Source organism: Robertmurraya sp. FSL W8-0741 (assembly GCF_038004005.1).
GTDB classification, from domain to species: domain Bacteria; phylum Bacillota; class Bacilli; order Bacillales; family Cytobacillaceae; genus Robertmurraya; species Robertmurraya siralis.
In genome coordinates, this window is record NZ_JBBOQG010000001.1 from 1689115 (window position 1) to 1804457 (window position 115343).

Sequence of the window (115343 nt, forward strand, 5' to 3'; positions counted from 1 at the left end):
CGGAAAGGTATTTTTCATGATCTAGAGGTTTATGGAATTTATGGAGGTTATTCAGGGTTAATATCAGGAAATATAAAAAAATTGGAACTTGGTTCTGTAGGTGACATCATACATAGAGGCGGTACATGTCTATATTCTGCCCGCTGTGAAGAATTTAAAACAAAAGAAGGACAGCAAAAAGGAATTGAACAACTGAAGAAGTTCGGCATCGAAGGTTTAGTAGTGATCGGTGGAGATGGTTCTTATCGCGGAGCTAAAGCCCTTACAGAACAGGGGTTTCCTTGTGTCGGTGTACCAGGAACAATCGATAATGATATTCCTGGAACTGATTTTACGATTGGCTTTGATACGGCATTAAATACCGTTATTGACGCGATCGATAAAATTCGTGATACAGCTACATCACATGAAAGAACATTTATCATTGAGGTTATGGGTCGTGATGCTGGAGATATCGCATTATGGTCTGGTCTAGCTGGTGGTGCTGAAACAATTCTCATTCCAGAAGAAAATTATTCAATCGATGATATCGTCGCCCGGCTAAGAAAAGGAAGCGAGCGCGGCAAGAAACACAGTATTATTATTGTTGCTGAAGGAGTAGGCAGTGGTGTTGAAATCGGGAAGCAGATTAAAGAAGCAACCAATTTTGATACACGTGTGTCAGTGCTAGGACATATGCAGCGTGGAGGAACTCCAACAGCAAATGATCGTGTGTTAGCAAGTCGCCTAGGTGCACGGGCTGTAGAATTACTTCTGGATAAAAAAGGCGGACGCGCAGTAGGAATTGTGAAAAATGAGCTAGTTGATTATGATATTATTGAAACATTAGAAAATATGAAGCATCAAATTAATATGGGTATGCTAAAGCTTTCAAAAGAACTATCTATTTAATCTTCGATTTTATAAGTAATCTAAGATAGCTGCGATAGATAAAAAAATCAACGATTTTTCAGGAGGGTTACACGTTAGATGCGTAAAACAAAAATAGTTTGTACAATTGGTCCAGCTAGCGAAAGCGTGGAAAAGCTCACGCAACTTATGGAAGCTGGGATGAATGTTGCTCGTTTGAACTTCTCCCATGGAGATCATACAGAGCATGGTCAGCGAATAAAAAATATCCGCGAAGCTTCAAAAAAGGAAAATAAAAACATCGCTATTTTATTAGATACGAAAGGTCCAGAAATTCGTACCCACAATATGGTGAATGGGGCAATCGAATTAGAAGCTGGAAAAGCAGTTACCATCTCCATGAATGAGGTGGAGGGAACTGTAGACAAATTTTCAGTTACATATGAGGGTTTGATTGATGATGTTCAAATTGGAGCAAAAATCTTATTGGATGATGGGTTGATTGGTCTTGAAGTGTTGGAGATTGATCGCGGTGCGAAGGAAATTCATACGAAAATTTTAAACGGGGGAACATTAAAAAATAAAAAAGGTGTTAATGTTCCAGGTGTATCTGTAAACCTGCCGGGAATAACAGAAAAAGATGCAAAGGACATTCTTTTTGGAATTGAGCAGGGAGTGGATTTTATAGCTGCCTCGTTCGTTCGCCGTGCTTCTGACGTAATGGAAATTCGTAAACTTCTTGAAGAAAACAACGGGACTTATATTCAAATCATTCCAAAAATCGAAAACCAAGAAGGCGTTGATAATATTGACGAAATCTTGGAAGTGTCAGATGGTTTAATGGTTGCTCGAGGAGATCTAGGCGTTGAAATTCCAGCTGAAGAGGTTCCTCTAGTGCAAAAAGAATTAATTAAGAAATGTAATGATTTGGGGAAACCTGTTATTACCGCAACACAAATGCTTGATTCTATGCAAAGAAATCCACGCCCGACAAGAGCGGAAGCAAGCGATGTGGCGAATGCTATTTTTGACGGAACCGATGCAATTATGCTATCAGGTGAAACAGCAGCAGGTATGTATCCAGTTGAAGCAGTGCAAACAATGCATAATATTGCTTCCCGTGCAGAATCCGCACTTGACCATAAACGTCTTTTAACAAAAAGAACGAAAGCGATCGAAACCAATATTACTGATGCAATTGGTCAATCTGTTGCCCATACAGCGTTGAATCTTTCTGTTAATGCGATTATTACGCCAACTGAAAGTGGTCATACTGCAAGAATGATTTCAAAATATCGCCCACAGGCTCCGATTATAGCAGTGACGTATCATCCATCAGTATATCGTCGTTTATCTCTTGTTTGGGGAGTATACCCACAATTGGGAGAAAGTGCAAATACAACTGATGATATGCTTGACATCGCCGTTCAAGAAAGCCTTAATAGCAAGGTAGTGAAGCATGGTGACTTAGTTGTTATCACAGCCGGAGTTCCAGTTGGTGAATCCGGTACAACCAATCTCATGAAAATTCATGTAGTGGGAGATGTGCTTGTAAAAGCTCAGGGAATTGGCCGTAAATCAGCTTATGGAAAAGTAGTTGTTGCACGAAATGCAGGAGAGGCACTGGCAAAGGTAACGGAAGGTTCTATACTTGTTACGATTGGTTCTGATGCTGATATGGTTCCAGCGATCGAGAAGAGCGCCGCTTTAATCACTGAAGAAGGTGGTTTAACAAGCCATGCAGCAGTAGTCGGATTAAGCTTAGGCATTCCAGTAATCGTAGGTGCTGAAAAAGCAACAACAATCTTAAAAGATGGACAAGAAGTAACAGTAGATGCAACAAGAGGTGTCATTTATAACGGTCATGCAAGTGTCCTATAATAGGTCACGTTTTTAGAGTTTGTTCGAATAAAGCAAGTGGCGAAAAACGGATTGTTTTTCACCACTTGCTTTTATATTTTGGGCAAATGCCGCAATGAGCCTTATCGATCCTCTCCCAATGTGAATTGCTCGTATGATGGCAAGGAGTTTCCACAATCTTTTGATCGGAACGAGCGCGATCTTGTTGGACGGGGACAAACAAGCTCGGATCTGAGGGCTTTTTGTCAGCATGAACGCTGTAAGAGGACAAGATTAGGTTAAATTTGGTGAACTTTGTCCGCATGAGTCCCTTATGAGGACAAAACATACATGAAAAGTGCGAGAGTATGTCTTCATATTCTCTGTATGAGAATCCTTTGCAAGTTCTTCATGATTTTTATATGAAGAACTTTTGGTTTTTTTTGTGAGATTCAATGCTAGGGAGATTAGACTTTGTACTGGGCCACAAAAATTTGTGGAAAGAATTTTGAGAAGGGGCAAACCTTTTTAAACAGCCCTTTTCGATGTGAGCAGAGGTGTAGTGCGCGAAGGACAGAATGAATGTTTTATCGCAAGAACAAGCCCTAACGTTTGCACGTCGATGGGGAGGATGAACAGCCTTTTTGCGTGTGTCTTGCTTAAAGAGGTCGATAAAGGCGTTTTTCTTATCATTCGTTTTTTTAGGAGGACAGGAATATAATAAGGTATGGGGACAACAAGGTAATGGCTTGAAAAGGAGGTTAACTATGAGATATATATTGTTACTTTTGCTTATAATCCCGGTGGGGGAAATTTTCGTTTTACTCCTTTCCGGCAAGATAATTGGTGTTTGGACAACGATATCCATCATTATTTTAACAGGAGTTTTTGGCGCCTATTTGGCAAAGAAGCAGGGACTAGAAATGTTAAAAAGGGCTCGATTAGACATGCAGTATGGCAGGGTACCTGGTGAGGCGATTGTCGATGGAATGTGTATATTTGTTGGGGGAGTATTACTTTTAATTCCTGGATTTATTACGGATGCATTCGGTTTTTTATTGCTTATCCCACAAACACGGCATTATTTTAAAGCACTTTTGAAAAAAGGCTTAAAGAAATGGATCGATAATGGTAATGTGACCATTATTCGATAACGGCAGGACCGTTCCCTTCGTGGAACACTTGTGATAAAGAGTAAAATGTAGGCATTGTCTAAATGCGCAGATTGTCAATAAATATCGGTTTGGAAATGTCAAACTTTCTTTGTTGCAACAGTCTTTTGAACTGAGCAAGGTCCCGTATAGCTTCCAATCAGTAATTTCCTCATAAAAGGTGTCCAAAATGGACTGTCCCCCAAAAAGTTAGAGTGAAACTTACTTGAGGGGACACACTCATTTTGGGCACCCTTTCTGTTTTTATGCTTCCTTCCCTTTGATAAATGCCCAAATATCTTTAAAAACATTGGCTCTATTTAATGTTGTGATTAAAACTAATGTGACGGGGCCCACGATTAAACCAAGGAACCCGATCAGTTTAAAGCCTACAAATAGGGCAATTAATGTTGCGAGTGGGTCTAACCCAATGTTTGAAGATAAAACCTTTGGTTCCATGATTTGTCTTTGCACAAGGACGATTATGTAGAGCACCCCTAATCCGATAGCCATGGAAACTTCTCCAATTACTGCTTCATAAATGATCCATGGGACAAATATTAATCCTGTTCCTAAGTACGGGATAATGTCAACTAGGCCAGTGACAAGGGCTATTGTAATAGCATAATCTACTCGAAGGATGATAAGCCCAATTAAAATAATCAACGTTGTAAGTGAAACAAGTGTTAGCTGTGCTTTAACAAAGCCAAACATAGCTTTTTTTAAATCTAAAAGCACGGTTTGGGTGCTTGACTTTGCTTTCGAAGGAAGGAGTTTCCCTGTTAAAGCAGATAAACGTTTCCAATCCTTGCTAATGAAAAATGTTGCTAATAAGGAAAATATAACGACTGTAGCCGCATTTGGAAACCATGTGACGATATTCGGGATTTTTCCGAAAAAGGCTTGGATAAAGTTTCCCAAGGTTGTCCCAATCGTTTTTCCTACGTTTTCAATATTTTCTAAGATCGTATTTTGTTGTCCTGTATCAAGACTGTTGAACATGCTTGTTATTTGATTGTAAAAAGGAATGATTTGTGCAGCAAACAAATGTTCAATGTAATCAATCAATGTTTCTAAGTGTTTGGGAACAACTTGTGCTAAGTAATCTGCACCTGAAACAATTTCAGCAATAAGCAATGTGATCAGCCCTGCAAAAATAGCAAATATGAGCACGAGACTTACTAAAACGGCGAGAGTCCTTGGCATTCTTGCTTTCTTTTCGAAAAAGTTGACCAAAGGATTGATCAAAAAGGCGATAATCAATCCGATTATGAAAGGATAGGTAATCTTTGAAAGAAAGTATAAAGAAAGAAAACCAAGGATGACAATTCCAACAACAATGACAAATCTAACAGTTCGATGCAAGTATGTACTATTCAATGTGAACCTCCTTATTTAGTTGATATGCTAATAACTATTTCTAATCACTACGTATGAAAAATAAAAAAGATTCTCATTCTCTCAAAATTTGTAAAAAACCTTAAAGGAATGAAATATTGATGTTATGTTACAATAACATAGAAGGGTGAAAGGGTGTTTTTGAACGATGTTTTCTCAACCATTGTTGTTTTTACTTCTATTATTGGTTATAGGGTTGGTTGCTAAAAATAGCTCCCTAATTATAGCAGTTGCTTTTCTTCTTATTATGAAGGTATTTGGTGCAGATTCAAAGTTTTTTGCAATTTTACAGTCGAAAGGAATTAATTGGGGAGTAACAGTGATCACAATAGCTGTATTAGCTCCCATTGCAAGTGGGGATATTGGATTTAAAGATCTTTCCGGGGCATTTAAATCACCATATGCATGGATTGCGTTAATTTCTGGGATCGTTGTTGCTTTATTAGCGAAAGGCGGAGTATCGTTATTAACGGAAGATCCTCATATTACAACGGCTCTTGTTCTAGGAACAATTATTGCAGTTTCGCTGTTCAAAGGAATTGCTGTTGGTCCTTTAATAGGGGCAGGAATCGCTTACATAGCTATGAAGGCCTTCGATTTTTTTAAATAGTTGCTTCTTCCGTGTGAGGTTAGATGGGTAGTGATAGGATTTTTCCAATCCACTCTAGTCAGACACTGTACAACTCTTTTGCTGTGTAGAATGAAAGAGTTATATTTTTCTAATAAAATATTAGTTTTTTCACATTTTAGTTACTTTTCATTCACAAATGTCAGATAATTGTTTATAATAGGACTTGTAAGCGCATCCGTATTGTGATGCGAAACAAACAAATAAAAGATTGCGTATTTGTGCATCATTTTAGCGGTGAGTTCAATTTGGTGAAAGCTTTTCTTTTTTGAATATAATTGAGCAACCGCTCAGGGGATGTCTTCACAGTTAATTGTCCGGACTTTTAAGTCGGGCTTTATGGTCTTTGCGATCATTTTTTGTAACGTGAATCAATTTCATAATTTCGTTTGCTGTAAAGGACGAAAGGTGATAGCTGCTTTTCTTTATAGATTCAAAATCATTTGTTTTTTTAGAGACCTTTGCAAATTGTGGAATCGATTCAAGGAACAGAGAAAATGGTATGGGGAAATTTTAAATGGTAAAGGAGAGGTTGAGCATGACAGTGACACGTGGTCTTGAAGGGGTAGTAGCAACATCGTCGTCTATAAGTTCAATTATCGATGACACACTAACATATGTAGGGTATAACATTGATGATCTCGCGGAGAATGCTAGTTTTGAAGAAGTCATTTATTTACTTTGGCACAGAAAGCTTCCTACACAAGCCGAATTAGAAAAATTAAATAAAGAACTGGCTGATAATGCAGAGTTGCCAAAAGAAATAATTGAGCATTTTAAGTTGTATCCAATTGATAAAGTTCATCCGATGGGTGCGCTCCGTTCAGCTGTTTCTTTATTGGGGCTTTATGATGAAGAAGCGGATTTAATGGAATCGGAGGCGAACTATCGAAAAGCAGTGCGTTTACAGGCAAAAATGCCGGCAATTGTGACTGCGTTTGCCCGTATTCGCAAAGGACTTGAACCTATTGCACCAAGAAAGGATTTAAGCTTTGCAGCAAATTTCCTTTATATGCTTTCAGGAAAGGAACCAGAGCCAATAGCCGTTGAGGCATTTAATAAGGCACTTGTTCTTCATGCCGATCATGAACTAAACGCTTCAACTTTTACAGCTCGTGTTTGTGTGGCAACCCTGTCAGATGTTTATTCTGGTATTACTGCAGCAATCGGGGCTCTTAAAGGACCGCTCCATGGTGGTGCAAATGAAGCGGTAATGAAAATGCTAACGGAGATTGGTTCTGTTGACAATGTTGATTCCTATATTCGTGAGAAGCTTGCCAAAAAAGAAAAAATTATGGGCTTTGGCCATCGAGTATATCGCCAGGGGGATCCGCGCGCTAAACATTTAAAGCTTATGTCTGAAAAACTGACAAATCTTACTGGTAAACCAGAATATTATGAAATGTCCACCCAAATTGAGAGCATTGTGACGGGTGAAAAGAATTTACCACCTAATGTAGATTTTTATTCTGCATCTGTTTATGATAGTCTTGGAATCGATCATGATCTATTTACACCAATTTTTGCAGTGAGCCGTGTATCAGGTTGGTTAGCACATATTTTAGAGCAGTATGATAACAATCGCTTAATTCGTCCTCGTGCAGAATACACCGGCCCAGGAATGCAGCAGTATATACCGGTTCAACAAAGAGGCCAATAAGTCTTTCATCGATTTTATTATTTTTAACCTTTGAATATACTTATGGTAAAATAGAGTAGTAAAAGTGTTTATTAAAGGTATTTTTTGTAAAAAATGTGAAGTCTATTTGTCCAATCTTGCTTTTATATAAGTCGTTGTTGTGCGAGGGCTAACTCGAGTCGCTTTTCGCAACATACAACATCTTTATATAAATTCAGCCAAGTAAGAATGACTGCGATAGGAATGAGGAAAGGTTAGTAGACAAAGGCCATTGGTCTAGGTCTCTAACCTTTGATTACGCATTTAAAGGCAGCATGAATACTGGGACATACGAATTTGGAGGGAGAATGAAAATGACAGGAGAAAAAATCACAGTAACAAACGGGGTATTAAATGTTCCAAATAATCCAATCGTACCTTTTATTGAGGGAGATGGAATTGGTCCTGATATTTGGGCAGCAGCATCAAGAGTATTGGACGCAGCTGTTGAAAAAGCATATAAAGGCGAGCGAAAAATTGAATGGAAAGAAGTTTTAGCGGGGGAAAAAGCCTTTAACCAAACAGGTGAATGGCTTCCGGCAGAAACTCTTGACGTCATTAGAGAATATCTTATCGCGATTAAAGGGCCATTAACTACACCTATCGGCGGTGGAATTCGTTCATTGAACGTTGCTCTTCGCCAAGAGCTTGATTTATTTGTTTGTTTGCGTCCAGTGCGGTGGTTTGAAGGAGTTCCATCTCCAGTGAAGCGTCCGCAGGATACTGATATGGTTATTTTCCGTGAAAATACTGAGGATATCTATGCAGGTATTGAATATGCAAAAGGTTCTGAAGAAGTAGAAAAACTAATCTCATTCCTAAAAAATGAGTTAGGCGTTAATAAAATTCGCTTTCCTGAAACATCAGGTATTGGTATTAAGCCTGTATCAGAGGAAGGTACTAGCCGTCTAGTCCGTTCCGCAATTGAGTATGCTCTTAAAGAAGGACGCAAGTCTGTAACCCTTGTACATAAAGGTAATATTATGAAATTTACTGAGGGTGCTTTTAAAAACTGGGGTTATGAATTGGCAGAGAGAGAATACGGTGATAAAGTATTCACTTGGGCACAATACGATAGAATTAAGGATGCAGAAGGTGTGGAAGCAGCTAATAAAGCTCAGGCAGAGGCGGAAGCAGCAGGGAAAATTATCGTGAAAGATGCCATTGCTGACATTTTCTTACAACAAATTTTAACACGTCCTCGTGAATTTGATGTTGTGGCCACGATGAATTTAAATGGTGACTATATTTCTGATGCCTTAGCTGCTCAGGTTGGAGGAATCGGAATTGCTCCAGGTGCAAATATCAATTACGAAACAGGACATGCGATTTTTGAAGCTACGCATGGAACTGCTCCAAAATATGCTGGTTTAGATAAAGTTAATCCATCATCTGTTCTCCTATCTGGTGTGTTATTATTAGAACATTTAGGATGGAATGAGGCAGCTGATCTTATTACAAAATCTGTGGAGAAAACCATTGCCTCGAAAGTGGTAACATATGACTTTGCTCGCTTAATGGAAGGTGCCACAGAAGTGAAGTGCTCTGAATTTGGTGATGAATTAATTAAAAATATGTAAGTGTTGCCTTGAGACTGACTCATTTTTTGGGTCAGTCCTCTCCAGTTTAGAAAAGAGTGAATCTTTAAGGAGGAAATCATTATGACTTTGAAGCGTAAAAAAGTGTCAGTCATTGGTGGGGGCTTTACAGGAGCAACAACGGCGTTTTTATTAGCACAAAAAGAACTTGGTGATGTCGTACTAGTAGATATTCCGCAAATGGAAAACCCAACAAAGGGAAAAGCGTTGGATATGCTAGAGGCTAGCCCTGTGCAAGGATTTGATGCAAATATTACAGGTACTTCGAATTACGAAGATACTAAGGACTCGGACATAGTCGTGATCACGGCTGGAATTGCCCGTAAACCAGGAATGAGCAGAGACGATTTAGTTCAAACCAACCAAAAAATCATGAAAAGTGTGACACAAGAGATTGTGAAATATTCTCCAAACGCTTATATAATTGTGTTGACAAATCCGGTAGATGCCATGACATATACTGTTTTCAAAGAATCTGGTTTTCCAAAAAACCGTGTTATAGGCCAATCCGGTGTGCTGGATACGGCACGGTTCCGAACATTTATCTCTCAAGAATTAAACTTGTCAGTTAAGGACATTACGGGATTTGTTCTTGGTGGGCACGGTGATGATATGGTTCCGCTCGTTCGCTATTCATATGCTGGAGGAATTCCATTGGAAACATTAATTCCCAAGGATCGTTTAGATGCGATTGTCGAACGCACCCGAAAGGGCGGCGGAGAAATCGTTAATTTATTGGGAAATGGCAGCGCTTATTATGCTCCTGCTGCTTCATTGGTTGAAATGTGTGAAGCAATATTAAAGGATCAGCGTCGTGTTTTACCTTCGATCGCCTATTTAGAAGGGGAATATGGCTATGATGGCATTTATTTAGGAGTTCCGACGATTCTCGGAGCAAATGGAATTGAGAAAGTGATTGAATTAGAGTTAACAGCTGACGAGAAAGCTGCTTTAGACAAGTCAGCAGAATCTGTTCGAAATGTGATGGCGGTGTTAGCCTAAAAGACGTCGAAAAATCCAGAGTTAAAGCTCTGGATTTTTCTTTTTACCGCTTTTCTATGGTAAAATTAAAAGTGTAAAAATTTAAATAAAACAAAATGTATGCGTTTACAATCAAGGATAGAGGTGGAGGAAATGTTGTTAGGACGGAAAAGGAAATTAGGAAGAATGATAGATGAAATGACTAAAGGTGAAAAATTAACCTTAACAGAAAAGATTGAAGATAAAGATTTATTATTGTATTTAGGGCTAACGGATGATGCAAACCCACTTTATATTCAACATGACTATGCATCTCAAACATCATTTAAGAAGCCGCTTGTTCCGACGATTATGCTTACAGGAATTATTACTTCTGCAGTTTCTAAATATTTACCAGGTCCAGGGAGTCATATTCACAAACAAGAAATACATTTTTTAAAACCTGTTTATCATTATGGGACTGTTGAATTATTTTTTGAAGTAATTGAAGTAGTAAGAAGTACGAATACGATTACAATCAAGGTAGAAGGGAAAAATGAGGACGAAGAATTGGTGATTCAGGGTGAATTGTTAGTTTCACCGCCAGAGCGTCTTGAGAAAATGGATGGAAAGGCATTAGAGAATTTTTAATCATAACGCATTATTAAAACGGCTTTTAGCCATTTCGTGTGAAACCACGTTTTCACAAAGAAAATGAGCCAAAAATCATTACCGACATATAATAATAAAAATTTAGAGGAAAAATAGCAATAGTGGCACGAAAAAGTGCAGCTATTGCTATTTTTTTAAGGTTTGTAAACGATATTATGGCTAATGCAATATCATAGCTTATACACAAACTACTTGTAGAAAATGGATAAAGGCCAATCAATCAAGATGTTAAGGCAGGAACTGCATTAAATTGTTTGCATTGGCAGTATTCAGCTGAATTTCATCTTTTTTAAAGAAAGGTGACTTTGTAAAAGAATTGTAAATTCTGACCTAGAACGAAAAATTATATTATAATGAACATAGGAACAACTGGCGGACAGGAGGAGCTAATCGTGAAAAAAGTACTTGTGGTTGATGATGAACAATCGATCGTTACGTTATTACAATATAATTTACAGCAGGCTGGATACGAGGTTATTACGGCGATGGATGGCGAGGAAGGGATAAATGCGGCCATTTCTGAGCAACCAGATTTTATCATTCTCGACTTAATGCTCCCAAAAATGGATGGAATTGAAGTTTGCAAGCATCTAAGACAGCAAAAGGTATCAACGCCCATTTTAATGTTAACTGCAAAAGATGAAGAATTTGATAAGGTTTTAGGCTTGGAATTGGGAGCCGATGACTATATGACAAAGCCATTCAGCCCAAGGGAAGTAGTGGCGCGGGTAAAAGCGATATTGCGGCGAATTCAAGCACAGCCTTCCGCAGAGGGACAAGAAAAAGAGAAGACAGACTATATAAAAGTAAAATCTTTAAAAATATATCCTGAGCATTATGAGGCATATTTTGATGATGAGCAATTAGAGTTAACGCCAAAGGAGTTTGAACTTCTGTTATATTTGGCACAGCATAAAGGAAGAGTACTAACGAGAGACCAATTGTTAAGTGCGGTTTGGAATTATGATTTTGCTGGTGATACTAGAATTGTGGATGTTCATATTAGTCATCTTCGTGAAAAAATCGAAGAGGATTCTAAAAAACCGACCTTTATTAAAACGATTCGCGGCTTAGGTTACAAGATGGAGGAGCCTAAAGGAGAATGATAAAATATCGAACAAGGCTTCTTTTCGGTCTGGTTACCCTTATTTTTATCGTGTTAATTGGTTTAGGGATACTGTTAGGCCAGCTATTTAAAACTCATTTTATAAGTACATATGATTCACGTCTAAATAAAGAAAGCAGCCTTATTGCCGCCTTCATTGAAGAAGGTGGGGGAATTCATCATTTGAATGAAAAAGAGTTGGATTCATTTAGTGGTACACTCGATAGTAGAATTACTGTAACCGACTTAACTGGAGAGCTTAAATTTGACAGCGGCAGTATTGATAATCAAGTTGATGAAAAAAAGCATTTATCTACTCTTGAAAATATTATCGAAACTAAGGTAAATGGAAATTCAAATGTTCAAGCGTTTGAAGTAGGTGGAGGCTTCAACCTCCATTATTATTGGCATCCAATTTCAAGCAATGGTGCGGAAGAAGGATATCTTTTTCTCAGTACTAAATTGACTGAAATTCAGAAGGCATATCAGCAAATATGGTGGCTGTTAATCATCAGTTTAGGATTGGCGCTTATTGTCATCCTCATTTTAGGAGCACGCATAACTGCAAGATATACGAAACCAATCGAATCGGCAACAAAGGTCGCGATTGAACTTGCAAAGGGCAATTATCGTGCGAGAACTTACGAGGATCCTCTTGAGGAAACAGGAATGTTAAGTACATCCATTAATATATTAGCGCGAAACCTTCAAGGAATGGTTAAGGCAAATGAAATTCAGCAAGGCAGATTAAGCGCCCTCATAGAAAATATGGGCAGCGGGCTCCTCCTTATTAATAGTAAAGGCCACATTAATCTAATAAATCGGACTTTTATCGAAGTTTTTCGTGTGGAAAGGCAAAATTATCTTAACAGGCTTTATTATCATGTTATTGAGCATCAAGAAATTTCTGATTTAATTGAAGAGATCTTCATGACCGAACAAAAGGTAAAAAAACAAATGCATCTTCCTATCGGGATAGAAAGGCGTTATTTTGAAGTATATGGAGTCCCAATTTTAGGGACAAATGAAGAATGGAAAGGGATATTACTTGTTTTTCATGACATTACCGAAATTAAAAAGCTTGAACAAGTGAGAAAGGATTTTGTTGCGAATGTATCCCATGAACTGAAAACACCGATCACATCGATTAAAGGTTTTACAGAAACTTTGTTAGATGGTGCCAAAGAAGATAAGGATGCATTGGAGCACTTTCTTAAAATCATTTTAGAAGAGAGCGACCGCTTGCAATCGTTAATTCTCGATTTATTAGAATTATCAAAAATTGAACAACAAGGGTATACCCTTTCGATTCGCGAAGTCAATATAAATCAGTTGTTAGAGGAAATGTTGCCGATCGTTAATCAAAAGGCAGAAGAAAAAGAGATAAAGATCATCCTACAACCTCTGCAAAAAAATATTACGATCGATGGTGATTATTATCGGTTAAAACAAATATTCATCAATTTGATCAGCAATGCTATTGCTTATAGTTTACAAGGTGGTCGAGTAACGGTTTCGATTAAAGAAGGAAAAAATACAATAGCGGTTTCTATTTCCGATACAGGGATTGGTATTGCGAAGGAAGAAATTCCGCGAATTTTTGAACGCTTTTATCGAGTTGATAAGGCGAGAAGCAGGAACTCTGGCGGGACAGGATTAGGCCTTGCTATTGTGAAACATTTGGTAGAAGCGCATAAAGGAAAAATAAGTGTCGAAAGCGCTCTTAGTAAGGGAACGACTTTCATAATTGAACTTCATAAGACGTTCCCAAAGGAGAGAAAATAAAGCGCAGCACGGGCTTGCGAAAAATCCTATCATAAAAAGCAAGTGAAGCTAAATGCCGTGCTTCACTTGCTTTTTTCTGTTTGAAAAGCGTGTCAAACCAAGGTTTTAGAAGAAATGCAACAATATTGTTTAACAAAGCCAAAGTTGTAAAAAGATTTATTGTGTCAGAGAATTGAAACCTTTTTGTCATTTAATCGTAATAATGCATAGGGAAATATGTTTCGAAGAAAGGAGATATTATGATTAGTTTAAAGAGAATTTATACAATTATTGGTCTAGTTGTTGCCATTGCTGTATTAAGTGTGGTGGCGTTTACGACCTGGTACACGGTAGATGAATCAGAGCAAGCTGTTATTTTAACCTTTGGAAAAGTAGAGGAAGGAATAACAGAGCCTGGTTTGAATTTTAAATTGCCTTGGCCCATCCAAAGTGTTGAGAAGCTATCAAAAGAAACGTTTAGCCTTCAATTTGGATTTGAAGAAAAGGATGGGGAAATCGTTGATTTTCCTAATGAAACAAAAATGATTACTGGGGATGAAAATATTGTCCTTGCTGACTTAGTTGTCCAATGGAAAATAACAGAGCCAGGGAAGTATTTGTTCAATGCAGATAATCCTCGTGAAATCCTCCGGGATGCAACCTCTGCTTCATTAAGAAGCATTATTGGAAGCTCCGAAATTGATGATGCGTTAACTTCTGGAAAAGCAGAGATTGAGGCGGAAGTTCGAGATCTGCTTGTAACCTTAGTTGAAAAATATGATATCGGCATTTCTGTTCTTGGGGTTAAACTACAGGATGTTGAGCTTCCGAATGATGAAGTTCGCCAGGCATTTACACAGGTGACCGATGCTCGGGAAACGATGAATACAAAGATTAACGAAGCAAATAAATATAAGAATCAGAAGGAAAATGAGGCGAAAGGGGAAGTAGAAGCGATCCGTTCCAGGGCGCAAGGGGAAAAAACTGCCCGTATCGAAGCTGCCCATGGTAGTGTTGCCGTCTTCAATGAATTATATAAGGAGTACAAAAACAATCCACAAATTACAAGACAGCGTTTAGTGTTAGAAACGTTAGAGCAAGTTCTTCCAGGGACTGAAATTTACATTATGAATGATGATGGTAACACAATGAAGTATTTCCCAATTCGTCCACTTGAAAATAATCAACCGAAAGCAGAGGAAAAAACAAAAGAGGAGCAAACAAAAGAAGAAGGGAGTGGGAATCAATAATGAGTGATCAAAATGTTATTGATATGAACGAGCGTGGTGGCAATGGTAATGGCCGCTCCTATATTAAGCTTGGAATTATTGCAGTTGTCGTGATCGGGATTCTTGCTCTTGCTTTAACAAACGTTTTTGTTGTAAAGGAAGGAGAGTACAAGGTTGTTCGCCAATTTGGAGAGGTTGTTCGCATTGACGACACACCTGGGATTTCTTTTAAAATTCCTTTTATCCAGTCGGTGACTTCACTGCCGAAATATCAAATGGCCTATGATGTAAATGAGGCAGAAATCAATACAAAAGATAAAAAGAGAATGCTTATTGATAACTATGCTGTTTGGAGAATTGAGGATCCGAAACTAATGATTTCAAACGCAAGAACAGTTGTCAATGCTGAATCACGTATGGAAGAGTTTATTTATTCCGTTGTTCGTACCGAGTTAGGGCAATTAAATTATGATGAAATTATCAATGATGAAAAATCATCTCGTGGCTCATTAAATGACCGAATTACAGAAAAAGTAAATGAACTGTTAGAAAATGATAAATATGGAATTGTCGTTACAGATGTCCGTATTAAACGAACAGATTTACCAGTTGAAAACGAGCAATCTGTTTTTACAAGAATGATTTCTGAACGTCATTCAACTGCTCAAGATTACTTATCTAGAGGGGATGCGGACAAAAACAAGATTGAAGCGGAAACCGATCGAGTCGTTCGTGAAATGCTTTCCAAAGCACAGGCTGAAGCTGAGAAAATTCGTGCAGAAGGGGAAGCAGAAGCAGCCAAAATCTATAATTCAGCTTTTTCAAAGGACCCAGAATTCTACTCTTTATTTAGAACTCTTGAATCCTATAAGAAAACGATTAATGATCAAACAGTGATTGTATTACCGTCTGATTCACCGTATGCACGACTTTTAATGGGATATACCGAATAATTATTAGCCGTTATTTTTCCTTCTTTATATTCTCATGATAGAATATAAGGAAGAAAATAACGGCTTTTTTTATGAAAGGTGAGGTATGAATAGATGTCTAAAAAACTTGTTTTAATTGATGGGAATAGTATTGCTTATCGTGCTTTTTTTGCACTGCCCCTATTGAACAATGACAAAGGAATACATACAAACGCTGTTTACGGCTTTACCATGATGCTGATGAAGATTTTGGAAGAAGAGAAACCGAGTCATATTATGGTTGCTTTCGATGCTGGAAAGACCACGTTCAGACATAAAACATATAGCGAATATAAAGGCGGGAGACAAAAAACACCACCGGAACTCTCTGAGCAATTCCCTTATATTCGTGAATTGTTGGATGCATATCGAATCCCACGCTATGAACTGGAGAATTTTGAGGCAGATGATATTATTGGAACCCTGTCATTAAAAGCTGAACAGGATGGTTTTAATGTGAAAATAATTTCTGGAGATAAGGATTTAACCCAGCTAAGTTCAGAAAAAACAACTGTGGCCATCACACGCAAGGGGATCACTGATATTGAAGAATATACGCCGGAACATATTATGGAGAAATATGGTCTGACTCCAGAACAAATTATTGATATGAAGGGCTTAATGGGAGATAGCTCAGACAATATTCCTGGAATTCCTGGTGTAGGAGAAAAGACAGCGATTAAGCTGTTAAAGGAGTTCCAGACTGTTGATAATTTGTTAAATTCGATTGAACAAGTAAGTGGAAAAAAACTGCAGGAAAAAATTGCAGAATTTCAGGAACAGGCTCTAATGAGCAAGGAATTGGCGACTATTATTCGAGATGCACCTGTTGAAGTGGAGATTAGTGAGATTGAATATGAATCGTTTGAGCCGGAAAATGTAGTCAAACTCTTTAAAGAATTAGGCTTTAATTCCCTCTTAGAGAAGCTTGATTTTGTTGAAGAGAGTAAGCCGTTAGAGGAAATTGAATATAAAATCGTACAGGAAGTAACGGCAGAGCTCTTTACCGACGAATCCGCCTTTTATGTTGAAATTCTTGAGGATAATTATCATTATGCCCCCATTATAGGCTTTGCCATCGTTCATAAAGAGGGGAGCTACTTTTTATCAGCAGATTTGGCTTTAAAGTCCGATGCTTTTAAAAAATGGGCAGAGGATGAAAAAAAGAAAAAATGGGTCTATGATGCGAAACGCTCTGAAGTTTCTTTAAGGCATCATGATATTCATTTAAAAGGAGTTGAATTTGATTTATTAATCGCTTCTTATTTATTAAACCCGTCTGAAACAATTGATGACATTGCTTCTGTTGCACATTCATATGGTTATCGTAATGTAGAATCGAACGATGCTTTTTATGGAAAAGGGGCAAAGAGAAAGATCCCAGAAGAGCAGCTTCTTGCAGAGCATTTAGTGAGAAAAGCCATTGCCTTATTTGAGCTAAAGCCAATCTTGGAAGAAAAACTAGAAGAAAACGAGCAATCTGACCTCTTCTTTGAGCTAGAAATGCCTTTATCCCTTATTTTGGCGGATATGGAATCGACCGGGATAAAGATCGATTTACAGCGTCTGCGCAATATGGGGGAGGATATCAATGGGCAATTGGTTCAAATTGAGAAAAGAATATTTGAACTTGCCGGCGAGGCTTTTAATATTAATTCACCAAAGCAATTAGGAATTATTTTATTTGAGAAATTACAATTACCAGCAATTAAGAAAACGAAGACAGGTTACTCGACCTCTGCAGATGTATTGGAAAAATTGGAGAACGAACATGACATTATCGGCGAGATCCTTCATTATCGACAACTTGGGAAGCTGCAATCAACGTATATTGAAGGACTATTAAAGGTTGTTAATCCTGAGAATGATAAGGTTCATACTCGCTATAATCAAGCACTTACACAGACGGGAAGACTGAGCTCAACTGATCCGAATTTGCAAAATATCCCTATTCGTCTTGAAGAGGGAAGAAAAATTAGACAGGCGTTTATTCCGTCTGAACAGGATTGGGTCATTTTTGCTGCAGACTATTCTCAAATTGAATTGCGTGTATTAGCCCATATAGCGGATGATGCAAAGTTAATTGAAGCTTTCAAGGAAGGTCTTGATATTCATACGAAAACAGCGATGGAAGTGTTTCACGTTTCACAAGATGAGGTAACAGCCAATATGCGTCGCCATGCCAAGGCCGTTAACTTTGGAATTGTTTACGGAATTAGTGATTATGGTCTTTCACAAAGCTTGAATATTACAAGAAAAGAAGCAGGGAAATTTATTGAGAAATATTTAGAGAGCTATCCTGGTGTTAAGAATTACATGGAAGAAATCGTACAGGATGCAAAGCAAAAGGGGTTTGTTTCTACCTTGCTTCAACGCCGAAGATATTTACCGGAGATTACGAGTCGGAATTTTAATATTCGCAGTTTTGCTGAAAGAACTGCAATGAACACACCAATTCAAGGAAGTGCGGCAGATATTATTAAAAAAGCAATGATCGATATGGCTGCACGGTTGGATGAAGAAGGCTTAAAAACGCGACTCCTTCTCCAAGTTCACGATGAATTAATTTTTGAAGCACCGAAGGAAGAAATCGAGATATTAAAAGAAATGGTTCCAGAAGTGATGGAGCAAGCGGTACAATTAAAAGTTCCGCTTAAGGTCGATTTTTCTTACGGTCCTACTTGGTTTGATGCAAAATAAATGAATAGAGGATGAGAGAGAATGCCTGAATTACCAGAGGTTGAAACGGTTCGAAGAACGCTCGAACAGCTTGTAATAGGAAAGGTAATTAAACGAGTTTCTGTAACTTGGCCAAAAATGATAAAAAGACCAGTAGAGGTTGAACAGTTTAAGGACGCTCTTGTTGGACAGGCCATTGAGGAGATCGGTCGCAGAGGAAAATTCTTGCTCATCTATACACCCGACTTTGCACTCGTTTCCCACTTGCGCATGGAAGGAAGATACGGACTTTTTACTCCTGATGATGAAATTGATAAACATACACATGTTATCTTTTATTTTACGGATGGCACCCAATTACGGTACCGGGATGTGAGGAAATTTGGAACGATGCATTTATTTAAAAAAGGGGAAGAGCTTAAAGAGCTTCCGTTATCGCAGCTTGGTCCTGAGCCTTTCTCCCCTCAATTCACGGTTTCCCGTATGAAGGAAATGCTGGCAAAAACGAATCGAAGCATTAAAACGGTATTACTTGATCAGAAGCTTGTCGTGGGCTTAGGGAATATTTATGTAGATGAATCATTATTCAAAGCAGGCATTCACCCTGAAAGGACCGCTAATTCCTTATCGCAAAAAGAACTTGTTCAATTACATGCTGAAATCGTGAAAACGTTGGAGGAAGCCGTTGAAAAAGGAGGAAGTACGGTTCGCTCCTATGTAAATACCCAGGGCCAAATCGGCATGTTCCAACTGGAGTTATATGTTTATGGTCGAAAAGGAGAGGAATGTAAAGTTTGTTCGCAAGAGTTAGAAAGGATTGTTGTTGGCGGCAGGGGAACAGTTTTCTGTCCGCAATGTCAAAAGAAACAGAAATGATAATTTTGTTAAGTATGCTATCTTTCTCGTTTATTTGCGGGCTTTAATTCGCATCCGCTGAATCTAATATTAACATTGGAATGGCTCCTTCCATATACTATCTTAGCTTTTTGATGGGAAGGAGCTTATACCAGTGTTTACATTTTCACTTATTCTACTCGCATTTGCGGTAAGCTTAGATAGTTTTAGCGTCGGTTTTACTTATGGATTGCGAAAAATGAAAATCCCTTTTAAATCAATTATCGTCATTGCATGTTGTTCCGCAATAACGTTAATTGCTGCAATGGCAGTGGGAAAGGTAATTGAAACCTTCCTTTCCCCTGACATGGCTGAGAGGATCGGGGGAATTGTTCTCGTCTTATTAGGTGGATGGATTTTGTATCAATTTTTTCGAACAGAGAAAACGAAAGAGGCGCTCCCCCATGAAAAAATGATTGTTAATTTTGAAATTAAATCATTAGGGCTTGTGATCAACATTTTAAAGAAACCGATGTCTGCTGATTTTGATCGATCAGGTACGATTACTGGAATTGAAGCATTTGTTCTTGGATTAGCGCTGTCTCTTGATGCTTTTGGGGCGGGTATTGGGGCAGCTATGCTTGGTTATTCACCTTTCGCCTTGGCGGTTACAGTGGCTGTAATGAGTTCGCTCTTCGTAACCGTTGGGATGAAGGTTGGTGCTATGCTTTCGAGAAATAGTGTTCTGCAAAAATTTTCGTTTATCCCTGGAATTCTGCTTATTTTTATTGGGATTTGGAAATTGTAATGAGCTATTGATGTACAAGGAGCGGCAGTTAAAGACAAAGTGAGGAATCGTTATGGCGATCGTCGTAGGATTAACCGGTGGAATTGCTAGTGGAAAAAGTACTGTATCCAATATATTGAAGGACCATGGAGTGCCGATTATTGATGCGGATTTAGAGGCCCGTTTGGCTGTAGAAGTAGGGGAACCAGCTTACAAGGAAATTGTTTCCTATTTCGGTCAAGATATTTTGCTGAAGAATCAAGAAATAGATCGAGCGAAATTAGGCGCGATTATTTTCAATCATGAAGAAAAGAGGTTGAAATTAAACAGCATAGTCCATCCTGATGTTCGAAGAAGGATGAATGAAAAGCGTGAGCATGCTGTGAGTGCAGGCGAAAAACTGATCGTTTTGGACATTCCTCTTTTATTTGAAAGTAAATTAACGCATATGGTCGACAAAACCCTGCTTGTTTTCGTGAGTGAAGAAACGCAATTAAAAAGATTGATGGCGCGCAATCAATTCACCGAAGAAGAGGCTCTTGTTCGAATACAATCGCAAATGCCTTTAAAAGATAAAATTAAATTAAGTGATGCCGTCATTGACAACAATGGAACGATCGAGGAGACAAAAAAGCAATTAAATGCAATCCTTGAACAATGGGGACTTGATATTAAGATTTAAAACTTTTAATGCCTTAAGCCTGTAGCCAAGTTCGTTGTAAGTGGGACTTGTCTACAGGCTTATTTACATATGAATAGACTTAATCTCTAAATTGAAATTCATCTCATCATTTCTTACCACAGAATACTGCTGGTAACCTCGTAATTGTATTTCATAATTTTTTAAGATATTAAAAGTGTTCGGTGAGAACCTTTTTTAAGAATGAATTCATGTTTTTTTCCATTTTTATTTGCTCAATTATGGAAAATCCTTCAGTGAAAATGATCAACTCCAATTTTCTTCCATCCAGGTTTTCAACATATAAGGCTTGGTTTAAGACAAAAGCGGTAGAACCACCCTTCATTCCAAGATGAGCATATATTTCCTGATTTGAGACATTCACTTTCATTGGCCATTCCATAATATTGCGGAGGATGTCTTCACCGCCTGGGAGCGTGGCCGTATCATTGGAAATGGCGCTCATAACCTTTCCATAGTCTTCTACTGTTGCATTAGATAGACGGTCAGACCATATTTTCTGTAAATCCATAGGAATTGAAACAGAGCCGTTGAAAAAATCGGCTTTTCTATGCTTTAACAAATGGTGAATCTCCCAAGAGAGCTCTCTATAATCTTCAAGTGACAAAGATTGTAATCTTTCTATTAATTGGCTGGTACTCCATTTTTTATCCTCAATAGCATTTAGATAAGTAGGTACTAATAATGATGAAACTAGTGGATAAACTGGATCGTGATTTTCTAGACCTAAAGATTCTATCACATGATTAATCGATTCAGGACCTAATTTATCGAGTAAAAAATCAGTATTTGCATTGGAGCTGAACATAATCATTCCCTTTGCAATTTCCTGTAAAGAAACTGCATCATTTTTGATTGGGCCTCCTTCCTTCATTTCTTTAAGCCAATTTGGATGAGCTCCACCATCTGTGTTGGCAAGGTAAAACTTTTCTAATTCTACTAATGGAATTTGTTCGTCAGGGTCGATTTTTCCTTCCACTACTTGATTGGCAAATTCAATAGCAATGATTGTCTTCACCACACTTGCAAGAGGACGTTTTACTTCCCCTTGTTTGCTTATCAAATTTTCTCCATCTACACTTAAATGCATGGAAGCTAAATCTGGATTCTTATCAATATAGGTCTGGACATAATCTGGATCATCGTGAAATAAGTAATAAGCCAAAGCAGAAAGAATAAGTACAGCCATTCCAGTAATAATTAATCCCGTTTTTGTGTAGGTGGATTTGTCAGCAAGAATGGTTACGATAATAATGAAAACGATCGGCATTATTGGCGGGGTGTAAAAAATTTCAATTGCAACAATGGCAATGATGATAGAGAACATGACAATAATAGTCTGGATGATATTCCAGGTACTCCTTTTCTTAGCTGAAAGTAATGGAAATGCAGTTAGGAGGAAAATTCCAATAAAAATAATCCATAAATAAAGGGTCATGATAAAAATCCTTTCTGTTTAATTAAAGAACTACTTACCAATTTAGAGAATCTGTTTAATTATACGAGTAACGTCTTAAAGGGTTTCACTTTTTGGAGTTTCGGGAACTGTAAGAGTAGTTGAAAACGGCTTATTAACCGAAATTAGAAGAATTGTAGGGCATATATAGTTAACTTGAATGATCTTTAGAACGATTTTTCTTGATTTCCGCATTTAATTCATCACAAATACTCTTAATTGTGTTATACTAATCGTGATAAAAAGTTCATAAGTATAACATTTATTCGAGAGGAGCCGTAAGATGAAGGCAAAAATTGCGATCAATGGGTTTGGAAGAATTGGCAGAATGGTATTTAGAAAAGCCATTCTTGAAGATAGTTTAGAAATTGTAGCGATCAATGCCAGCTATCCAGCGGAAACGTTGGCACACTTAATAAAGTATGACACCAATCATGGGAAATTCGAAGGCAACATTATCGCAGAAGACAATGCCTTAGTCGTAAATGGTAAACGAGTCAAATTATTAAGCAATCGTAACCCTGTCGAGCTTCCTTGGGAGCAGTACGGGATTGATATAGTCATTGAAGCAACGGGGAAATTTAATGCAAGAGACAAAGCAAGCCTACATTTGCAGGCAGGAGCAAAGAAAGTCATTTTAACGGCACCTGGAAAAAATGAAGATGTGACCATTGTCATGGGAGTAAATGAAGAAGTTCTTAATCTGGAAAGACATGATATTATTTCAAATGCTTCTTGTACAACCAATTGCTTAGCTCCTGTTGCCAAAGTATTAGATGAACAATTTGGAATTGTTAACGGATTGATGACAACTGTTCACGCGTATACAAATGACCAAAAAAATATTGATAATCCGCATAAGGATTTAAGGCGTGCAAGAGCCTGCGCCCAATCGATTATTCCAACCTCAACTGGTGCTGCCAAAGCATTATCGCTCGTACTTCCAAGTTTAAAAGGGAAGCTGCATGGAATGGCTTTACGAGTTCCAACTTCAAATGTGTCGTTAGTTGATCTCGTTGTTGATCTTAAAAGAGAGGTCACTGTTGATGAAGTGAATAATGCGTTCTTATCAGCCTCAAAAGGGGCTTTACAGGGGATACTGGATATCACTGAAGAACCGTTAGTGTCCGTTGATTTTAATACGAATGAGCATTCAGCGATTATTGATGGCTTATCAACAATTGTTATGGGTGCAAATAAGGTGAAAATACTAGCTTGGTATGATAATGAATGGGGCTATTCTTGCCGCGTTGTTGATTTAACAAAACATGTTGCCCGTGCCCTGCTCCAGAAAACCGAAGTAAAAGTGAGTTAATAGATGCCTAGACTATGAGTCCCTCAATCTTTTGAGCGGACTTTTTCTCTGTTTCGGTAATGACAAAATGTAAACAATGTCTATAACTCTAAATCAGTTTGTCCTCGTCTAGATTCGGCACTTAGGCTCTATCACGTACGATAAGACAACCAGAGATGCTGGCACATAGGGTTTCCTATAGTTCCTACCTGAATGGTCCGATTTTTACGGGTCTGAGCAAAGCGCCTGCGCTTTTGTACTGTTTTCCGGAATTGTAGGGTGAAATTCCGGAATTAATGCAATTTTTTCGGAAATACATCTGCTTTTTCCGGAATTAAGCAGAAAAATTCCGGAATTATTCACGATTTTTCCGGAATTCACCTACATTTAAGTAGTACACACGATTTGTTCCTTAATACAAACAAATTTCCCCCTATATATTGCAAAAGAAATACAAACAAAGTATACTATTCCACGTGAACTTCATGAATGAAGGAGCTGGTTGCTACTTAAAGGGTTAGGACCTCTTTGGACTAACTTTCCCCCGTGGTAGTGATCGTCCACTAGAAAAATTCATGTGTTTTCGTAAAAAGCCAAAAGGGGGAAATTGGATATGGAAACAATGGGTCGTCATGTTATTTCGGAATTATGGGGATGCGATTTTGAAAAGTTAAACGATATTGAACAAATTGAACGGATTTTTGCAGATGCAGCATTAAAGTCAGGTGCTGAAATTCGTGAAGTTGCTTTTCATAAATTTGCTCCACAAGGCGTGAGTGGAGTTGTGATTATTTCAGAGTCGCATTTAACGATTCACAGCTTTCCTGAACATGGCTATGCCAGCATTGACGTGTACACATGCGGGGAAATGGATCCTAATATAGCTGCCAATTACATTGCAGAGGCGTTAGGAGCTAAGACTCGTGAAAATATTGAACTCCCGCGTGGGATGGGTCCTGTTCAAGTAAAACAGAAAATTAATCTTTAGTTTGAGACGTAAATCAATGTGAAGGCATGCAGTAAATAAAGTTTAGCGAGCGCAAGAGGTGTTTGATACACCTCTTTTTTTAATTTCCCCTCTATTACTTGTGCTACTTTCACCTTTTTAATAAGATATATTTATAAGACTGTTTTTATACAGGTTGTGGTCTTGCCCGGGTTCGTTTCGACCGTTTGCATTCCACTAAAGTATAATTGCACGGATATAGTAGTAGGCACTTTTCTTATTCTTTCATTCTTATGAACTAAAATCCTTTCATAATGCATAACCGCCAATTAAAAAACGATCATGATATTTCTTTTACTAATGAGATTTTTTCCTAATCGAATGACATTTGTTTTTCATGTTCTAGAAAATGGCAGGGTTCGTAGCTGTGGATCACTTATTTTATAGGGTACTTACGGGAAGCATAACAAGCTTCAGGCCCAGTGAAAATCAGTATTTGGACAACCGGCCATTACGAACTTCGCAACTGTTTATTTTCAATAGGAGAATTGTTTGAGAAAAGAGCCAAAAATAAAGATTTTCAGAATTCGGAGCTGATTGTTGTATGAAATGTCCTTCATGCCAAAATAGTAATACGCGCGTCCTTGATTCTCGTCCAGTAGATGATGGCCGTTCCATTCGACGCAGAAGAGAGTGTGAACGCTGTTCTTCACGTTTTACCACCTTTGAGAAGGTTGAAGAAATACCTTTGATTGTTGTGAAAAAGGAGGGTACACGGGAAGAGTTTAGTCGTGATAAAATATTGCGCGGCTTAATAAAAGCCTGTGAAAAGCGTCCTGTTGCCCTGCAAAAATTAGAGAACATTACTGCTGAGGTAGAAAAGGAGCTTCGCAGTCAAGGGGTTTCTGAAATTGATAGCGAGGTTATCGGTGAAATGGTGATGGAGCGTCTTGCCAAGATCGATGATGTTGCTTACGTTCGCTTTGCTTCGGTATATCGTCAATTTAAGGACATTAATGTATTTATCGAGGAGCTTAAAGAGCTTATAAAAAAAGAACAGTAAATCTCAGCCAAGGAGCGAAAGGCCAAACGGCATTTAAGAATGAACAAACCCTTTGGCTTTTTTTCTTATTAGCTTTAAAAGGAAAGGTTGGAACACAAATGGCCCAGCATTGGAAAGAGATGTTGCCAATTGATCGATATACAGTGGCCTGTAATGGAGTACTCCACGAATATGACCGAAAGATCATTACGTTGTTGTATCAGCCTTTAATTGGTCCCGTATCAATGAGTTTATATATGACGTTGTGGGCTCAGGTTGAAGAAAATAGATTATGGTCGCAAAGTAATTCCCATCATAGTCTTATGAGCTTTATGGATCTTCATTTAAAGTCCATCTATGAAGCTCGCCTTAAGCTTGAAGGGATCGGGCTGCTTAAAACCTTCGTTCAAGAAGATGAAGGCTCCCGTTCATTTGTCTATGAGCTTCAACCACCTCTGCCTCCTGAACAATTCTTCTTAGATGGCATGTTAAATATTTACTTATATCAAAAGGTTGGAAAAACGCAATTTACAAAATTAAAAAAGTTTTTTTCTGATAAAGTGCTTCCTGCTGAGACTGAAGGTTATGAGAATGTTACGAGAGCATTTCAGGATGTCTATGATTCTGCCACCCCAGAGAATTTTCAATTGATGGGTGAAGTTCTTAATCAAGGAACTGATGAGGCATACATAGGACGAGTTGTTCAAAAAGGGATACAAGTTGAAGCTGATGAAAGCTTTGATTTTGAACTACTGATGGCTGGTTTATCAGAATCGTTAGTTCCGAAAAAAGCATTTACTGTAAAGGTGAAAAATGCGATCAGCAATTTATCGTATCTTTATGGTATTGATTCTCTGCAAATGAAAAACCTAGTCATATCAGCAATGGACGAGTTGGAGGGGAAAATAAACATCGAAGAGCTGCGCAAAGCTGCTCGGGATTGGTATCAGCTTGAGCACCAAGATAAGCTCCCGGTATTAGTAGATAGAATCCAGCCAGCACTGAAAAAATCCAATGTAGATGAACCGAAGACAAAGGTCGAGAGGCTTATTCAGTATTTAGATACGACATCTCCAAGACAGCTCCTGAGTGATATTTCAGGTGGGACGGTGCCATCTAAAGCCGATCTGAAAATTATAGAAGATGTAATGTTTAAACAAAAGCTTTTACCTGGAGTCGTCAATGTTCTGATTCAATATGTATTATTGAAAACAGACATGAAGCTAACGAAGGCGTATGTCGATAAAATTGCCTCCCATTGGGCTCGAAAAAAAATCTCTACTGTTAAAGACGCCATGGATTTAGCCATTAAAGAGCATCGTCAGTATTTAGAATGGGCAGATAATAAAAATACGAAATCTGATTCAAGGAGAAAACCAATAAGAACAGAAGCGTTACCAGATTGGTTTGATGAAAAGGAAGTTGCTTCTGCTTCTACCCCGTCCAATCAGGATGCGCAACTTGAAGATAGGAAACGGGCGTTAGAAGAACGATTGAAAAAATATAAAAAATAAGGAGGTGCCCTCCTCAGGTGGAAAGAATAAATGAGACGTTAAACAAACTGGGAAACAGTATGGGTTTCCAAGAACGTTATAAAAAAATGAGACAGGAAATCCTTCAAAACCCTTATGTTCGCGAATTTCTTGTTCGCCATGAAGAAGAGCTGACACCAGACATGATCGAAAGGAGTTTGATGACTCTTTACGATTATGCACAGCAGAGTAAACATTGCCAAGATTGCCCGAGCCTTGGAGAATGCCAAAACCTGTTGAAGGGCTATCATCCTCAGCTTGTGATTGGAAGAGGGGCGATTGATATTTATTATGATCGCTGTCCGCGAAAGATTATGGACGATGAGAAACGAAAAAGTGAAAAGCTGATTCGAAGCATGCATGTTCCAAAGGATATTATTCGTGCATCTTTTGCCGATATTGATTTGCTTGATGGTAGTCGCATAGAAGCTGTCGAGCGAGCAGAGCAATTTGTTGAAAATTATGATCCGAATGGAAAACAAAAGGGTCTCTATTTTTACGGGAAATTTGGAGTAGGGAAATCCTTTTTATTAGGAGCCATTGCCAACGAGCTCGCTAAAAAAAATGTGTCGTCAATGATTGTGTATTTTCCAGAGCTATTGAGAGAATTGAAAAATTCGATTGGTGATTCCACATTAAACGAAAAAATTGAAACAATCAAAAAGCAGTCGGTGTTAATGATTGATGATATTGGGGCCGAAACGATGTCAAGCTGGACTCGTGATGAAGTATTAGGGCCTATATTGCAATTTAGAATGCAAGAATACTTGCCAACTTTTTTCAGCACGAATTTTGATTATGATGGACTTGAACACCATCTCACATACAGCCAGCGCGGTGAGGAAGAAAAAATGAAAGCTCGCCGCATTTTAGAACGAATTCGCTTTTTAACAGACCCGGTATTAGTGGATGGACCCAACCGGAGAAGGTAGAATAATTTAGGAGAAGTTGATACAAAAGTCGATTGTAAAAAGACTTTTGTACCAGCTTCTTTTTCGTTTAAAGAGAATTAATTCGATCACTTCTATTTTTGTGCAAATCCCCATATACATGTTACAGAGATTGGACTAGTTCAGGACGGAATAGTTCAAGAGGAGATTGTTAAAGGGGGGATTTGGTTGGCTGAAATTACATTTCAAAATAAAGAGGATGCTAGCCAGTTTCACAATTACATACAACATCAAGTGCAAACGATATCTTTAAACGAAAAAATAACTCTTCAAAATGAAGATGATAATAAAGCGAAGGTGAAAATCGACAAGGACATAAAGGAATTAGTTGAAGCAAGTAAAGCGGCATTCCTCCAATTTATTATAAAAATTAAGCTTCATGACTGGTTTAGAATGATCTTAAAGGAAAAATTTTTTTATGAAGATGAGGATGAGATCCAGCAAATTTTGGATATCATTTACTCTATTATTGAAGGAGAACGGGAAGATTTAGAGACGTTAATTCATGATATAAATATGAACCAGCAAATGGAAAAGGCGGTTTCGCAAATATTTGATGAGCAGTATTCCTTTTCGTTTGATTCCTTTGTGAGATTTAGAATGCGCCCATATATGGAGCAATTAGAAAAATATGTGGAAATCTCAATTGATGAATATAAAATGGAGCAAGAATATCAGATGTTCATTCAAACATTACGTCAGTTTATATCTGAAAGAGCACCAAAAATAGAACAGCTCCATTTATATGTTGGTGATGTTGTTACGTTCTATGATCAATATTTTTCTGAAATTAAAAGAGCCGAACTCGTTCGCATGATCGACCGAAAACTGATTTCGAATCATCCGGTTTATATTGATTCAGTCACAATTGCACCGCTTCTTTCCATATCCCCATCGAAAATTTATGTGTATACAGATGATGAGGAGGAGCCTCTTGTCCGGACGATACAAAATATATTCGAAGAACGTGTCCGCTTGAGAGCAGTGGACGATTTTCAGCAGTTTAAAAATAACTTTTTTGAGGGATGATTTTTTTGAACAAAACTTGATTTTCCTAAATTAAACTACTATAATTACCTACATAATGATTCATGTACAATTGAATGTCATAAAGTTACGATGAGGATATGGGTATTCTTTAACCGGTTAATAGAGAGGGAAGACTAGGCTGGAATCTTCCTAATACGAATCGAATGCTTACCACCTCTGAACTTCAACCATGAATTTAGCCAAGCTATTAGTATTGGTTGACGGTCAAAACCGTTATTTTGTCGCTAAAGTCATTTTTTCGCTGTTTTTGAAAAAATGAGAATTTGGGTGGAACCACGTGTTAATCATGATAACTCGTCCCTGTTTGAGGGACGGGTTTTTTATGTTGCAAATGGTTTTGTCTAAACTGATATGTATATTTAAGTATTAGTTAAGTTCGGCATTTTTCGCAGTTGTTCCAAAGATATAGCGAAATGATTATCAAAAGGAAATACGGTATGCGAGAAAGCCTTATATCTCAAGGGAGGAAAAGAAAATGTCAGATGTGATTAAATTATCGTTTCCAGATGGTGCTGTAAAGGAGTTTCCATTTGGGACAACAACTGAAGATGTAGCTGCATCGATTAGTCCTGGGCTAAAGAAGAAAGCTATTGCCGGAAAACTAAATGGAGCGTTGTATGATCTTCGTCGGCCAATTGAAGAGGAAGGTGCGATTGAAATCGTGACAGTTGGAAGTGAAGAGGCTTTAGAAGTGCTGCGCCATAGTACTGCCCATTTAATGGCCCAAGCAATCAAGCGTTTATATAAAAATGTCAAGCTTGGAGTCGGTCCAGTTATTGAAGGTGGATTTTACTATGACCTTGATTTAGAACAATCTATCACACCGGAAGATCTTCCACTTATTGAAAAAGAAATGAAGAAGATCATTAACGAAAACATTGAAGTAGTTCGTAAGGAAGTTAGTCGTGATGAGGCGATTCAGCTTTATAAGGAAATTGGTGATGAATATAAGCTAGAATTAATTGACGCTATTCCTGCGGATGAGAAGGTAACAATCTATGAACAAGGTGATTTCTTTGACCTATGTCGTGGTGTTCATGTTCCTTCTACAGGAAAAATTAAGGAGTTTAAGCTTTTAAGCATTGCTGGTGCATATTGGCGGGGAGATAGCAATAATAAAATGCTCCAAAGAATTTATGGTACAGCTTTCTTTAAAAAGGAAGATTTGGACGAGCATTTACGCCTGCTTGAGGAAGCAAAGGAACGGGATCACCGTAAAATTGGAAAAGAGCTTAACCTGTTCACAAGCTCTCAATTAGTCGGTCAAGGGCTGCCGTTGTGGCTTCCAAAAGGGGCAACGATTCGCCGTACAATTGAGCGCTATATTGTCGATAAAGAAGTGCGTTTAGGGTATGACCATGTGTACACACCAATTATGGGCAGTGTTGAGCTTTATAAAACTTCTGGCCACTGGGCTCACTACGTGGAGGATATGTTCCCGCCGATGGAGATGGATAACGAACAGCTCGTTCTGCGCCCGATGAACTGTCCGCATCATATGATGGTTTATAAGCAAGGAATTCATAGCTACAGAGAGCTGCCGATCCGCATTGCTGAGCTTGGAACAATGCACCGTTATGAAATGTCTGGTGCTCTATCAGGATTACAGCGTGTCCGTGGCATGACGTTGAATGATGCTCACGTGTTTGTTCGTCCAGATCAAATTAAAGATGAGTTCAAGCGCGTCGTAAATTTAATTTTAGAAGTATATAAAGACTTTGATATTAATGACTATACATTCCGGTTATCGTACCGTGACCCAGCCGATACTGAGAAGTATTTTGACGATGATGAAATGTGGGAAAAAGCTCAATCGATGTTAAAAGAAGCGATGGATGATCTAGGCCTAGATTACTTTGAAGCTGAAGGAGAAGCGGCGTTCTACGGACCGAAGCTCGATGTTCAAGTTAAGACAGCACTTGGAAAAGACGAAACGCTTTCAACTGTTCAGTTAGACTTCTTATTACCTGAACGTTTTGATTTAACATACGTTGGGGAGGATGGAAAGCAGCATCGTCCCGTCGTTATCCATCGCGGAGTCGTATCGACAATGGAACGTTTTGTCGCTTTCTTAATCGAAGAATATAAAGGCGCGTTCCCAACTTGGCTGGCTCCTGTTCAAGTTCAGGTCATTCCAGTATCACCAGATGTCCATTACGATTATGCTAGGGATATTCTTGACCAACTGAAGGCTGAAGGGTTCCGTGCTGAACTTGATGACCGCAATGAGAAAATGGGTTATAAGATTCGTGAGGCGCAAATTCAAAAAATTCCATACATGCTTGTTGTAGGAGATAATGAAATGGCGGAGAAGGCTGTTAATGTCCGCAAATATGGAGAGCAAAAGTCTGAAACGGTTCCATTTAAAGAGTTTTTGGCGGCGTTAAACAAAGAGGTGGCACGGCTATAAGCTTATTTTATGTGTGTGGGGCTGACCCAATTGAGTCCTTCCGTTGATGAAATAAGCCCAAAATCATTTTAACAACAATTCTATTTAACAAAGCCTAAAATAAGAGCATCCGGCTCGTATAAAAACGATTTCTAAAAAAATACAAAGCATTGTATTCAGTTAAAATAAAAAAGTTGTTGCCAAGCTCTTAAAATTTTGATAAGATGTTTTTTGTCATTGCAATTTAGATAGTTGCTTGGAACAAGAAGTGTTACATTGACAGGTAGCATCGTTTATTGTAAAATAGTTGGGTAACTGAATACGAGTTTAGGGAAAAGAAGAGGCACCCGCTTCTCACCTGATTGACGCAAAAGCGCAGTTGGCAGGTTTTACGAACATAATTATTTGTTTACGTTTGTTTTCGTAAAGTGTGGGTGTTTCATGCATCCACACTTTTTTATTTGCGAATTAAGGTAAACACTGCGATTCAACTCTTGAGTCATGCGATAATTTGGAATCGGTGCAATTATTGATCGTTTATGTTGGAAAATTCTTGACCCAAACGTTGTGTTCGTAAAAATTCTTGGAGGTGTCTAACTATTAGCAAAGACATGTTATTGAATGAAGGTATTCGTGCCCGAGAAGTTCGTCTTATTGACCAAAATGGCGAGCAGCTTGGAATTAAGTCAAAAAACGAAGCACTTGAAATTGCTGCACGTGTGAATTTGGATCTTGTACTCGTTGCACCGAATGCGAAACCGCCAGTAGCTCGTATTATGGACTATGGTAAGTTTAAATTCGAACAACAGAAGAAGGAAAAAGAAGCACGCAAGAACCAAAAAATTATCAATGTTAAAGAAGTTCGTTTAAGCCCAACAATTGATGAGCATGACTTTAATACAAAGCTACGAAATGCTATTAAATTTTTAGAAAAAGGCGATAAGGTAAAAGCATCGATTCGATTTAAAGGTCGTGCCATTACTCATAAAGAAATCGGCCAACGTGTTTTAGTCCGTTTTGCGGAAAGTTGCAAAGAGGTTGCGACTGTTGAATCTCATCCAAAGATGGATGGAAGAAGCATGTTTATGATGCTTGCCCCTAAAAACGAAAAGTAATTAAGGAGGAAATTCCAAATGCCAAAAATGAAAACTCACCGCGGCGCTGCAAAGCGTTTCAAGAGAACAGGATCTGGTAAACTGAAGCGTTCTCATGCATACAGAAGTCATATGTTTGCGAACAAATCTCAAAAACAAAAGCGTAAACTTCGCAAAGGAACTCTTGTTTCTTCTGGCGATTACAAGCGCATCCGTAATTTATTAGTCAATCTTAAGTAAACTTAGAATATAGGAGGGAAATAGAATGCCACGTGTAAAAGGCGGTACAGTTACTCGCAAACGTCGTAAAAAAGTTTTAAAATTAGCTAAAGGTTATTTCGGTTCAAAACATACATTATATAAAGTTGCTAACCAACAAGTAATGAAATCATTAATGTACGCTTATCGTGACCGTCGCCAGAAAAAGCGCGACTTCCGTAAGCTTTGGATTACTCGTATTAATGCTGCAGCTCGCTTGAACGGACTTTCTTACAGCCGTTTAATGTTTGGTTTAAAGCAAGCTGGTATTGAAGTTAACCGTAAAATGCTAGCTGACTTAGCTGTTTCAGATGAAAAAGCATTTGCTGAATTAGCATCTGTTGCAAAGCAAAACTTAAGTAAATAATTTTATAAGTGAAAATCGACTACTGTCGCTCTCGCTTATTTCAATAAAGCCATTCTCTCCAGTGAGAGGATGGCTTTTATGTATCTTTTGAGAAAGGAATGGAAAGTGATGCATGAAGCGATAATTTACATAATAGCGATCAATGTGATGGGACTATATCTAATGTATAGTGATAAAAAAAGAGCGAAGAAAAATGAATATCGTATTAGTGAAAAAACATTATGGACAGTAGCGCTAGTAGGCGGTGCTTTTGGAATGACAGTAGGAATGAACTGGTTTCGTCATAAAACAAAGCACATCGTGTTTAAATGGGGGTTTCCAGCATTGGCGTTGCTACAGATAGGGATGCTCGGATATTTTCTTTTTGAATAATGCTCATTCAATGTTTTTGTCATAAAAGCTAAAATAAATTGATAAGCTTTAATAACATATCCATTTTAAACACCCCAAGCATCTGGAAATGACACAAAAGAAGGTGGTAGCATGGAAGAACAGATCGCAATGCTTTTGGTTATCGCACAAACAAGTGGATTTTTAGCACCGATTGCATTCATTCTATTACATTTTCTTAGGCAGTTTCTATTTATTCCAGTAGTGGTTATTTGTATTGCCGGAGGAGTATTATTTGGAACTGTTGCTGGCACCTTTTATTCTGTACTCGGTTTATTGCTAAGCAGTTTACTCTTTTTTGTATTGATCCACAGAATGCCGAAGACTCATGGGAAACTAAGTAATATCAAAAAAAAGTGGTTTGGTGAATATCGGAATTTAACGACTGGCCAAGTCGCGATTTTGCGTTTGATTCCATTTATTCATTACCATCTCCTAAGTTTTTGTCTATTAGAACGATATCGCGGGTTTAAAGATTATATGAAAGCTTCTTTTTTTACCAATCTTCCTCTTGCTTTTTTTTATACCGTTTTTGGTGAGTTTATCAGTCGTTTTACACCGACCATGATCGTTGTTATTTTGTTTTCTCTTTCTATTTTTGTTTATATTTTGAGGGAGAAATTGACCGTCATTAAATGGCGTGATTTTTTTAAAGCGACAGCTTAAAAATGGGTTTTGAAAATGAAAATTCGCTGTCTCTTGTTGGTTTTCTAGCAATTGCAGATAATAACCTAAATATGGGGAAATCGTGGGAATTTTCTTTAAAAAACGGTAGGCAAGCTCGAAATTTTTCGGGCTTGCCTACCGTTTGGATGTAAGTTAGTTACTCATCCCTAAAAGGTGATTTAGAGTGATTATTCTTTTTCATAAATTCATGAATAGGACTTTTCCAGTCGATGCTTGCATTAGGATAGCTTTCATGCACTTTTCTTTCAATGAACTCAAAATCCTCTCGAACAAGACCATTTAAAGAAGCAATGCGATGAGGCCATATAAATACATTGACAACCTCAAAGGCATTTTCTGTAGTGCCTAAATATTTTTCACCTTCAAACAGAACCCCTTTATACGTAATAAGGAAGTTTTTTCGCACATTATTTTTATTATCGAGGAAAAAAAAGCGTTTTTGTTCATGGGCAAGTTCAAGTTTTCGTTTTGGATTAAGCAAATATTTAATCAAGCTATATATTAAAAAGATTATGAGAGCAAATAATAAAAAACGTATCATCCACATACCGTCGTCCTCCAGTCATTTTGCCTTATATACGAATGAGAAAAGAAAAGGTTTCATTTTTTAAATATATTTTCAAAAAAGAATGCGTTATTTCATTTCTCCCAAGTTTTCGCTATTATGAAAATAGAAGATTACGCTTATTTTGTGAGGAGATTATGCTTTCAACAATACTTAAGGGAATGTTCTGATTGAAATAAATGCGAGAGGAAACGCGCAATTGTTTGCTCATTTTGTATTAGAACGAAAATGAGCAAACATCTTATCTTCACCGATAATGTAAGAACAGTTAAAAGATAGTGGGGGACATAGATGGAGTTAAAAGAAATTTTTAAAATGCAAAAAGAATTAGATCAACATATTGAGCAGCAGCACCAGCTGGAAGACGAAGATTTATTTGACCGAAAAACGCTGGCATTGCTAGTTGAATTAGGTGAGCTTGCCAACGAGACTCGTTGTTTCAAATTTTGGAGCTTGAAAGATCCGTCTCCTCGAAGTGTCATTCTTGAAGAGTTTGTCGATGGGATACATTTTATTGCTTCATTAGGGATTGAATGTGGCTTTGCAGGAATCGAAACCATATCCGCACAGGAGCAAAATGAGCTTAGTTTGACTGAACAATTTTTAAAAGTATATGAATCTGTCCATACATTTCGCGCTGTTAAATCACGCAGCAGCTATGAAAAGATGTTTGAACATTACTTATTATTAGCATCATTACTTGGGTTTAGCGATTCTGAAATAAAGGAAGCATATATTGCAAAAAATGAAGTAAATTATAAGAGGCAACAGGAAGGTTATTAATTTGTACATTTGCAAGAATTTTCGTTATAATGAATCCATATTCTACATATTAAGGGAGTCGAAATAATGACTAAATTAGATGAAACCTTATTGATGCTTAAGGAATTAACTGATGCAAAGGGGATTCCTGGCAATGAGAGAGAACCACGGGAAGTCATGAAAAAGTATATTGCACCATTTTCAGATGAAGTGACCACTGATGGTTTAGGGAGCCTGATTGCGAAAAAGATCGGAAAAGAAGGCGGACCAAAGATAGTTGTGGCAGGCCATTTGGATGAAGTAGGATTTATGGTAACGCAAATTGATGATAAAGGATTTTTACGCTTCCAAACAGTTGGCGGTTGGTGGTCACAAGTGATGCTTGCACAACGGGTGACGATCGTGACAAGCAAAGGGGATGTGACAGGGGTTATCGGTTCGAAGCCACCACATATTTTATCTCCAGAAGCGCGTAAGAAACCGGTTGAGATTAAAGATATGTTTATTGATATTGGTGCATCAAGCCGTGAAGAGGCTCAAGAATGGGGCGTAAAGCCAGGGGATATGGTCGTACCATATTTCGAATTTACCGTTATGAACAATGAGAAAATGCTCCTCGCAAAAGCATGGGATAACCGCATCGGCTGTGCAATTGCAATTGACGTCTTAAAGCAATTAAAAGGCGAAAACCACGAAAACATCGTTTATGGAGTTGGAAATGTACAAGAAGAGGTTGGCTTAAGAGGAGCGAAAACAGCTTCATATAAGATCAAGCCTGATATCGGATTTGCGGTAGATGTGGGGATTGCCGGAGATACTCCAGGAATAAGTGAGAAAGAAGCAATGAGTAAAATGGGGAAAGGCCCTCAAATTCTTTTGTATGATGCTTCGATGGTTTCCCATAAAGGCCTTCGTGATTTCGTTACAGGAGTAGCCGATGAATTAAACATTCCTTATCAATTTGATCTCGTAGCAGGCGGCGGAACAGACGCTGGTTCTATTCATTTATCACATGAAGGCGTTCCTTCTTTAGCGATTTCGGTTGCAACAAGATACATTCATTCACACGCAGCGATGCTTCATCGTGATGATTATGAAAATGCCGTTAAACTAATTGCAGAAGTGATTAAACGCCTTGATGCGGAGACAGTGAACAAAATTACGTATGAATAAAAAAACGATATTAAACAACTTAGGCAGCATACCAATTTTTCTCTAGGATGGTTGGTATGCTATTTTTGTTGGGAGATAGGCATGGAAAGAAGTTTAAGTCATTCTTTTTATAGGCTGTACCGATAAGAGATGAGTTTATATTTTATTCTTAAGGTAGTTTAATTTTGAACGTATTCATGAGAGCAAAACTATTGTTTATGAAATAACTCGTCTACAAGTGAGAGCTTCATATTTTGAGAAAGCACGAGGTAAAGATTTCTTTCCTAGCCTCAAGTGACGTTGAAGGAAGCAGAAGCAGGAATAAGAATTCGATTGAACCGGAGCGAGCAGTTCTCGCAGGAAGCAAGTCCGCAGAGTCTTGTTGAATATAAGTACAGAATTATTTTAGGAAATGGAGGGATGATTTTGACGACAGAGAAAGATTTAAGGGTGTGCGAAAAAGGTCATCAATATTACAAAAGTAGCGATTGTAAAAGTTGTCCAATTTGTCATGAAGAAAATAAGCCAAAAAGCGGATTCCTTGCAAAACTTAGCTCACCTGCTAGAAATGCTTTGCTTCACGAAGGAATAGATACATTGAAGAAACTTTCATTGCATACCGAGAAGGAAATATTAAATCTCCATGGAATTGGACCTGCTTCCATACCAATGCTTAGAGCCTCGTTAGCGGAAGAAGGGTTAACGTTTAAAAAATAGCTGCGGCAAACGGAAAGATTGCCAATTCATATTGTGGTATTTTGGATTTGGAGGACATGAATGATGGAATCGAAAAATAAAATTGCAATAGTGACTGGAGCTAGTAGCCCAAAAGATATAGGAACGGCAATTTGCCGAAGATTCGCTTCACAAGGAATAGATATTTTCTTTACCCATTGGAAATCAGAACAGGATTGGATTGAAGAATTTCAACTGGAAATGGTCAATATGGGTGTCCGTAATGAGAGTCTAAACATTGATTTATCAGAAGTTAATGCGGCAATGGAAATCCTCCATTCTGTGGAAAATAAACTTGGATCTCCATCTATCCTTGTCAATAATGCCGCTCATTCAAAGAATGATGGATATTTGGTTTTGGATGCTAATACACTAGATGAGCATTATGCTGTTAATATGAGATCTACTTTTCTTCTTTGTGTAGAATTCGCCAGACGCTTTGAAAAATCAAACTTACATAAAGGGAGAATTATTAATTTGACATCAGGACAAGATTTAGGGCCAATGCCGGGAGAACTTGCTTATGCGGCAACAAAGGGCGCTATTTCTGCCTTTACTAAGTCGCTCTCACAGGAATTGGCACCGTTAGGAATAACTGTTAATGCGGTTAATCCCGGACCGACAGATTCAACCTGGATGAACGATGAAATTAGGGAATATCTATTACCTAAATTTCCTATGGGTCGGATTGGGCAGCCTGAGGATGTGGCCCAAACCATTGCATTTCTTGCAAGTGATGAAGCACAATGGATCACTGGTCAGGTGATTCATTCTGAAGGTGGCTTCATCCGGAGCTAGGATAAAGAGAAAAGTTACTTGTATTAAAGGCCGCTGTCCGACAAGTCACTAAAATATAAGGTAGTGGGAAAAACGAACTGCTTTTCTCTTCATGGATAATAAGAAGAAACAGCGGATACCTGTACTTTCACGATGTCAACAATTTATGAACATTAACATGTATTTTATCGAAACCGCAGAGAAAATCTACGGAAAAATCGATTGCCCTAGATGAGACTGAATTTACACTTTCTAATTCGATTTTGTTTCGAGCGTTAAGGGGGTGTTTCTTTTCACATTCAAGGGCTGTTTTTATCCCTGGCGCAGACGGGACTCCACAAATTATCTTTGCTTACGTACATTTATGCTTTCAATAGGTACATAAAAAAATCGTTCCTTTCTAAATGGTCGTTTGGTCAAGGACGATTTATTTTGCATTTTCAAAGTGGGTGTACTGGCTGTTGATTGGAGGGGAGATACTTGATTCCTAAAGCCGAGTGAATCCGAAAGGAATAAAAACAAGAGGCTTGGCGAACGTTCACTGAAAAGCAAGTATATGGAGGAGAAATTAACGAATTTTACCGCGATTCCGTTAAAAAATAACAGACATCGAGAGGGAGTATTCTTGAGGCATTTTGTCGACAAACTGAGACGGGACCAATGGTTCGTGTTTTTGCCATATCGGTGCAGTTTCATTTCTATAAAGGGACTTGGATTGGAGAATAGTGATTTTAATATTTAAGAAGTGGACTATGGCAATAAAAATATTTATTAGCAGGATATGCTAATATGAATTTATGACCCATACATGGAGGAGAGTACTTATGATGAGAATGTCAAATCAACGAGAATCAACTTACTATGATCAAAGAATGGAAGCAATTGATGATGAGATTTGCCGATTAATTCAGCAACGCAAAGAAATTTCAAATAATAATCCTGGTTTTCCAACTAAACAACTTATCGCAGATTGGTCGAAAAAATATCATTTACTTGAAGAATTTTTAAATGTTGTTTTTACAGACTTTCAACATGAAGATATCTATAGACCTATGGTGGAGCCAAAAGGTTTTATACAGAATATACCAATATTAAAATCATTTGAAAGAGAGGATGAGTTTTATACAGTAACCTTCATCCGGCAGTTTAAAAATGCAAGTGTTGTTCATTTGAATGTCGATAAAAATATTACAAATGAAATGGATTGGCATAAAGAAGAGCATACCTATTTTGAACTAGCAGTTGAAGGAGGAGAAACTCAGCATGATTGCCGCCAGAATGGTGGGGGAGGTACTATGAACCATGAAGCCTTTTCTTTTATTGTATCACCTGCTTTGCCTGATGATCCTTCGAAGTTCAAGCTGGTTTTCACAGAATATAAAATTCCATTTAACCAACCGACTGGATTAGAATTTAGGATTTAGAGCAGAACTGATAATAACCTACATATGGGACGAGTAAAAACATAAAGCAAATATTGTTAAAGTAAAAGGGTGATATTCTTTTGTACTTAAGAAGCGTAAAAATGATGAGGGAAAGAATTGAAAATCCAAATAGCTATCCATTCTCGATCCCGAGTTTAAAATATACGAATTTAATAGAGTTCAACAATCCGGTGACTTTTTTTGTCGGGGAAAACGGTTCGGGGAAGTCGACCTTACTTGAGGCCATTTCTTATCAATGTGGTTTCAATAGTGCTGGCGGCGGCAGGAATAATAATTATGATGTAGATTCGTCTGCTTCTGATTTAGGTGATTATATCCGGCTTTCATGGTTCCCGAAAACAAACAAAGGTTTCTTTTTAAGAGCGGAGAGTTTCTATCATTTTGCTTCCTACTTAGATGAGTTAGCCCAGGAAGATCCTACTTTTCATTATCAAGGATATGGTGGAAAATCGTTGCATCAACAATCGCACGGAGAGTCGTTTTTATCTTTGTTCACGAACCGCTTTGGAGAGGAAGGGATATACCTGTTGGATGAACCAGAAGCAGCATTATCTCCTGCTCGACAATTAACCTTTTTAAGAGTCATTCACGAATTAGTAAATAAAGATCATGCCCAGTTTATTATTGCAACCCATTCACCTATCCTCCTCGGTTATCCAGATGCGCAAATTTATAATTTTGACGAATCACCGATTCAGGAAATTCGCTATGAAGAAACGGAGCATTATCGTTTAACACTAAACTTTTTGACAAGACGGGAAAAGTTTTTATATGAATTATTTCGAGATGATGAAGAATAAATGTACGAAAGCTGCTCGATTATTGTTACAAAGCATTAGAGAAAAACATCTGTAATGTTATTAGCTTTTTTGGATAATTTAGTCAGAGAACCATTGGGTGAGGAATTAAGCTGACGAGGGTACGCTTTAAATGAACTTCAAAAAAGTTTTAATTTTTCACTTGTGTTGATAAATGGAGAATTATTAGAGGGTTTAGAATATGTAATACTTTCTTATTTTGTAGTAGGTTCTAAATCCAAAAGAAATTTTGTATAAAAAAGCATAAATCATTAAGTTACCATGTTAGTATCTTGTTAGTGGGATCTATTTATAGCAGGTGGTCATTGAATAAAGGATTCACGTTTTTTTAGCTGCAGTTATTTAATTGAGGAGGGGTCTAATGAATGCGACGGTGATGTTCATCCATAGTGCTGGTCCACAAGGTCAAAATCAAGGTAGTTCCAATTTGGTTACCTATTTGAAGAAGGAGCTTAAGGAAGACTACAATTTCCATTCTCCTAGCATGCCAACTCCTGAGAATCCAAAATATGTAGAGTGGAAGAAAGCATTTGAGCAGGAATTCAATCAACTATCAGGAGAGGTCGTTCTAATTGGCCATTCATTGGGAGGTTCTTTTCTATTAAAATACCTCTCCGAAGAATCTTATCCGACAAAAATTCCTGGACTATTTGTTGTTTCAGCTCCGTTCTGGGGAATTGATCAAGATTGGCAACGGAGCGATTTCTTTTTCCAAAGTGGGTTTGAGAAACGCCTCAGTGAAATCGACAATTTGTTCCTATATCATAGTCGAGATGAGAGAATTGTACCTTTTTCACATCATTTAGCATTGGCAGAAAAGCTTCCACATGGCAAAACACGAGTGCTCGAAGGAAAACAGCACTTATTTTCCAATGGATTAACAGAATTAGTGAACGATATAAGGAGTTTATCGGGTACTTGAATCCGTTAATGATTGATGCTGAAACGAACTTTTGGCTAAGAATTGAATACATAATTTGCACTAATTGTTGATTCATCATCGAAAGTTACGTAAAAAAACCAGAGATTTTTAAAAATACACTTTTTTCTTAAAGGCAAGGATATTTCGATATAAAGTGAAAGCTAACTTAAGGCTAGCATGAGCTATTGAATGCATGCGTTTGCAGATTTTTTAAATACATGAGAGAATTTGAGAAGAGGTAGTCAGTCAGAGTAAGCACAGGAAAATGATTGCAAAAAATACATTATAATTTGGAGTGATAATATGTATAGAACGGTAAATGACTTTTTAACAGATTGGACTCATTCAGCGGAGGGTACACTTCGAGTGTTTGAATCATTATCAGATGACAGGATCAAGCGATCGTGCAAGGACATAGTACTCTTGGGTGGCTTGGCTGGCATCTTACGACAACTCCTGTATTCTTTATGAGCCTTGTTGGCATAAAATTAGAATCTTCAGTTGACCCGAAAGTGGTGCCAACGAAGGCAAATGAAATCGTTGATGCTTATAAAAAAGTCGCTGAAGATGTAAAACAAGCCGTAGAAACAAATATGACGGATGAGAAGTTGCTTGAAACGGTTGATAGTTTTGGGGGACCAACACCACGAGGTGCTTTGTTAAGAATGTTTATTGATCATCAAACCCATCACCGTGGTCAGATGACCGTTCTTCTCCGGCAAGCTGGCTTACCTGTTCCTGGTGTAATGGGTCCGACAAAAGAAGAAAGCTTGTAAAGTGAATGCGGTGAAAATTTTAATATTTTTTTATCAAAAAGAGCTTTACTTCCAATAGAAGTAGAGCTTTTTTGTTCAGATTCAATCGCTCTTTTTGCTTCCTGGCTCAAAGTTTGCTGCATCGTAAGTGTCCTAAGAAGGAAAGGGGAATATAGGGAATTCATGGGAATGCAATGAATATTTTCAGACCAGAGTAAGTCTAATTGTTGGACAACCCAGTTATATTGAAGTGAATAAGGGATGTAAAAATCGAACCAATAAAGTTGATATTAGCGGAATGTTGGAAAAAATGATTTCAATAAAAGGAGAGTCAATACCTTTGAATGCAAATTGTGTGATATTTTATCAATTTGGAAGTCCGAACGAAGTGTTGAAAGTGGAATCAAAATTTATCACTCCACCAAAAGACAATGAAGTTTTAGTGCGAATGTTAACACGTCCTATCAACCCATCCGACTTAATACCGATAAGTGGAGCTTACGCTCATCGAATTTCCTTACCGAATATTCCTGGGTATGAAGGGGTTGGAATAGTAGAGGACGTTGGTTCACTTGTTTCCCAGGAGCTGATTGGGAAACGTGTTTTGCCTTTACGTGGAGAAGGAACATGGCAGGAATATGTAAAGACTGCATCGGATTTCGCTATTACAGTTCCTGATTCCATTGATGATGTTGTTGCAGCCCAACTCTATATTAACCCGATTACCGCATGGGTGATTTGCACGGAAGTATTACAGTTGAAGCCGAATGATGTTTTACTGGTGAATGCGGCTGGTTCCTCTGTTGGACAGATATTTGTGCAGCTTTCGAAAATACTAGGTTTTAGAGTGATTGCTGTTGTTAGAAATAATCATTATACTGAAAGATTACGCACTCTTGGTGCTTCAGCAGTGGTAGACCTCTCACAAGCTTCACTTCATAAGACCGTAATGGAGTTAACGAATGGAGAAGGAGCAGATGCTGCTATTGATTCTATTGGCGGTAACTCGGGGCATGAGCTAGCTTTTTGTGTACACCCAAACGGTCATTTTTTATCCATTGGATTATTATCAGGAGTTCAGATTAATTGGTCCGAAATTGTTCAAAAAGCTAAAGTAAATGCGAATATGTTTCACTTGCGAAATTGGAACGGGAATGTACCGCTTAATAAATGGCACGAGGCTTTTCAGAATGTGATTAAGTTAGTTGCTGAGAAAAAATTAACTTTAAAGAGGGTACATGCAAGTTATCATCTAGTGGAAATTAAAAAGGCGATTGAAACGGTTGAATCTGCTAAAGGTAAAGTGATGTTAACCAATTGAAAGGAGGAAGTGTGAATTTGGCAGTGCATTCGTACAGTGTCATCTGCTTGGAATATCTTTTATATCCACTAATAATGTGTAAAAGTTACAGGGGAGCTTAGAAGTTTAGAAGGACCGACTGTGTGGCTGGCTATTTGCTTTGTTTTGCTATAATTAAGTATTATCATGGTAAGCAATCATGAGGTTGCGATCTAGTCGAAATAAGAAAATAAAGGAGAGAATAGATGAAGATTATTGTTACCAGCATATTTGTCCAAGATCAAGAAAAAGCACTGGAGTTTTACACAAAAACATTAGGTTTTATAAAAAAGCATGACGTTCCAAGTGGAGAATATAGGTGGATAACGCTTGTTTCTCCAGATGAACAGGGAGGTACAGAACTTTTACTTGAACCTAATAACCATCCTGCTGCCAAAGAGTATCAACAGAAATTATTTGCTGAAGGAATTCCTGTAACGATGTTTGGGGTTGGTGATATTCGGGAAGAATACGAGCGTTTAGTTGAAAAAGGTGTGAGCTTTACGATGGAACCAACAAAAATGGGGGAAGTTACAATCGCAATTTTCGACGATACATGCGGAAACCTCATTCAGATGATTGAACAGTAATCATTCAATAATCATAAAAGCTTTACCTCAATTTGGAGGTAAAGCTTTTTGCTCACTGGATTTAACGAGTGATAATTGGCAGACTCTCTCTTTCGCATGGTCATTGTTATCTTGAGAAAAGGGCCCCTGTGATTAGTAAGGCAAGACTTGGGACATGATCTGAGCAACAGTCACGCTCACTCCAATTAGGAAAATTTCAGTTATAAAACGCTTAATTTAAGTCGGTGATAGACTCTAGCATATAGCTGCCGTGTCCTAAGACATTATCTAGGAGTTTTTGATATTTAATGATTTCTAACGCAGAAATGACCAATGATTGCTCCTTTTTTTCTGTATATAAGATTTTAGGATCTTTTTCATTTTGAGATTCATATTCAACAGTATGAACGTACTTTCCGCCTTTTTTAATTCTATAGAGCTGGATCATGTTTCACTTCCTTAAACAATTCTTTAGTTTATAGCTCCATTTTATATGAAAGATTAGCTGAAGCATACAAATGTTTACAAAAAAAACTGGAAAAAGCGTGCGTTTAAGCAATAGGAATAGATAGGCTTTCCGCTTTATTGGATGGGGAAGTCTTCATGGAATCAGAAGCCCCTTCAGTATAACTGAAAGGCTTTACAGACTCATTTATTCAGGTGATGGAGCAGTGCCCTATAATTACCATAAGGGCACTGATATTTTCGAAAAGCAAAAGTCATATACGATTTCATTGTGAAACCTGTTACAGTTCTATAAATAATGGAGTGGATTAAAAAAATGACCCGACATATTTTGATTGTGGTCTGTAAATGACGTTATCGCTTGCCTGTTCTAATATGTGGGCAGTCCAGCCAACGATTCTACTGGCAGTGAAAGTGGGGGTGAAAAGTATGGGCTCTAACTGAATGGCTTTCATAATTGCCGCTGCATAGAACTCGACATTCGTATACAAAGCCCTTCCCGGTTTGAACTCTTCTAATAAAGTAATGGCGCTCTCTTCCACCTCCATCGCTAAATCTAACCACTTATCTTGCCCGCCTAACTTTATTAATTTTTCTTTCAAAGCGATTGCACGGGGATCATGGGTTTTATAAACTCGGTGGCCAAATCCCATTAACTTTTCGCCTCTTATGAGCTTATCTCGAATCACTTTTGCAGCATCTTGGACCGTGGAAATTTCATCTAATAATTCAAGCACTCCTGATGGAGCGCCACCGTGAAGAGGCCCTTTCATCGTTCCGATTGCGGAGGTGATAGCGGATACGATATCAGATTCACTTGATATCGTCACCCGTGCTGAAAATGTCGAGGCGTTCATCCCGTGCTCCAATGTTAAAATCATGTAAGCTTCTAAAGCGTGAACATGGGCAGCTGTTGGAATATCACCTGTTAACATATATAGGTAATTCTCAATATGGTCTAAATCATTTCGCGGTGGAACCTCAGCCCGCCCTTCCAGTTTGCGTTTACGAAAGGCGATGATACTTGGGATGAGAGCAGTTAACTTGACTGCTTGGGAAATAGTTGGTGGAAATTGATATTCCCCATACCCACCTTCCGCAGAGACAGCGGTTCGAATCACACTCATCAAATCCATGGTTGGAGGCAGTAGTGAAATAATCGACTTTAGATCATCGGATAACCAGCGATTTTTTTTCAATTCTTCCTTTAAGATGAAAAGTTGCTCCTTGTTTGGAAAATGTCCGTACCAAAGCAAATAGGCTACTTCTTCGAAATGGTAATTAGCCGCTAACTTTTGGATGTCATATCCCCGATAAATAAGTCGTCCTAATTGACCGTCAATATAGGAGATCCGTGTTTCAGCAGCGAATACCCCTTTTAATCCTTTTTCGTACATCATTAACCTTTCCCCTTTCCCTCTTTAGTTTTATTGTATAAAATAATTATTATTAAGATAATTAAATAATTATAAATAAATTGATTATTTTTTTTAATAAGGAGGGGCGAAATGGACTTTCAATGGTTAAATACATTTGTGACGGCCGCGCAATGTGGAAATTTTCGTAGAGCAGCAGAATTACTTTATATTTCTCAGCCATCAGTTACTGTTCATATTCAACAGCTTGAGAAAAATTTAGGGGTTCAATTGTTTCAGCGGGATGGAAAGAAAATCAAGCTGACGGAAGCGGGGCGGAGATACCATCACCATGCAGTGGAATTGTTAAGATTGTATGAAAAGGGGCTAGCTGACTTGAATTCCTTTAGCCAAGGATATATGACAAAGCTTTCTCTCGCTATTTCCCCCTTAATTGCCGAGACAATATTACCTTATGTGATTAAAAGCTATACAAATAAGCATCCCGATGTGGAAATCGCGATTAAGATTCTTGATTCCATGTATATTGAGGAAGCGGTTATGAAAGATGAAGTCGATCTGGGGCTTTCATGTGTAAACGTTCAAAATTCTAGCTTAATCAATGAACTCCTGTATAAGGACCGCATTTTGTTCATTGTTCCTCATGATGGTAGAGATGCTGAAACGGCACCACCATTGGAGGAGGAGGAATTTTTTTTAAACTATTATTTATTTACCGATAATCATCCGAGTTACTGGGCGGATTTGCTTAAAGCTGTGAAAAGCAAGTATCCAGTCATCAAGACAATGAAAGTCTCACAGACACATATTACTAAAAGATTTATTATAGAAGGTTTAGGCTTTTCCTTTTTACCAGAATCTACAGTTAGGAGAGAATTATTGGAAGGGAGATTATTAGAGGTGTATCAGCATTCTTTTAAATTACCGGACATCTACACATATGCCATTATGAAATATAAACATTCGCAACAACAGGAGTTTCTCGAATTTCTCTCCAATTACCGAATATAATTAAGATGGGAAAATCCACCAGCGAGTTTTTCGCCGATGGATTTCATCTTTATTTTAAGCCTGACTCAAGGGTTTGGAGCATTTCTTCTTTTTCATCTTCTGAAGCATTTTTCCAAATGATTTCAAATAAAACGCCTAGACCAGGAAGCATTTTTTCTTCACCGTTTTGAATTGCATCGACAATAGTTTCCCGTAATTCATCTTGGGAGTTGCCTGATACATTGTGAATAATCGCATTGCGTAAATTCAAATCCATACGTACACGCTCCTTCTAAAATAACTTCCTTTATATATTTTCTAATTTGCCATGAATTATGTATAAGAAGATGAGGTTTTGCGACTTTGAATATTATGACTGCAATGGAATGTTTCACAACAATTATAGAGGTTATTTTATTTTAATATCGAAATAATTAACTGTATTTAGTTTTAATTGGGGGAAATGAAATGTATATCAAAACAAATAGATTATTAATACGTAACTTTGAAAATAATGATTGGCAAGCTGTTCATGAATATACTTCAGATTGTAGGGTGATGAAATATATACCAGAAGGAGTTTTTACGGAGAATGATACAAAAGACTTTATAAAGAAGAATGTGGGTGATTCGGCAGAAAAGTTTGCTGTTGTCTTAAGAGATGAGAATTTGGTGATTGGACACATCGTTTTTCATAAGTATTTTGGTGACCACACATATGAAATCGGGTGGGTGTTTAATCCTAAGTATTATAATCACGGCTATGCATCAGAAGCAGCACAGGGAATATTAAAATTCGGTTTTGAAGATATGCATTTACACAGGGTCATTGCAACGTGTCAACCTGAAAACATCGCTTCTTCAAGAGTGATGGAGAAGATTGGGATGAGAAAGGAAGGATATTTTCAAAAATGTATTCCAGCAGGTAATGAGTGGTGGGATGAATATTATTACGCTATTTTAAAGGAGGAATGGATTCACCATTGAGATTCCCACTATTCTTAGGCTATAATGAGGAAACTTACATATTGCTAAAAGGAGAAAGTATCCGTTGAAATATATACAATCTGCTCAAAATCGACAAATTAAGCAATGGAAAAAGCTTTTAACGAAAAAAGAACGGGATAAAACAGGAACTTTTTTAGTCGAAGGATTTCATCTTGTTGAAGAAGCAATTAAAGCTGATGTAGCATTAGAAATCATCGTATGTGAGGGGGTTGAGCTCCCTCCACATATGGATTATGGTTCTATTTCCTTAACGACGGTCACACCTGAAATCTTTCGAGAACTGAGTGATACCGAAACTCCCCAAGGTGTCTTGGCTCTTTGTGAGGCACAGAAAGAGGTTGAAGAACTTAAAGGGAAGCAGTTTTTGCTAATTGATGCTGTTCAGGATCCGGGGAATTTAGGAACGATGATTCGTACAGCAGATGCAGCAGGGATGGATGGAATTATTGTTGGGCATGGGAGTGTCGATATTTATAACCCAAAGGTTATTCGTTCAGCCCAAGGAAGTCATTTTCATTTACCAGTTGTAAGAGGAGCACTTAAAGAATGGATGGAAAAGTTATTAGCTAAAAATATTCCTATATATGGCACATCTTTAGAAAATGGTCAAATTTATACGGAAATAAGCCCTTCCCCATCCTTTGCCCTTCTCGTTGGCAACGAGGGAAGTGGGGTCGATCCTGATCTGTTGCAGAAGACAACAAAGAATTTGTACATTCCACTCTTTGGGAAAAGCGAATCCCTTAATGTGGCAGTTGCAGCAGGGATATTGCTCTATTATATGAAGGCTTGAATCCCTTTCTTTAATGTACTATAATTAACAGCGATATAATTTAAGGATAAGATGCGATAATTCTCCATTGAGAATTGTCTAGCGCAAGCTGCCAAAGCCGGGCAAACTTCAGGTTCCCTCTCTACGATAAGTCAACTATGAATTGTGTTTGGAAGAACGGACCCCTCCAGTTTGTATGGCGATGAATGAGCTGTTTTTCGCTGTTCTTATTACATAATGAAAAACTTTGACGGAGAAAAGTAACTTACTCGACTATTGAGGGAGAAAATGCCTTAGACTGAAAGCATTTTTATAGGTAAAGTAAGTGAAGTTCACCTCCTGAGTTGGCATCGGGACCATGAAAATTCAGAATGAATTTTTCGTGTAAAGATGCATCGGCCTAAAAAGCCGTTATCGTAATGAAGTGAGCCATAACATGTGGCTAATTAGGGTGGTACCGCGATCATAAACCTCGTCCCTTCAGGGATAGAGGTTTTTTGTTTTTCAATGGGGAACAGACAAACGGAAATTTATGAAAAATTAAGGAGGATTTAAACATGCAAGAACGATTGAAGGAACTTCAGGAGGAAGCATTGCAAGCAGTTGATGCTGCAGCTGATTTAAAGAAACTTAACGACATTCGCGTTTCTTATTTAGGAAAAAAGGGTCCAATAACCGAAGTATTAAAAGGAATGGGGAAGCTTTCTGCAGAAGAGCGCCCAAAAATGGGAGCACTCGCAAATGAGGTACGTGACCTAATTTCTTCCAAAATAGAGGAAAAACAGCAAGCTTTAGAAGCAGCTGCTGTTGAAGCGAGGCTTGCATTGGAGACAATCGATGTAACTCTTCCGGGAAGACCTGTTCAGACAGGAAATCATCACCCGCTTACTCGTATTGTGGAAGAGATTGAAGACTTATTTATTGGCATGGGCTATACCGTTGCAGAAGGTCCAGAAGTTGAAAAGGATTATTACAATTTTGAGGCACTAAACCTTCCAAAAAGTCATCCGGCTCGAGATGCACAGGATTCCTTTTATATTACAGAGGAAATATTACTTCGTACGCAAACATCTCCTGTTCAAGCGAGAACAATGGAGAAACATGGTGGAAAAGGTCCAGTAAAAATTATATGTCCTGGTAAAGTATACAGACGCGATAGCGACGACGCGACCCATTCTCACCAATTCATGCAAATTGAAGGCCTTGTCGTTGACGAAAATATTCGCATGAGCGATTTAAAAGGGACACTTGAATTATTTGCGAAAAAATTATTCGGTGAAGACCGTGAAATTCGTTTACGTCCAAGCTTTTTCCCGTTCACAGAGCCGTCAGTAGAGGTTGATGTTTCTTGCTTCAAATGCGGTGGCCACGGATGTAATATTTGTAAGCAAACAGGCTGGATTGAAGTATTAGGATCGGGGATGGTTCATCCAAATGTCCTTGAAATGTCTGGCTTTGATTCGAAGAAGTATTCAGGATTTGCTTTTGGGATGGGAGTAGAACGAATTGCGATGTTGAAATACGGCATCGATGATATACGGCATTTCTACACGAATGATACGCGTTTCATAAAGCAATTCAAACTCAACTAATTTAAAATGGTTCGCTTAATACAAAAAGCGATATTTTTATAACTAGTATAATAAATTTTCTTCTGTAAATAGTTGCTTAGCAAATCAAGTTATTTTTGTCGCTTTTTGGATTGTTTTCAAAGGTTGAGCGATTTATTAGATCAAGGAATAAGAAGGAGGATATAACATGTTTGTTTCATATAAATGGCTACAGGAATATGTAAATTTATCAGGAATTACACCTGATGAACTAGCAGAAAAAATTACGCGCAGTGGGATTGAAGTTGAAGGTGTCGAGGTACTGAATGAGGGATTGAAAGGTGTCGTTATCGGTCATGTCCTTGAGCGTGAACAACATCCAAATGCAGATAAGTTAAACAAGTGCTTAGTCGACATTGGGGAAGAGAACCCTGTGCAAATTATTTGCGGTGCACCAAACGTGGATAAAGGACAAAAGGTAGCAGTTGCTACGGTGGGAGCAGTGTTACCCGGAAATTTTAAAATCAAAAAAGCAAAGCTTCGTGGCGAAGAATCAAACGGTATGATCTGTTCCCTATCTGAATTAGGAATAGATGGGAAGTTAGTCGCAAAGGAATTTTCTGAAGGAATCTTTGTTTTTCCCAATGATGTAACGGTGGGGGAAGATGCCTTAGAAAAATTACAACGGGATGATCAAATTTTGGAGCTTGGCTTAACAGCAAATCGTGGAGACTGCTTAAGCATGCTTGGAGTGGCTTACGAAGTAGCGGCTATTTTAAACCGCGAAGTGAAGCTCCCAAATCCAACAGTGAAACCAATTGCGGAAAAGGCAACTGATTACATTTCTATTAAAGTAGAGGCAAATGAAGATAATCCGTTATATGTAGCGAAAGTCATAAAAAATGTGAAAATTGCTCCATCTCCATTATGGATGCAGGGAAGATTAATGGCAGCAGGTATTCGTCCGCATAATAATGTCGTTGATATTACGAATTATATTTTGCTTGAATATGGTCAGCCACTTCACGCTTTTGACTATGATCGTTTCGGTTCAAAAGAAATTCTTGTACGTCGGGCAAAAGCCGGTGAAAAAATTGTGACTCTTGATGCTGCGGAGAGAATTTTAACGGAAGATCACCTTGTTATTACTAATGGAATTGAACCAGTCGCTCTTGCAGGCGTTATGGGTGGTGCTAATTCAGAGGTCCAAGCAGATACGACTACCGTTTTGCTTGAATCTGCCTACTTTAAAGGAGAAACTGTTCGTAAAGCTTCAAAAGATCATGGGTTAAGAAGTGAAGCGAGCTCTCGTTTTGAAAAAGGTGTCGATCCAAATCGTGTTCGTGCGGCAGCGGAAAGAGCAGCTGAATTATTAGCATTATATGCGAGCGGTGAAGTACTAGAAGGAGAAGCTGTAGTGGATACCCTCCAGATTGATCCAGCTGTTATTTCGATTACGCTAGAAAAAATTAATCGAGTTCTTGGGACAGATATTTCTATTCAAGAGGTCAAAAGTATTTTTACTCGTCTTCAATTTGAAACAAGCGTCGATCATGAAACAATTACGGTGACCGTTCCTACTCGTCGTGGTGATATTACGATTGCAGAGGATTTAATTGAAGAAGTCGCTCGTCTCTATGGATATGATCATTTGCCGTCCACATTGCCGAGCGGTTCATCGACACCGGGTCATTTAACAGCATACCAGCAAAAGAGACGGGCGGTTCGTCGCTATTTAGAAGGAGCAGGATTGTATCAAGCGCTCACTTATTCCTTAACAAGTGAGGAGAAAGCGACTCAATTTGCACTTGAAATACGGGAGCCGATCAAACTTGCTATGCCGATGAGCGAGGACCGCAGCCACCTTCGATTAAGCATTATTCCACAATTATTGGAAGTAGTGAAATATAATGTGGCTCGTCAAAATGATCGTGTTGCTCTGTATGAGGCTGGCCCTGTTTTCTTAGCAAATGGTACGGAAGAACTTCCTGATGAAAAAGAACGTTTAGCAGGAGCGATTACAGGGGTGTGGGAACAGCATCAGTGGCAAGGAGAAAAGAAAGAAGTCGATTTCTTTGTTTTAAAAGGAATTTTAGAAGGATTGTTTGCAAAGCTTGGATTCGAGCAGAAGATTGAATATCGTCAAGCGATAGTTGAAGGGATGCATTCAGGCAGAACGGCTGAAGTTTATTTGGCTGGAGAGAAAATTGGCTTCGTCGGTCAACTTCATCCGACGCTTCAGAAGGAATACGATTTAAAAGAAACGTATGTGTTTGAGCTTTGCTTAGAAGCGATACTCTCTGAAGAGGTAGCTCCTTTACAGTATCAATCGATCCCACGTTACCCATCGATTACAAGGGATATTGCACTTGTTGTTGAAAAGGAAAAGGTAGCTGGTGAATTAGAAAGCATTATCGTTGAAGCTGGTGGAAAGTTGCTAAAGGATGTTCATGTGTTTGACTTATATGAAGGTGAACATATGGAACCTGGCAAGAAATCGATTGCATACTCTTTAAAATACTTTGATCCAGAGAAAACATTAACAGATGAAGAAGTCACAAAGGTACATGACAAAGTCTTAACAGCAGTGAAAGAAAAAGCTGGAGCTGTGTTGAGAGGATAAAAAAAGGTGGGGCATTCGCAAGTGAATGCTCCACTTTTATATGAAGGGGAGTGCCAGTTCCGGAATTATTCGCATTTTTCCGGAATTATCATCAAAAATTCCGGAATTAGTCGTATTTTTTCGGAATTACCGTCAAAATTTCCAGAATTACCATTAAAAATTCCGGAATTAATTGATCCCCAGCACGAATTCCTTATAATAATTCTGCTGCTTTCGCGTTTAATGCAACTTGTTCCGGAGTTTTACATCCAGGAATGACCGTTGTGACAGCAGGATTTTCTAAACACCAGGCTAATGCCCAAGAAGCCATCGGCACTCCTTTTGGAACCTCTGTTTTTTGGATTTCTTCCACCTGTTTAAGAAGTTTTGTAGTTTCTTCTTCATTGTGTCTGGACCGCACATCATTAGCAGTAAAGCTAGCACCTGGTTTGTATTTTCCGCTTAAATAGCCGCTTGCAAGTGGTACTCTTGCTAATACACCTAAATTTTGCTCTTCGGCGGATGGGAATACTTTTTCCTCCGGCACCCTGTCTAAACGGTTGTATACGACTTGGATGGCTCTGATGTTGAGATCGCTTGCTTTTGTTGTTTGAAAAATGTTGTCATTTGTTTTTAAGGATAATCCTAGATGTCTAATTTTCCCTGCTTGTACCTGTTTATCAAGCATCGTCCATAATTGATCATTGTCAAATTCATCATCGCCGGGAGAGTGTGCTTGATATAAATCAATATAATCTGTTTTTAACGATTTCAGTGAAGCATCTAGCTGTTGTAAGACTTCGTTGGCGCTCCAATGTCTTGTTCGTTCAAAATTCCTTTGGAAATGATGGCCAAATTTTGTGGCAATCATCCAATCTTCACGATTGTGACGGTTTATGTAATCTCCGATGAAATTTTCTGAAAGATGATCTCCGTAACATTCTGCAGTATCAATGAAATTAATCCCAACTTCTTGAGCCTTGGCTAAAATGTGATCAACTTCCAATTGGTTAAAATTAATGCCCCATTCTCCGCCAAATTGCCATGTTCCAACTCCAATTACTGATACATTTAGGTCTGTTTTTCCTAAAGCTCTATATTTCACTATAATCACCTCTAAAAAATTTTATCTTACTCCCCCATTTTGTGAGGGGCAAAAATCTTAATTGCGAACGATTTTAAGGGCCTTTTCTGTATTAGCGAAGTGCAATTTGACGAACTTTGGTAATGCTTTTTCTCCTTTGTCCTTTATCAATCTTGCTGCGGCTTTGTCGACTGCCGGTCCGGCTCCTTTTGGAATAGTAAAACCTGCTTCTTTTGACAAGTTTTCAAAGTGTCGTACAAAGGCGTATCGGGCAATGATGGATGCAGCTGCAACGGCAAGGTGGACACCTTCAGCCTTTGTGCTAAAGAAGACATTTTCCTTATGGACGACAGACTGTCCTTTTAAATATTGATAATATATTTCTTTTTTAGCAAACTCATCAATAAGAATCGCTTCTGGTTTTTCAGGAGCTATTTTATCAAGAACATGGCCGATCGCTTGGTTATGTAATAGTGCTTTTATTTTCCCTTGGGACATCCCTTTTTGCTGTAATTGATTGTACTTTTCGTTGTGTAAAGTTAATAAGCTAAAGGGAATGATTTCTTTAATTTGCTTTGCAATTACTTCAATTGCATCGTCCTTCAGATTTTTGGAGTCCTTTACGCCCAATTCCTTTAATAATGGAATTTGCTCTTTCCGAACGTAGGCAGCAACGACGGTTATTGGTCCGAAGTAATCGCCAGTTCCAACTTCATCGGATCCGATTACGGATAAGCTTTCAAAATGAGGTGGAAGAATTCCAGAAGTTTTGGGTTTCGAGGAATCCTGTTTTTCAGCGGGGTTTCCCCATTTGCTTGCTTCTCCTTCACTGTTGCTGCCTTGAAAAAGAACTTTTCCTGACTTATAAGCTGTTATCGTGCACTGGGAAGCTTTGGCACAAAAAACGCTGCCTGGTGGATTTGCAGTGCTTAAGTAAGGCTCATAATGTTTCTTCATGGTAGCAATGTCACTTAAAGTTAATTTTAGTACGACCTGACTCATTTCATTTCTCCTAACTATTTTATAAAATTGGTGTAATGCCCATTAATATGAAATTGGTAAACCGCTTATTCAGCCTTCCAAAATCCGCTATCTTTAGACATGCTTAGACTTTTCACTCTAATAGGTTCATGTTATCATAGTGATTAGGATTCTATGAATAGGGGGCAACTAGCTTGTCAGAAGGACAGAAAACGCGCACAATGGTTGATATTTACGGTCAACAATATGTTATTATCGGCACTGAAGATTCACGCCATGTAAAGCTTATCGCTTCAATGGTTGACGAGAAAATGCGTGAAATTAGCTCCAAGAATCCTTCACTCGATATGAGCAAGCTTGCGGTATTAACAGCTGTCAATGCCGTTAACGACTATCTGAAAATGAAAGAACAGCTTGAACGATTAGAAGGTGAATTAAAAAGAGTAAAGGATTGAAGTATTCATGCTAGATCTCGCCATTTTTATTATATTATTATTTGGTTTTTTAGTAGGTTTAAGAAGAGGGTTTATTCTTCAGCTTATCCACGTAATTGGTTTTATCGTTGCTTTTGTCGTTGCTTATATGTATTATGATCAGCTCGCGCCGAAGCTTACCCTTTGGATTCCATACCCTAATTTTGGGAGTGACTCAGCTTTTCAATTATTACTTGACAACGGAAATTTAGAAGTAGCCTATTATCGTGCCATCTCGTTTGTCGGGATTTTTTTTGCGGCAAAAATTGTCATGCAAATTATCGGAAGTATGTTGGATTTTGTTGCTAACCTCCCTATTTTAAAAATGTTGAATGTTTGGGCTGGTGGACTACTGGGTTTTGTCGAAGTTTATCTTGTGCTATTTATTGTTCTTTACATATCAGCTCTCTTGCCGATTGAAGTTGTGCAAAATGCACTGGGGAACTCTGCACTTGCCAATATGATTGTAGAAAATACTCCATATTTTTCTAGTCAAATTAAAGAGCTATGGATTGACTATATCGCATCTTAAAACTTCTCTGTTTTAGAGAAGTTTTTTTAAGTCAGAGGGTGTATGAAAAGTGTTACAATGTAATAATTTGATCCTATTGACCGCTACAATATGAAAATGTTTCCATCTGCAAAATAAGGTAACAATAATTGTAACGGATTTAACGATACTTGTAAAACAAGGGCGATATTTTTAGGCTTGATTGTTGTTATAACGATATTTTCCTCAATTCGTGTGTAACCAAAATTTCATACACCATTCAGTATGACCAATATATAAAAATCCATTTTTAAGAGGTGATATGATGACTGTTAGTAAAAAGGATGTCATTCGATTGCTGGAAACGATCGCGGTTTATATGGAGCTAAAGGGAGAAAATCCTTTTAAAGTTTCAGCGTTTCGCAAGGCAGCGGCAGCGCTTGAAGTAGAGGAACAAACGATCGATGAAATAGAAGATTTTACAAAGCTGCAAGGGATCGGGAAGGGCACCGCCTCTGTAATTGAGGAATTTCTGCAGACAGGACAATCCGTCGTCCTGAAAGAATTGCAAGAGCAAGTGCCGAATGGACTTGTTCTCCTTCTGCAACTACCGGGTTTAGGTGGGAAAAAGATCGCTAAGCTTCATAAGGAGTTAGGGATCGAAAATGTTGACGATTTAAGGAAAGCATGCCTCGAGAAAAAGGTGAGAGCTCTAGCTGGTTTTGGACAGAAAACAGAGGAAAAAATATTGGCTGCCATAGCAAGTGTGGGAAACCAGCCAGACCGTCTTCCGCTCGCTTATATGCTGCCAATTGCCCAGCATCTTGAAGAGGAACTGGAAAAAATGCATGACGTGGAACGTTTTTCAAGAGCGGGGAGTATTCGCCGGGTAAGAGAAACGGTCAAAGATTTAGATTTTATTATATCAACTGCCAAACCATCAGCAGTTAAGGAACAACTACTAAAGTTTGAGAATATAAAGGAGATTGTTTCTGCTGGGGAAACAAAAGTATCGCTCATTCTTGATTACAGCTATGATGTTTCGGTTGATTTCCGTTTAGTCAAACCTGAGGAATTTGCCACCACACTCCATCATTTTACGGGCTCTAAGGATCATAATGTGCGCATGAGACAGCTTGCTAAAGAGCGTGGTGAAAAAATTAGCGAGTATGGTGTTGAAGTGGCTGAAACAGGTGAAATATTAACATTTAAGTCAGAGGCTGATTTTTATCAACATTTCAATCTGCCGCTAATTCCTCCGGAAATGAGGGAAGATGGGAAGGAAATCGAAAACTACTCTGAAGAACTAAATATTATTTCTATAGAGGACATTCAAGGTGATTTACATATGCATTCAACCTGGAGTGATGGGGCACATTCGATTGAGCAAATGATTAACGAGTGCCGTAAGCTCGGCTATAAGTATATGGCCATTACTGATCATTCGAAGTTTTTAAAGGTAGCGAATGGTTTAGATGAAGAGCGTCTAAGACGTCAACGGGAAGAAATTGCGAAATTAAATGAGAAATACGATGATATCACCATACTTGCTGGAGTGGAAATGGATATTCTTCCAGATGGCTCCCTTGACTTTGAAGATGACTTCCTCGAAGAGATGGACCTTGTGATTGCCTCCATTCATTCAGGTTTTTCCCAAACGAAGGAACAAATAATGAAGCGACTGATAAATGCATTAAACAATCAACATGTCGATATTATTGCCCATCCAACAGGGAGAAAAATCGGAATAAGGGAAGGATATTCAGTAGACATTGATTTCTTAGTTGAACTGGCTAAAGAAACAAATACTGCTTTGGAGCTTAATGCCAATCCAAATCGCCTTGATTTAAGTGCAGAGCACATTAAAAAAGCACAAGAAGCTGGTGTTAAAGTGGTGATTAATACGGACGCCCATAGGATGGAGACGCTGGAGCATATGAGCATTGGAGTTTCGACAGCCAAAAAAGGATGGATTAAACGAAGCAATGTCCTGAATGCATTAAGCTTGGACGAGCTGCTGCAATTTTTACACGAACGTTAAACAATATATTATACTAGCCTACTTGACTTCGATTGCGTAAAATGGAAATCGAGTAAAGGAAAAAGCTAACTTCATTTATATATTTCTTTTGCTTTGCCGCCCCAGACAAGCAAAAAAGGCAGTTATTCATGTTAGCAAAAATAAGAGAAGTTAAAGATTCAATACAAAACATTAAAAAATAAACAGCTTTGTTTAAAGAAAAGGGGGATTGTTCTCCATGCAACAGCGCGTTTTAAAGGTTTTAGAATTTCATAAAGTGAAAGAGCAGGTACTCGAGCTTGCTTCATCGTCTTTAGGAAGGCAGCTCGTGGAAGAGCTAAAGCCTTCAGCTGATTTTGAGACGGTTGTTAGAAGTCAAGAAGAGACGGATGAAGCCACTAATATTTTACGTTTAAAAGGAAATGTACCGTTAGGTGGCATTTATGATATAAGGCCCCATATTAAAAGAGCGGATATCGGTGGAATGCTTAGTCCTCAAGAACTGATGCAAATATCAAGCACGATCCATGCCAGCCGGATGATTAAGAAATTTATCAATGATTTGTTAGAGGAAGAACTATCACTACCATATCTTCATGAATTGACGAATGAGATAGTTGTATTAGCTGAATTAGAAGATGCGATTCGAATGGCTGTTGACGATAACGGAGTGATTTTGGATAGTGCCAGTGAATTGCTACGTTCTTTAAGAAACCAATTAAGGACGAAAGAAAATCGTGTTCGTGAGAGGTTAGAAAGTATGATTCGTTCTTCGAATGCGCAAAAGATGCTTTCTGATGCAATTGTCACCATTCGTAATGACCGTTTTGTTATTCCTGTTAAACAGGAGTATCGCGGCCATTACGGTGGAATTATTCATGATCAAAGTTCTTCCGGTCAAACATTATTTATTGAACCGCAGTCGATTGTTCAACTGAACAATGAGCTTCAAGAAATTCGGATCAAAGAACAGCAGGAAATAGAGCGTATTTTAATCGAATTATCTACCCGCGTTGCTGAATTCAATGTGGAGTTAAGACAGATTGTCGATGTTCTTGCACAAATTGATTTTATGTTTGCGAAGGCACGCTATGGGAACAAAATCAAAGCTTCTAAGCCGAAAATGAATAATGAGGGGCGGATAAATCTTGTTAAAGCAAGGCACCCATTAATTCCTGGAGATGAAGTAGTCGCAAACGATATTTACCTTGGTAAGGACTTTACTACCATTGTGATTACCGGACCAAATACTGGAGGAAAAACCGTTACGTTAAAAACAGTTGGCCTTTGTACGTTAATGGCGCAAGCTGGATTACAAATTCCGGCATTAGATGGTTCGGAAATGGCTGTTTTTGGATCGGTCTTCGCAGATATTGGCGATGAACAATCGATTGAGCAAAGTTTAAGTACTTTTTCCTCACATATGGTCAATATTGTTGATATTTTAAATGAAGTCGATTTTCAAAGCTTAGTTTTGTTTGATGAACTGGGAGCAGGAACAGACCCACAGGAGGGGGCTGCACTTGCCATTTCCATTTTAGATGAAGTGTACAAAAGCGGGGCAAGGGTCATTGCGACAACCCACTATCCTGAATTGAAAGCATATGGCTATAATCGAGAAGGGGTTACAAATGCTAGCGTGGAGTTCGATATTGAGACATTAAGTCCGACGTATAAGCTGCTTATCGGTGTGCCGGGGCGAAGCAATGCTTTTGAAATTTCAAAGCGTTTAGGTTTGAAGGAGGCTGTAATTGCGACGGCTAAATCATATATTAGTGCTGATTCGAATCAAGTGGAAGGGATGATCGCTGCCCTAGAGGAAAATCGTAGGCAGGCTGAGGCTGAACTTGAAGAAGCACATGGCTTATTAAGGGATGCAGAAAAGCTTCATCAAGATCTGCAGAAGCACATGGCTGAATATTATACTCGAAAAGAAACACTGGAAGAAAAAGCGAAAGAAAAGGCTCAAGAGATCATTGAAAAGGCGAAGGTAGAGTCAGAAGAAGTCATTCGCTCCTTGCGGAAAATGCAAATAGAGAAGCAGGCGGAAGTGAAGGAGCATGAACTGATTGAAGCAAAGAAACGGCTTGAGGAGGCAGTTCCAAAGACGAAACAGTCGAAAAAGGCAGCAGTTCAAAAGAACAGTACACATGTTTTCAAACCAGGCGACGAAGTAAAAGTAGTGAGTTTTGACCAAAAAGGCAATCTGATTGAACAGGTTTCCGATAAAGAATGGCAAGTTCAAATAGGCATTTTAAAAATGAAGGTCAATGAAGCAGATTTGCAATTTATAAAAAGTGAAAAAGCCGTACAGACACAACCAATGGCTACGATTAAAGGCAAGGATTTCCACGTTGGGTTAGAATTAGATTTAAGAGGCGAACGATTTGAGGATGCCCTTGTCCGCGTAGAAAAATATATTGATGATGCCCTTCTTGCAGGATATCCCCGTGTTTCAGTTATTCATGGAAAAGGAACCGGTGCCTTGAGACAGGGGGTCCAAGAATATTTGCGAAATCATCGTTCTGTGAAAAAGATTCGTTTTGGTGATGCTGGAGAAGGAGGAACTGGCGTTACAGTGGTTGAATTTAAATAAAAAATCTCTACTTCTAGTAGAATCTTAAATAATGGGGTGAGTTCAAGATGACCGGTTTTTGGGAGAATATTTATGTAGAAACTGCCGCTTATTTTAGTATTGTTATTTTATGTCTTATTGTGTTTTTAGCCATTTTTGAGCTTGTAACGAGGTATCGAAACTGGGAAGAAATTAAAAATGGGAATTTAGCAGTGGCAATGGCTACAGGAGGAAAAATTTTTGGGATTGTGAACGTATTTAGACATTCTATCTCACAACATGATACGTTATTTACGATGGTTGGCTGGGGAGCCTATGGTTTTTTAATGTTGTTGGTTGGATATTTTATTTTTGAATTTTTCACCCCAAAATTTAAAGTGGATGAAGAAATAGAAAAGGATAATCGAGCTGTCGGATTTATTTCTATGATGATTTCGATTAGTTTATCATTTGTAATTGGTGCGAATATCGCATAAGGAGCGAGTACATTTGGAGAAATTGGCAAAAATTCTTTTTGTTTTATGTGCTGTATTTGTTGTGATCGGGATTATTTATCTTTTATAGTCAACCTCGAGCCTATGGGACTTTCCTTCAAGTATTTCACCTTACCTAATGAGAGTGATCTTTCAACATGAAAACGTATCGCTATTTATATGACATTTTGTGAATTCAAATGGAACTCAATTTAGATCGCGAAGAACATGGGAAGAAGCCTTTTCCTCCTGAGAAATTTGAGAAAGAAGAATGGAAAGAGATTAAGGATGAGTGAGTGCCAAACTCGTTGATTGGAGCGGAAGGCGCTTGACTCCTGGGGGAATAGCGTGACAGCCGAGACCCCGCACGAGCATCCACGAGGAGGAGGCTCGGCGCACGCCCCCCGGAAAGCAAGCGTCTGGAGAGGAAATCAACGTTTTTAGCGCAATTCCAATCCAAAAATGACAAAATCCATCCATAGGGAGCCTTTTCGATGGATTTTGTTTTTTTCGTGATTGCAACTATGAACTTTATTTGTTGCGGCTTAGTTTTTTCACAAGCCTTCCTGCGGAACCAGGTGAAGCGTGAGCAACAGTCGGCCCAATCAGGTGGTTTTATTATCGTTTAAACAGGCATTTGGAAGGCGATGTTGAGTCGGAGAGAAAGCTCTTTCGATAACGCCTTGCAGGAACAAATCAAAACTTAATTGTTCCTGCAAGGTATTGTGCACTTTTGTTTTGCATTAATGGAAGTTATTAATTTCTTAGCGAAAATCAATAAGACACGATTGGCTAAACTGGCAAGCAATATTTGATTGTCACTGAAATGCTCCTATATTATAATTAATGATGAACAATTAGAATGTTCAAAAAATTATAAGAATGGGGGGGCTACTATGACTGATTTGAAACCGTGGCTAAAGTGCTATCCAGAAGAAATTCCACATACATTGACCTACTCAAATGAACCTGTCCAAAACTATTTAAAGAACACAGCTGAAAAAAATCCAAATAAAATAGCCATTCATTTCATGGGCAAGGAGATGACTTACCAGGAAGTGTACTCTGCATCACTTAAGTTTGCCGCTTATTTGCAAAGCTTAGGTATTGAGAAGGGCGATAGAGTTGCGATCATGCTGCCTAATTGTCCGCAATCTGTGATTAGTTATTATGGAATATTGTTCGCTGGCGGCATTGTTGTACAAACGAATCCGCTTTATATGGAAAGAGAAATTGAGTATCAAATGAATGATTCAGGCTCGAAAATGATTGTGACATTAGATATTCTTTATCCGCGCGTCACTAAGGTGATGCCGAAAACTGCTTTGCAGCATATAATTGTAACCGCTATCAAAGATTATTTGCCGTTTCCGAAAAACTTGGTTTATCCATATATTCAGAAGAAGCAGTACGGTTTTTCTGTCAATGTAAAGCATGAGGGAAACCAGCATCTATTTGCCGAAATATTGAGACAGCCTCAAAAAGCATTGCAGGAGCATGAGTTTGATTTTGAAGAGGATCTTGCTTTATTGCAATATACGGGGGGAACGACCGGTTTTCCGAAAGGGGTTATGCTCACTCATAAAAATCTAGCAGCAAATGCATCAATGTGTGAAGCGTGGCTGTATAAATGTAAAAAGGGTGAGGAAGTTGTTCTAGGATTTCTGCCATTTTTTCATGTGTATGGAATGACAACTGTATTGATTTTATCTGTAATGCAAGGAAATAAAATGGTTCTTTTACCAAAATTTGATATGGAAACTGCTTTAAAAACGATAGAAAAGCAGCGTCCTACTTTATTTCCTGGAGCTCCAACGATGTATATTGGCTTGTTGAATCACCCTGATTTACAAAAATATGATCTTTCATCCATTGATTCCTGTATTTCAGGTTCAGCACCGCTCCCTGTTGAGGTACAACAGAAATTCGAGGAAGTTACTGGAGGAAAGCTTGTTGAAGGATATGGCTTGACGGAAACCTCACCTGTCACCCATGCAAACTTTCTCTGGGATCGTCCACGCATAAAAGGGAGTATTGGTGTGCCATGGCCGGATACGGATGCTGCGATCTTTTCTCTAGAGACAGGGGAAAAGCTGCCAGCGGGAGAAATTGGGGAAATATGTATTAAAGGGCCGCAAGTTATGAAGGGTTACTGGAATCGTCCAGAAGAAACAGCACAAACGTTGAAGGATGGTTGGCTGTTAACAGGTGATCTTGGTTATATGGACGAGGACGGCTACTTTTACGTAGTCGATCGGAAAAAAGATATGATTATTGCAGGTGGTTTTAATATTTATCCAAGGGAAATAGAAGAGGTCTTATATGAACATCCAGATGTTGTAGAAGTAGTGGCAGCAGGAGTTCCAGATCCGTATCGAGGAGAGACGGTTAAAGCTTATGTTGTGTTAAAAGAAGGTGCGGATGTCTCAGAAGAGGAATTAGATCAATTTGCAAGAAAGCATTTAGCCTCATATAAGGTACCGAGAATATACGAATTTAGAAACGAATTGCCGAAAACGGCAGTAGGGAAAATTTTGCGCAGATCCTTAGTGGATGAAGAAAAGAAAAAATGGCAAGATGAAGAACAAATAAAGGCATAATGGAAAGGGAAAAACTTGTCCTTTTTTACTATAATAATCGGAAGATATTTTCTTGACATAAAGCAAATACACGTCTATCATAAAATTATGAATGATTATTCATTCATAATTTTCTTTTTTGAATTGGTAACTGAATCGATTATATCATGTGTTTAGATTATAAAGGTTAGAATCTGTGTGAAAATAAAGGTCAAAGCCCTTGTTCATAACATTTTTCCACTAGATGCTTAAAAAGCAATTTAAAAAATTGCTGCCTTAAGGTAAGGATAGATATCACAATGTTACATATGTCTGTGTTTCTTGGAAGGAGAGATCTCGTTGAAAAAGAATAAACCAAAATACAAACAAATTATAGATGCTGCTGTCATCGTGATTGCCGAGAACGGCTATCATCAGGCCCAAGTGTCCAAAATTGCGAAGCAGGCAGGGGTAGCAGATGGTACGATCTATTTATATTTTAAAAATAAAGAAGATATTCTCATCTCTCTCTTTCAAGAAAAAATGGGAAGCTTTGTCGAAAAAATTGAAGAGCAAATTGCAGGAAAGGCCACAGCGGCAGAGAAATTATTAATGATGGTAGAAACGCATTTTAAGATTCTATCCGAAGATCGCCATTTAGCCATTGTCACACAGCTAGAATTACGGCAATCCAACAAGGAGCTTCGCCTGAGGATTAATCAAGTATTAAAAGGGTATTTAAAAGTTATCGACCAAATATTATTGGAGGGTAAGGAAAATGGAGAGTTTGCTGCGGCCTTAAACTTAAGACTTGCCCGGCAAATGATTTTTGGAACAATGGATGAAACAGCGACAACATGGGTGATGAATGATTTGAAATATGATTTACAAGCGCTCGCAGCACCGGTTCACAAGCTGCTTCTAAATGGTTGTCGTGGGGAGCAATAATGGCAAAATATAAGGGGGAAGGTAAATGAACTATTTAAGTTGGTCAGATGAGCAAAATGTCGCGACGATTAAACTAAATCGTCCACCTGCCAATGCTTTGTCTTCAGAAGTCATTAAGGAACTAGCCGAGGTATTAAATGAATTAGAACAAAACGAAGAGATTCGGGTTGTTTTGATTCATGGTGAAGGGAGGTTTTTCTCTGCTGGAGCAGATATAAAGGAATTTACCTCAGTCCAGTCTGGAGAAGACTTTGCAAGGCTAGGAACAAATGGTCAGGAACTATTTGAACGAATGGAGACTTTTCCGAAGCCGATTATCGCTGCCATTCATGGTGCGGCTCTTGGCGGTGGGTTAGAGTTAGCAATGGCCTGTCATTTCAGGCTTGTGTCTGAAACCGCAAAATTAGGGTTGCCGGAATTACAGCTAGGAATTATTCCAGGGTTTGCAGGCTCTCAACGCCTGACTCGATATGTAGGAGCAGCGATGGCTGCTGAAATGATGTTTACAAGTGACCCGATTACAGGTAAAGAAGCAGTCCAATATGGTTTAGCCAATCATGCTTATCACGAAGATGAACTGTTGGAAAAGGCGCAGGCAATGGCGCAGAAAATTGCGAAGAAAAGTCCATTGTCTTTGAAAGCAACAATTGAACTGTTGAATTATTCGAAAACGAAGGAATTTTATCAAGGGGTTAAAAGAGAAGCTGAATTGTTTGGCGAAGTATTCCGCTCAGAAGATGCAAAAGAAGGAATTGCTGCCTTTCTTGAAAAAAGGAAGCCTGTATTTAAAGGTAGATAACTCATTTTATTTCACACTAAATTTTTTGAAAACATTTTCTATTCTATAATTTGAGAGCGTTAACAATTCGTATTGCGTTTAAGAGCTTGCATTCCAAGCCTCTTTAACATAGGAAAAAAGACTTAAACCGAATCATCTATCCGGAATATATTAGGAGGGAAAATCATGAACATCTTTGTATTAATGAAAAGAACGTTCGATACAGAAGAGAGAATTTCCATTGCTGGTGGCAAAATTAATGAGGATGGTGCCGAGTTCATCATCAATCCTTATGATGAGTATGCAATAGAAGAAGCAATTCAGATTCGCGATTCAAAAGGTGGAGAAGTGACAGTTGTTACGGTTGGGAATGAAGAAGCTGAAAAGCAATTGCGGACTGCATTAGCAATGGGTGCAGACAAGGGAGTACTGATCAATATTGAAGATGAGCTTGAAGATAGCGACCAGTATACAACAGCAAAAATTCTTGCAGAATATTTAAAAGATAAAGAGGCCGATTTAATCATTGGCGGAAATGTTGCGATTGACGGCGGTTCAGGTCAGGTTGGACCGCGTGTTGCAGAACTTCTTCAAATTCCATATGTAACGACCATTACAAAATTAGAAATAGATGGTTCGGAAGTGACTATTGTCCGGGATGTAGAAGGTGATTCAGAGGTCATTCAAACAAGCTTGCCTTTACTTGTCACAGCTCAACAAGGCTTAAATGAACCACGCTACCCATCTTTGCCAGGGATTATGAAGGCAAAGAAGAAACCTTTAGACGAGCTTGAACTGGATGATCTTGATTTGGAAGAGGATGACGTTGAAGCGAAGACTAAAACGATTGAAATTTTCTTACCAGCCGAGAAAGAAGCAGGGAGAGTTCTGGAAGGAGACCTTTCCGCCCAAGTGAAGGAATTAGTGGATCTTCTTCATAATGAGGCAAAAGTAGTTTGAGTTTAAGAAGCGTGTGCGAATTAAATAAAGACCTTGTAAAAAAATTATGATGTTAATCTCTGAATCTATTACACAGGAGGAATCGAAATGGCTAGAAAAGTTTTAGTGTTAGGTGAAGTCCGTGACGGACAATTGCGTAACGTATCGCATGAAGCAATTTCCGCTGCCAAGACAGTCGCTGAAGGCGGCGAAGTGGTCGGTGTTTTACTGGGGGATTCAGTTCAGCCTCTAGCTGAAGAATTAATAAAAAATGGTGCGGACAAAGTCGTTGTCGTTGAAAATGAAAAATTGGCCCATTATACATCAGATGGATATGCTCAAGGGTTATTAGCTGTTATCGAAGAAGAGCAGCCTCAAGGGCTTATTATCGGTCATACATCTTTAGGGAAGGACCTCTCACCGAAAATTGCGAGCAAACTTCATTCGGGATTAATTTCGGACGTCACAAGCATTGAAGTAACAGGTGGAAATATTGTCTTTACTCGTCCAATTTATTCAGGAAAGGCCTTTGAAAAGAAAATTGTGACAGATGGTTTGATATTTGCAACCATTCGTCCGAATAATATTGCTCCAATAGAGAAGGATGAATCGAGAACAGGAGAAGTTTCTACTCTAGCGGTTGATATTAAAGACTTGCGAACAATTATCAAAGAGGTTGTTAGAAAAGCAACTGAAGGGGTTGATCTTTCTGAAGCGAAAGTGGTTGTCGCTGGGGGCCGAGGAGTTAAAAGTGAAGAAGGATTTGAACCGCTAAAAGAACTTGCAAATGTGCTTGGTGGAGCTGTTGGCGCATCTCGAGGTGCATGTGACGCAGAGTATTGCGACTATTCATTGCAAATCGGTCAAACGGGTAAAGTTGTAACACCTGATCTTTATATTGCTTGTGGAATTTCTGGAGCGATTCAACATTTAGCAGGCATGTCCAATTCAAAAGTCATCGTGGCGATTAATAAAGATCCAGAAGCAAATATCTTTAATGTTGCAGATTATGGTATTGTTGGGGACTTGTTTGAAGTTGTTCCAATGCTGACAGAAGAATTCAAGAAATTGAAAGTGAATGCCTAAATAATGAAACGAGCGGTGTATGAAACCGCTCGTTTCATTTATATAGGTGGATGTGAAGGACAGCATGAATAGATGCGAGATTTATGGGAAAATTACTTTCGAACAAATTATTCGCATCATAGCATAAACGGTGATATACTGTCGATAGTATAGCTTTACAGAAAATTGCTATGAAGTTGGGCATGTGATCAAATTCATAGCCAGTTCATTTTTAGGAGGTAAATATATAATGGCAATTACAAATGTAACTGACCAAAATTTTGATACTGAAACAGGCTCTGGTGTAGTACTAGCTGATTTTTGGGCACCTTGGTGCGGTCCTTGTAAAATGATTGCTCCTGTCCTTGAGGAGTTAGATTCAGAACTTGGAGAAAAGTTGAAAATCGTTAAGCTTGACGTCGACGATAATCAAGAAACAGCAGCTAAGTTTGGTGTGATGAGTATTCCTACATTATTGGTATTCAAAGATGGGGAAGTTGTAGACAAAGTGGTTGGCTTCCAGCCAAAAGAGGCTTTAGCTGAACGTTTAAACTCACACTTATAAAAATTAAGGCTTCCGGCAGACCATGTCGGAAGCTTTTTTATCGCTTTCGTTTAATGAGTGCATCTTGTCTTTAGCTACAAATAAAAAATCGGTACTTGGAGTTTCTAGCTTTTGGTGAGTTCACTTTGGATTTTTGCCTTGTAAGTTGACCTTGCCTCGAGAATAGACGGGAAGCTTCATCCCGCTGGAACAAAACGAACGATAATTACTGCGCAGGTACGCCCTGCGCTTTTCTTGCAAGCACTTCATTGCTAGTTATGTTATATTTATCTCAAGAATTGCAAAGTTGGGATGAGATTTATGATGAACGACAATTTAAAAAACAAATTAGCTTTTCTTCCAGACCAGCCGGGATGTTATCTTATGAAGGATCGGCAAGGAACAATTATCTATGTTGGGAAAGCGAAGGTTCTCAAAAATAGGGTGCGATCTTATTTTACTGGCTCCCATAATGGAAAAACGCAAGTGCTCGTTAATGAAATTGAGGATTTTGAATATATCGTAACCTCATCTAATATGGAAGCACTTTTGCTTGAACTAAACTTAATTAAAAAACATGATCCGAAATATAATGTGATGTTAAAGGATGATAAAACATACCCTTTCATTAAACTTACAGCAGAGCGCCACCCCCGCTTAATTACAACGAGAAAGGTTAAAAGGGACAAAGGGAAGTATTTTGGCCCTTACCCCAATGTCGGGGCTGCAAATGAAACGAAGAAATTACTCGATCGTATTTATCCTCTTCGCAAATGTGCGACTCTCCCTGATCGTGTTTGTTTATACTATCATTTAGGTCAGTGCCTAGCACCATGTATCAATGAGGTGCCGGAAACGACATACCGTGAAATGGTTGAAGAAATCACGAGGTTTTTAAATGGTGGCTATCAAGAAATCAAAAAAGAATTAACGGAAAAAATGCTAAAGGCTTCTGAAGAGCTTGATTTTGAACGAGCAAAGGAATTTCGTGATCAAATTGCGCATATTGAGTCGACAATGGAAAAACAAAAAATGACGTCAACTGATTTTACTGATCGAGATGTATTCGGTTATGCAGTAGATAAGGGCTGGATGTGCGTCCAAGTTTTCTTTGTCAGACAGGGGAAGCTGATTGAACGGGATGTTTCACTGTTCCCTTTTTATAATGAACCAGAAGAGGAATTTCTAACCTATCTGGGCCGTTTCTATGATGAGGCAAGCCATTTTAAACCGAAAGAAATTCTTTTGCCAGAAAAGGTCGATGAGGAACTCGCGGAAAAACTTTTAAACGTAAAGATAACAAAGCCAAAACGCGGTCAAAAAAAGAACCTCGTCAAGCTTGCTGAAAAGAATGCAACAATTGCGTTAAAGGAAAAATTCTCTCTTGTGGAACGGGATGAACAGCGCACGATTAAAGCTGTTGAACAATTAGGAAACGAACTGGGCATTTCGATTCCACGGCGTATTGAAGCTTTTGATAATTCAAATATACAAGGGACAGATCCAGTCTCAGCACTTGTTGTTTTTATTGACGGAAAGCCGGCAAAACGGGAGTATCGCAAATATAAAATCAAATCAGTCAAAGGTCCCGATGATTATGAATCAATGAGGGAAGTGGTTAGACGGCGGTATTCGAGAGTATTAAAGGAACATTTGCCGCTACCAGATTTAATTATAATTGATGGTGGAAAAGGACATGTAGAAGCAGTTCGGGATGTGCTTGAAAATGAACTGGGATTAGATATTCCTCTATCGGGTTTAGTAAAGGATGACAAGCACCGGACGTCACAGCTTTTATATGGCAACCCTCTTGAAATCATTCCTTTGGCAAGGAACAGTCAAGAGTTTTATCTTCTGCAAAGAATTCAGGATGAGGTACATCGATTTGCGATTACCTTCCATCGTCAATTACGTGGAAAAACCGCTTTCCAATCCATTTTGGACGGCATACCAGGAATTGGAGAGAAGAGAAAAAAGCAGTTATTGAAGTATTTTGGATCTGTGAAAAAAATGAAAGAAGCACCGGTTGAACAGTTCAGAGAACTGGGAATTCCAGCGAATATAGCAGAGAACCTATATAAAAAACTACAGGAATGACGTTGTTTTCATAAAATAGCTGTGCTATAATTAGGACAATTTTATATCGCTATCACTTGTTAATTGCTGATCTCTAAAATTTTTTTGTAAATGTCCAAAATCGACATTTACATCTAAGAGGTAGTTCAGTAATACAAATTTATTTGTACGGTACTTTTCAAATTTTTTAGAAGTGATCTAAAAGCAAGGAAAGGCCGAATTAATAAAGTGAAGGTAGAGGTGCGGACACGAAGAGTAAGGGCTTGGAGAAAGATGAGTTTCGAAGAAAAGTCTTGAAAGGGGTGGGCCGCCGAAGTGAAGAAAGGCTCATTCCTTTTTTTGCTGGTTCTGTGACTGAATAGGTGCAGAATTGTCAAGACTTGTTTGTCTTGGAGAGCTATCTTACTTTGCGAAGACGTAATACCTTGTTTTTTTACGTTGTTACAGCGCAGCAGTGAGATAATATCTCACTGCTTTTTTATTGCCTGTTCAACTATGATGGACATACTGGGAAGAAAGAAGGGAACGGCATGGGATTAATTGTACAAAAGTTTGGGGGAACCTCTGTAGGAAATTCAGAAAGAATTCTCAATGTGGCAGAAAGAGTCATTGAGGAAAAGAATCGTGGCAATGATGTTGTCGTAGTAGTCTCTGCTATGGGCAAAACAACAGATCAGCTTGTGTCGCTTGCAGGGGAAGTTACATCTAGTCCAAGCAAAAGGGAAATGGATATGCTTTTAACAACCGGGGAACAAATTACAATTTCGCTGTTAGCGATGGCATTACAACATAAAGGCTATGATGCGATCTCATTTACCGGCTGGCAAGCGGGGATTGAAACAGAACCGGTATTTGGGAATGCTCGTGTTCTAAATATTGAAAGCACCCGCTTACAAGCTGAACTTGCAAAAGGAAAAGTTGTCATTGTCGCTGGCTTTCAAGGGGCTACGGCCGATGGAGAGATAGCTACATTAGGGCGTGGAGGGTCTGATACGACAGCGGTTGCGCTTGCGGCAGCATTAAAAGCGGATAAATGTGATATTTATACGGATGTTACAGGGGTTTTTACGACTGATCCTCGCTATGTAAAAGGAGCTCGAAAATTACTCTCGATCTCCTATGATGAGATGCTAGAGCTTGCTAATTTAGGTGCTGGAGTTTTGCATCCGAGAGCGGTTGAGTTTGCTAAAAATTATCATGTTCCTTTAGAAGTACGCTCCAGTATGGAAAGGGAATCAGGAACAATCATCGAGGAGGAAGGAAAAATGGAGCAAAATTTAGTAGTACGGGGGATTGCCTTTGAAGATAAAATTACAAAGGTTACCGTATTAGGTTTATCCAATACATTATCAAGCTTATCAACGATTTTTACGACATTGGCGAATAATCACCTTAATGTTGATATAATTATCCAAAGTACAACGAACAAAAATACAACAGATTTATCATTTTCTATCCATTCAGAGGATCTAAAGGATACGCTGCAGGTTTTAGCGGACAATAAGGAAAGTCTAAAATATGAGAATGTGCAATTCGAATCAGATCTAGCAAAAGTATCAATTGTTGGTTCAGGTATGGTTTCAAATCCAGGTGTTGCTGCGAAAATGTTTGAAGTGCTGGCAAATGAGTCTATTGAAGTAAAGATGGTCAGTACATCTGAAATAAAGGTTTCAACTGTTGTAGAAGAGGGAAATATGATCCGTGCTGTAGATTCATTACATCAAGCTTTTGAATTAGCAGGTACAACAGTGAAATCATAAAAGAAAAAAGCCAAAAAGCATGCTAGTGCTTTTTGGCTCCATTTATGAACAACTGGTTATCGATTAATAGAGGTATGCTATTCGATCGTATCTTTATTGTCCCACTTTATCGTGAACACAACTTTTTTGGCTCGTCTCTTTGGATGTTCATATGCTTCAGCAACGACATTTTTTTGAGCTTCAACCTGTTGAGCTAAAAATCCTGCTTCCAGTTGAAAGGTAGAGATTTCTTTTTTTCGAAGTCTTTCGGAGATTAAAGGGCTTGTCAATTCTACTAGAAGCTCATTTTTTGACTCTTCTTTAATGGTTAAGTATCCCCATCCAGCTTTTTCGAAGAAATCGACTGTTTCATCGAAACTATTTAGTGGGAATTTACGCGCCAAATCTTTACCGGCCCAATAAAGAATGGCGGAAGTTTCTTTTCCGAGAAGACTTGGTATTAAAATTTCTCGAATCAGTTCATACCCAAATGCTGGAACATTTTTGGGTTCTGATGGATGTGTATTTTCAGAAGTAATCATTTCAGTCAATGCTCTCCCCTCTTTCTATGATTCTATTATATACATTTTTGACTGTTTTACGCACGAAATATAAAAAAACAATCGTCAGTATATTAGCAAATTTTGTTATTCTAATATATCGAAAAAAAGTGACACAAATGCGGGGATATTTTGTTTATATAGTCGAAAGATTTTGTTTTTATAGGGTATTTTGTGTATACGTTTTCTTGACGGTCTTAGAGGGAGAGAGTAAAATGGACTTGTCACATAATTGTAAAAAATTATTCGACATTTTTTCAATTTAGCTGATACATATTCTCTTTAAGGGGAATAGGGAGAAGTGACCGCTAGAGCTTTCAAAATTTAAAGGGGGTAAATTTATGGCGGGTAATCGAGAGTATTTTTATCGCAGATTGCATTCATTGCTAGGGGTTATTCCAGTTGGACTGTTTCTTATCCAACATCTTGTAGTGAATCATTTTGCTACAAAGGGAGCAGATTCCTTCAATAAAGCAGCACACTTTATGGAATCATTGCCATTCCGTTATGTTCTTGAAATTTTTGTTATTTTCCTACCGTTATTGTTCCATGCTATCTATGGCATTTATATTGCTTTTACAGCAAAAAATAATGCGAGTAGATATAATTTTTTCCGGAATTGGATGTTTGTTCTTCAACGTTTTACCGGAATTGTCACGTTAATCTTTGTTGTGTGGCATGTTTGGGAAACAAGAATAGCGGCTGCTTTTGGAGCTGAAGTCAACTTCAATATGATGGAGAATATTTTATCGAATCCATTTATGCTGTGGTTCTACATAATTGGGGTAGTTTCAACTATTTTTCACTTTGCCAATGGACTATGGTCTTTTGCTGTAAGTTGGGGGATTACAGTGACACCGAGATCACAACTTATTTCAACATATGTCACAATCGGTATCTTCATTGCCCTTTCAATCGTAGGAATTCGCGCAATATTCGCATTCGTTTCATAGATTAGTAGACATGTAGCAAGAGGAAATAAAGGAGTGAAAACGCATGGGTAAAGGTAAGATTATTGTAGTCGGCGGAGGACTTGCCGGCTTAATGGCAACAGTTAAAGCAGCAGAAAATGGAACACCTGTGGAGTTATTTTCATTGGTGCCGGTAAAACGTTCTCACTCTGTTTGTGCCCAAGGCGGTATTAATGGAGCTGTAAATACAAAAGGTGAAGGGGATTCTCCTTGGATTCACTTTGATGATACGATTTATGGCGGTGACTTTTTAGCAAATCAGGCGCCAGTAAAAGCAATGTGTGAGGCAGCACCTGGCATTATTCATTTATTTGATCGTATGGGGGTTATGTTTAATCGTACATCTGAAGGTTTGCTTGATTTCCGTCGCTTCGGTGGGACACAGCATCACCGTACAGCATTTGCTGGGGCAACGACAGGACAACAGCTACTTTATGCATTGGATGAACAAGTTCGTCGCCATGAGGTTGCCGGTTTAGTAAATAAGTTTGAAGGCTGGGAATTTTTAGGGACGATTATCGATGATGAAGGAATTTGTCGTGGAATCGTTGCTCAAAACCTCACTTCAATGGAAATTAAATCCTTCCCCGCAGATGCAGTGATTTTGGCAACAGGTGGTCCCGGAATTATTTTCGGTAAGTCGACTAATTCAGTCATTAATACAGGCTCTGCTGCGGCCATTGCTTATCAGCAGGGAGTATATTATGCAAACGGTGAATTCATTCAGATCCACCCTACTGCAATTCCGGGAGATGATAAGCTTCGCCTGATGAGTGAGTCTGCTCGTGGTGAAGGTGGCCGAGTTTGGACATACAAAGATGGAAAGCCATGGTATTTCTTAGAGGAGAAGTATCCTGCTTATGGAAACCTTGTTCCGCGTGATATCGCAACCCGTGAAATTTTCGATGTTTGCGTGAATCAGAAATTAGGAATTAATGGCGAGAATATGGTATACCTCGATCTTTCTCATAAAGATCCTAAGGAGCTTGATATTAAGCTCGGTGGAATTATTGAGATTTATGAGAAATTTACCGGTGAGGACCCTCGTAAATTACCAATGAAAATCTTCCCTGCCGTTCATTATTCTATGGGTGGTTTATGGGTTGATTATGACCAAATGACGAATATTCCTGGATTATTCGCTGCTGGTGAGTGTGATTATTCACAGCATGGAGCGAATCGTTTAGGGGCTAATTCTTTGCTGTCTGCTATTTATGGTGGAATGGTAGCTGGTCCAAATGCAGTGAAGTATATTAACGGACTTGAAAAGAGTGCTGATTCTCTTTCTTCTTCACTATTTGAAGGCTATGTCCAACAAGAAGAAGAAAAATGGAATCAAATTATGTCCATGAACGGAACAGAAAATGCATATGTTCTCCATAAAGAGCTTGGCGAATGGATGACAGATAATGTAACGGTTGTTCGCTACAATGATAAACTGTTAAAAACAGACGAGAAGATTCAAGAGCTGTTAGAGCGTTTTGAAAATATTAATATTAATGACACGGCAAAATGGAGTAATCAGGGAGCGACTTTTACTCGTCAACTTCAAAATATGCTCCAACTTGCTCGTGTGATTACACTCGGTGCTTATAACCGCAACGAAAGTCGTGGAGCTCATTACAAGCCGGAATTTCCGGAGAGAAATGATGAGGATTTCTTAAAAACAACAATGGCAAAATTTGTTGATGCGAAAACTGCGCCTGAGTTTCACTATGAAGAAGTTGATACTTCCCTTATCGCACCTCGTAAGCGCGATTACTCTAAGAAAAAGGAGGAGAAATAAGAGATGGCAGAAAACAGCACCGTCCATTTCATAATCTCTAGACAGGATTCTCCTGATTCTGAACCATATCAGGAAGAATTTCATGTACCGTACCGTCCCAACATGAACGTGATTTCTGCACTGATGGAAATCAGACGTAATCCTGTAAATGCGGAAGGAAAAGAAACTTCTCCGATAACTTGGGATATGAACTGTCTAGAAGAGGTTTGTGGAGCATGTTCAATGATTATCAACGGGAAGCCTCGACAATCTTGTTCCGCAATCGTTGATCAACTGGAACAGCCGATAAGGCTTGAACCAATGCGTACTTTCCCGGTAGTCCGTGATTTACAAGTAGATAGAAGTAGAATGTTTGACTCCTTGAAAAAAGTGAAGGCTTGGATTCCAATCGATGGGACATACGACTTGGGACCAGGACCGCGTATGCCTGAGGTAAAGCGCCAATGGGCATATGAACTATCAAAATGTATGACGTGCGGAGTTTGTCTCGAAGCATGTCCGAATGTAAACAGCAAATCAAATTTCATTGGTCCTGCACCACTTTCACAAGTGCGCCTATTTAATGCTCACCCAACTGGTGAAATGAATAAAGCAGAACGTTTAAATGCCATTATGGAAGATGGCGGTCTTACAAACTGTGGGAATTCTCAAAACTGTGTTCAGTCCTGCCCTAAAGGAATTCCACTTACAACATCCATTGCTGCATTAAACAGGGATACTACATTGCAATCATTTAAGAACTTCTTCGGTAGCGACCAAGTATAATTTGAAAAAAGGGTGTTCCATATGTTTGGAATACTCTTTTTTGCGTTATTCATTGCGAATTTCTCATCGATAGTACTGTAAAGTGCACTGTCCAAAAATAAAGAGCTCCGAGCTTAAATATTTTCAAAATTTCGATCATGCAGTATAATGAATGAATAGTCATTCATTTCTTGACGGAAGGAAAGATAAGATGAGTAGAATAAGCTATATTGAAGATTTGGCAACTTGGGAACATCGCTTCGATTTTTATTATCCAGTGAAAGTGCGATTTTCTGAAACTGATATGTTTGGACATTTGAACAATACTGTGCCTTTTACATATTATGAAGAAGCAAGAATTGAATATTTTAAAAGCAAGGGCATGATGACAGATTGGCTTGATGGAAAACGTGAGGCGATCATTGTTGTCGCCGATCTGCAATGTGATTTCCTCAAACAAGTGTACTTTGATGAACAGCTACGGATATATGTTAGGGCTCATAGTGTTGGAACTTCTTCAGTTGATATTCACTATATGGGAAAAAGAGAAAATGAAGAGATTTGTTTTGTTGGAAGAGGAACGATTGTTCAAGTCTCTAAGAAAACGGGTAAAAGTATTCCTTGGTCAAGTGAAGTGAAGGCAGCAATGTTGGAGGGCGAATTGATTCAATAACTCCGCATCCGCACATTTTTTTTAAATATAAAACTCCTTTAAAGGATTGTTGTCACTCAGATAGTTCCCTTCACATATGATATGGTGACTAAATATATACCCATCCCGCTGTTCATAGCTGGCGAAGGCAAGGAGGGTTACAATACTTGAAGGAGAATGAATATACTCACAAGCCATTACTCACCAAACGTGAAAGAGAAGTATTCGAGCTATTAGTACAAGATAAAACAACGAAAGAAATCGCTAGTGAACTGTTTATCAGCGAAAAAACGGTTCGGAATCATATTTCGAATGCCATGCAAAAACTCGGTGTTAAGGGGCGTTCACAAGCAGTTGTAGAACTCCTTCGAATGGGAGAGCTAGAACTTTAAATGCAAACCGGCTATCCATTTTTGGAAGCCGGTTTACTCGTAAAATCGCTTCAGTCAAAAATCGATTTCAACAACGGTTTTGGTTTAGTGAAAATTGTTTTGTTCGACATACTTCGACATTCTCGCTGCGAATTTTGCTTGAAATTTATGTGAAAAAAGTAGAAAATAAAAGAAAAAGCATGTTTGAACGGGTTTAATCAATCATTACACATTTGATTTTAAATATGGAAATAAAACTTGTGTAGTATTTTAAAAGTAGGGAGTTGTGGAATGATGGAGCGTGAGGAAATACAAGAGAACAACGGCTTAGATATTGTTGCGGAAATTGAAAAAGACTTGCGATACATAGCTGGAATTATTAAGCAAAAAGGTAGAGAGATATTGAGTAACTATACGATTACTCCTCCTCAATTTGTCGCATTGCAATGGCTCTTTGAGGAAGGAGACATGACAATCGGGGAGTTATCGAATAAAATGTATTTAGCATTCAGCACGACAACAGATTTGGTTGATCGGATGGAAAAAAATGAGCTTGTCAAGCGTGTGAAAGATCCGAATGATCGAAGAGTTGTGCGAATACACCTTTTGGAGGAAGGTGAACGAATTATTGATGAAGTAATCAAAAAACGTCAAGCGTACCTTCAAGAGGTATTGCGAAATTTTTCTGCGGAAGAGGTTATTGCGCTTAAAGATAATTTAATGCGATTACATCAAGATATGCGAGAATGAGGCGAGTTATTTGGAACAACCAATTGGAGTTATTGATTCTGGTATTGGCGGATTAACAGTTGCGAAAGAAATTATGCGCCAATTACCGTATGAAAAAATTCTTTATTTGGGCGATACAGCCCGCTGTCCATATGGTCCACGGACGGGCGAAGAAGTGAAGAAATTTACATGGCAGCTGACCAATTTTTTATTGGGGAAGAATATAAAAATGCTTGTCATTGCTTGTAATACAGCAACGGCTGTTGCTTTGGAAGAAATTAGACAGACATTGCCAATTCCTGTGCTTGGTGTTATTTATCCAGGAGCAATTTCTGCATTAAAGGTGACAGAGAATTATAAAATTGGCGTCATTGGCACAGAGGGAACGATAAAGAGTAGAGCATACGAAACAGCCTTAAAGTCTATCAACGGATCTGTTTCAGTCAGCGGATTAGCCTGCCCCAAATTTGTTCCATTAGTAGAAAGTGGAGAATACGATGGGCCTGTTGCCAGACGGGTAGTGGCAGAAACCCTTGCTCCGTTAAAGAATCAAGGGCTGGATACTCTTATTCTCGGCTGCACTCATTATCCTTTACTAGAACCGATTATTAAATCGATGATGGGCGAAAGTGTAAAAGTAATAAGCTCAGGTGAAGAAACTGCACGAGAGGTGAGCAGTATTCTTTATTATAAAGGTCTTTTAACAACTAATAGCGCCGTTCCTGCTCATGAGTATTACACGACCGGATCAAGCAGCATTTTTTCTAAAATAGCATGCCAATGGTTAGGGAAAAGCATCCTTCATGTGCAAACAATCAAAATTGAAAGCAAGACTGAAAGCCTCCTGTAAGGGGGCTTTTTTTTATGTCAGGAAATTTATGGCTCATGTTTGCTTTGACTCAAAGAAAAAAATTTTCTTCGAGTCAAAGCTATTTTTTGGTTATAGCTAAAAAATGTGAGGGACTAAGATTTCTCACGAAATGAGCTAATATCAATAGAATCATAAAACACATAAATATTAAAAGGAGAACACATGTAAAAGATCTTTGACATCCTGTTTCGTCTTATTTTATAATATGGGTGTAAAATATGTTTTACATTCACTTTGATTTGAAGGTGCTGTTCATATGAAAAATAGAATAAAAGAATGCCGGGAAAAGAAAGGCATTTCCCAAGGGAAGTTAGCTGATTTATGTAATGTGAGTAGGCAAACAATTAATGCGATTGAAAATAACAAATATGACCCAAGTTTACAATTAGCTTTTAAGCTTGCGAAAACTTTGGAGATGACAGTTGATCATTTATTTTGTGATGAGGGGGAAATTTAATGAAGACACGAAAAATAGGTGCTGTAGTAATTGGTACAGCTATTCTAATTGTAATAGGCTACACAATTTTTAATATTATTACGGGAAAAGCAGTTGGCTTCCAAGAAGTTATCGTAATTGGCACGTTATTAATGATGTTTTTATCGACAATCACATGGGGAAATAAAGAAGAGAAAGACGGAATACTAATCGAGGAGGAACTTGGTCAACGAATTACAGAAAAAAGCTCAAAAATCAGCTATTTCATTCTATTATTCTTAATTCTGATTGCTGTGGCAGCTGACGAAATAGTAAATGGTACAATCAATGTCTTTCTGTTAGCAATATTAGGTTTAGCGATGATTCTACTACCTTTAGTCGAATTCTTTGTCGCTAAAAAGTTTCAGTAAATAAAGATGAATGATGAATGATGAATGCTTTGAGTTGTCTTGATAGTCATTTTCATATTATGAATAGGTGAAAATGTTGCTCAATTTTCTTAACCTATCTGAAAATTTTCGATAGGAAAGAAATTGAGTACGATTACAGGCTTTTGGTAGAATCCAGTATTAAAACTTGTTTTGTGGGTCCGTTTAGGCCGAGATTGGTAAGAGGGGCTTTAAATCTTAATGCAAATCATTCATTGAGACTGGAAGTGTTGATTGAAAAAATAACAGTAGACTTGGCAATGATTCAGAATGATTTTCGATTGTCCAATTTTTTTGTTGCGAAACGGTCTAATTTAAAATTAAGCTCGTATATATGTTAGTACAAACTGTCTTTGGAGGGATATGCATGTCCATTAATAAAAGAACAATTGTACTAACATCAATGATTACTTTATCTGTTCTCTTGTCTGGCTGTGGCTTGCTGGAGGGGAAGGAAAAGGAGAAAATCGATCCGCCACAAACGGTTACATACACGGATGATGGCCAGGTAATAGAGGGAACGGAAGGAGAGGAAAATACAGAAGAGGCAAGTGAAGGTAGTGTGAAGACGGAACTGTATTTATTCGATAAGAACGGCTATGTAGTACCACAGACTTTTTCATTACCGAAAACGGAGTCGGTTGCGAAGCAAGCTCTTGAGTATTTAGTTGAAGGAGGGCCAGTTACGGATATGCTTCCGAATGGCTTTACAGCTGTACTGCCTGCTGAAACGGAGGTAAGCGTCGATATTACAGACAATACTGCAGTTGTAGACTTTTCTAATGAATTTAAAAATTATAAACCTGAGGATGAATTGAAGATTTTAGAGGCGGTTACATGGACTGTAACCCAGTTTGACTCAGTGGAGAATGTTAAATTGAAATTAAATGGCCATGAACTAACTGAAATGCCGGTTGCAGGAACTCCGATTGGAAAAACGGTTAGCAGGGCAAATGGGATTAATCTTGATACGACAGACGTTGTTGATATTACCAATACGAAAGCAGCCACTGTATACTATGTTTCAGGCGAAGAAGGTTCTTATTATTACGTGCCAGTTACACGCCGAGTTGAGGAAAACAATGTAGAAGGTGTTGTTGCTGAACTGGTTAAAGGGCCGAGCTACTCATCGACATTAATCAATGACTTCTCACCTGATGTCGAATTGCTTGAGGAGCCGAAAATTGAAGAAGGGAAAGTGACATTGAACTTCAATGAATCTATTTATGGGAGCTTTGAGGAAAAAATTATTTCTGAACATGTTTTAAACATGCTTGTCTTATCCTTAACAGAGCAGGACGGAATTGAAAGTGTGGAAGTAATGGTTGATGGAGAAGCCGAGCTTGTAAAGGAAAATGGAGAAAAGCTTGTAGAACCTGTGACAAGACCTGAAAAAGTAAATACAATTAGTTTTTAAAAACTCTTTTTTGATATACTATAAATAGGACAGCAGAAGAAGGTGGCTTGATTCATAGCCACCTCTTCTTTATTGTTCCTTTCATTATGGTGCTTTTTTGAGGGGAACAATTGGGAAAAGGAGGAAAATGAGTATGCGAGCAGATGAAAGACAACCGTACCAGATGCGCCCTATTGAGATTGATACAAATTATTTGATGCATCCTGAAGGCTCTGTACTAATTACTGTGGGAAAGACAAAAGTAATTTGCACAGCCAGTATTGAAGAAAAAGTACCGCCTTTTATGAGAGGTCAAGGGAAAGGGTGGATTACTGCTGAATACTCCATGCTGCCGCGTGCTACAGGACAGCGTAATATAAGAGAAGCAGCGAAAGGAAAGATAACTGGACGAACAATGGAAATTCAACGTCTGATCGGAAGAGCGCTAAGGGCAGTCGTCGATTTGGATGCTCTCGGCGAAAGAACGATTTGGATTGATTGCGATGTTATTCAAGCTGATGGAGGGACTAGAACGGCTTCTATCACGGGTGCTTTCGTTGCGATGACTGAAGCGGTACATAAGCTCTATCTTGAAAAAAAGCTCTCTAAATACCCGATCAAGGATTTCTTAGCAGCGACGAGCGTTGGCATTCTTGAAGATGGTAATGTTGTTTTAGATTTAAATTATATAGAAGATTCTAATGCGAATGTGGATATGAATGTTGTGATGACGGGGAATGGTGAGTTTGTTGAAGTTCAAGGTACTGGAGAAGAATCCACCTTTTCCTACGGGCAATTACAGCAATTGTTAAAGGCTGCCCAAGAGGGAATAAGCGCAATATTTGAGCACCAAAGGGAAGCAATTGGCGAAGAAGCCACTGCAAAAATCGAGGAGAATGGAACAAAATGAAAACGATTATTATAGCTACAAAAAATCGTGGTAAAGCACTGGAATTTGTAATAATGTTTCAGCCTCTCGGTTATGAGGTAAAAACATTATTAGATTTTGATGAAATCGAAGATATTGAGGAAACGGGCCAAACCTTTGAGGAAAATGCCATAATAAAAGCAAAAGCAGTCGCTGAAAGAACTGGCCAGGTTGTTATTGCTGATGATTCTGGGCTGGTCGTAGATGCGCTTAATGGAGCGCCGGGTATTTACTCTGCACGCTATGCCGGTTTGGCAAAAGATGATGAAGCGAATATTGATAAAGTACTTGAGCAATTAAAAGAAGTCCCGGATGAGGAAAGGACAGCGAGGTTTTATTGCGCTTTAGCGGTTGCTGAACCAGATGGAAAGACATTTACAGTAAATGGCACTTGTGAAGGCGTGATTTTGAGAACTAGAAGAGGAGTCAATGGCTTCGGCTATGATCCAATATTTTTTGTCAATGAATTAGGAAAAGCGATGGCAGAGCTTGAACCAAGCGAAAAAAATCAAATCAGCCATCGGGCCAATGCGTTGAAAAAATTAGAAGAAATCATCCAATCAGGGAAATTTAATGCATGATATAGAAGGTGCGGGAATATGGCAAAAGTGTTAATCGTTAGTGACAGCCACGGTCAGCGAAAAGAGTTGACTGAATTGAAAGCTAGACATGAAAAAGACATCGACTTAATGATTCACTGTGGGGATTCTGAGCTCTCAAAGCAGGATAAGGAGCTTCAAGGTTTTCATGTAGTAAGGGGAAATTGCGATTTTGGCAATGACTTTGAAAAGGAGATAATAAAAGATCTTGATGGGTTTCGTCTTTTCGTTGCACACGGTCATTTGTTTTCTGTGAAGTCATCGCTCATACAGCTCCAATATCGTGCTGAAGAAGTAAATGCGGATATTGTTTGTTTTGGTCATTCCCATCTACTAGGAGCGGAAATGGTGCGAAATAAGTTATTTATTAATCCTGGCAGTCTCCGGCTTCCGAGGGGAAGAAGAGAGAGAACTTATGTGATGCTGAACATTCAAGGTACAACAGTCGACCTTCATGTGTATGACTATGATTCAGGAGAAATGACGGACTTGCATCAAAGATTTTTGTTAGAGCGCTAGCGGTTTTTTTAGTATTTACGATTATAATTGTAATTGTAATATCGCTAATAAATCTTAAATTTCGCCGATATAACAAAATTATCGCTAATATATTATTAAATGCTCCGTGCTTGCGACCTAAATATGAAAAGTAAGAGCTATATAACCTATGGGGGAGAGCATTTCCCCCCTTTCCGTCAAAAAGAAAACGTAAAAAACTTAATTTTCCTGTTGACTTTTAATTATTAGCACAATATAATAAAAAATGTCCTTGCAGAAAGAAGCCGCACTTTTCGTAGTATGGCGAACGAAATATTTTTTGAGTGCACAAATTAAATAATGATTATATGATTTGTCCCAGTAGCTCAGCTGGATAGAGCAACGGCCTTCTAAGCCGTCGGTCGGGAGTTCGAATCTCTCCTGGGACGCCATTTACACACACCAATTTTGTACATATTCGTTAAGTTGCATCTCATGTGACTTAACGTTTTTTTATTTTCAGCCTTTGTTAAGCAATGTTGATAAAATGAGCCAAAAACAATACCGATAAATATCAAAAACTAATGATATAACTTTTTTCAATTTCATTAAACTTCAGCAATTATTTAAGCGCTTTCTTTCATGTTAGATTTTCTTACATAAAATCCATCTTTCTTCTATTATACTTACATCAAAAAAATAAGCCTTTTTCTAAGTGGAAAAAATCAATTTGAATTATCAAAAAAATATAAAAATTTTCTCAGACAGGAATATCGTCACATCAATAATGTAAGCGTATCCAATTAGACAGATAAATATAAATAATCGCACAATTCGCAAAAATACTGTTGACGAAGGCGGAAAATGCGAGTAAGATAGTCCTCAAATAAATATTCACGGAGAAATGAACTAGCTAAAAAACATAGGTGCTGAAAATTTTTTGAATCTTAAGATATATCTTTTTTTAACATTAAATTTCAGTCGTTTAAAGCGGTTTTATATTAAAGCGAAGAGGTGGTTTCGTGTCAGAGCAATGGATTTTTTTAAATGATCAATATGTCACGAAAGAAAATGCCAAGGTATCTGTTTATGACCATGGTTTCCTCTATGGGGATGGGGTATTCGAAGGAATTCGAGTATATAGTGGCAATATTTTTAGGATGAAAGAGCATATGAAGCGCTTGTACAACTCTGCAAAATCGATTCTGCTTACGATTCCTTATACGGAAGATGAGTTAACAGAAATCATTGCGAATACGGTTGAAAAGAACAATGTTGAAGATGCTTATATAAGAGTCGTCGTTTCTAGGGGAGTCGGCGATCTTGGGTTGGACCCTTATAAGTGTGCAAAAGCAAGTGTTATCGTCATTGTGGAGCCATTATCCATTTTTCCAAAGGAACTCTATGAAACAGGGCTTGAAATTATTACCGTGGCAACAAGAAGAAATCGTCCTGATGTATTAAGTCCAAAGGTAAAATCACTTAATTATTTGAACAATGTATTAGTTAGAATAGAAGCTCATTTAGCGAATGTGAGTGAAGCGCTCATGTTAAATGATCAAGGCTATGTCGCAGAAGGATCGGCTGATAACGTCTTTATTTTCAAAGACGGCAGCTTTTTAACTCCTCCAGGTTATGTTGGTGCACTTGATGGAATTACTAGAAATGCTGTCATTGATATCGCAAAAGAACTTGGATACGAGGTTAAAGAAGAACCATTTACACGACACGATGTGTATACAGCAGATGAAGTTTTTCTTACTGGTACAGCTGCAGAAGTAATTGCGGTTGTGAAAGTGGATGGCAGAGTAATTGGTGATGGTGCTCCTGGAGTACACACAAACCGATTATTAGCGAAATTTAGAGAACGAGTTGTCATGGATGGTGTTAAGGTATATAGCGAAACGACACCACGTGTAAGTTAGGGATAAAAAAATTATATGGAAAAGCGACGAAGAGGATAAGTAGTTTTATGTTATGTGGATCGACAGAGAGCCGGAAATGCTGAGAACCGGTGGTCACAGCATAAAATGAACTCACCTCAGAGTGCTGTCTTGAAAGAGTTTCTAGTAGGGACAGTCGAGTGGCAACACTCGTTATCAAAACGGCTAGATAATAGCCATAAGTGCATGCCAGAGAGCATGAACAAGGGTGGTACCGTGGAAATGCTACAAAGCCTTTTCATCCCTTTTGCCTAGATTTAACTGGGCTTACGAGGGGTGGAAGGGTTTTTTATATTGTCAATTTTTTTAATGGATCAACTGCTTACGCAAATGGTCAGAAATAGACATTTGCACTTCTTGCAAAATTCAAAGCATGATTATCGGTTTTGCACGGCGCTTGCGATGCTATCCATCGTTTATGCAAGTCGCAATATTGCCTGCGAAAAGCGCCTTAATTTTTGAAAAAAATAGCTAAGGAAAGAGGAGGGCAAGGAATGTTACAGGAAACCGCCTTAACAAATACTAAGGCTGAGAACAAATCATTAAACGGATCGGAGCTTTTGCTGCAAGCGTTAGAAAAGGAAAAAGTAGAAGTCATTTTTGGATATCCAGGTGGTGCAGTACTGCCAATTTACGACAAAATCTATGATTCTAAAATTCTTCACGTATTACCCAGACATGAGCAAGGTGGTATCCATGCTGCCGAAGGGTATGCTCGAATTACGGGGAAGCCTGGTGTCGTCATTGTAACTTCTGGACCAGGCGCCACAAATATTGTTACTGGATTAACGGATGCTATGATCGATTCTCTACCACTTGTTGTCTTTACAGGTCAAGTTGCAACAGGTGTGATTGGGACGGATGCTTTTCAGGAAGCTGATATTTTAGGGATTACGACACCTATTACAAAATACAATTACCAAGTTCGAAATATTGAGGATATTCCCCATATCATAAAGGAAGCATTCTATATTGCTACCTCTGGTAGACCAGGACCCGTTCTAATTGATATTCCGAGGGACATTGCAACAGCGGTGACAGAAGTTCCGGAGGAGAGGGAAATCTATTTGCCAGGCTATCAGCCAACTTTAAAGCCGAATTATTTGCAAATCCGCAAACTGACAGAGGCAGTCAGTCGGGCGAAAAAACCGGTCATTTTAGCAGGTGCCGGAGTTCTCCATAGCAAGGCTTCTTGTCAATTAAAAGAATATGCGGAACAGCAAAATATTCCAGTTGTCCATACTCTTCTGGGGTTAGGAGGATTTCCTGCTGAACATGAACTTTCCTTAGGGATGGCCGGGATGCATGGCTGTTATACGGCTAATATGGCATTATACGAGTCAGATCTACTTATCAATATTGGAGCCAGATTCGATGATCGTTTGACAGGAAACTTAAAACATTTTGCTCCTAATGCCACAGTGGCGCATATTGATATTGACCCTGCTGAAATCGGCAAGAATGTTCCGACGGAAATTCCAGTTGTAGCAGATGCGAAAGAAGCTTTAATCGAGTTAATTGCTCAAGAAGGAAAGCCGCCTTCACATCATGAATGGCTAAAAACATTAGCAGGCTGGAAAATCGAATATCCTTATGTTTATGAAAATAACGCCAATACGCTTAAGCCTCAAAAAGTGTTAGAAATGCTCTATCAAAAAACCAATGGTGAAGCCATTGTCGTAACAGATGTCGGTCAGCATCAGATGTGGGCTGCGCAATACTATCGGTTCGGGAAGGCGAATCGCTGGGTTACTTCAGGCGGTTTAGGCACGATGGGATTTGGGTTGCCGGCTAGCATTGGTGCTGCACTTGCAGATAAAGATGCCACTGTGTTAGCGGTTCTTGGAGATGGTGGATTTCAAATGTGTACGCAAGAGCTCGCCGTTATTCGTGAACTGAATTTACCGATTAAAATCGTTATTCTCAATAATGTTGCTTTAGGTATGGTTCGACAATGGCAAGAACTATTTTACGAAGAGCGTTACTCCCATAGTAAAAATCCGGTGCAGCCTTCTTTTGTGAAACTAGCTGAAGCATACAACATTAAAGGGTATGTCATTGAATCGGAAGCGAAGGCAGAAGAAGTGTTGGCTGAAGTTCTTCAAAACCGTGAACCAGTGCTATTAGATTTCCGCATTGACGCTAATGAAAATGTCTACCCTATGATCGCCCCGGGAAAAGGAATAAATGAAATGGTAGGGGTGAAGCAAAAATGAAAAGAATCATTACGTTGACTGTAAATAATCGACCGGGGGTACTGAATCGAATCACCAATCTTTTTTCAAAAAGAAATTACAATATCGAAAGTATTACAGTTGGCCATTCAGAAATCGAAGATGTATCGAGAATAACTTGTGTCGTCAATGTTGAGAACGATCAAGTGATTGAACAAATTACGAAACAATTAAATAAGCAAATTGATGTTTTAAAAGTCACTGATATTAGTGAACAATCGATTGTTGCAAGAGAATTAGCATTAATCAAAGTGCTGTCAACCCCGAACACAAGAAGTGAAATGAATGCGTTAATAGAGCCATTCAGAGCATCAATTGTTGATGTTGGCAAAGACACTCTTGTCATTCAAATAACTGGAGAATCTGATAAAATCGAAGCTTTTATCGAACTGATGAAGCCATATGGAATTAAAGAACTCGCAAGAACAGGAGCGACAGCGTTCTTAAGAGGCACTCAACGTTCAAGCAATCAGGTGAAAAATATTTCTATCGTTTAAACTAAGCGAATCCGTAAATAAAACATAAATAAAATAATATTTATTTTCGAAAGGAAGAGGACAAATGGCAAAAATGTACTATAACGGAGATGCAAATCCAAATTATTTAGAAGGAAAAAAAGTAGCGGTTATTGGCTATGGTTCTCAAGGGCATGCCCACGCTTTAAATATGCGCGATAGCGGAGTAAATGTAATTGTTGGACTTCGAAAAGGGAAATCCTGGGATAAGGCCGCCGAAGACGGATTAGAAGTATATACAGTAGCGGAAGCAACTGCCCAAGCAGATGTCGTAATGATTCTTTTACCAGACGAATTGCAACCAAAAGTATACAAAGAAGAAATTGAACCAAACTTAACGAATCAGGCACTAATGTTTGCCCATGGGTTTAACGTTCATTTTCATCAAATCGTACCACCGCAATCCTGTGATGTCCTTTTAGTAGCTCCAAAAGGCCCGGGACATTTAGTAAGAAGGACATATGAAGAGGATGCAGGTGTTCCAGCATTGTTCGCTATCTATCAGGATGTGACAGGAGAGGCAAAAGAGCTAGCTCTTGCCTATGCGAGAGCAATTGGTGCATTAAGAGCCGGAGCGCTGGAAACGACGTTTAAAGAAGAAACGGAAACAGATTTATTTGGAGAGCAAGCAGTGCTCTGTGGAGGAACAACAGCGTTGGTAAAAGCCGGTTTTGAAACACTTGTAGAAGCAGGCTACCAGCCGGAGTTAGCTTACTTTGAAACGCTTCATGAATTAAAGCTTATTGTTGACCTCATGTATGAAGGCGGTTTGGCAGGAATGCGTTATTCCATCTCAGACACAGCTCAATGGGGTGATTTTGTCACAGGTCCAAGGATCGTAACAGATGAAGTGAAGAAAGAAATGAAGGCAGTGTTAAAGGATATTCAAGACGGTCAGTTTGCGAAAGGATGGATTCTTGAGAATCAAGCGAATCGTCCAGTATTCAATGCAATTAATGCTAGTGAGAAAGAGCATCTCATTGAAAAAGTCGGAGAAGAACTTCGTGCTATGATGCCATTTGTTAATAAGAATCGTAAAAAAGAAGTGGTGACGAAATAACATTTTTCACATCATAAGGAAAGGATGGAGGGGTAATGATGAAAAAACGGATCGCAGTACTACCGGGAGATGGGATTGGAAAAGAGGTTACGAGAGGTGCCGTAGAAATACTCCGTGCCGTTGGAGAGAGATTTGGACATCAGTTCTCCTACTCTTATGGACAAATTGGTGGTGGTTCTGTAGATGAGTTAGGGACACCATTACCAGATGAAACGATTGAGCTTTGCAAAGGAAGCGATGCAGTCCTGTTGGGAGCAGTTGGGGGTCCGAAATGGGATCGATTACCTGTCCATCTTCGTCCAGAAAAAGGGTTATTAAAGATTCGTAAAGAGTTAGGATTGTATGCGAATTTACGGCCGACACTCTATTATTCTAGCCTTGCTGATTCATCACCATTAAAAAGAGAAGTGATTGAAGAAGTCGATTTGCTGATGGTTCGGGAGTTAACGGGTGGTTTGTATTTTGGCAAACCTAGTGAACGAATGAAGCAGGATGGTCGTGACGTAGTCGTTGATACGCTATTTTATCAAAAATCAGAGATGACAAGGGTGATCAAGCTTGCTTTTGAGTTAGCGAAGAACCGTAAAGGTCGTGTTACATCTGTAGATAAGGCCAATGTATTGGAGTCAAGCAGACTTTGGAGAGAAGTTGCTGAAGAGGTAGCTAAAGATTATCCTGAGGTAATAGTTGAACATATGCTAGTCGATAATGCAGCAATGCAGATGGTTCGTAATCCAAAACAATTCGATGTTGTCGTAACGGAAAATATGTTTGGCGATATATTGAGTGATGAAGCATCTGTTTTGACTGGCTCGCTGGGAATGCTGCCATCGGCGAGTATTTCTGAAAGTGGCCCATATTTATATGAACCAATTCATGGCTCTGCACCTGATATTGAAGGGCAAAATATTGCCAATCCACTTGCTACTATATTATCCGTTGCCATGATGCTTCGTCTATCCTTCGGTCTCGAGGAAGAGGCAAAAGCAGTTGAAGCTGCCGTAAATGAAGTGTTAAAAAGTGGTTTCCGAACTAAAGATATCGTGTCAGTAGGAACAAAGCTTGTGACAACGACAAAAATGGTCGAAGAGGTCAAGGCGACCATTCTCGATAATGAAACGATTCAAAGCATTATGGGCTGCTACGTATAAGTGCCATGGTTAATGAGTAGGTCTTTTTATATTTTACCTAGTATGACACGAACACGACCTATACGGTCGTGTTTATCTATAAAGCTCTAATTTAGAAATATTTTTGTAGGAGGGATAAGATGGGGAAATCGATTGTTGATAAGATTTGGGAACGCCATATAGTTCATAAGGAAGCGGGAAAACCGGATTTGCTTTACATTGATTTACATCTTGTGCACGAAGTAACATCTCCACAGGCCTTTTCTGGCTTAAGGATGAAAAATCGCAAAGTGCGTAGACCGGATAAAACATTTGCGACAATGGATCATAATGTTCCAACGATTAATCGCCAACAAATAGATGATCAAGTAGCCTTAAATCAAATGACTACATTGGAGAAAAATTGTCGTGAATTTGGGATTGAACTGGCTGGGATTAACAGTCCAGAGCAAGGGATTGTTCATGTCATCGGTCCAGAATTAGGTTTGACTCAGCCGGGGAAAACAATCGTATGCGGAGACAGCCATACTTCTACTCATGGCGCGTTTGGAGCGCTAGCCTTTGGAATTGGAACCAGTGAAGTGGAGCATGTATTGGCTACGCAGACGCTATGGCAATCAAAGCCAAAAACAATGAAGCTTGAGATTAATGGTGCTTTAGCAAATGGCGTCACGGCCAAGGATGTCATTTTATATGTTCTAGCAAACTATGGGATTAAGTTTGGGACAGGATATGTAATTGAATATTGTGGGGATGTCATTAAGAACTTGTCGATGGAAGAACGGATGACGATCTGCAATATGTCGATTGAAGGTGGAGCAAGAGCTGGCTTGGTGAGCCCGGATGAGACGACTTTCTCCTATTTAAGAGGAAGAAAGCATGTGCCAAAGGGAGAGATTTTTGATCAGTATGTTGAGAACTGGAAAGCCCTTGCTTCAGATGAGGACGCCGAATATGATAAAGTCATTGAAATTGATGGTAGTGATATTGCTCCGATGGTAAGCTGGGGAACAAATCCTTCGATGACAGCTAAAGTAGATGGTTCAATTCCAACCGAAGCTGAGTGTACTACTGAATTGGAAAAAGAATCGCTGGCAAGAGCGTTAGCTTATATGGGGTTAAAGGAAGGTCAAAAAATTCAGGATATCAGAATCCAACACGTGTTCATCGGTTCTTGCACAAATTCACGGATTGAAGATATTCGGGCTGCGGCAGAAATTGTAAAAGGAAAGCGAGTTCATCCGGGGGTTCGTGCTTTAGTGGTTCCAGGCTCTCAATTTGTGAAGAGGACAGCTGAAGAGGAAGGATTGAACCGGATTTTTGAAGAGGCAGGATTCGAATGGCGCGATGCAGGCTGCAGCATGTGTTTAAGCATGAATGCAGATGTTGTGCCAAGTGGTGAGCATTGTGCATCAACCTCAAATCGAAATTTTGAAGGACGGCAAGGTGCCGGTGCCAGAACGCATTTAGTCAGCCCGCAAATGGCAGCAGCAGCAGCGTTAAATGGCCATTTTGTCGACATTCGTAATCTTAACAAAGTAGAAGCGCTATAAGGAGGGTGAGAGAATGACTGGATTTCAAGAGCTTGGGGGAAAAGCCGTAGTGCTTGATCGTGCCAATGTGGATACTGATCAGATTATTCCGAAGCAATTTTTAAAACGAATTGAGAAAACAGGCTTTGGGAAGTTTCTATTTTATGATTGGAGATATAAGGCGGAAGGAGTTCCAAATGAAGAGTTTGTATTGAACAAGCCGGAGAATCAAGGAGCGACGATTTTAATTGCAAATGAAAACTTTGGCTGTGGCTCTTCGAGGGAGCATGCTCCGTGGGCATTGCTTGACTATGGATTTAAAGCCGTGATTGCACCATCTTTCGCAGATATTTTTAAGCAAAACTGTTTAAAAAATGGCATCCTGCCAATTGTGCTGCAGGAAGAGGAAGTGAAGCTTCTGATTGCAAAAGGCAAGGAAAAGGCCGTGATTCTTCACATTGATTTAGTTGAACAAAAAGTGACAGATCATGAAGGCTTTAAAGCAACCTTTCCTATTTCAGACTATTGGAAAACGATGCTCGTTAATGGTTGGGATGAGATTGAAATTACCCTCCAGCTAGACGCTAAAATCTCAGCATATGAACAAGCGAACAATTTATAGATTTATAAGGTATTAAACTACGGGCAAGCACACTGTAAAAATAATGGATTTTGACTCCGAGAACAACTAAGTTAGACTTTGTCACTTTGTTTAGCATTTGAAACGAATCAAGTGTATAAATCGATGTTTAATAAAAAAACTTTTTTATGATGTTCAAGAAGGGTTTTAGTATGGTTTACGAAGATACGGAACTAAATCGAGAAATAAAATATTGAGTGTGTTTAGAGAATGAGCAGTTAAAATGCTCGTTCTTTTTTATGTTTTCAGATATCGTAAAAATTTAATCAATTTTGAATGATTGTGATAAATTCTTTTAACTTATATGTTTTATATGTCGATAAATTCTATATGAAACAAAAAAATGAAACCTACTAACAATCTTTGCTGGAGAGAAATGATTTATGCTCAACGTTGGAAAATTGCATTAGCCATTAGAAAAAGGAAGAATGTTTTCGTAAACTTTGTTATCTATGTGTAAGATTAAAAAAAAAAATTTTAATAATATAATAATGGTAAAAAGTAGTCATAGCGTTCTATAAATTTTGCTAGTAAGAGCCAAGTGAGTCTATGTCAGAGTGAAAGAAATAACTTAACAGGAGGTTATGGCATGAAAAAGGGTTTGATTCTATATGAGGATTTTGGTGGAGAAAGATTAAATGACAAATTAGAGTGGCGTTGTGAGCCAAAAAAATGGGAAATCAGCTCATCTAAACTTGTGTTAGAAACGGATGAAAGAACGGATTATTGGCAACGAACACATTATGGCTTTCAGGCAGACAATGGACATTTCCTCTATGCAAAAACAATAAAGAATTTTAGAATGACAACAAAAGTTGAAGCTTCCCCAAGTTCAAGGTATGACCAAGCGGGACTTATGATACGATTATCGGAAGATACATGGGTGAAAACGTCTTTAGAGTATATACCAGATGGTTTAAGTAAGTTAGGAGCAGTAGTTACAAATAGAGGATACTCTGATTGGTCGACACAATATGTGGATTGTAATAATGTTCAAATTTACTATAGAATATCTAAAATTGAACAAAACTGCTATGTTGATTTTTCATGGGATGGCGAGGTTTGGAATCAAATAAGAATTGCCCATTTACATATTTCCAAGAATGCAACGATTCAAGCGGGAGTATACGCATGTAGTCCTCAAGGAAAAGAACAAGTCGTTCGTTTTGATTATCTTACCATCGAAGAACTTGGTAATGATCCGAAAGAAGCTTATTTATAAGATTACATCAATGATTAAAACGTTAGCGAATTCAGGCTCATAGAATTTTAAAGAATTATTGTGGGAGTAAGAAATGGTTGGGCACACACAACTTTAATTGCCTGTCAGTTGTATTGAGGTCTGACTAATCCTTATTTACTTGATCGTACTTGAGATACGATTAATAAATGATGTAATGTATCAACATCATAGATAGACTAAAAAATTTATTTAGCAATCGTAATGGAGCACCCCACAATATCGAAGCTTAGACTATGTCTATGCTTTCGGTTTGTGGGATTTTTTATTTGAAAGGATAGGCTAGTCATGTATTATGATTAGCCGTTGCTCTTTATTCAACGGGCTGCATGCCGTACATTTTCGGTACAGTATTGCGTAGTAAATAAGGAAAAAATGTTCATTTGTTTTGATTCTAGCTTGCACTCCTGCAGGGTTTCTTTATGGTACACGATTAAGGTGCATAAGCTTCAAAAAGTATGGTGACTTTTACTGAAAAGGATGTATTATTCATTACTTTACTCCACGCTTGCAGACATGTTTTAGAACATGCTAAACTTACCTCAACTTATTTGAAGGGGTATTTTATATGAACAAAAAGGGGCGAAAGAGAATAAAAGGCAATGTTATTCAATTTCCTGACCTTGAAAAACGGCTTTTAGACAAAGGCTTAGAACAACTTCAGCAGAAGAATTTTACAGAAGCTGTGAAATGGTTTGAAGAAGCGAAGAGCCTTGCGCCCAAGGATGGCGATGTTTATGTTGGCTTGGTTTTAGCCTATTATGAAGCAGGGGTTTTTGAGAAAGCAAAACAGCTCGCTGAAGACATGCTGAAAGAAGGAATTGGCGAGTATTTCCAAACGGTCGATCTTTATTTAATGATCCTCGTTCAACTTCATGAATATGAAAAAATTATGACAACGATCGAAGTTCTTCAGGATGAGAAGGAAATTCCGTTTGAAAAACAGGAGCATTTTTCCAAACTTTTGGCATTTTGCAAGCGAATGATTGAGAATAAAGTGGAGCAGGGTGAACGAAGTCAATATGCTGATGATGAGAACAAAAACACAAATTTGTTGGCGAATAAAGACCCTAATCAATTAGTATTAGCGATAGCCGAATTGGCACATAAAAATGTTCGACAATACATAACGGAAGTAAAACAATATCTTGAAAGCGAAGAAGGTCATCCGTTTCTTAAAACGATGCTCCTCAATATATTGCAAGAACAGGAATATGAAAAAGAGATTCAGGTTGAGAAATTTGGCAAGGTGAAGCTTGTTGTTCCAAGCCTACTCATCCCTTCCACTGAAATGAAACAAATGAAGGATGTACAAAAGGAGCTATTTCATCTTGAGAATGAAGATCCTGTTCTCTATCAACATATTATGAGCCTCATTGAACGACATTTATATCTTCTTTATCCATTTGAATGGTCGCCCGTTGCTCCGGTTTTATGGGCAGCAGCATATCATCTTACGGGTCTGAGGTTCAACGGAGTCGACGCTCATATAGAAGATATAGCAGCACAGTATCAGGTTGTTATTGAGGAAGTTGAAAGGGCCTATTTCTTTATTCAAAAATTAGAAAAAATTTCTTATCCCATTATTTAGCTTCAATGTTGAAAGAGACAAATCGTATGTTATAATGTAGTGGTTGTAATGTGTAATCATTGGTATTTACATATTAAATTGGATATGGCTATAGGATGCATATTCATTATGGTTGTTTTCAAATTACTGATTGTTATTGCCAATTGCAAAGCCGTAGTTCATTTTAGCAAATTGCTTTCCTGCTATGAATGGAGTGAATGGCGTTATTTTTTTGCTTTAGCGTGATTCTTTAGGACAGCAATAGCAAATCGTGTGGAAAAGAACCAATGATAATAGATTTTGGAGGGAATATAAGTATGTCTGCAAAATGGGAAAAACAAGAAGGGAACCAAGGAGTTCTTACATTTGAAGTAGATGCAGAGAAGTTTAATGAGGGTTTGGACGCTGCATTCAAAAAAGTTGTTAAAACAGTAAGTGTACCTGGTTTCCGTAAAGGGAAAATGCCTCGTGCAATGTTTGAAAAGCGTTTTGGAGTAGAATCTTTGTACCAAGATGCGATTGATATCCTTCTTCCAGAAGCTTATACAAATGCGATTGAGGAAGCTGGAATTGAGCCGGTGGATCGTCCGGAAATTGATGTTGAACAAGTAGAAAAAGGAAAAGCTCTTATTTTCAAAGCGACAGTTACTGTTAAACCGGAAGTAAAGCTTGGGCAATACAAAGGGATAGAAGTAGAAAAGATTAATACTGAAGTAACAGAAGAAGATGTTAATCAAGAATTAACCTCACTTCAAGAGCGTCATGCTGAGTTAGTAATAAAAGAAACTGCTGCTGAAAATGGCGATACAGTCGTAATGGATTTCGAAGGATTTGTTGACGGAGAAGCGTTCGAAGGTGGACAGGCAGATAACTATTCCCTTGAGCTTGGTTCAGGTCAATTTATCCCTGGTTTTGAAGAGCAGCTAGTTGGAACTGCTGCTGGTGAAGAAAAGGATGTAGAAGTTACATTCCCAGAAGATTACCATGCGGCTGAGCTTGCTGGCAAAAAGGCAGTATTTAAAGTGAAAGTTCATGAAGTAAAAGGAAAAGAACTTCCTGAGCTTGACGATGAATTCGCTAAAGATGCAGATGATGAAGTAGAAACTTTAGATGCATTAAAAGAAAAAATTAAAACGCGCCTTGAAGAAAGCAAGAAGCATGAAGCTGAGCATACTGTACGCGATACAGTTGTAGAAAAAGCGGCTGAAAATGCTGAGATTGACTTGCCGGCTATCATGATCGATAACGAAGTAGATCGCATGATGCAAGAGTTTGAGCAACGTCTACAAATGCAAGGAATGAATCTTGAACTTTACTTCCAATTCTCAGGTCAAGACGAAAGTGCTTTACGCGAGCAAATGAAAGAAGAGGCTGAAAAGCGTGTTCGTATGAACCTTACTCTCGAAGCGATTGCAAAGGCGGAAAACATTGAAGTTTCACCTGAAGAAATGGATGCAGAGTTAAACAAGATGTCCGAAATGTACAATATGCCTGTAGAGAATATCACTGCTGCTTTAGGTAGCCTCGAAGGCCTAAAAGCGGATGTGCAAGTTCGCAAAGCTTTAGATTTCCTTGTTGAAAATAGCAAAACGGTTGAATAATATAAAACAAACTTAATAAAACAAGGCACGATTTATTCGTGCCTTGTTTTATAAAATATAAAATATAATATTTATACTGGCGTTATTCAATTATTGTCAGTTTTGTACATATACATATAATCAAAAGTATCTGCAAATTTAAAAAATAAGTTTAAGGAAAACTACCGACTTAATTTGACCGTTTTTGGTTAAGCTTAACTGTACACCAGTTAAAAGGTCTTTCTTCCGTTTTCGTGAATCTAGCCCTGCTCAAGGTCTGGAAAAACAGCTTCTGTGTATAAGAGTTATTATTTCCTGTCCGTACATAAAATGTGGTACAATGCAATACATAACTATTGAAATTGTTTGTAAAGAAGAACCATTTTGCGTTCATTTTTACCAAAAACTAAAGCAGTATTTTGTTTAAAATAACTTAAGATAGAGAAATAATTTGCAGTAGTGAACGAGCAGGGAGCAGATGTTCTAGTTGGCGTGTAGCGACAAAGAAAGTCCAGCGGAGCCTCTGGTGAAATGTAAATAACTTTATATGTAAAAATTTTTCCAAGTGGATATTCTTTCGTGAAATCGGCTCAAATTTTTACATAAAGAAAAGTTCTACGTAAACAAGAGACGATACTAGACGTTTTCAAGGGGTGAAAAAATTGTTTAAATTTAATGATGAAAAAGGACAATTAAAATGTTCTTTCTGTGGTAAAACACAGGACCAAGTTCGTAAGTTAGTTGCCGGACCAGGTGTATATATATGTGATGAATGTATTGAGCTTTGCACAGAAATTGTGGAAGAAGAGCTTGGAACAGAGGAAGAAGTGGAATTTAAGGATGTACCGAAGCCGAAAGAAATTCGGGATATTCTAGACGAATATGTAATCGGTCAGGACCAGGCAAAGAAAAATTTGTCAGTGGCTGTTTACAACCATTACAAACGCATTAATTCAAATAGTAAAATTGATGATGTTGAGTTGGCTAAGAGTAATATTGCTATGATTGGTCCAACTGGTAGTGGGAAAACATTGCTGGCTCAGACGCTTGCGCGAATTTTAAATGTTCCCTTTGCTATCGCTGATGCTACATCACTTACAGAGGCTGGATATGTAGGGGAAGATGTTGAAAACATTTTACTTAAATTAATCCAAGCTGCTGACTATGATGTGGAAAAGGCAGAAAAAGGCATTATTTACATCGATGAAATTGATAAAGTGGCCCGTAAATCAGAGAATCCTTCGATTACAAGAGATGTATCAGGCGAAGGTGTTCAGCAGGCATTGTTAAAAATTTTAGAAGGTACAGTAGCAAGTGTACCTCCACAGGGTGGAAGAAAACATCCTCATCAGGAATTTATTCAAATTGATACAACAAATATTTTATTTATTTGCGGTGGTGCTTTCGACGGCATCGAACCGATTATTAAACGCCGTTTAGGTCAGAAAGTTATTGGCTTTGGCGCCGATGTTAAACAGCAAGAAGTGGAAGACAAAGACTTATTGTCAAAAGTATTACCAGAGGATCTATTAAGATTCGGGCTTATCCCTGAATTTATTGGCCGTCTTCCAGTCATTGCGAGCTTGAACTCACTTGATGAAGAAGCATTAATTCAGATTTTAACGAAGCCTAAAAATGCTTTAGTTAAACAATTCCAAAAGATGCTTGAAATTGATGATGTTGAGCTAGAATTTGAGGAAGAGGCTCTTAAAGAAATTGCTAAAAAAGCAATTGAACGCAAAACGGGAGCTCGTGGATTAAGATCGATTATCGAAGCGATTATGCTTGATGTTATGTATGAATTACCTTCCCGCGATGATATTTCAAAATGCATCATCACGAAGGAAACTGTTATTGAGAACAGTGCACCGAAGCTTCTTCTAAAAGATGGAACTGTGATTGACGAAGAAACGAAAACATCAGCATGAGATGATGATTAAGGCTGCCTTAACTGGCTATTGTTATGCGGTCCGTTGGCAATGTAATAAAGCTTTTAAAAAGTCAAACCAGCTATTGGTTTGACTTTTTATCGTTTCGGGAAACTATAGATTTCGTTTTTAGCCATGTGTGTATAACAAACTTCAGGATTCGCTTTCCTTCGAAAAGTTACAGAAGAAGTGCTATCGTTCCTTCATCACAGGAATAAGCTCACTATCGCATGGACGACGATAGATGAGGAATAACGCCGCTCCTCGCAATAAAAAAACGAATTGATAACTTTTGAAGATCCACTTTTTTTTCCTTTCCTCTCTTTCAAAGATTTCTATAAAATTGTTGTTTATTCCATTCTTGAAGAGGAGATACTAAACGTATGCAAATAACTTAAATGCAAGTTATTTAAATGATGAGATGGAGGCAGAAACGAAAGAGGCATCCATATAAAATGCAACCCATTATACAAGCTAGAGAGGTACAGGAGGGAAGACCATGAGTTGGACAGGGATAGCCTTATTTATCCAGCTTTTTTTCGGTATTGTAATAGGGCTTTATTTTTGGAATTTATTAAGAAATCAGCGTACACAAAAAGTATCGATAGATAGGGAATCAAGAAAGGAAATGGACCAGCTAAAAAAAATGCGGTCCATCTCTTTAACTGAGCCACTTTCAGAACGGGTTCGCCCCTCAAGTTTTGAGGATATTGTCGGTCAAGAGGATGGAATAAAGGCGCTTAAAGCAGCTTTATGCGGTCCTAATCCACAGCATGTAATCATTTATGGACCGCCTGGTGTTGGGAAAACAGCCGCAGCAAGATTAGTTCTTGAAGAGGCGAAAAAAAATCCTAAATCCCCGTTTAAGCCCAACTCTGTCTTTGTAGAGCTAGATGCAACTACAGCCCGCTTTGATGAACGGGGAATTGCCGATCCTCTCATCGGCTCCGTCCATGATCCGATTTATCAGGGAGCTGGAGCGATGGGGCAGGCTGGTATTCCTCAGCCAAAGCAGGGTGCCGTAACAAATGCCCATGGGGGAGTTTTGTTTATTGATGAGATAGGTGAACTTCATCCCATTCAAATGAATAAGCTCTTGAAAGTGTTAGAGGATCGAAAAGTCTTCTTGGAAAGCGCCTATTATAACGAAGAGAACACGCAAATCCCGAATCATATACATGATATTTTTAAAAATGGATTGCCGGCGGATTTTCGCTTAATTGGTGCAACAACAAGGACACCGAGTGAAATCCCTCCAGCGATCCGCTCCCGGTGCATGGAGGTGTTTTTCCGAGAGCTGACTGAGGAAGAAATTGAAAAGGTCGGCAAGAAGGCAGCGGATAAGGTGAAGCTGAAGATCGGTGAAACGGGGTTGAAAACCCTTGCTAATTACGCTCGCAATGGTCGTGAAGCCGTTAATTTAATCCAAACCTCCGCTGGTCTAGCGATTCAGGAAGAACGTAATTATATTAAAGATGAAGATATTGAATGGGTCGTCCATTCAAGCCAGCTTTCTCCACGGATGGAAAGAAAGATCATGAAATTTTCCTCAGTTGGACTCGTTAACGGGTTAGCAGTCTATGGTCCCAATACAGGAGCATTATTGGAAATAGAAGTGATGGCCATCCCTGCCAGAGAAAAAGGCACAATCAATATTACTGGAATTGTCGAAGAAGAAAGTATTGGCGATAGAAGTAAATCGATTCGAAGAAAGAGTTTGGCAAAAGGTTCTATTGAAAATGTTATTACTGTTCTTCGCTCTATGGGGGTTCCTGCAGATGAGTTTGATATTCACGTAAACTTTCCAGGTGGGGTTCCGATAGATGGACCTTCAGCTGGTATTGCCATGGCTACAGGAATTTACTCTGCCATTTATAAGCTTCCGATCGATCATACGGTTGCAATGACAGGAGAAATTAGTATTCATGGGAATGTAAAGCCAATTGGCGGAGTTCTTCCAAAGATAAAGGCAGCGAAAAAAGCAGGGGCAGAAACGGTCATCATTCCGAAAGAAAACGTCCAATCTATTTTGAACGAAGTGAAGGGAATCACCATTGTTCCTGTCACGCACCTATCAGAAGTATTTGATGTGGCCTTATTAAAAGAAAAGCCTGAGGAAAGAGTGATTACGGCTTCTGTCGAATTAAAGAAGAAAGAAAGTATTTAACTTTCACTCAAAAAAAACTTCGGTTTGTACAAAAAGCCGAAGTTTTTTATTGGGTTTCTTCCCCTCTCTCTTTAGAAATTGCGGTGAATGCTCTTGTTTAAATGGAAAATTCCCACGGTTCAGGAGCATAGGGAGCAAATTTCTTATTTGTCAAAGAAATTCTCCAGATTCATGCATTGTCGTCAGAAAATGATTGATACTAAAGAATGTTCCCCAATCGTTTGTTCAAAGTTTTCCTTTGGTTATTGTGAAATTGAATCGAAAGCCTTAAAATAGACTATTATTCGTAAATACGATAGAATTGTACAATGAATTATTCTCATTTTTATGAAGATAGATATGCATTTGGAGGTGCTAGTAAATGGCGAATAAGAAGGAAGTAATCGTCCCCCTCCTACCGCTTCGAGGCTTACTTGTATATCCTACTATGGTCTTGCATCTAGATGTGGGCCGGGATAAGTCTGTTCAAGCTTTAGAGAAGGCAATGGTAGATGATAGTCTCATTTTTTTAACAACGCAAAAAGACATGTCCATAGATGATCCTGGGGAAGAGGATTTATACAGAATGGGAACTTTGACAAAGGTAAAGCAAATGTTAAAGCTCCCGAACGGAACGATTCGCGTTCTTGTGGAAGGCTTAAAAAGAGCTGAAATTATTAGCTTTTTTGATGAAAATGATCATTTTGCTGTAAGTGTGAAAACGTATGTGGATTCAACCGAAAAGGATGTTGAAGACGAAGCGTTTATGCGCACGCTACTGGAATATTTTGAACAGTACATAAAAATGTCAAAAAAGATTTCAGCCGAAACTTACTCAAGCTTAACAGATATTGAAGAACCAGGAAGAATGGCAGATATTATTGCCTCACATTTGCCGCTTAAGCTAAAAGAGAAGCAAGAAATTTTAGAGACGATCAATGTTAAGGATAGGGTCAATCGATTAATTGAAATTATTCATAATGAGAAAGAAGTTCTCAATTTAGAAAAGAAAATCGGCCAACGTGTCAAGAAGTCAATGGAAAGAACGCAAAAGGAATATTATTTGCGTGAACAAATGAAGGCGATCCAAAAGGAGCTTGGCGATAAAGATGGAAAAACAGGCGAGATTGCTGAACTAGCTGAGAAGATCGAGAAAGCTAATATGGTCGAACACGTGAAGAAGGCAGCTTTAAAAGAGCTAGACCGCTACGAGAAGGTCCCTTCAACTTCAGCCGAAAGCTCCGTCATTCGGAACTATATTGATTGGCTTATTTCGTTACCTTGGACGAATGCGACGGAAGATGATCTCAATATTTTAAAAGCGGAACGAATTTTAGATGAAGATCATTACGGCTTAGAAAAAGTAAAAGAACGGGTTCTTGAATATTTGGCTGTTCAAAAGATGACGAACTCCTTAAAAGGACCGATTTTATGTCTTGCCGGCCCTCCCGGTGTCGGAAAAACGAGTTTAGCCCGATCGATTGCTCGTTCGTTAAATCGTAATTTCGTCCGTATTTCACTCGGTGGTGTCCGGGATGAGTCGGAAATTCGCGGTCATAGACGGACCTATGTTGGCGCAATGCCAGGGCGCATTATTCAAGGCATGAAAAAGGCCGGAACGATTAATCCAGTATTCTTGCTTGATGAAATTGATAAGATGTCAAGTGATTTTAGAGGTGATCCTTCTTCTGCTATGCTCGAAGTATTGGATCCAGAGCAAAATCATAATTTCAGTGATCACTATATTGAAGAAACATATGATTTATCGAAGGTCATGTTTATTGCAACGGCAAATGATTTAAGCTCGATCCCTGGGCCGTTAAGAGATCGAATGGAGATCATTTCGATCGCTGGCTATACAGAGCTTGAAAAAATTCATATTGCGAAGGATCATTTATTGCCTAAGCAAATTAAAGAGCATGGGATGACGAAGTCCCAATTGCAAATTCGAGAGGATGGCATCCAAAAAATTGTCCGTTATTATACGAGAGAAGCGGGTGTGCGCAGCTTAGAACGTCAGCTTGCAGCGATTTGCCGCAAAACGGCAAGAATTATCGTTTCAAACGAAAAGAAGCGTGTTGTCGTTACGGAAAAGAATGTGGAAGAATTTTTAGGAAAAACGATTTTCCGTTATGGTCAGGCAGAGCTTGAGGATCAAGTCGGTGTGGCAACAGGACTAGCATATACAACAGTCGGCGGAGATACACTGCAAATTGAAGTATCGCTATCACCTGGAAAAGGTAAGCTTGTATTGACAGGAAAGCTCGGAGATGTGATGAAGGAATCAGCCCAGGCTGCGTTTAGCTATGTTCGCTCAAAAGCAGCAGAGCTTGGGATAGAAGAGGATTTTTATGAGAAGAATGATATTCATATTCATGTCCCTGAAGGTGCGGTACCGAAGGATGGTCCATCTGCAGGAATCACAATGGCGACAGCTCTCGTCTCTGCATTAACAGGAAAACCAATTAAAAAAGAAGTCGGAATGACTGGTGAGATTACGTTAAGAGGACGGGTTCTTCCAATCGGAGGCTTGAAAGAAAAAACATTAAGTGCTCATCGTGCTGGTCTTTCTGTCATTATCCTTCCAAAGGATAATGAAAAGGATATAGATGATATTCCAGAGAGTGTTAGAGATCAACTTAAGTTTTTCCCGGTAACCCATGTTGATGAGGTCCTATCGATTGCTCTTAATGGCGGTGCACCATCGTGAAGGTAGTGAGTTCAGATATCGTCATAAGTGCTGTGAAGCCTGAGCAGTATCCCGATACAAATTTACCTGAATTTGCATTAGCCGGTCGCTCGAATGTAGGGAAATCCTCTTTTATTAATAAAATGCTTAACCGTAAAGGGTTGGCGAGAATATCTTCGAAGCCAGGAAAAACGCAAACTTTGAACTTTTATTTAATCAATGAAATTCTTCACTTTGTTGATGTTCCAGGCTATGGCTATGCGAAGGTTTCCAAAAAAGAACGGGAAGCATGGGGAAAAATGATTGAAACTTATTTAACTTCTCGCGAACAGCTTCGTGCCGTACTGTTAATTGTGGATTTACGTCATCCTCCCACAAGCGATGACATTATGATGTATAACTTTTTAAAGCATTATGATATACCTTGTATTGTTATTGCGACAAAGGCGGATAAGATTTCGAAGTCAAAATGGCAAAAGCATTTGAAAGTAACAACGGAAACATTGGATTTAGATCAAAAAGATACAATCATTCTTTTTTCTTCAGAAACGGGAAAGGGAAAAGATGAAGCGTGGACTGCGATTGAAAATTATATGGCATAAAATACCAGTAACTGAAAGAACTTGATGGATCAAAATCATCAAGTTCTTTTTTTTACTTTTAGTTCATACAAATATAAAAACCAGTCCAAGCTTAGGAAAATCTCAAGTTAAACGTCTTTTTTCCGTAAATGAATTAAATTTAGTTAAAATAAACTGAAAATTCGGTAAAAGTGGGATTTTGTTACAAATAATACTTTTACCACGATTTCATCCTTTTGCAAAAGTTGAAATCACTCACGAAATAAAGGAGTTGTTGTTATGAAACGATTCACACAAGGAGCAGTTGGGGTTCTTTTGTTGTTTCTCCTTACAGCGTGTGGCTCAGGCGGGGCATCCTCAGAAAATGCAGATGGATTTAAGTTGATTAAAGATGGAGAACTAGTCTTCGCATCTTCAGGCGAATTTAAGCCCTTCAGTGTCACGGCGGCAGATGGTAAGATGACGGGGTTTGATATCGAAGTAGGTGAGGCGATAGCACAGGAATTAGGGCTTGAACCAGTGCAGAAAAAGATGAAGTTCGGTAGCATTGTCGAAAGTGTGAAGGCAGGTCGTGTCGATGCAGCCATTGCCAGTCATACAATTACAGAAGAGCGCTTAGAGCATGTAAGCTTTTCAACGCCATATTATTATTCTGGCCCACAAATTTTTGTCCGTCCGGATAGCTCGGTGGAGAAGCTGGCAGATTTAGAGGGATTAGAAATTGCCGTATCGAAAGGTTCTACTTATGAGGAAAATGCAGCAAGTATTTCAACGAATATCATATTTTATGACAGTGATGTCACAGCACTTGAGGCACTTAACCGCGGAAAGCATGATGCGGTTATTACGGACTTTGTAACGGGCAAAGAAGCGATTGGGGCCGGAATGGAAATCGAAGGGAAAGAATTGCTGGGAAAAAGTGAACAGGCAATTGCTGTTGCGAAAGACAATGAAGCCCTTTTAAAAAAAATCAACGAAGCTCTTCAAACATTAAAAGAAAATGGCACATTAGCAGAAATTAGTAAGAAATATATTGGCGAGGATATTACAGTACTCCCTGAAGAATCTTAAGCAAATGGCGAATGTGCATAGCTGCATTCGCCATCGCTGTTAGGAGGTATCTTTTTGGAATTATTATCTTTATTTATAGAGACATCTCCAATTTTTTTGCGGGGGATGCTCCTTACTTTTCAATTAACGATTGTTTCTATTTTGATTGCTATATTTATTGGTTTGTTCTTTGCGTTTTTAAAAATATCAACTGTCAAAATACTTGAGTGGATTGCGAATTTATATATCTTTCTCGTACGCGGAACCCCGCTCGTCGTACAAATATTCATCTTTTACTTCGGATTGACAGCTTTAAATATTTCTCAGTTTTGGTCTGTTGTACTAGGGCTTGCTTTTCATAATGGGGCATATATTGCAGAAATCTTTCGCGGTGCGATCCAGTCAGTGGATAAAGGGCAAATGGAGGCAGCTCGGTCTCTTGGGATGTCAAGTGGATTATCGATGCGAAGAATCATCTTGCCACAGGCGTTTCGGAGGGCGTTACCACCATTGGGAAATCAATTTATTATTGCTTTAAAGGATTCTTCCCTCGCATCGTTTATTGGCATGTATGAGCTCTTTAACGTAGCTACAACACTCGGCTCAAGTGATTTTGACTACATGAGCTATTTATTGATTGTAGCAGTTTATTATTTAGTGCTTGTTCTATTCTTTTCAGTCCTTGTTGGAAAGGTAGAAAAGAAAATGGCAAGCAGTGATTAAGGAGAGATATAATGTCTGTGTTGAAGATTGAAGTGGAAAAATTAAACAAATCTTTTGGTCAATTACATGTTTTAAAGGATATAAATTTGACAGTGAGAGAAAGCGAAGTCGTCTGTTTAATCGGTGCAAGTGGTTCTGGTAAAAGTACGTTATTGCGCTGTTTAAACTTTTTAGAAATAAAGGATAGCGGGAGGATCATTATTGAAGGAGAGCAAATTGAAGAGACCACCCATGATTTAAATCAGGTTAGAGCTCGAGTAGGCATGGTGTTTCAACATTTCCATTTATTTCCCCATAAAACTGTATTAGAAAATGTGATGGAGGCGCCGTTATTTGTGAAAAAGATGCCGAAGGAGGAAGTAAGAGTGGAAGCGATGCGCTTGCTTGAAAAAGTAGGCTTATCAGAAAAAGCGAACGTTTTTCCTTCTAAGTTATCAGGTGGACAAAAGCAGCGAGTTGCGATTGCTAGAGCGTTAGCCATGAAGCCGGATATTATGCTTTTTGATGAACCAACATCAGCATTGGACCCCGAGCTCGTTGGTGAAGTATTGGCTACTATGAAAGAGCTTGCATTAGAAGGAATGACAATGATTGTCGTAACACATGAAATGGGGTTTGCCCGCGAAGTCGCAGATTGGGTTATTTACATGCATGATGGAAAAATAGTTGAAGTAGGTCATCCAAAGGAATTGTTTCAGCACCCGCAAGAACAGAGAACAAAGGATTTTTTAGATTCGGTTTTATAATGGCTATATCAGTCACTAAAAAGGTGCATGCCGACAAAAAATAGTAGAATTCAAGGAACCGTGTCCGCATGAAGGGCTCATGAGGACAGAGAAAGGTATAAAAGAGCACCGCGTGTTCTCATAAAGGGTTCATGAGGACAAAGAAAAGCCAAAAAGAAGGAAACCGTGTCCACATAGGAGACTCATGAGGACAAAGGTGAGCGGATTTTGAGCAAAAAAAGTTCGTTTTCAAGGAGAGTCTTTGAAAAAGGAATTTTATCCTCATAACATGCCAAGGGGGGAGAAATTCAACCGTATATTGTCCAAATGAGAGTCTATCAGCCTATATCGGTTTACATCAACGACATGGTGGGAAAAATGGAAAGAAGAAAGCAAGTGACGCGAGATAGCTTCACTTGCTTTTTAGTTTGGAGCGTGTAACTGTTTTTTTATTTACTTCGCACAAACAAAAGATAGACTCCGAAGCCAATGAATAGGATTGGCCAATAATTTAGTACAGATGTGATGCCATTTTCAAAAAAACCTAGCCAGCCAATAATTTTCTCATAAAAAAGGAGCATAATTGCCAATACTAGGAATAATAGACCTTGGAATAGACCGGATCCGACTTTTTGATAACGGAGGAGAAAGCCGAGAGCAATAATTAAGATAAAGGCCCCGGTTGAGTTCGGCCAAATCGTAAGATGTTTAATAACATGGAAATGCAGACCGAATCCAGCGAGGATGACCCCTGGCAAAATTGCATCATAATCCTTTGCTAAGTAGCCTTGAAATAGGAAAGCTAGGCCTACAATGATTAAGAGAGTCGGCCATGTGTGAAGGCCGTCGAAAAGGGTAATATTTGCTTGTTCTAAAAAGAAGTATCCCCCAAATCCTAAAAGAATGATTCCAGGGAAAATTCGTTGATTTTTCATTTTTACACTTCCAACGTAAATTTGTTCAATTTCTATTTAATCATATCTTGATTTGATGAAAAGAAGAAGTGTTATTTTAAAAATTATTTATCGTAAACCATATTAATATGAGAAAAAACTGGCCCTTTTCTCTGTCTATAGATTTATTCACGAAATTGTTGATTTTGGCAAATACAATGTGAATCGACTCACTTGAATAGTCCTATCTTTTTTGTTAAGGTACTAGAGGAAGAACTTTGTCGGAATAAGAAGAAACAGGCTCTATCAACATATTTCAACTTTTATAAATTATCCATTTTCATGATATGTTCACATTTCTTTAGTTATTAGAAATCTTATCATGTTATAATAATTATTAAGTGGAACGATTTCTCTTCGTTTAAAATTGGTTCACGCATTTACGAACATTTTTGGGGGTACGAAACAATCATGCATATTCTAACTGTTGGTCTAAATTATAAAACAGCCCCAGTTGAAATTCGAGAGCGTTTAACGTTTGACCCTTCTCAGTTAGGGGAAGCAATGAGTAGGCTGAGCGGGAAAAAGAGTATCCTTGAGAACGTTATTCTATCAACATGCAATCGCACAGAAATATATGCCGTCGTAGATCAGATTCATACCGGACGTTATTATATCAAGGAATTTTTATCAGAATGGTTTAACATTCCACAGCAAGAGTTTTCACCATTCTTATTTGTGTATGAACAGGATGGCGCGATTGATCACTTGTTTAATGTTGCTTGCGGTTTGAATTCTATGGTTTTGGGGGAAACGCAAATCCTTGGACAGGTGCGCTCTAGTTTTAAGGAGGCGCAAGCAAAGGAAACAACTGGTACGGTTTTTAACCAGTTATTTAAACAGGCGATTACATTGGCAAAACGGGCTCACTCTGAAACAGATATTGGTGCTAATGCAGTCTCTGTTAGCTATGCCGCGGTTGAATTAGCGAAAAAAATATTCGGTTCATTAAACGGAAAGCATGTCCTTATTTTAGGGGCGGGTAAGATGGGCGAGCTAGCGATTCAAAACCTTCATGGCAATGGTGTGAGCCAAGTGACGGTTATTAATCGAACATTTGAAAAGGCAAAAAACCTTGCTGAGCGTTTTTCAGGTCAAGCAAAATCATTAAACGAACTTCAATGTGCATTAATGGAAGCCGATATCCTGATTAGTTCCACTGGAGCAAAGGATTTTGTCATCACGAAGGATATGATGGAATGCGTAGAAAGATTGCGAAAAGGGAAGCCGTTATTTATGGTTGATATCGCAGTGCCGCGTGACTTAGATCCAAAGCTTACGGAATTGGATAACGTTTTCTTATATGATATTGATGATTTAGAAGGAATTGTTGAGGCAAACTTACAAGAGCGTCAAAAAGCAGCGGCAAAAATTTCGCTCATGATTGAAGCTGAAATCGTTGAGTTCAAGCAATGGTTAAATATGCTGGGAGTTGTACCTGTTATTTCAGCGCTGCGTGTTAAAGCGTTGAAAATTCAGGCTGAGACGATGGACAGTATCGAAAGAAAACTGCCACATCTTTCTGACCGGGAAATAAAGGTGCTGAATAAGCATACGAAAAGTATTATTAACCAAATGTTAAAGGATCCGATTTTACAGGCGAAAGAACTTGCCGGCCAAAATAATGCTGACGAAGCATTGGAATTATTTATGAAAATATTCAATATTGAAGATCTTGTAAAAGAACAGCAAGATTCGAAAGTTGCCGATTTAAAGAGAGCTGTTGTTGCAACACCACAAGCTTCCTTTCAATCATAAAAGGGGTTCTAACTATGATTGAGGTTTACATGACTCGGCTACATGAATTCACAATCATTCTTTATGCCTTGAGTATTTTATTATATTTTATTGATTTTCTTTACAGTAGCCGGAAAGCAAACCAAGTTGCCTTCTGGTTACTTGCGTTTGTATGGCTTTTGCAATCGGCTTTTTTGTGTATTTACATGGTGAATACAGGCAGATTTCCAGTGCTGACAATCTTTGAAGGTCTTTATTTTTATGTCTGGGTTTTAATTACTTTGTCGCTTGGGATTAATCGGTTATTAAAAGTTGATTTCATCGTTTTTTTTACGAATGTCATTGGATTTGCGATCATGGTCATTCACACATTTGCTCCGATTCAATATGAATCTGAAATTATGGTTCAACAACTTTCATCTGAATTACTTTTTATACATATAACAATGGCTATTCTTTCATACGGAGCATTTTCGATTTCAGCAGTTTTTTCCCTCCTTTATTTATTGCAATACAATCTTTTGAAACGCAAAAAATGGGGAGCACGTCTTATTCGAATATCCGATTTGTCGAAGCTTGAGCATATGTCCCATATTTTAAATGTCATTGGCGTTCCTATGCTTTTACTATCCCTTATATTAGGACTGCAATGGGCTTATATTAAATTGCCGGAGATGATTTGGTACGATGCGAAAGTAATCGGTTCCTTTATTGTTCTTGTCGTGTATGGTATTTCTTTATACCTACGAGTCGGAAAGGAATTTCAAGGAAAGAGCTTAGCACTGTGGAATTTGGCTTCTTTTTTAATTATATTAATCAATTTTTTTCTGTTTGGTCAGTTATCCTCTTTCCATCTATGGTACACATAGAAGATATACCCCATCCAGAGAAAATTTGCCTTTCCGAATGATTAGCCATTTCTAATCGCATGGCTAGTTCCGTATCATGAAAATATAGAAAATCGTTCTAACATTAACAAATAATCCTTTCAGGAGGCAATCATGAGAAAATTTATTGTTGGTTCAAGACGAAGTAAACTGGCTTTAACACAAACAAATTGGGTCATCGAGCAGTTAAAAAAAATTGACCCTAATTACGATTTTGAAGTGAAAGAAATCGTCACAAAGGGAGATAAAATTTTGGATGTAACCCTTTCTAAAGTCGGGGGGAAAGGGCTATTTGTGAAGGAGATTGAACAGGCAATGCTCAATGGCGAAATTGATCTTGCCATTCACAGCATGAAAGATATGCCGGCTGTTCTTCCTGATGGTTTAGTCATTGGTTGTATTCCTGAAAGAGAAGATCACCGTGATGCACTAATCTCTAAAGGGCATATTCCGTTAAAAGATTTGCAGCCTGGCTCTGTTATTGGAACAAGCAGCTTACGACGAGGAGCGCAATTATTAGCGGCACGGCCAGATCTTGAGATTAAATGGATTAGAGGAAATATTGATACGCGTCTTGCGAAGCTTGAAACGGAAGAGTACGATGCGATCATTTTAGCAGCTGCTGGACTTTCACGCATGGGCTGGGCTTCTGATGTTGTAACGGAATTTCTTGAGCCGGAAATATGTCTTCCGGCCGTTGGGCAAGGTGCCTTATCGATTGAATGTAGAGGTGACGACACGGAGCTTCTAGAGCTTTTAAGCAAATTCACTTGTCAGGAAACGGATATCACCGTTAGATCTGAGCGTGCATTCCTTCATAAGATGGAGGGAGGATGTCAAGTTCCGGTGGCAGGATATGCCTATATGAATGAAGATGGTAAAATCGTATTGACGGCTCTTGTCGCTTCGCCTGATGGGAAAACAATTTATAAAGAAATGTTGCAAGGAACAGATCCTGAACAACTGGGTGTCGCTGCTGCTGATTACTTGATAGACAAGGGAGCAAAGACTTTAATTGAGGCAGTGAAAAAGGAGTTAGAAGGAGAATGAATTCCCGAGCATTGGCAGGGAAAAGAGTACTTGTTCCCCGCGGAAAAAAAAATGCTTCAGCTTTTTCTGCTATCGTAGAGGAATTTGGAGGGATTCCAGTAGAGGTCCCTCTTCTTGAATTTCGTCCAGTTGAAAATAGGAGCGATATTGATCCAATTTTAACTTCCTTGTATACATATGATTGGCTCATTTTTACGAGTGATGTAACTGTTGAGACTTTTTTTGCCATGGTGGATATGAATTTGGACAAGTCTCGTGCGAAGATCGCTGTGATAGGTGAAAAAACGGAAGAAGCTTTATTAAAGAGGGGAATTTCCGTTGACTTCAAGCCTGAACATTATGTTGCGGAGAGCTTTGTGAAGGAGTTTTCTCCTTATGTAAATGAAGGAGAAAGACTGTTAATTCCGAAGGGCAACTTGGCGCGGGATTATATTGCTCAGTTTTTCAAAGAAAAGGGACACGTTGTTGATGAAATTATCATTTATGAAACGTATTTTCCTGAAGACAGTAGGAAAAAGCTCCTATATTTATTGCGAAATCGCAAGCTGGATATACTCCCTTTTACAAGCCCTTCAACAATTGAACATTTTATGTCAATCGTTACCACTTATGATCTATTTGAACAAATAAAAGAATGTATTGTGGCGACTATCGGTCCAGTGTCAAAGCGAAAGTGTGAACAATTGGGATTAACGGTGCACGTCTGCCCTAAAATATATACATCTTATGAAATGATGAGCGCAATTGCACAATACATGATGAAAAAGGAAAAAATAGGAGGATAAAAAATGAATTTTAATCGCCACCGCCGTTTGAGAAAATCTGCAGCTATGCGTTCAATGGTTCGAGAAAATCAGCTCCATGTTGAGGATCTCGTATATCCGCTGTTTGTAGCTGAAGGAGAGAATATTCGGAAAGAAATCTCCTCCATGCCGAATGTTTACCAACTATCCCTTGATCTATTAATGGAGGAAATTGATGAGGTTGTATCTTTAGGAATTAAATCTATTCTTTTATTTGGAATCCCACTTGAGAAAGATGAGTGTGGGCAAGGTGCATTCCATGATCATGGGATTGTGCAGGAAGCAACTCGTTTAATTAAGCAGCATTATCCAGAATTAATTGTTATTGCTGATACATGTTTATGTGAATATACAAGCCATGGGCATTGTGGAATCGTTGAGAATGGAAAAGTCTTAAATGATCCGTCATTGAAATTGTTGGTTGATACGGCTGTTAGCCAAGCAAAAGCCGGTGCTGATATTATCGCTCCGTCAAATATGATGGATGGCTTTGTTACTGCTATCCGTGCAGGCCTAGATGAAGCAGGTTTTGAAGATACACCAATCATGTCTTATGCAGTTAAGTATTCCTCTGCCTTTTACGGACCGTTTAGAGATGCAGCGGAAAGTACTCCGCAATTTGGTGATCGCAAAACCTATCAAATGGATCCGGCAAATCGCTTGGAGGCTTTTCGAGAAGCGGAATCCGATGTCGCAGAAGGAGCCGATTTTCTTATCGTTAAGCCGGGAATGCCTTATTTAGACATCGTTCGTGACGTGAAAAATAATTTCACTTTGCCGGTTGTCATTTACAATGTGAGTGGAGAATATTCAATGGTGAAAGCAGCCGCTCAAAACGGTTGGATCGACGAAAAATCCGTTGTCATGGAAATGCTTGTTGGGATGAAGCGTGCTGGAGCTGATATCATTATTACTTACCATGCCAAAGATGCGGCAAAATGGCTGAAAGAAAATTAAAAATGAACCATTTAAATATGTGAGAAATGAGGGAAGAAGATGCGTTCTTATGATAAATCAATTGCTGCCTTTCAAGAAGCAAAGGAATTAATGCCTGGAGGGGTGAACAGTCCTGTCCGTGCTTTTAAATCGGTCAATATGGATCCGATTTTTATGGAAAGGGGAAAAGGCTCTAAAATCTATGATATTGATGGGAATGAATACATTGATTATGTATTGTCATGGGGTCCGTTAATTCTTGGTCATACAAATGACCGTGTCGTTGAAGCATTGAAAAAGGTGGCGGAATTGGGTACAAGTTTTGGTGCCCCAACAATAATGGAAAATGAATTAGCCAAGCTTGTGATAGAACGTGTCCCTTCTATTGAGGTTGTCCGGATGGTATCCTCTGGTACTGAAGCAACGATGAGTGCTCTCCGCCTTGCCCGCGGATATACAGGGCGAAATAAAATATTGAAGTTTGAAGGCTGCTACCACGGACATGGGGATTCTCTCTTGATCAAAGCAGGATCGGGTGTTGCCACGTTAGGCTTGCCAGACAGCCCAGGTGTCCCAGAAGGGATTGCCAAAAATACCATAACCGTTCCATATAACGATCTTGACAGTGTAAAGTTTGCTTTCGAACAATTTGGAGATGATTTGGCTGGGGTTATTGTGGAGCCTGTTGCAGGAAATATGGGGGTTGTTCCACCACAGCCTGGTTTTTTAGAAGGGCTTCGTGAAATTACGAAGGAAAATGGCACCCTGCTTATTTTTGATGAAGTGATGACTGGCTTCCGTGTCGGCTATAATTGTGCACAGGGCTACTTTAATGTGACACCAGATTTAACTTGTTTAGGTAAAGTAATTGGTGGAGGACTACCAGTTGGTGCGTATGGTGGACGCGCTGATATTATGGAGCAAATTGCTCCAAGTGGGCCGATCTATCAAGCTGGAACGCTATCAGGAAATCCTCTGGCGATGACAGCAGGGTTTGAAACATTAAGTCAGTTAACGCCGGAAAGCTACCGAGAGTTTGAACATAAAGCAGATATTCTTGAAGCGGGATTAAAGGCAGCAGCTGATAAATACGGGGTTCCAATTACAGTTAATCGAGCAGGTTCGATGATTGGTTTCTTTTTTACAAAAGAAGCTGTCATCAACTATGAAACAGCCAAAACGTCTAATTTGGATTTTTTTGCTTCTTATTATCAAGAAATGGCTAATCAAGGAGTTTTCTTGCCTCCTTCCCAGTTTGAAGGTCTCTTCCTTTCAACTGCACATAGTGACGAAGACATTGCTAAAACGATTGCCGCTGCAGAAGTAGCGTTTTCCAAACTTAAATAAGTTCCCGAAAGGTCTGTATTCTAGCTTTTTTCTGCTAGAGTTCAGGCTTTTTTTTTCATTATTCTTCCATAAAGGTTTTCAGTAAATGACTCTCTACATCTTCTCTAAGTCCTTCTTAGTTTTCCTATCTCGAAATAGCTTGGATGGTGATGAACACAAAAGAAGATCCTAGCAGGAACGATAATGGCTTCGAATGCGCCTTGCGCTTTTGTTCTTTTCTCTGGATTTTTATCATAAAAAGATTTCCTGCCTCATAAATTGTTAATGACATGGTGATTGATGAGAGGAAATGAAAGGAGGAGTCGCTTTGTCTGAAGGAAATGAATCTTTCTTACGGTTTTCCTTGGAAGAATCTGTTTGGTTTCAAAAAGGACAGGAAGTAGCGGAGCTTATCACGATTTCGCTTGATCCAAATATAACCATTCATGAAAATGACGATTATGTAACCATTGAAGGGGAATTACAACTTAGCGGGGAATATAAACGGAAAGAAACAGAATCTGAAGTGGAGGAAGAGATACCATTATCACCTAAATTCGTCCAAGAAGTTGAGAACAGAGACGAAGGAATTACTCAGTTTTCTCACCGCTTCCCAGTTGATATTACCATTCCTGTTCACCGTATTGCTAGTATTAACGATCTGGATGTGGAAATTGAATCCTTTGATTATCTTTTCCCTGAACAAAGCTGTATGAAATTAACAGCAGACTTAACGATAACAGGGTTAAAAAGCGATGAACCAGGGGTTCAACCGGAATCTCCAGAGCTTGAGCTTGCATACCGAGATGAAGAGCCGCCGATACAGGAAGTGAAACTTGAGGAAGTCGAAGAAGCGGAAGTAGCGGAAGAGACTGTTCCTCCTGCAAATGAACTGTTTGCGCCATTTGTAGCAGAAGCGCGAAAAACTCCTGAGGACGATACGATTGAAACAGAGCCAGCTCCTTCATCATTAGAACTTGATAAGGCGCCAACTCTGGAAGTGTATGAACAAGAATCTGAGGCAATCAGTACTATTCCAGACGTTTCATTTGCCCCACAAAGACATGAATTTACTCCAAATGAGCCAGCAACAGATCAATTAAAAGCAGTGGAACAGGCAGAGCATGAGTATGAGAGTTCAAATGATGAAGAATCCTCTTCTTCATCATCTGAAGAAGTTGCTAAAAAGAATAAGAAGAAATCAAAGAAACAAGGCATTTCGATTACCGAATTTTTAGCAAGAAAAGAAGATGAAGAAGCCATTGCCCGCTTGAAAGTATGCATTGTTCAAAGTGGAGATACGCTCGATGTCATCGCAGAACGTTATGAAATTTCGATACAGCAGCTTTTAAAGTTCAATCATCTAGAAGTGAATCAAGATGTGTTCGAGGGGCAGGTTCTTTACATCCCTGCTACTGTCACGCATAATTAATTATTTTATCAAACAAAAACAGGCTGGGTGGGTTGGTCGGTGGAAACCTGCTCGTCCTGTTTTATCTATGTTGAAAGAGAAAATGTTTCGGATATGAAAGCAAAAACACGCTAACATAAACGACACTGCTTCAAGAAAGTTTTATTGCACTGGCTTAGTTATTAGCCTATGGAAAGAAGTGAGTTCGTATGAGTGAAACGAATCATTTGCAGGAAGTTGAACCGATTTTAAGCCATTATGGAATACAGCCCCATTTTGTAGAAGGCTTTCAAAAGGTAAAAAGAATTTATTCAAATAAAGGGATATTTGCTTTAAAAAAAATAACTCCTCAACAAGGAACCGA

104 protein-coding genes, 1 tRNA gene, 1 pseudogene, 1 riboswitch and 3 other annotated features (2 of these 110 only partly in view) are annotated in these 115343 nt (G+C 38.6%); of the genes and pseudogenes, 96 read left to right on the forward strand and 10 right to left on the reverse strand.

The window, feature by feature from the left end; genetic code table 11:
- From pfkA to NST02_RS08195, 3 genes are all read left to right on the forward strand, one after another.
- Positions 1–891, forward strand: partial view of a 6-phosphofructokinase gene (gene pfkA / locus NST02_RS08185; protein WP_095307951.1) — the 3' portion only. 72 nt of this gene lie to the left of the window's left edge; 891 of the gene's 963 nt are visible here — the last part of the coding sequence; its start codon lies beyond the left edge, outside the window; the stop codon is at positions 889–891.
- A gap of 78 nt (positions 892–969) precedes the next feature.
- Complete coding sequence (gene pyk / locus NST02_RS08190) at positions 970–2730, forward strand: pyruvate kinase (protein WP_137743973.1); 1761 nt, start codon at positions 970–972, stop codon at positions 2728–2730.
- Between the two features lie 725 nt (positions 2731–3455).
- Entirely contained in the window at positions 3456–3842 is a 387-nt protein-coding gene (locus tag NST02_RS08195) for an FxsA family protein (protein WP_095307911.1), read from the forward strand.
- A 261-nt stretch (positions 3843–4103) separates the two neighbouring features.
- On the opposite strand, the gene ytvI is transcribed toward NST02_RS08195, so the two are convergent.
- Positions 4104–5219 (reverse strand): sporulation integral membrane protein YtvI, encoded by a 1116-nt coding sequence (gene ytvI / locus NST02_RS08200; RefSeq protein WP_137743972.1) that lies wholly within the window; start codon positions 5217–5219, stop codon positions 4104–4106.
- A 166-nt stretch (positions 5220–5385) separates the two neighbouring features.
- On the opposite strand from ytvI, the gene NST02_RS08205 reads away from it, so the two are divergent.
- The 13 genes from NST02_RS08205 (at position 5386) to coaE (ending at position 20824) form a co-directional block, all read left to right on the forward strand.
- Complete coding sequence (locus tag NST02_RS08205; protein ID WP_137743971.1) at positions 5386–5847, forward strand: DUF441 domain-containing protein; 462 nt, start codon at positions 5386–5388, stop codon at positions 5845–5847.
- Positions 5848–6403: 556 nt separating this feature from the next.
- On the forward strand, positions 6404–7525 hold the full coding sequence (gene citZ / locus NST02_RS08210; RefSeq protein WP_095307905.1) for a citrate synthase: 1122 nt from the start codon (positions 6404–6406) through the stop codon (positions 7523–7525).
- 332 nt (positions 7526–7857) lie between these two features.
- Positions 7858–9123 (forward strand): NADP-dependent isocitrate dehydrogenase, encoded by a 1266-nt coding sequence (icd, locus tag NST02_RS08215; protein WP_095307903.1) that lies wholly within the window; start codon positions 7858–7860, stop codon positions 9121–9123.
- 81 nt (positions 9124–9204) lie between these two features.
- Positions 9205–10143: a malate dehydrogenase gene (mdh, locus tag NST02_RS08220; RefSeq protein ID WP_095307901.1), complete on the forward strand. Its 939-nt coding sequence runs from the start codon at positions 9205–9207 to the stop codon at positions 10141–10143.
- Positions 10144–10275: 132 nt separating this feature from the next.
- A complete protein-coding gene (locus tag NST02_RS08225; protein ID WP_095307899.1) occupies positions 10276–10752 on the forward strand; it encodes a MaoC family dehydratase in 477 nt (158 codons plus the stop codon).
- A 410-nt stretch (positions 10753–11162) separates the two neighbouring features.
- Positions 11163–11879, forward strand: a complete 717-nt coding sequence (locus NST02_RS08230; protein WP_095307949.1) for a response regulator transcription factor — start codon at positions 11163–11165, stop codon at positions 11877–11879.
- Positions 11876–13663, forward strand: a complete 1788-nt coding sequence (pnpS, locus tag NST02_RS08235; protein WP_340948668.1) for a two-component system histidine kinase PnpS — start codon at positions 11876–11878, stop codon at positions 13661–13663. The genes NST02_RS08230 and pnpS overlap by 4 nt, the downstream gene beginning before the upstream one ends.
- 239 nt (positions 13664–13902) lie before the next feature.
- Positions 13903–14892, forward strand: a complete 990-nt coding sequence (hflK, locus tag NST02_RS08240) for an FtsH protease activity modulator HflK (RefSeq protein WP_095307895.1) — start codon at positions 13903–13905, stop codon at positions 14890–14892.
- Complete coding sequence (gene hflC, locus NST02_RS08245; protein ID WP_095307893.1) at positions 14892–15824, forward strand: protease modulator HflC; 933 nt, start codon at positions 14892–14894, stop codon at positions 15822–15824. Before hflK ends, hflC begins: the two co-directional genes overlap by 1 nt.
- A 93-nt stretch (positions 15825–15917) precedes the next feature.
- Complete coding sequence (gene polA, locus NST02_RS08250) at positions 15918–18542, forward strand: DNA polymerase I (protein ID WP_095307891.1); 2625 nt, start codon at positions 15918–15920, stop codon at positions 18540–18542.
- Positions 18543–18563: 21 nt separating this feature from the next.
- On the forward strand, positions 18564–19397 hold the full coding sequence (mutM, locus tag NST02_RS08255; protein WP_095307889.1) for a DNA-formamidopyrimidine glycosylase: 834 nt from the start codon (positions 18564–18566) through the stop codon (positions 19395–19397).
- A 133-nt stretch (positions 19398–19530) separates the two neighbouring features.
- Entirely contained in the window at positions 19531–20163 is a 633-nt protein-coding gene (gene ytaF / locus NST02_RS08260) for a sporulation membrane protein YtaF (RefSeq protein WP_095307887.1), read from the forward strand.
- A 52-nt stretch (positions 20164–20215) separates the two neighbouring features.
- Entirely contained in the window at positions 20216–20824 is a 609-nt protein-coding gene (gene coaE, locus NST02_RS08265) for a dephospho-CoA kinase (protein WP_095307886.1), read from the forward strand.
- A gap of 169 nt (positions 20825–20993) precedes the next feature.
- Here coaE and NST02_RS08270 read toward each other — a convergent pair whose 3' ends face one another.
- Entirely contained in the window at positions 20994–22280 is a 1287-nt protein-coding gene (locus tag NST02_RS08270; protein ID WP_095307884.1) for a serine hydrolase, read from the reverse strand.
- Between the two features lie 301 nt (positions 22281–22581).
- Between NST02_RS08270 and NST02_RS08275 the strand changes: the two genes are divergently transcribed.
- The 12 genes from NST02_RS08275 (at position 22582) to NST02_RS08330 (ending at position 34276) form a co-directional block, all read left to right on the forward strand.
- Positions 22582–23613, forward strand: a complete 1032-nt coding sequence (locus NST02_RS08275; protein WP_095307883.1) for a glyceraldehyde-3-phosphate dehydrogenase — start codon at positions 22582–22584, stop codon at positions 23611–23613.
- Between the two features lie 592 nt (positions 23614–24205).
- Positions 24206–24580, forward strand: coding sequence for an adenosylmethionine decarboxylase (gene speD / locus NST02_RS08280; RefSeq protein WP_095307881.1), 375 nt, complete (start codon positions 24206–24208; stop codon positions 24578–24580).
- A 562-nt stretch (positions 24581–25142) separates the two neighbouring features.
- Positions 25143–25601: a transcriptional regulator NrdR gene (nrdR, locus tag NST02_RS08285; protein ID WP_095307879.1), complete on the forward strand. Its 459-nt coding sequence runs from the start codon at positions 25143–25145 to the stop codon at positions 25599–25601.
- 98 nt (positions 25602–25699) lie between these two features.
- Positions 25700–27094 (forward strand): replication initiation and membrane attachment family protein, encoded by a 1395-nt coding sequence (locus NST02_RS08290; RefSeq protein ID WP_095307878.1) that lies wholly within the window; start codon positions 25700–25702, stop codon positions 27092–27094.
- A gap of 17 nt (positions 27095–27111) precedes the next feature.
- Positions 27112–28044 (forward strand): primosomal protein DnaI, encoded by a 933-nt coding sequence (dnaI, locus tag NST02_RS08295; protein WP_095307876.1) that lies wholly within the window; start codon positions 27112–27114, stop codon positions 28042–28044.
- Between the two features lie 186 nt (positions 28045–28230).
- Positions 28231–29091, forward strand: coding sequence for a putative sporulation protein YtxC (gene ytxC, locus NST02_RS08300; protein ID WP_095307874.1), 861 nt, complete (start codon positions 28231–28233; stop codon positions 29089–29091).
- A 496-nt stretch (positions 29092–29587) separates the two neighbouring features.
- Positions 29588–31522 (forward strand): threonine--tRNA ligase, encoded by a 1935-nt coding sequence (thrS, locus tag NST02_RS08305; protein ID WP_095307872.1) that lies wholly within the window; start codon positions 29588–29590, stop codon positions 31520–31522.
- A gap of 308 nt (positions 31523–31830) precedes the next feature.
- Positions 31831–31966: a sequence feature (ribosomal protein L20 leader region), on the forward strand.
- Between the two features lie 146 nt (positions 31967–32112).
- Complete coding sequence (gene infC, locus NST02_RS08310; RefSeq protein ID WP_095307815.1) at positions 32113–32616, forward strand: translation initiation factor IF-3; 504 nt, start codon at positions 32113–32115, stop codon at positions 32614–32616.
- Between the two features lie 18 nt (positions 32617–32634).
- Positions 32635–32835 carry a 50S ribosomal protein L35 gene (rpmI, locus tag NST02_RS08315; protein WP_009333215.1) on the forward strand — a complete coding sequence of 67 codons (201 nt, stop codon included), beginning with the start codon at positions 32635–32637 and terminating at the stop codon, positions 32833–32835.
- A gap of 25 nt (positions 32836–32860) precedes the next feature.
- On the forward strand, positions 32861–33220 hold the full coding sequence (rplT, locus tag NST02_RS08320) for a 50S ribosomal protein L20 (RefSeq protein WP_095307813.1): 360 nt from the start codon (positions 32861–32863) through the stop codon (positions 33218–33220).
- A 78-nt stretch (positions 33221–33298) separates the two neighbouring features.
- A complete protein-coding gene (locus tag NST02_RS08325) occupies positions 33299–33592 on the forward strand; it encodes a DUF1294 domain-containing protein (protein ID WP_373315016.1) in 294 nt (97 codons plus the stop codon).
- Positions 33593–33703: 111 nt separating this feature from the next.
- Positions 33704–34276: a TVP38/TMEM64 family protein gene (locus NST02_RS08330; protein ID WP_095307812.1), complete on the forward strand. Its 573-nt coding sequence runs from the start codon at positions 33704–33706 to the stop codon at positions 34274–34276.
- A gap of 157 nt (positions 34277–34433) precedes the next feature.
- Here the strand turns inward: NST02_RS08330 and NST02_RS08335 are convergent, their stop codons facing one another.
- Complete coding sequence (locus NST02_RS08335; protein WP_095307810.1) at positions 34434–34844, reverse strand: sigma-w pathway protein ysdB; 411 nt, start codon at positions 34842–34844, stop codon at positions 34434–34436.
- A gap of 309 nt (positions 34845–35153) precedes the next feature.
- Between NST02_RS08335 and NST02_RS08340 the strand changes: the two genes are divergently transcribed.
- The 10 genes and pseudogenes from NST02_RS08340 (at position 35154) to NST02_RS08385 (ending at position 44157) form a co-directional block, all read left to right on the forward strand.
- Positions 35154–35645: a dUTP diphosphatase gene (locus NST02_RS08340; RefSeq protein ID WP_095307809.1), complete on the forward strand. Its 492-nt coding sequence runs from the start codon at positions 35154–35156 to the stop codon at positions 35643–35645.
- A gap of 66 nt (positions 35646–35711) precedes the next feature.
- The gene (locus NST02_RS08345; protein WP_095307808.1) at positions 35712–36797 is read left to right on the forward strand and encodes a M42 family metallopeptidase; all 1086 of its coding nucleotides are present in this window, start codon (positions 35712–35714) and stop codon (positions 36795–36797) included.
- Between the two features lie 405 nt (positions 36798–37202).
- Entirely contained in the window at positions 37203–37493 is a 291-nt protein-coding gene (locus NST02_RS08350; RefSeq protein WP_340948689.1) for an RNA polymerase alpha subunit C-terminal domain-containing protein, read from the forward strand.
- A 60-nt stretch (positions 37494–37553) separates the two neighbouring features.
- Positions 37554–38309 carry an SDR family oxidoreductase gene (locus NST02_RS08355; RefSeq protein ID WP_340948691.1) on the forward strand — a complete coding sequence of 252 codons (756 nt, stop codon included), beginning with the start codon at positions 37554–37556 and terminating at the stop codon, positions 38307–38309.
- An 803-nt stretch (positions 38310–39112) separates the two neighbouring features.
- Positions 39113–39712, forward strand: coding sequence for a hypothetical protein (locus NST02_RS08360; RefSeq protein ID WP_095307803.1), 600 nt, complete (start codon positions 39113–39115; stop codon positions 39710–39712).
- A gap of 104 nt (positions 39713–39816) precedes the next feature.
- On the forward strand, positions 39817–40533 hold the full coding sequence (locus NST02_RS08365) for an AAA family ATPase (RefSeq protein WP_244988883.1): 717 nt from the start codon (positions 39817–39819) through the stop codon (positions 40531–40533).
- 379 nt (positions 40534–40912) lie between these two features.
- Positions 40913–41473 carry an alpha/beta hydrolase gene (locus tag NST02_RS08370; protein WP_095307800.1) on the forward strand — a complete coding sequence of 187 codons (561 nt, stop codon included), beginning with the start codon at positions 40913–40915 and terminating at the stop codon, positions 41471–41473.
- Positions 41474–41776: 303 nt separating this feature from the next.
- Positions 41777–42249 (forward strand): annotated as a pseudogene (locus tag NST02_RS08375) (DinB family protein).
- Between the two features lie 289 nt (positions 42250–42538).
- Positions 42539–43549: a zinc-dependent alcohol dehydrogenase family protein gene (locus tag NST02_RS08380; RefSeq protein ID WP_340948694.1), complete on the forward strand. Its 1011-nt coding sequence runs from the start codon at positions 42539–42541 to the stop codon at positions 43547–43549.
- 224 nt (positions 43550–43773) lie between these two features.
- Complete coding sequence (locus NST02_RS08385; protein WP_095307798.1) at positions 43774–44157, forward strand: VOC family protein; 384 nt, start codon at positions 43774–43776, stop codon at positions 44155–44157.
- Positions 44158–44368: 211 nt separating this feature from the next.
- On the opposite strand, the gene NST02_RS08390 is transcribed toward NST02_RS08385, so the two are convergent.
- Entirely contained in the window at positions 44369–44584 is a 216-nt protein-coding gene (locus tag NST02_RS08390) for a hypothetical protein (RefSeq protein WP_095307796.1), read from the reverse strand.
- Between the two features lie 325 nt (positions 44585–44909).
- Positions 44910–45998: a citrate synthase/methylcitrate synthase gene (locus tag NST02_RS08395; RefSeq protein ID WP_095307945.1), complete on the reverse strand. Its 1089-nt coding sequence runs from the start codon at positions 45996–45998 to the stop codon at positions 44910–44912.
- A 111-nt stretch (positions 45999–46109) separates the two neighbouring features.
- On the opposite strand from NST02_RS08395, the gene NST02_RS08400 reads away from it, so the two are divergent.
- Positions 46110–46988, forward strand: coding sequence for a LysR family transcriptional regulator (locus NST02_RS08400; protein ID WP_137743963.1), 879 nt, complete (start codon positions 46110–46112; stop codon positions 46986–46988).
- A gap of 49 nt (positions 46989–47037) precedes the next feature.
- Here the strand turns inward: NST02_RS08400 and sspI are convergent, their stop codons facing one another.
- A complete protein-coding gene (gene sspI, locus NST02_RS08405; protein WP_095307792.1) occupies positions 47038–47244 on the reverse strand; it encodes a small acid-soluble spore protein SspI in 207 nt (68 codons plus the stop codon).
- Positions 47245–47435: 191 nt separating this feature from the next.
- Here sspI and NST02_RS08410 point away from each other — a divergent pair, with 191 nt between their 5' ends.
- The 4 genes from NST02_RS08410 to pheT all read left to right on the forward strand — a co-directional run bounded on the left by NST02_RS08410 (position 47436) and on the right by pheT (position 52920).
- On the forward strand, positions 47436–47954 hold the full coding sequence (locus NST02_RS08410) for a GNAT family N-acetyltransferase (protein ID WP_095307786.1): 519 nt from the start codon (positions 47436–47438) through the stop codon (positions 47952–47954).
- Between the two features lie 64 nt (positions 47955–48018).
- Positions 48019–48768 (forward strand): TrmH family RNA methyltransferase, encoded by a 750-nt coding sequence (locus tag NST02_RS08415; RefSeq protein WP_095307784.1) that lies wholly within the window; start codon positions 48019–48021, stop codon positions 48766–48768.
- Positions 48769–48985: 217 nt separating this feature from the next.
- Positions 48986–49230, forward strand: a binding site (T-box leader).
- Positions 49231–49304: 74 nt separating this feature from the next.
- Complete coding sequence (pheS, locus tag NST02_RS08420) at positions 49305–50339, forward strand: phenylalanine--tRNA ligase subunit alpha (RefSeq protein ID WP_095307782.1); 1035 nt, start codon at positions 49305–49307, stop codon at positions 50337–50339.
- A gap of 166 nt (positions 50340–50505) precedes the next feature.
- Positions 50506–52920 carry a phenylalanine--tRNA ligase subunit beta gene (gene pheT / locus NST02_RS08425; RefSeq protein WP_340948696.1) on the forward strand — a complete coding sequence of 805 codons (2415 nt, stop codon included), beginning with the start codon at positions 50506–50508 and terminating at the stop codon, positions 52918–52920.
- A gap of 193 nt (positions 52921–53113) precedes the next feature.
- Here the strand turns inward: pheT and NST02_RS08430 are convergent, their stop codons facing one another.
- Together NST02_RS08430 and rnhC are read right to left on the reverse strand one after the other, a co-directional pair.
- A complete protein-coding gene (locus NST02_RS08430; RefSeq protein ID WP_095307778.1) occupies positions 53114–54004 on the reverse strand; it encodes an aldo/keto reductase in 891 nt (296 codons plus the stop codon).
- Between the two features lie 57 nt (positions 54005–54061).
- Entirely contained in the window at positions 54062–54985 is a 924-nt protein-coding gene (gene rnhC, locus NST02_RS08435; RefSeq protein ID WP_095307776.1) for a ribonuclease HIII, read from the reverse strand.
- A 173-nt stretch (positions 54986–55158) separates the two neighbouring features.
- Here rnhC and zapA point away from each other — a divergent pair, with 173 nt between their 5' ends.
- The 14 genes from zapA to NST02_RS08505 all read left to right on the forward strand — a co-directional run bounded on the left by zapA (position 55159) and on the right by NST02_RS08505 (position 71663).
- Positions 55159–55419: a cell division protein ZapA gene (gene zapA / locus NST02_RS08440; RefSeq protein WP_095307774.1), complete on the forward strand. Its 261-nt coding sequence runs from the start codon at positions 55159–55161 to the stop codon at positions 55417–55419.
- 7 nt (positions 55420–55426) lie between these two features.
- Positions 55427–55969: a CvpA family protein gene (locus NST02_RS08445; RefSeq protein WP_095307772.1), complete on the forward strand. Its 543-nt coding sequence runs from the start codon at positions 55427–55429 to the stop codon at positions 55967–55969.
- Between the two features lie 283 nt (positions 55970–56252).
- On the forward strand, positions 56253–57968 hold the full coding sequence (gene polX, locus NST02_RS08450) for a DNA polymerase/3'-5' exonuclease PolX (RefSeq protein ID WP_340950002.1): 1716 nt from the start codon (positions 56253–56255) through the stop codon (positions 57966–57968).
- A 217-nt stretch (positions 57969–58185) separates the two neighbouring features.
- Complete coding sequence (locus NST02_RS08455) at positions 58186–60543, forward strand: endonuclease MutS2 (protein ID WP_340948699.1); 2358 nt, start codon at positions 58186–58188, stop codon at positions 60541–60543.
- Between the two features lie 47 nt (positions 60544–60590).
- The gene (locus tag NST02_RS08460) at positions 60591–60998 is read left to right on the forward strand and encodes a DUF350 domain-containing protein (protein ID WP_095307766.1); all 408 of its coding nucleotides are present in this window, start codon (positions 60591–60593) and stop codon (positions 60996–60998) included.
- Between the two features lie 491 nt (positions 60999–61489).
- A complete protein-coding gene (locus NST02_RS08465) occupies positions 61490–61624 on the forward strand; it encodes a hypothetical protein (RefSeq protein WP_268951593.1) in 135 nt (44 codons plus the stop codon).
- A gap of 267 nt (positions 61625–61891) precedes the next feature.
- Positions 61892–63595, forward strand: coding sequence for a long-chain-fatty-acid--CoA ligase (locus NST02_RS08470; protein ID WP_340948700.1), 1704 nt, complete (start codon positions 61892–61894; stop codon positions 63593–63595).
- Between the two features lie 318 nt (positions 63596–63913).
- Positions 63914–64501 carry a TetR/AcrR family transcriptional regulator gene (locus NST02_RS08475; RefSeq protein ID WP_095307740.1) on the forward strand — a complete coding sequence of 196 codons (588 nt, stop codon included), beginning with the start codon at positions 63914–63916 and terminating at the stop codon, positions 64499–64501.
- 25 nt (positions 64502–64526) lie between these two features.
- The gene (locus NST02_RS08480; RefSeq protein ID WP_095307737.1) at positions 64527–65300 is read left to right on the forward strand and encodes an enoyl-CoA hydratase; all 774 of its coding nucleotides are present in this window, start codon (positions 64527–64529) and stop codon (positions 65298–65300) included.
- Positions 65301–65465: 165 nt separating this feature from the next.
- Entirely contained in the window at positions 65466–66239 is a 774-nt protein-coding gene (locus NST02_RS08485; protein ID WP_095307734.1) for an electron transfer flavoprotein subunit beta/FixA family protein, read from the forward strand.
- A gap of 87 nt (positions 66240–66326) precedes the next feature.
- Positions 66327–67304: an electron transfer flavoprotein subunit alpha/FixB family protein gene (locus NST02_RS08490; RefSeq protein ID WP_095307728.1), complete on the forward strand. Its 978-nt coding sequence runs from the start codon at positions 66327–66329 to the stop codon at positions 67302–67304.
- A gap of 229 nt (positions 67305–67533) precedes the next feature.
- Positions 67534–67848, forward strand: coding sequence for a thioredoxin (gene trxA / locus NST02_RS08495; protein WP_095307719.1), 315 nt, complete (start codon positions 67534–67536; stop codon positions 67846–67848).
- A 303-nt stretch (positions 67849–68151) separates the two neighbouring features.
- Entirely contained in the window at positions 68152–69924 is a 1773-nt protein-coding gene (gene uvrC / locus NST02_RS08500; protein WP_095307764.1) for an excinuclease ABC subunit UvrC, read from the forward strand.
- 206 nt (positions 69925–70130) lie between these two features.
- A riboswitch (Lysine riboswitch) is annotated at positions 70131–70311 on the forward strand.
- A 122-nt stretch (positions 70312–70433) separates the two neighbouring features.
- Positions 70434–71663, forward strand: a complete 1230-nt coding sequence (locus tag NST02_RS08505) for an aspartate kinase (RefSeq protein ID WP_095307712.1) — start codon at positions 70434–70436, stop codon at positions 71661–71663.
- A gap of 77 nt (positions 71664–71740) precedes the next feature.
- On the opposite strand, the gene NST02_RS08510 is transcribed toward NST02_RS08505, so the two are convergent.
- Complete coding sequence (locus NST02_RS08510) at positions 71741–72184, reverse strand: YslB family protein (RefSeq protein WP_095307762.1); 444 nt, start codon at positions 72182–72184, stop codon at positions 71741–71743.
- A gap of 359 nt (positions 72185–72543) precedes the next feature.
- On the opposite strand from NST02_RS08510, the gene NST02_RS08515 reads away from it, so the two are divergent.
- From NST02_RS08515 to NST02_RS08665, 31 genes are all read left to right on the forward strand, one after another.
- Positions 72544–73155 (forward strand): succinate dehydrogenase cytochrome b558 subunit, encoded by a 612-nt coding sequence (locus NST02_RS08515; protein ID WP_095307704.1) that lies wholly within the window; start codon positions 72544–72546, stop codon positions 73153–73155.
- 43 nt (positions 73156–73198) lie between these two features.
- Positions 73199–74959 carry a succinate dehydrogenase flavoprotein subunit gene (gene sdhA, locus NST02_RS08520; protein ID WP_095307697.1) on the forward strand — a complete coding sequence of 587 codons (1761 nt, stop codon included), beginning with the start codon at positions 73199–73201 and terminating at the stop codon, positions 74957–74959.
- A 3-nt stretch (positions 74960–74962) separates the two neighbouring features.
- Complete coding sequence (gene sdhB / locus NST02_RS08525) at positions 74963–75724, forward strand: succinate dehydrogenase iron-sulfur subunit (RefSeq protein WP_095307689.1); 762 nt, start codon at positions 74963–74965, stop codon at positions 75722–75724.
- A 190-nt stretch (positions 75725–75914) separates the two neighbouring features.
- The gene (locus NST02_RS08530; RefSeq protein ID WP_095307683.1) at positions 75915–76376 is read left to right on the forward strand and encodes an acyl-CoA thioesterase; all 462 of its coding nucleotides are present in this window, start codon (positions 75915–75917) and stop codon (positions 76374–76376) included.
- A 146-nt stretch (positions 76377–76522) separates the two neighbouring features.
- Positions 76523–76747, forward strand: coding sequence for a spore germination transcription factor GerE (gerE, locus tag NST02_RS08535; RefSeq protein WP_019154738.1), 225 nt, complete (start codon positions 76523–76525; stop codon positions 76745–76747).
- Between the two features lie 273 nt (positions 76748–77020).
- The gene (locus NST02_RS08540; RefSeq protein WP_095307760.1) at positions 77021–77476 is read left to right on the forward strand and encodes a MarR family winged helix-turn-helix transcriptional regulator; all 456 of its coding nucleotides are present in this window, start codon (positions 77021–77023) and stop codon (positions 77474–77476) included.
- Positions 77477–77486: 10 nt separating this feature from the next.
- Complete coding sequence (gene racE / locus NST02_RS08545; protein ID WP_095307674.1) at positions 77487–78305, forward strand: glutamate racemase; 819 nt, start codon at positions 77487–77489, stop codon at positions 78303–78305.
- A gap of 277 nt (positions 78306–78582) precedes the next feature.
- A complete protein-coding gene (locus NST02_RS08550; RefSeq protein ID WP_095307666.1) occupies positions 78583–78783 on the forward strand; it encodes a helix-turn-helix transcriptional regulator in 201 nt (66 codons plus the stop codon).
- Complete coding sequence (locus tag NST02_RS08555; RefSeq protein WP_095307663.1) at positions 78783–79172, forward strand: hypothetical protein; 390 nt, start codon at positions 78783–78785, stop codon at positions 79170–79172. Before NST02_RS08550 ends, NST02_RS08555 begins: the two co-directional genes overlap by 1 nt.
- 385 nt (positions 79173–79557) lie before the next feature.
- Positions 79558–80607, forward strand: a complete 1050-nt coding sequence (locus tag NST02_RS08560) for a GerMN domain-containing protein (protein WP_095307660.1) — start codon at positions 79558–79560, stop codon at positions 80605–80607.
- A gap of 133 nt (positions 80608–80740) precedes the next feature.
- The gene (gene rph / locus NST02_RS08565) at positions 80741–81496 is read left to right on the forward strand and encodes a ribonuclease PH (protein WP_095307658.1); all 756 of its coding nucleotides are present in this window, start codon (positions 80741–80743) and stop codon (positions 81494–81496) included.
- Complete coding sequence (locus tag NST02_RS08570) at positions 81493–82095, forward strand: XTP/dITP diphosphatase (protein WP_340948718.1); 603 nt, start codon at positions 81493–81495, stop codon at positions 82093–82095. The genes rph and NST02_RS08570 overlap by 4 nt, the downstream gene beginning before the upstream one ends.
- 18 nt (positions 82096–82113) lie before the next feature.
- Positions 82114–82632: a metallophosphoesterase family protein gene (locus NST02_RS08575; protein ID WP_095307656.1), complete on the forward strand. Its 519-nt coding sequence runs from the start codon at positions 82114–82116 to the stop codon at positions 82630–82632.
- A 333-nt stretch (positions 82633–82965) separates the two neighbouring features.
- Positions 82966–83042 (forward strand) — tRNA-Arg (locus tag NST02_RS08580).
- 570 nt (positions 83043–83612) lie between these two features.
- On the forward strand, positions 83613–84515 hold the full coding sequence (ilvE, locus tag NST02_RS08585) for a branched-chain-amino-acid transaminase (protein WP_095307655.1): 903 nt from the start codon (positions 83613–83615) through the stop codon (positions 84513–84515).
- A gap of 17 nt (positions 84516–84532) precedes the next feature.
- Positions 84533–84782, forward strand: a binding site (T-box leader).
- Between the two features lie 245 nt (positions 84783–85027).
- Positions 85028–86749 (forward strand): acetolactate synthase large subunit, encoded by a 1722-nt coding sequence (gene ilvB / locus NST02_RS08590; protein WP_095307652.1) that lies wholly within the window; start codon positions 85028–85030, stop codon positions 86747–86749.
- Complete coding sequence (gene ilvN / locus NST02_RS08595) at positions 86746–87264, forward strand: acetolactate synthase small subunit (protein ID WP_095307651.1); 519 nt, start codon at positions 86746–86748, stop codon at positions 87262–87264. The genes ilvB and ilvN overlap by 4 nt, the downstream gene beginning before the upstream one ends.
- Before the next feature lie 64 nt (positions 87265–87328).
- The gene (gene ilvC / locus NST02_RS08600) at positions 87329–88342 is read left to right on the forward strand and encodes a ketol-acid reductoisomerase (protein ID WP_095307648.1); all 1014 of its coding nucleotides are present in this window, start codon (positions 87329–87331) and stop codon (positions 88340–88342) included.
- A gap of 38 nt (positions 88343–88380) precedes the next feature.
- Complete coding sequence (gene leuB, locus NST02_RS08605) at positions 88381–89493, forward strand: 3-isopropylmalate dehydrogenase (protein WP_095307642.1); 1113 nt, start codon at positions 88381–88383, stop codon at positions 89491–89493.
- Between the two features lie 119 nt (positions 89494–89612).
- Entirely contained in the window at positions 89613–91025 is a 1413-nt protein-coding gene (gene leuC / locus NST02_RS08610; RefSeq protein WP_137743952.1) for a 3-isopropylmalate dehydratase large subunit, read from the forward strand.
- Between the two features lie 13 nt (positions 91026–91038).
- Positions 91039–91626, forward strand: a complete 588-nt coding sequence (gene leuD, locus NST02_RS08615; RefSeq protein WP_095307637.1) for a 3-isopropylmalate dehydratase small subunit — start codon at positions 91039–91041, stop codon at positions 91624–91626.
- A 607-nt stretch (positions 91627–92233) separates the two neighbouring features.
- Positions 92234–92866 (forward strand): DUF1349 domain-containing protein, encoded by a 633-nt coding sequence (locus NST02_RS08620; RefSeq protein WP_095307636.1) that lies wholly within the window; start codon positions 92234–92236, stop codon positions 92864–92866.
- 586 nt (positions 92867–93452) lie between these two features.
- Positions 93453–94475: a tetratricopeptide repeat protein gene (locus tag NST02_RS08625; protein ID WP_340948723.1), complete on the forward strand. Its 1023-nt coding sequence runs from the start codon at positions 93453–93455 to the stop codon at positions 94473–94475.
- 296 nt (positions 94476–94771) lie between these two features.
- Positions 94772–96055, forward strand: a complete 1284-nt coding sequence (gene tig, locus NST02_RS08630; protein ID WP_212933118.1) for a trigger factor — start codon at positions 94772–94774, stop codon at positions 96053–96055.
- Positions 96056–96696: 641 nt separating this feature from the next.
- Entirely contained in the window at positions 96697–97962 is a 1266-nt protein-coding gene (clpX, locus tag NST02_RS08635; protein ID WP_095307604.1) for an ATP-dependent protease ATP-binding subunit ClpX, read from the forward strand.
- A gap of 499 nt (positions 97963–98461) precedes the next feature.
- A complete protein-coding gene (gene lonB, locus NST02_RS08640; RefSeq protein ID WP_095307591.1) occupies positions 98462–100129 on the forward strand; it encodes an ATP-dependent protease LonB in 1668 nt (555 codons plus the stop codon).
- Positions 100130–100490: 361 nt separating this feature from the next.
- Positions 100491–102818, forward strand: a complete 2328-nt coding sequence (gene lon / locus NST02_RS08645) for an endopeptidase La (RefSeq protein WP_137743949.1) — start codon at positions 100491–100493, stop codon at positions 102816–102818.
- Positions 102815–103399: a ribosome biogenesis GTP-binding protein YihA/YsxC gene (yihA, locus tag NST02_RS08650; RefSeq protein ID WP_137743948.1), complete on the forward strand. Its 585-nt coding sequence runs from the start codon at positions 102815–102817 to the stop codon at positions 103397–103399. The genes lon and yihA overlap by 4 nt, the downstream gene beginning before the upstream one ends.
- Positions 103400–103657: 258 nt before the next feature.
- Entirely contained in the window at positions 103658–104449 is a 792-nt protein-coding gene (locus NST02_RS08655) for a transporter substrate-binding domain-containing protein (RefSeq protein WP_340948726.1), read from the forward strand.
- Positions 104450–104503: 54 nt separating this feature from the next.
- Complete coding sequence (locus NST02_RS08660; RefSeq protein ID WP_095307557.1) at positions 104504–105151, forward strand: amino acid ABC transporter permease; 648 nt, start codon at positions 104504–104506, stop codon at positions 105149–105151.
- A gap of 11 nt (positions 105152–105162) precedes the next feature.
- Positions 105163–105897 (forward strand): amino acid ABC transporter ATP-binding protein, encoded by a 735-nt coding sequence (locus tag NST02_RS08665; protein WP_095307549.1) that lies wholly within the window; start codon positions 105163–105165, stop codon positions 105895–105897.
- A gap of 428 nt (positions 105898–106325) precedes the next feature.
- Here the strand turns inward: NST02_RS08665 and NST02_RS08670 are convergent, their stop codons facing one another.
- On the reverse strand, positions 106326–106811 hold the full coding sequence (locus NST02_RS08670; protein WP_212933121.1) for a LiaI-LiaF-like domain-containing protein: 486 nt from the start codon (positions 106809–106811) through the stop codon (positions 106326–106328).
- 429 nt (positions 106812–107240) lie between these two features.
- On the opposite strand from NST02_RS08670, the gene hemA reads away from it, so the two are divergent.
- The 8 genes from hemA to ysxE form a co-directional block, all read left to right on the forward strand.
- Complete coding sequence (hemA, locus tag NST02_RS08675) at positions 107241–108587, forward strand: glutamyl-tRNA reductase (protein WP_137744282.1); 1347 nt, start codon at positions 107241–107243, stop codon at positions 108585–108587.
- Between the two features lie 14 nt (positions 108588–108601).
- On the forward strand, positions 108602–109435 hold the full coding sequence (locus tag NST02_RS08680; protein WP_095307522.1) for a cytochrome c biogenesis protein: 834 nt from the start codon (positions 108602–108604) through the stop codon (positions 109433–109435).
- Positions 109436–109567: 132 nt separating this feature from the next.
- The gene (gene hemC / locus NST02_RS08685; RefSeq protein WP_095307515.1) at positions 109568–110503 is read left to right on the forward strand and encodes a hydroxymethylbilane synthase; all 936 of its coding nucleotides are present in this window, start codon (positions 109568–109570) and stop codon (positions 110501–110503) included.
- A complete protein-coding gene (locus tag NST02_RS08690; protein WP_137744280.1) occupies positions 110500–111288 on the forward strand; it encodes a uroporphyrinogen-III synthase in 789 nt (262 codons plus the stop codon). Before hemC ends, NST02_RS08690 begins: the two co-directional genes overlap by 4 nt.
- A 3-nt stretch (positions 111289–111291) precedes the next feature.
- On the forward strand, positions 111292–112263 hold the full coding sequence (gene hemB / locus NST02_RS08695) for a porphobilinogen synthase (protein WP_340948730.1): 972 nt from the start codon (positions 111292–111294) through the stop codon (positions 112261–112263).
- A gap of 39 nt (positions 112264–112302) precedes the next feature.
- The gene (hemL, locus tag NST02_RS08700) at positions 112303–113589 is read left to right on the forward strand and encodes a glutamate-1-semialdehyde 2,1-aminomutase (protein ID WP_095307479.1); all 1287 of its coding nucleotides are present in this window, start codon (positions 112303–112305) and stop codon (positions 113587–113589) included.
- Between the two features lie 307 nt (positions 113590–113896).
- A complete protein-coding gene (gene spoVID, locus NST02_RS08705) occupies positions 113897–115000 on the forward strand; it encodes a stage VI sporulation protein D (RefSeq protein ID WP_137744279.1) in 1104 nt (367 codons plus the stop codon).
- A 188-nt stretch (positions 115001–115188) separates the two neighbouring features.
- A protein-coding gene (gene ysxE, locus NST02_RS08710; protein ID WP_095307452.1) for a spore coat protein YsxE crosses the window boundary here: on the forward strand, positions 115189–115343 show its beginning. 898 nt of this gene lie beyond the right edge of the window; only the first 155 of its 1053 coding nucleotides appear in the window; it begins with the start codon at positions 115189–115191; the stop codon falls past the right edge of the window.

What these genes read in the sequence shown, in the direction of transcription:
- pyk (WP_137743973.1), top strand. Translation starts at nt 970, where the DNA reads ATGCGTAAAACAAAAATAGTTTGTACAATTGGTCCAGCTAGCGAAAGC.
- NST02_RS08195 (WP_095307911.1), top strand. Translation starts at nt 3,456, where the DNA reads ATGAGATATATATTGTTACTTTTGCTTATAATCCCGGTGGGGGAAATT.
- NST02_RS08205 (WP_137743971.1), top strand. Translation starts at nt 5,386, where the DNA reads ATGTTTTCTCAACCATTGTTGTTTTTACTTCTATTATTGGTTATAGGG.
- citZ (WP_095307905.1), top strand. Translation starts at nt 6,404, where the DNA reads ATGACAGTGACACGTGGTCTTGAAGGGGTAGTAGCAACATCGTCGTCT.
- icd (WP_095307903.1), top strand. Translation starts at nt 7,858, where the DNA reads ATGACAGGAGAAAAAATCACAGTAACAAACGGGGTATTAAATGTTCCA.
- mdh (WP_095307901.1), top strand. Translation starts at nt 9,205, where the DNA reads ATGACTTTGAAGCGTAAAAAAGTGTCAGTCATTGGTGGGGGCTTTACA.
- NST02_RS08225 (WP_095307899.1), top strand. Translation starts at nt 10,276, where the DNA reads ATGTTGTTAGGACGGAAAAGGAAATTAGGAAGAATGATAGATGAAATG.
- pnpS (WP_340948668.1), top strand. Translation starts at nt 11,876, where the DNA reads ATGATAAAATATCGAACAAGGCTTCTTTTCGGTCTGGTTACCCTTATT.
- hflK (WP_095307895.1), top strand. Translation starts at nt 13,903, where the DNA reads ATGATTAGTTTAAAGAGAATTTATACAATTATTGGTCTAGTTGTTGCC.
- hflC (WP_095307893.1), top strand. Translation starts at nt 14,892, where the DNA reads ATGAGTGATCAAAATGTTATTGATATGAACGAGCGTGGTGGCAATGGT.
- polA (WP_095307891.1), top strand. Translation starts at nt 15,918, where the DNA reads ATGTCTAAAAAACTTGTTTTAATTGATGGGAATAGTATTGCTTATCGT.
- mutM (WP_095307889.1), top strand. Translation starts at nt 18,564, where the DNA reads ATGCCTGAATTACCAGAGGTTGAAACGGTTCGAAGAACGCTCGAACAG.
- coaE (WP_095307886.1), top strand. Translation starts at nt 20,216, where the DNA reads ATGGCGATCGTCGTAGGATTAACCGGTGGAATTGCTAGTGGAAAAAGT.
- NST02_RS08270 (WP_095307884.1), bottom strand. Translation starts at nt 22,280, where the DNA reads ATGACCCTTTATTTATGGATTATTTTTATTGGAATTTTCCTCCTAACT.
- NST02_RS08275 (WP_095307883.1), top strand. Translation starts at nt 22,582, where the DNA reads ATGAAGGCAAAAATTGCGATCAATGGGTTTGGAAGAATTGGCAGAATG.
- speD (WP_095307881.1), top strand. Translation starts at nt 24,206, where the DNA reads ATGGAAACAATGGGTCGTCATGTTATTTCGGAATTATGGGGATGCGAT.
- nrdR (WP_095307879.1), top strand. Translation starts at nt 25,143, where the DNA reads ATGAAATGTCCTTCATGCCAAAATAGTAATACGCGCGTCCTTGATTCT.
- NST02_RS08290 (WP_095307878.1), top strand. Translation starts at nt 25,700, where the DNA reads ATGGCCCAGCATTGGAAAGAGATGTTGCCAATTGATCGATATACAGTG.
- thrS (WP_095307872.1), top strand. Translation starts at nt 29,588, where the DNA reads ATGTCAGATGTGATTAAATTATCGTTTCCAGATGGTGCTGTAAAGGAG.
- infC (WP_095307815.1), top strand. Translation starts at nt 32,113, where the DNA reads ATGTTATTGAATGAAGGTATTCGTGCCCGAGAAGTTCGTCTTATTGAC.
- rpmI (WP_009333215.1), top strand. Translation starts at nt 32,635, where the DNA reads ATGCCAAAAATGAAAACTCACCGCGGCGCTGCAAAGCGTTTCAAGAGA.
- rplT (WP_095307813.1), top strand. Translation starts at nt 32,861, where the DNA reads ATGCCACGTGTAAAAGGCGGTACAGTTACTCGCAAACGTCGTAAAAAA.
- NST02_RS08325 (WP_373315016.1), top strand. Translation starts at nt 33,299, where the DNA reads ATGTATCTTTTGAGAAAGGAATGGAAAGTGATGCATGAAGCGATAATT.
- NST02_RS08330 (WP_095307812.1), top strand. Translation starts at nt 33,704, where the DNA reads ATGGAAGAACAGATCGCAATGCTTTTGGTTATCGCACAAACAAGTGGA.
- NST02_RS08335 (WP_095307810.1), bottom strand. Translation starts at nt 34,844, where the DNA reads ATGTGGATGATACGTTTTTTATTATTTGCTCTCATAATCTTTTTAATA.
- NST02_RS08340 (WP_095307809.1), top strand. Translation starts at nt 35,154, where the DNA reads ATGGAGTTAAAAGAAATTTTTAAAATGCAAAAAGAATTAGATCAACAT.
- NST02_RS08345 (WP_095307808.1), top strand. Translation starts at nt 35,712, where the DNA reads ATGACTAAATTAGATGAAACCTTATTGATGCTTAAGGAATTAACTGAT.
- NST02_RS08355 (WP_340948691.1), top strand. Translation starts at nt 37,554, where the DNA reads ATGATGGAATCGAAAAATAAAATTGCAATAGTGACTGGAGCTAGTAGC.
- NST02_RS08360 (WP_095307803.1), top strand. Translation starts at nt 39,113, where the DNA reads ATGATGAGAATGTCAAATCAACGAGAATCAACTTACTATGATCAAAGA.
- NST02_RS08365 (WP_244988883.1), top strand. Translation starts at nt 39,817, where the DNA reads ATGAGGGAAAGAATTGAAAATCCAAATAGCTATCCATTCTCGATCCCG.
- NST02_RS08370 (WP_095307800.1), top strand. Translation starts at nt 40,913, where the DNA reads ATGAATGCGACGGTGATGTTCATCCATAGTGCTGGTCCACAAGGTCAA.
- NST02_RS08380 (WP_340948694.1), top strand. Translation starts at nt 42,539, where the DNA reads ATGATTTCAATAAAAGGAGAGTCAATACCTTTGAATGCAAATTGTGTG.
- NST02_RS08385 (WP_095307798.1), top strand. Translation starts at nt 43,774, where the DNA reads ATGAAGATTATTGTTACCAGCATATTTGTCCAAGATCAAGAAAAAGCA.
- NST02_RS08390 (WP_095307796.1), bottom strand. Translation starts at nt 44,584, where the DNA reads ATGATCCAGCTCTATAGAATTAAAAAAGGCGGAAAGTACGTTCATACT.
- NST02_RS08395 (WP_095307945.1), bottom strand. Translation starts at nt 45,998, where the DNA reads ATGTACGAAAAAGGATTAAAAGGGGTATTCGCTGCTGAAACACGGATC.
- NST02_RS08400 (WP_137743963.1), top strand. Translation starts at nt 46,110, where the DNA reads ATGGACTTTCAATGGTTAAATACATTTGTGACGGCCGCGCAATGTGGA.
- sspI (WP_095307792.1), bottom strand. Translation starts at nt 47,244, where the DNA reads ATGGATTTGAATTTACGCAATGCGATTATTCACAATGTATCAGGCAAC.
- NST02_RS08410 (WP_095307786.1), top strand. Translation starts at nt 47,436, where the DNA reads ATGTATATCAAAACAAATAGATTATTAATACGTAACTTTGAAAATAAT.
- pheS (WP_095307782.1), top strand. Translation starts at nt 49,305, where the DNA reads ATGCAAGAACGATTGAAGGAACTTCAGGAGGAAGCATTGCAAGCAGTT.
- pheT (WP_340948696.1), top strand. Translation starts at nt 50,506, where the DNA reads ATGTTTGTTTCATATAAATGGCTACAGGAATATGTAAATTTATCAGGA.
- rnhC (WP_095307776.1), bottom strand. Translation starts at nt 54,985, where the DNA reads ATGAGTCAGGTCGTACTAAAATTAACTTTAAGTGACATTGCTACCATG.
- NST02_RS08445 (WP_095307772.1), top strand. Translation starts at nt 55,427, where the DNA reads ATGCTAGATCTCGCCATTTTTATTATATTATTATTTGGTTTTTTAGTA.
- polX (WP_340950002.1), top strand. Translation starts at nt 56,253, where the DNA reads ATGACTGTTAGTAAAAAGGATGTCATTCGATTGCTGGAAACGATCGCG.
- NST02_RS08455 (WP_340948699.1), top strand. Translation starts at nt 58,186, where the DNA reads ATGCAACAGCGCGTTTTAAAGGTTTTAGAATTTCATAAAGTGAAAGAG.
- NST02_RS08460 (WP_095307766.1), top strand. Translation starts at nt 60,591, where the DNA reads ATGACCGGTTTTTGGGAGAATATTTATGTAGAAACTGCCGCTTATTTT.
- NST02_RS08465 (WP_268951593.1), top strand. Translation starts at nt 61,490, where the DNA reads ATGGATTTTGTTTTTTTCGTGATTGCAACTATGAACTTTATTTGTTGC.
- NST02_RS08470 (WP_340948700.1), top strand. Translation starts at nt 61,892, where the DNA reads ATGACTGATTTGAAACCGTGGCTAAAGTGCTATCCAGAAGAAATTCCA.
- NST02_RS08480 (WP_095307737.1), top strand. Translation starts at nt 64,527, where the DNA reads ATGAACTATTTAAGTTGGTCAGATGAGCAAAATGTCGCGACGATTAAA.
- NST02_RS08485 (WP_095307734.1), top strand. Translation starts at nt 65,466, where the DNA reads ATGAACATCTTTGTATTAATGAAAAGAACGTTCGATACAGAAGAGAGA.
- NST02_RS08490 (WP_095307728.1), top strand. Translation starts at nt 66,327, where the DNA reads ATGGCTAGAAAAGTTTTAGTGTTAGGTGAAGTCCGTGACGGACAATTG.
- trxA (WP_095307719.1), top strand. Translation starts at nt 67,534, where the DNA reads ATGGCAATTACAAATGTAACTGACCAAAATTTTGATACTGAAACAGGC.
- uvrC (WP_095307764.1), top strand. Translation starts at nt 68,152, where the DNA reads ATGAACGACAATTTAAAAAACAAATTAGCTTTTCTTCCAGACCAGCCG.
- NST02_RS08505 (WP_095307712.1), top strand. Translation starts at nt 70,434, where the DNA reads ATGGGATTAATTGTACAAAAGTTTGGGGGAACCTCTGTAGGAAATTCA.
- NST02_RS08510 (WP_095307762.1), bottom strand. Translation starts at nt 72,184, where the DNA reads ATGATTACTTCTGAAAATACACATCCATCAGAACCCAAAAATGTTCCA.
- NST02_RS08515 (WP_095307704.1), top strand. Translation starts at nt 72,544, where the DNA reads ATGGCGGGTAATCGAGAGTATTTTTATCGCAGATTGCATTCATTGCTA.
- sdhA (WP_095307697.1), top strand. Translation starts at nt 73,199, where the DNA reads ATGGGTAAAGGTAAGATTATTGTAGTCGGCGGAGGACTTGCCGGCTTA.
- sdhB (WP_095307689.1), top strand. Translation starts at nt 74,963, where the DNA reads ATGGCAGAAAACAGCACCGTCCATTTCATAATCTCTAGACAGGATTCT.
- NST02_RS08530 (WP_095307683.1), top strand. Translation starts at nt 75,915, where the DNA reads ATGAGTAGAATAAGCTATATTGAAGATTTGGCAACTTGGGAACATCGC.
- NST02_RS08540 (WP_095307760.1), top strand. Translation starts at nt 77,021, where the DNA reads ATGGAGCGTGAGGAAATACAAGAGAACAACGGCTTAGATATTGTTGCG.
- NST02_RS08550 (WP_095307666.1), top strand. Translation starts at nt 78,583, where the DNA reads ATGAAAAATAGAATAAAAGAATGCCGGGAAAAGAAAGGCATTTCCCAA.
- NST02_RS08555 (WP_095307663.1), top strand. Translation starts at nt 78,783, where the DNA reads ATGAAGACACGAAAAATAGGTGCTGTAGTAATTGGTACAGCTATTCTA.
- NST02_RS08560 (WP_095307660.1), top strand. Translation starts at nt 79,558, where the DNA reads ATGTCCATTAATAAAAGAACAATTGTACTAACATCAATGATTACTTTA.
- rph (WP_095307658.1), top strand. Translation starts at nt 80,741, where the DNA reads ATGCGAGCAGATGAAAGACAACCGTACCAGATGCGCCCTATTGAGATT.
- NST02_RS08570 (WP_340948718.1), top strand. Translation starts at nt 81,493, where the DNA reads ATGAAAACGATTATTATAGCTACAAAAAATCGTGGTAAAGCACTGGAA.
- NST02_RS08575 (WP_095307656.1), top strand. Translation starts at nt 82,114, where the DNA reads ATGGCAAAAGTGTTAATCGTTAGTGACAGCCACGGTCAGCGAAAAGAG.
- ilvB (WP_095307652.1), top strand. Translation starts at nt 85,028, where the DNA reads ATGTTACAGGAAACCGCCTTAACAAATACTAAGGCTGAGAACAAATCA.
- ilvN (WP_095307651.1), top strand. Translation starts at nt 86,746, where the DNA reads ATGAAAAGAATCATTACGTTGACTGTAAATAATCGACCGGGGGTACTG.
- ilvC (WP_095307648.1), top strand. Translation starts at nt 87,329, where the DNA reads ATGGCAAAAATGTACTATAACGGAGATGCAAATCCAAATTATTTAGAA.
- leuB (WP_095307642.1), top strand. Translation starts at nt 88,381, where the DNA reads ATGAAAAAACGGATCGCAGTACTACCGGGAGATGGGATTGGAAAAGAG.
- leuC (WP_137743952.1), top strand. Translation starts at nt 89,613, where the DNA reads ATGGGGAAATCGATTGTTGATAAGATTTGGGAACGCCATATAGTTCAT.
- leuD (WP_095307637.1), top strand. Translation starts at nt 91,039, where the DNA reads ATGACTGGATTTCAAGAGCTTGGGGGAAAAGCCGTAGTGCTTGATCGT.
- NST02_RS08620 (WP_095307636.1), top strand. Translation starts at nt 92,234, where the DNA reads ATGAAAAAGGGTTTGATTCTATATGAGGATTTTGGTGGAGAAAGATTA.
- NST02_RS08625 (WP_340948723.1), top strand. Translation starts at nt 93,453, where the DNA reads ATGAACAAAAAGGGGCGAAAGAGAATAAAAGGCAATGTTATTCAATTT.
- tig (WP_212933118.1), top strand. Translation starts at nt 94,772, where the DNA reads ATGTCTGCAAAATGGGAAAAACAAGAAGGGAACCAAGGAGTTCTTACA.
- lonB (WP_095307591.1), top strand. Translation starts at nt 98,462, where the DNA reads ATGAGTTGGACAGGGATAGCCTTATTTATCCAGCTTTTTTTCGGTATT.
- lon (WP_137743949.1), top strand. Translation starts at nt 100,491, where the DNA reads ATGGCGAATAAGAAGGAAGTAATCGTCCCCCTCCTACCGCTTCGAGGC.
- NST02_RS08655 (WP_340948726.1), top strand. Translation starts at nt 103,658, where the DNA reads ATGAAACGATTCACACAAGGAGCAGTTGGGGTTCTTTTGTTGTTTCTC.
- NST02_RS08665 (WP_095307549.1), top strand. Translation starts at nt 105,163, where the DNA reads ATGTCTGTGTTGAAGATTGAAGTGGAAAAATTAAACAAATCTTTTGGT.
- NST02_RS08670 (WP_212933121.1), bottom strand. Translation starts at nt 106,811, where the DNA reads ATGAAAAATCAACGAATTTTCCCTGGAATCATTCTTTTAGGATTTGGG.
- hemA (WP_137744282.1), top strand. Translation starts at nt 107,241, where the DNA reads ATGCATATTCTAACTGTTGGTCTAAATTATAAAACAGCCCCAGTTGAA.
- NST02_RS08680 (WP_095307522.1), top strand. Translation starts at nt 108,602, where the DNA reads ATGATTGAGGTTTACATGACTCGGCTACATGAATTCACAATCATTCTT.
- hemC (WP_095307515.1), top strand. Translation starts at nt 109,568, where the DNA reads ATGAGAAAATTTATTGTTGGTTCAAGACGAAGTAAACTGGCTTTAACA.
- NST02_RS08690 (WP_137744280.1), top strand. Translation starts at nt 110,500, where the DNA reads ATGAATTCCCGAGCATTGGCAGGGAAAAGAGTACTTGTTCCCCGCGGA.
- hemB (WP_340948730.1), top strand. Translation starts at nt 111,292, where the DNA reads ATGAATTTTAATCGCCACCGCCGTTTGAGAAAATCTGCAGCTATGCGT.
- hemL (WP_095307479.1), top strand. Translation starts at nt 112,303, where the DNA reads ATGCGTTCTTATGATAAATCAATTGCTGCCTTTCAAGAAGCAAAGGAA.